112 protein-coding genes, 1 other RNA gene and 2 pseudogenes (1 of these 115 only partly in view) are annotated in these 114273 nt (G+C 68.0%); 45 read left to right on the forward strand and 70 right to left on the reverse strand.

Going from position 1 to position 114273, the window contains the following annotated elements; all coding sequences use genetic code 11:
• Positions 1-320, reverse strand: a 320-nt coding sequence (locus N536_RS38865; protein WP_036436964.1) for a DUF222 domain-containing protein, incomplete at its 3' end; no start/stop codon positions are given.
• Positions 321-363: 43 nt separating this feature from the next.
• Complete coding sequence (locus N536_RS0118895; RefSeq protein WP_029115039.1) at positions 364-1908, reverse strand: phospholipase D-like domain-containing protein; 1545 nt, start codon at positions 1906-1908, stop codon at positions 364-366.
• A 75-nt stretch (positions 1909-1983) separates the two neighbouring features.
• On the opposite strand from N536_RS0118895, the gene N536_RS0118900 reads away from it, so the two are divergent.
• Positions 1984-3213 (forward strand): serine hydrolase, encoded by a 1230-nt coding sequence (locus tag N536_RS0118900; protein WP_029115040.1) that lies wholly within the window; start codon positions 1984-1986, stop codon positions 3211-3213.
• Between the two features lie 25 nt (positions 3214-3238).
• Complete coding sequence (locus N536_RS0118905; protein ID WP_029115041.1) at positions 3239-3961, forward strand: type 1 glutamine amidotransferase; 723 nt, start codon at positions 3239-3241, stop codon at positions 3959-3961.
• Here N536_RS0118905 and N536_RS0118910 read toward each other — a convergent pair.
• The 20 genes from N536_RS0118910 to N536_RS0119005 all read right to left on the reverse strand — a co-directional run bounded on the left by N536_RS0118910 (position 3943) and on the right by N536_RS0119005 (position 25153).
• Positions 3943-5232, reverse strand: coding sequence for a DUF1731 domain-containing protein (locus N536_RS0118910; RefSeq protein ID WP_029115042.1), 1290 nt, complete (start codon positions 5230-5232; stop codon positions 3943-3945). The genes N536_RS0118905 and N536_RS0118910 overlap by 19 nt on opposite strands.
• Positions 5233-5296: 64 nt before the next feature.
• Entirely contained in the window at positions 5297-5659 is a 363-nt protein-coding gene (locus N536_RS38870; RefSeq protein ID WP_036436967.1) for a hypothetical protein, read from the reverse strand.
• Between the two features lie 11 nt (positions 5660-5670).
• Complete coding sequence (locus tag N536_RS0118920) at positions 5671-6495, reverse strand: DivIVA domain-containing protein (protein ID WP_029115043.1); 825 nt, start codon at positions 6493-6495, stop codon at positions 5671-5673.
• A gap of 181 nt (positions 6496-6676) precedes the next feature.
• The gene (locus tag N536_RS0118925; RefSeq protein WP_029115044.1) at positions 6677-6967 is read right to left on the reverse strand and encodes a YggT family protein; all 291 of its coding nucleotides are present in this window, start codon (positions 6965-6967) and stop codon (positions 6677-6679) included.
• A 108-nt stretch (positions 6968-7075) separates the two neighbouring features.
• On the reverse strand, positions 7076-7726 hold the full coding sequence (locus tag N536_RS0118930; RefSeq protein WP_029115045.1) for a cell division protein SepF: 651 nt from the start codon (positions 7724-7726) through the stop codon (positions 7076-7078).
• A gap of 64 nt (positions 7727-7790) precedes the next feature.
• A complete protein-coding gene (locus N536_RS0118935; RefSeq protein WP_029115046.1) occupies positions 7791-8543 on the reverse strand; it encodes a YggS family pyridoxal phosphate enzyme in 753 nt (250 codons plus the stop codon).
• Positions 8540-9241, reverse strand: coding sequence for a peptidoglycan editing factor PgeF (pgeF, locus tag N536_RS0118940; protein WP_029115047.1), 702 nt, complete (start codon positions 9239-9241; stop codon positions 8540-8542). Before pgeF ends, N536_RS0118935 begins: the two co-directional genes overlap by 4 nt.
• Before the next feature lie 44 nt (positions 9242-9285).
• Positions 9286-10428, reverse strand: coding sequence for a cell division protein FtsZ (ftsZ, locus tag N536_RS0118945; RefSeq protein ID WP_029115048.1), 1143 nt, complete (start codon positions 10426-10428; stop codon positions 9286-9288).
• A gap of 199 nt (positions 10429-10627) precedes the next feature.
• A complete protein-coding gene (locus N536_RS0118950) occupies positions 10628-11545 on the reverse strand; it encodes a cell division protein FtsQ/DivIB (RefSeq protein ID WP_029115049.1) in 918 nt (305 codons plus the stop codon).
• Positions 11542-12945: a UDP-N-acetylmuramate--L-alanine ligase gene (murC, locus tag N536_RS0118955; RefSeq protein ID WP_369798450.1), complete on the reverse strand. Its 1404-nt coding sequence runs from the start codon at positions 12943-12945 to the stop codon at positions 11542-11544. The genes N536_RS0118950 and murC overlap by 4 nt, the downstream gene beginning before the upstream one ends.
• Positions 12946-12983: 38 nt before the next feature.
• A complete protein-coding gene (murG, locus tag N536_RS0118960) occupies positions 12984-14156 on the reverse strand; it encodes an undecaprenyldiphospho-muramoylpentapeptide beta-N-acetylglucosaminyltransferase (protein WP_231514577.1) in 1173 nt (390 codons plus the stop codon).
• Positions 14153-15670 carry a putative lipid II flippase FtsW gene (gene ftsW, locus N536_RS0118965; protein ID WP_197040185.1) on the reverse strand — a complete coding sequence of 506 codons (1518 nt, stop codon included), beginning with the start codon at positions 15668-15670 and terminating at the stop codon, positions 14153-14155. The genes murG and ftsW overlap by 4 nt, the downstream gene beginning before the upstream one ends.
• 158 nt (positions 15671-15828) lie before the next feature.
• Positions 15829-16908 carry a phospho-N-acetylmuramoyl-pentapeptide-transferase gene (gene mraY / locus N536_RS0118970; protein ID WP_029115053.1) on the reverse strand — a complete coding sequence of 360 codons (1080 nt, stop codon included), beginning with the start codon at positions 16906-16908 and terminating at the stop codon, positions 15829-15831.
• On the reverse strand, positions 16905-18440 hold the full coding sequence (gene murF / locus N536_RS0118975) for a UDP-N-acetylmuramoyl-tripeptide--D-alanyl-D-alanine ligase (protein WP_029115054.1): 1536 nt from the start codon (positions 18438-18440) through the stop codon (positions 16905-16907). The genes mraY and murF overlap by 4 nt, the downstream gene beginning before the upstream one ends.
• The gene (locus tag N536_RS0118980) at positions 18437-19969 is read right to left on the reverse strand and encodes a UDP-N-acetylmuramoyl-L-alanyl-D-glutamate--2,6-diaminopimelate ligase (RefSeq protein WP_029115055.1); all 1533 of its coding nucleotides are present in this window, start codon (positions 19967-19969) and stop codon (positions 18437-18439) included. The genes murF and N536_RS0118980 overlap by 4 nt, the downstream gene beginning before the upstream one ends.
• A gap of 41 nt (positions 19970-20010) precedes the next feature.
• Positions 20011-21915 carry a penicillin-binding protein 2 gene (locus tag N536_RS0118985; protein WP_029115056.1) on the reverse strand — a complete coding sequence of 635 codons (1905 nt, stop codon included), beginning with the start codon at positions 21913-21915 and terminating at the stop codon, positions 20011-20013.
• Positions 21912-22847, reverse strand: coding sequence for a hypothetical protein (locus tag N536_RS38875; RefSeq protein WP_369798449.1), 936 nt, complete (start codon positions 22845-22847; stop codon positions 21912-21914). The genes N536_RS0118985 and N536_RS38875 overlap by 4 nt, the downstream gene beginning before the upstream one ends.
• Positions 22847-23986, reverse strand: a complete 1140-nt coding sequence (gene rsmH / locus N536_RS0118995) for a 16S rRNA (cytosine(1402)-N(4))-methyltransferase RsmH (protein WP_081809277.1) — start codon at positions 23984-23986, stop codon at positions 22847-22849. The genes N536_RS38875 and rsmH overlap by 1 nt, the downstream gene beginning before the upstream one ends.
• Positions 23961-24392 carry a division/cell wall cluster transcriptional repressor MraZ gene (mraZ, locus tag N536_RS0119000; RefSeq protein ID WP_029115058.1) on the reverse strand — a complete coding sequence of 144 codons (432 nt, stop codon included), beginning with the start codon at positions 24390-24392 and terminating at the stop codon, positions 23961-23963. Before mraZ ends, rsmH begins: the two co-directional genes overlap by 26 nt.
• Before the next feature lie 356 nt (positions 24393-24748).
• A complete protein-coding gene (locus tag N536_RS0119005) occupies positions 24749-25153 on the reverse strand; it encodes a DUF3040 domain-containing protein (protein WP_029115059.1) in 405 nt (134 codons plus the stop codon).
• Positions 25154-25378: 225 nt separating this feature from the next.
• Here N536_RS0119005 and N536_RS0119010 point away from each other — a divergent pair, with 225 nt between their 5' ends.
• From N536_RS0119010 to N536_RS38880, 4 genes are all read left to right on the forward strand, one after another.
• Complete coding sequence (locus tag N536_RS0119010; RefSeq protein ID WP_029115060.1) at positions 25379-25960, forward strand: N-acetyltransferase; 582 nt, start codon at positions 25379-25381, stop codon at positions 25958-25960.
• Positions 25961-26037: 77 nt separating this feature from the next.
• A complete protein-coding gene (locus N536_RS0119015) occupies positions 26038-26694 on the forward strand; it encodes a DUF3153 domain-containing protein (protein ID WP_036436971.1) in 657 nt (218 codons plus the stop codon).
• 88 nt (positions 26695-26782) lie between these two features.
• On the forward strand, positions 26783-27865 hold the full coding sequence (idsA2, locus tag N536_RS0119020) for a bifunctional (2E,6E)-farnesyl/geranyl diphosphate synthase (protein ID WP_029115062.1): 1083 nt from the start codon (positions 26783-26785) through the stop codon (positions 27863-27865).
• A gap of 5 nt (positions 27866-27870) precedes the next feature.
• The gene (locus N536_RS38880) at positions 27871-29406 is read left to right on the forward strand and encodes an alpha-(1->6)-mannopyranosyltransferase A (RefSeq protein WP_051574616.1); all 1536 of its coding nucleotides are present in this window, start codon (positions 27871-27873) and stop codon (positions 29404-29406) included.
• On the opposite strand, the gene N536_RS0119030 is transcribed toward N536_RS38880, so the two are convergent.
• Positions 29393-29797 (reverse strand): Rv2175c family DNA-binding protein, encoded by a 405-nt coding sequence (locus N536_RS0119030; protein ID WP_029115063.1) that lies wholly within the window; start codon positions 29795-29797, stop codon positions 29393-29395. The genes N536_RS38880 and N536_RS0119030 overlap by 14 nt on opposite strands.
• Positions 29798-29889: 92 nt before the next feature.
• Here N536_RS0119030 and N536_RS0119035 point away from each other — a divergent pair, with 92 nt between their 5' ends.
• On the forward strand, positions 29890-31053 hold the full coding sequence (locus tag N536_RS0119035; RefSeq protein WP_081809294.1) for a protein kinase: 1164 nt from the start codon (positions 29890-29892) through the stop codon (positions 31051-31053).
• A 1-nt stretch (position 31054) separates the two neighbouring features.
• On the opposite strand, the gene N536_RS0119040 is transcribed toward N536_RS0119035, so the two are convergent.
• The 3 genes from N536_RS0119040 to N536_RS0119050 are packed head-to-tail and all read right to left on the reverse strand — an operon-like array spanning position 31055 to position 33890.
• Entirely contained in the window at positions 31055-32443 is a 1389-nt protein-coding gene (locus tag N536_RS0119040; RefSeq protein ID WP_029115065.1) for a class II 3-deoxy-7-phosphoheptulonate synthase, read from the reverse strand.
• Positions 32444-32495: 52 nt separating this feature from the next.
• On the reverse strand, positions 32496-33020 hold the full coding sequence (locus N536_RS0119045) for a polyadenylate-specific 3'-exoribonuclease AS (RefSeq protein WP_029115066.1): 525 nt from the start codon (positions 33018-33020) through the stop codon (positions 32496-32498).
• A 3-nt stretch (positions 33021-33023) separates the two neighbouring features.
• Complete coding sequence (locus N536_RS0119050; RefSeq protein ID WP_029115067.1) at positions 33024-33890, reverse strand: hypothetical protein; 867 nt, start codon at positions 33888-33890, stop codon at positions 33024-33026.
• 84 nt (positions 33891-33974) lie between these two features.
• Here N536_RS0119050 and N536_RS38885 point away from each other — a divergent pair, with 84 nt between their 5' ends.
• A complete protein-coding gene (locus N536_RS38885; RefSeq protein ID WP_051574617.1) occupies positions 33975-35294 on the forward strand; it encodes a glycosyltransferase family 87 protein in 1320 nt (439 codons plus the stop codon).
• Here the strand turns inward: N536_RS38885 and N536_RS0119060 are convergent.
• The 5 genes from N536_RS0119060 to N536_RS0119080 all read right to left on the reverse strand — a co-directional run bounded on the left by N536_RS0119060 (position 35291) and on the right by N536_RS0119080 (position 38695).
• On the reverse strand, positions 35291-36019 hold the full coding sequence (locus N536_RS0119060) for a 1-acyl-sn-glycerol-3-phosphate acyltransferase (RefSeq protein WP_029115068.1): 729 nt from the start codon (positions 36017-36019) through the stop codon (positions 35291-35293). The genes N536_RS38885 and N536_RS0119060 overlap by 4 nt on opposite strands.
• Positions 36020-36115: 96 nt before the next feature.
• A complete protein-coding gene (locus tag N536_RS0119065; protein ID WP_029115069.1) occupies positions 36116-36511 on the reverse strand; it encodes a hypothetical protein in 396 nt (131 codons plus the stop codon).
• Entirely contained in the window at positions 36508-37788 is a 1281-nt protein-coding gene (locus tag N536_RS0119070; protein ID WP_231514578.1) for an ArsA family ATPase, read from the reverse strand. The genes N536_RS0119065 and N536_RS0119070 overlap by 4 nt, the downstream gene beginning before the upstream one ends.
• Positions 37785-38222 carry an SRPBCC family protein gene (locus N536_RS0119075; RefSeq protein WP_029115071.1) on the reverse strand — a complete coding sequence of 146 codons (438 nt, stop codon included), beginning with the start codon at positions 38220-38222 and terminating at the stop codon, positions 37785-37787. Before N536_RS0119075 ends, N536_RS0119070 begins: the two co-directional genes overlap by 4 nt.
• 83 nt (positions 38223-38305) lie before the next feature.
• Positions 38306-38695 (reverse strand): hypothetical protein, encoded by a 390-nt coding sequence (locus tag N536_RS0119080; protein WP_029115072.1) that lies wholly within the window; start codon positions 38693-38695, stop codon positions 38306-38308.
• A 99-nt stretch (positions 38696-38794) separates the two neighbouring features.
• Here N536_RS0119080 and N536_RS0119085 point away from each other — a divergent pair, with 99 nt between their 5' ends.
• On the forward strand, positions 38795-40603 hold the full coding sequence (locus N536_RS0119085) for a long-chain fatty acid--CoA ligase (protein ID WP_029115073.1): 1809 nt from the start codon (positions 38795-38797) through the stop codon (positions 40601-40603).
• On the opposite strand, the gene N536_RS0119090 is transcribed toward N536_RS0119085, so the two are convergent.
• The 4 genes from N536_RS0119090 to N536_RS0119105 all read right to left on the reverse strand — a co-directional run bounded on the left by N536_RS0119090 (position 40600) and on the right by N536_RS0119105 (position 44074).
• The gene (locus tag N536_RS0119090; protein WP_029115074.1) at positions 40600-41742 is read right to left on the reverse strand and encodes a glycosyltransferase family 4 protein; all 1143 of its coding nucleotides are present in this window, start codon (positions 41740-41742) and stop codon (positions 40600-40602) included. The genes N536_RS0119085 and N536_RS0119090 overlap by 4 nt on opposite strands.
• A 10-nt stretch (positions 41743-41752) precedes the next feature.
• Positions 41753-42586, reverse strand: a complete 834-nt coding sequence (locus tag N536_RS0119095; protein ID WP_029115075.1) for a peptidase — start codon at positions 42584-42586, stop codon at positions 41753-41755.
• Positions 42555-43694, reverse strand: coding sequence for a peptidoglycan hydrolase RipC (gene ripC / locus N536_RS0119100; protein ID WP_029115076.1), 1140 nt, complete (start codon positions 43692-43694; stop codon positions 42555-42557). The genes N536_RS0119095 and ripC overlap by 32 nt, the downstream gene beginning before the upstream one ends.
• 149 nt (positions 43695-43843) lie before the next feature.
• Positions 43844-44074, reverse strand: coding sequence for a hypothetical protein (locus N536_RS0119105; RefSeq protein ID WP_029115077.1), 231 nt, complete (start codon positions 44072-44074; stop codon positions 43844-43846).
• Between the two features lie 92 nt (positions 44075-44166).
• Between N536_RS0119105 and N536_RS0119110 the strand changes: the two genes are divergently transcribed.
• Positions 44167-45981, forward strand: a complete 1815-nt coding sequence (locus tag N536_RS0119110; protein ID WP_029115078.1) for a DEDD exonuclease domain-containing protein — start codon at positions 44167-44169, stop codon at positions 45979-45981.
• On the opposite strand, the gene trpD is transcribed toward N536_RS0119110, so the two are convergent.
• Positions 45965-47023 carry an anthranilate phosphoribosyltransferase gene (gene trpD, locus N536_RS41620; RefSeq protein WP_029115079.1) on the reverse strand — a complete coding sequence of 353 codons (1059 nt, stop codon included), beginning with the start codon at positions 47021-47023 and terminating at the stop codon, positions 45965-45967. The genes N536_RS0119110 and trpD overlap by 17 nt on opposite strands.
• A gap of 114 nt (positions 47024-47137) precedes the next feature.
• Between trpD and N536_RS0119120 the strand changes: the two genes are divergently transcribed.
• The 4 genes from N536_RS0119120 to N536_RS0119135 are packed head-to-tail and all read left to right on the forward strand — an operon-like array spanning position 47138 to position 51463.
• A complete protein-coding gene (locus tag N536_RS0119120) occupies positions 47138-47749 on the forward strand; it encodes a heme-copper oxidase subunit III (protein ID WP_036437000.1) in 612 nt (203 codons plus the stop codon).
• Positions 47746-48567, forward strand: coding sequence for a c-type cytochrome (locus N536_RS0119125; RefSeq protein ID WP_197040178.1), 822 nt, complete (start codon positions 47746-47748; stop codon positions 48565-48567). The genes N536_RS0119120 and N536_RS0119125 overlap by 4 nt, the downstream gene beginning before the upstream one ends.
• Positions 48564-49796 carry a ubiquinol-cytochrome c reductase iron-sulfur subunit gene (locus tag N536_RS0119130; RefSeq protein WP_029115082.1) on the forward strand — a complete coding sequence of 411 codons (1233 nt, stop codon included), beginning with the start codon at positions 48564-48566 and terminating at the stop codon, positions 49794-49796. The genes N536_RS0119125 and N536_RS0119130 overlap by 4 nt, the downstream gene beginning before the upstream one ends.
• Positions 49793-51463, forward strand: a complete 1671-nt coding sequence (locus tag N536_RS0119135) for a ubiquinol-cytochrome c reductase cytochrome b subunit (RefSeq protein ID WP_029115083.1) — start codon at positions 49793-49795, stop codon at positions 51461-51463. The genes N536_RS0119130 and N536_RS0119135 overlap by 4 nt, the downstream gene beginning before the upstream one ends.
• 38 nt (positions 51464-51501) lie before the next feature.
• Here the strand turns inward: N536_RS0119135 and N536_RS0119140 are convergent, their stop codons facing one another.
• The 4 genes from N536_RS0119140 to N536_RS0119155 form a co-directional block, all read right to left on the reverse strand.
• Positions 51502-52140 carry a DUF2561 family protein gene (locus N536_RS0119140; RefSeq protein ID WP_029115084.1) on the reverse strand — a complete coding sequence of 213 codons (639 nt, stop codon included), beginning with the start codon at positions 52138-52140 and terminating at the stop codon, positions 51502-51504.
• Positions 52140-52946 (reverse strand): MmpS family transport accessory protein, encoded by an 807-nt coding sequence (locus N536_RS0119145; RefSeq protein WP_029115085.1) that lies wholly within the window; start codon positions 52944-52946, stop codon positions 52140-52142. Before N536_RS0119145 ends, N536_RS0119140 begins: the two co-directional genes overlap by 1 nt.
• 160 nt (positions 52947-53106) lie before the next feature.
• Positions 53107-53526 carry a cytochrome c oxidase subunit 4 gene (locus N536_RS0119150; protein ID WP_029115086.1) on the reverse strand — a complete coding sequence of 140 codons (420 nt, stop codon included), beginning with the start codon at positions 53524-53526 and terminating at the stop codon, positions 53107-53109.
• A gap of 9 nt (positions 53527-53535) precedes the next feature.
• A complete protein-coding gene (locus N536_RS0119155) occupies positions 53536-54567 on the reverse strand; it encodes a cytochrome c oxidase subunit II (RefSeq protein ID WP_029115087.1) in 1032 nt (343 codons plus the stop codon).
• A gap of 205 nt (positions 54568-54772) precedes the next feature.
• On the opposite strand from N536_RS0119155, the gene asnB reads away from it, so the two are divergent.
• Positions 54773-56728: an asparagine synthase (glutamine-hydrolyzing) gene (gene asnB, locus N536_RS0119160; protein ID WP_029115088.1), complete on the forward strand. Its 1956-nt coding sequence runs from the start codon at positions 54773-54775 to the stop codon at positions 56726-56728.
• Between the two features lie 13 nt (positions 56729-56741).
• Here the strand turns inward: asnB and N536_RS0119165 are convergent, their stop codons facing one another.
• Positions 56742-57716 (reverse strand): carbohydrate kinase family protein, encoded by a 975-nt coding sequence (locus N536_RS0119165; protein WP_029115089.1) that lies wholly within the window; start codon positions 57714-57716, stop codon positions 56742-56744.
• Positions 57717-57824: 108 nt separating this feature from the next.
• On the opposite strand from N536_RS0119165, the gene N536_RS0119170 reads away from it, so the two are divergent.
• Entirely contained in the window at positions 57825-58451 is a 627-nt protein-coding gene (locus tag N536_RS0119170) for a hypothetical protein (protein WP_029115090.1), read from the forward strand.
• 16 nt (positions 58452-58467) lie between these two features.
• On the opposite strand, the gene N536_RS0119175 is transcribed toward N536_RS0119170, so the two are convergent.
• On the reverse strand, positions 58468-58830 hold the full coding sequence (locus tag N536_RS0119175) for an iron-sulfur cluster assembly accessory protein (protein WP_029115091.1): 363 nt from the start codon (positions 58828-58830) through the stop codon (positions 58468-58470).
• A gap of 19 nt (positions 58831-58849) precedes the next feature.
• A complete protein-coding gene (locus N536_RS38890) occupies positions 58850-59986 on the reverse strand; it encodes a glycerate kinase (RefSeq protein ID WP_081809278.1) in 1137 nt (378 codons plus the stop codon).
• Positions 59987-60076: 90 nt separating this feature from the next.
• On the opposite strand from N536_RS38890, the gene N536_RS0119185 reads away from it, so the two are divergent.
• From N536_RS0119185 to N536_RS0119200, 4 genes are read left to right on the forward strand one after another with little or no spacing between them, the layout of a single operon-like run.
• Complete coding sequence (locus tag N536_RS0119185; protein WP_029115092.1) at positions 60077-60757, forward strand: DUF3043 domain-containing protein; 681 nt, start codon at positions 60077-60079, stop codon at positions 60755-60757.
• Between the two features lie 5 nt (positions 60758-60762).
• Complete coding sequence (locus tag N536_RS0119190; protein ID WP_029115093.1) at positions 60763-61296, forward strand: bifunctional adenosylcobinamide kinase/adenosylcobinamide-phosphate guanylyltransferase; 534 nt, start codon at positions 60763-60765, stop codon at positions 61294-61296.
• Positions 61293-62384: a nicotinate-nucleotide--dimethylbenzimidazole phosphoribosyltransferase gene (gene cobT, locus N536_RS0119195; RefSeq protein ID WP_029115094.1), complete on the forward strand. Its 1092-nt coding sequence runs from the start codon at positions 61293-61295 to the stop codon at positions 62382-62384. The genes N536_RS0119190 and cobT overlap by 4 nt, the downstream gene beginning before the upstream one ends.
• Positions 62381-63106, forward strand: a complete 726-nt coding sequence (locus tag N536_RS0119200; RefSeq protein ID WP_029115095.1) for an adenosylcobinamide-GDP ribazoletransferase — start codon at positions 62381-62383, stop codon at positions 63104-63106. Before cobT ends, N536_RS0119200 begins: the two co-directional genes overlap by 4 nt.
• Here N536_RS0119200 and N536_RS0119205 read toward each other — a convergent pair.
• The gene (locus N536_RS0119205) at positions 63103-64209 is read right to left on the reverse strand and encodes a branched-chain amino acid aminotransferase (RefSeq protein ID WP_029115096.1); all 1107 of its coding nucleotides are present in this window, start codon (positions 64207-64209) and stop codon (positions 63103-63105) included. The two genes, N536_RS0119200 and N536_RS0119205, sit on opposite strands and share 4 nt — an antisense overlap.
• 22 nt (positions 64210-64231) lie before the next feature.
• Entirely contained in the window at positions 64232-65329 is a 1098-nt protein-coding gene (gene gcvT, locus N536_RS0119210) for a glycine cleavage system aminomethyltransferase GcvT (protein ID WP_029115097.1), read from the reverse strand.
• A 24-nt stretch (positions 65330-65353) separates the two neighbouring features.
• On the opposite strand from gcvT, the gene N536_RS0119215 reads away from it, so the two are divergent.
• Positions 65354-66868, forward strand: a complete 1515-nt coding sequence (locus N536_RS0119215) for a leucyl aminopeptidase (RefSeq protein ID WP_029115098.1) — start codon at positions 65354-65356, stop codon at positions 66866-66868.
• 15 nt (positions 66869-66883) lie between these two features.
• Here the strand turns inward: N536_RS0119215 and N536_RS0119220 are convergent, their stop codons facing one another.
• The gene (locus N536_RS0119220) at positions 66884-67237 is read right to left on the reverse strand and encodes a hypothetical protein (RefSeq protein ID WP_029115099.1); all 354 of its coding nucleotides are present in this window, start codon (positions 67235-67237) and stop codon (positions 66884-66886) included.
• A gap of 168 nt (positions 67238-67405) precedes the next feature.
• Here N536_RS0119220 and sucB point away from each other — a divergent pair, with 168 nt between their 5' ends.
• The 5 genes from sucB to N536_RS0119245 are packed head-to-tail and all read left to right on the forward strand — an operon-like array spanning position 67406 to position 72523.
• The gene (sucB, locus tag N536_RS0119225; RefSeq protein WP_029115100.1) at positions 67406-69202 is read left to right on the forward strand and encodes a 2-oxoglutarate dehydrogenase, E2 component, dihydrolipoamide succinyltransferase; all 1797 of its coding nucleotides are present in this window, start codon (positions 67406-67408) and stop codon (positions 69200-69202) included.
• Between the two features lie 10 nt (positions 69203-69212).
• A complete protein-coding gene (locus tag N536_RS0119230; protein WP_029115101.1) occupies positions 69213-70121 on the forward strand; it encodes a TIGR01777 family oxidoreductase in 909 nt (302 codons plus the stop codon).
• Positions 70122-70141: 20 nt separating this feature from the next.
• Positions 70142-70819 (forward strand): lipoyl(octanoyl) transferase LipB, encoded by a 678-nt coding sequence (gene lipB, locus N536_RS0119235; protein WP_029115102.1) that lies wholly within the window; start codon positions 70142-70144, stop codon positions 70817-70819.
• On the forward strand, positions 70816-71760 hold the full coding sequence (gene lipA / locus N536_RS0119240; RefSeq protein WP_029115103.1) for a lipoyl synthase: 945 nt from the start codon (positions 70816-70818) through the stop codon (positions 71758-71760). The genes lipB and lipA overlap by 4 nt, the downstream gene beginning before the upstream one ends.
• Positions 71761-71764: 4 nt before the next feature.
• Positions 71765-72523, forward strand: coding sequence for a DUF4191 domain-containing protein (locus N536_RS0119245; RefSeq protein ID WP_029115104.1), 759 nt, complete (start codon positions 71765-71767; stop codon positions 72521-72523).
• A gap of 2 nt (positions 72524-72525) precedes the next feature.
• On the opposite strand, the gene N536_RS0119250 is transcribed toward N536_RS0119245, so the two are convergent.
• Positions 72526-73005 (reverse strand): RDD family protein, encoded by a 480-nt coding sequence (locus tag N536_RS0119250; RefSeq protein ID WP_029115105.1) that lies wholly within the window; start codon positions 73003-73005, stop codon positions 72526-72528.
• Between the two features lie 118 nt (positions 73006-73123).
• Here N536_RS0119250 and glnA point away from each other — a divergent pair, with 118 nt between their 5' ends.
• The 3 genes from glnA (at position 73124) to N536_RS0119265 (ending at position 76112) form a co-directional block, all read left to right on the forward strand.
• Positions 73124-74560 (forward strand): type I glutamate--ammonia ligase, encoded by a 1437-nt coding sequence (gene glnA, locus N536_RS0119255; protein ID WP_029115106.1) that lies wholly within the window; start codon positions 73124-73126, stop codon positions 74558-74560.
• A gap of 326 nt (positions 74561-74886) precedes the next feature.
• Positions 74887-75690 (forward strand): transglutaminase-like domain-containing protein, encoded by an 804-nt coding sequence (locus N536_RS38895; protein ID WP_197040180.1) that lies wholly within the window; start codon positions 74887-74889, stop codon positions 75688-75690.
• Positions 75687-76112, forward strand: a complete 426-nt coding sequence (locus N536_RS0119265; protein ID WP_036436977.1) for a DoxX family protein — start codon at positions 75687-75689, stop codon at positions 76110-76112. The genes N536_RS38895 and N536_RS0119265 overlap by 4 nt, the downstream gene beginning before the upstream one ends.
• Here N536_RS0119265 and N536_RS0119270 read toward each other — a convergent pair.
• The 7 genes from N536_RS0119270 to N536_RS0119300 all read right to left on the reverse strand — a co-directional run bounded on the left by N536_RS0119270 (position 76109) and on the right by N536_RS0119300 (position 86627).
• Positions 76109-76969, reverse strand: coding sequence for a TIGR03619 family F420-dependent LLM class oxidoreductase (locus N536_RS0119270; RefSeq protein ID WP_029115108.1), 861 nt, complete (start codon positions 76967-76969; stop codon positions 76109-76111). The two genes, N536_RS0119265 and N536_RS0119270, sit on opposite strands and share 4 nt — an antisense overlap.
• Before the next feature lie 2 nt (positions 76970-76971).
• Positions 76972-77643, reverse strand: coding sequence for a PaaI family thioesterase (locus tag N536_RS0119275; RefSeq protein ID WP_051574618.1), 672 nt, complete (start codon positions 77641-77643; stop codon positions 76972-76974).
• On the reverse strand, positions 77640-80606 hold the full coding sequence (locus N536_RS0119280) for a bifunctional [glutamine synthetase] adenylyltransferase/[glutamine synthetase]-adenylyl-L-tyrosine phosphorylase (protein WP_029115110.1): 2967 nt from the start codon (positions 80604-80606) through the stop codon (positions 77640-77642). The genes N536_RS0119275 and N536_RS0119280 overlap by 4 nt, the downstream gene beginning before the upstream one ends.
• Positions 80607-80644: 38 nt before the next feature.
• Entirely contained in the window at positions 80645-81982 is a 1338-nt protein-coding gene (locus tag N536_RS0119285) for a glutamine synthetase family protein (RefSeq protein WP_029115111.1), read from the reverse strand.
• 75 nt (positions 81983-82057) lie between these two features.
• The gene (locus tag N536_RS0119290; protein WP_029115112.1) at positions 82058-83587 is read right to left on the reverse strand and encodes an alpha/beta hydrolase; all 1530 of its coding nucleotides are present in this window, start codon (positions 83585-83587) and stop codon (positions 82058-82060) included.
• A gap of 90 nt (positions 83588-83677) precedes the next feature.
• Complete coding sequence (locus tag N536_RS0119295) at positions 83678-85189, reverse strand: alpha/beta hydrolase (protein WP_197040181.1); 1512 nt, start codon at positions 85187-85189, stop codon at positions 83678-83680.
• A gap of 46 nt (positions 85190-85235) precedes the next feature.
• Positions 85236-86627, reverse strand: coding sequence for a wax ester/triacylglycerol synthase family O-acyltransferase (locus tag N536_RS0119300; RefSeq protein ID WP_029115114.1), 1392 nt, complete (start codon positions 86625-86627; stop codon positions 85236-85238).
• 158 nt (positions 86628-86785) lie between these two features.
• Here N536_RS0119300 and panB point away from each other — a divergent pair, with 158 nt between their 5' ends.
• Entirely contained in the window at positions 86786-87631 is an 846-nt protein-coding gene (gene panB, locus N536_RS0119305; protein WP_029115115.1) for a 3-methyl-2-oxobutanoate hydroxymethyltransferase, read from the forward strand.
• On the opposite strand, the gene N536_RS0119310 is transcribed toward panB, so the two are convergent.
• Positions 87628-88407 carry an enoyl-CoA hydratase/isomerase family protein gene (locus N536_RS0119310; RefSeq protein WP_029115116.1) on the reverse strand — a complete coding sequence of 260 codons (780 nt, stop codon included), beginning with the start codon at positions 88405-88407 and terminating at the stop codon, positions 87628-87630. The two genes, panB and N536_RS0119310, sit on opposite strands and share 4 nt — an antisense overlap.
• Before the next feature lie 25 nt (positions 88408-88432).
• Positions 88433-89116, reverse strand: a complete 684-nt coding sequence (locus N536_RS0119315) for a TetR/AcrR family transcriptional regulator (RefSeq protein WP_029115117.1) — start codon at positions 89114-89116, stop codon at positions 88433-88435.
• Between the two features lie 157 nt (positions 89117-89273).
• Here N536_RS0119315 and N536_RS0119320 point away from each other — a divergent pair, with 157 nt between their 5' ends.
• The 4 genes from N536_RS0119320 to N536_RS0119335 all read left to right on the forward strand — a co-directional run bounded on the left by N536_RS0119320 (position 89274) and on the right by N536_RS0119335 (position 94217).
• Positions 89274-90017 (forward strand): DUF1989 domain-containing protein, encoded by a 744-nt coding sequence (locus tag N536_RS0119320; protein ID WP_036437005.1) that lies wholly within the window; start codon positions 89274-89276, stop codon positions 90015-90017.
• Positions 90014-90643, forward strand: a complete 630-nt coding sequence (locus N536_RS0119325) for an urea amidolyase associated protein UAAP2 (RefSeq protein ID WP_036436978.1) — start codon at positions 90014-90016, stop codon at positions 90641-90643. The genes N536_RS0119320 and N536_RS0119325 overlap by 4 nt, the downstream gene beginning before the upstream one ends.
• Complete coding sequence (locus tag N536_RS0119330) at positions 90640-92646, forward strand: 5-oxoprolinase/urea amidolyase family protein (protein ID WP_029115120.1); 2007 nt, start codon at positions 90640-90642, stop codon at positions 92644-92646. Before N536_RS0119325 ends, N536_RS0119330 begins: the two co-directional genes overlap by 4 nt.
• Before the next feature lie 77 nt (positions 92647-92723).
• Positions 92724-94217, forward strand: coding sequence for a CYTH and CHAD domain-containing protein (locus N536_RS0119335; RefSeq protein ID WP_029115121.1), 1494 nt, complete (start codon positions 92724-92726; stop codon positions 94215-94217).
• A gap of 6 nt (positions 94218-94223) precedes the next feature.
• Here the strand turns inward: N536_RS0119335 and rnpB are convergent.
• An RNA gene (rnpB, locus tag N536_RS40825) (RNase P RNA component class A) lies at positions 94224-94623 on the reverse strand.
• A gap of 29 nt (positions 94624-94652) precedes the next feature.
• On the opposite strand from rnpB, the gene N536_RS0119340 reads away from it, so the two are divergent.
• Positions 94653-95141 (forward strand): helix-turn-helix transcriptional regulator, encoded by a 489-nt coding sequence (locus N536_RS0119340; RefSeq protein WP_029115122.1) that lies wholly within the window; start codon positions 94653-94655, stop codon positions 95139-95141.
• Positions 95142-95151: 10 nt separating this feature from the next.
• Complete coding sequence (locus N536_RS0119345) at positions 95152-95571, forward strand: VOC family protein (RefSeq protein WP_029115123.1); 420 nt, start codon at positions 95152-95154, stop codon at positions 95569-95571.
• A gap of 62 nt (positions 95572-95633) precedes the next feature.
• Here N536_RS0119345 and N536_RS40810 read toward each other — a convergent pair whose 3' ends face one another.
• Together N536_RS40810 and N536_RS40815 are read right to left on the reverse strand one after the other, a co-directional pair.
• Positions 95634-96263: a cyclopropane-fatty-acyl-phospholipid synthase family protein gene (locus N536_RS40810; protein ID WP_029115124.1), complete on the reverse strand. Its 630-nt coding sequence runs from the start codon at positions 96261-96263 to the stop codon at positions 95634-95636.
• On the reverse strand, positions 96250-97233 hold the full coding sequence (locus tag N536_RS40815) for an NAD(P)/FAD-dependent oxidoreductase (protein ID WP_051574619.1): 984 nt from the start codon (positions 97231-97233) through the stop codon (positions 96250-96252). Before N536_RS40815 ends, N536_RS40810 begins: the two co-directional genes overlap by 14 nt.
• A 46-nt stretch (positions 97234-97279) precedes the next feature.
• Between N536_RS40815 and N536_RS0119360 the strand changes: the two genes are divergently transcribed.
• Positions 97280-97858 carry a helix-turn-helix domain-containing protein gene (locus N536_RS0119360; protein ID WP_029115125.1) on the forward strand — a complete coding sequence of 193 codons (579 nt, stop codon included), beginning with the start codon at positions 97280-97282 and terminating at the stop codon, positions 97856-97858.
• Here N536_RS0119360 and N536_RS0119365 read toward each other — a convergent pair whose 3' ends face one another.
• The 4 genes from N536_RS0119365 to cobC are packed head-to-tail and all read right to left on the reverse strand — an operon-like array spanning position 97859 to position 101827.
• A complete protein-coding gene (locus tag N536_RS0119365; RefSeq protein ID WP_029115126.1) occupies positions 97859-98956 on the reverse strand; it encodes a bifunctional RNase H/acid phosphatase in 1098 nt (365 codons plus the stop codon). It abuts the gene before it with no gap.
• Positions 98953-99690: a zinc ribbon domain-containing protein gene (locus N536_RS0119370; protein WP_029115127.1), complete on the reverse strand. Its 738-nt coding sequence runs from the start codon at positions 99688-99690 to the stop codon at positions 98953-98955. Before N536_RS0119370 ends, N536_RS0119365 begins: the two co-directional genes overlap by 4 nt.
• Positions 99687-100811 (reverse strand): Nif3-like dinuclear metal center hexameric protein, encoded by a 1125-nt coding sequence (locus tag N536_RS0119375; RefSeq protein WP_029115128.1) that lies wholly within the window; start codon positions 100809-100811, stop codon positions 99687-99689. Before N536_RS0119375 ends, N536_RS0119370 begins: the two co-directional genes overlap by 4 nt.
• Complete coding sequence (cobC, locus tag N536_RS0119380) at positions 100808-101827, reverse strand: Rv2231c family pyridoxal phosphate-dependent protein CobC (protein WP_029115129.1); 1020 nt, start codon at positions 101825-101827, stop codon at positions 100808-100810. Before cobC ends, N536_RS0119375 begins: the two co-directional genes overlap by 4 nt.
• Before the next feature lie 71 nt (positions 101828-101898).
• Here cobC and N536_RS0119390 point away from each other — a divergent pair, with 71 nt between their 5' ends.
• Genes N536_RS0119390 through N536_RS0119400 form a run of 3 tightly spaced genes read left to right on the forward strand, consistent with a single transcriptional unit; the run spans position 101899 to position 103857 of the window.
• Positions 101899-102546: an HAD-IA family hydrolase gene (locus N536_RS0119390; protein WP_051574620.1), complete on the forward strand. Its 648-nt coding sequence runs from the start codon at positions 101899-101901 to the stop codon at positions 102544-102546.
• Complete coding sequence (locus N536_RS0119395) at positions 102539-103033, forward strand: low molecular weight protein-tyrosine-phosphatase (RefSeq protein WP_029115131.1); 495 nt, start codon at positions 102539-102541, stop codon at positions 103031-103033. Before N536_RS0119390 ends, N536_RS0119395 begins: the two co-directional genes overlap by 8 nt.
• A complete protein-coding gene (locus N536_RS0119400; RefSeq protein ID WP_029115132.1) occupies positions 103033-103857 on the forward strand; it encodes an SURF1 family protein in 825 nt (274 codons plus the stop codon). Before N536_RS0119395 ends, N536_RS0119400 begins: the two co-directional genes overlap by 1 nt.
• On the opposite strand, the gene N536_RS0119405 is transcribed toward N536_RS0119400, so the two are convergent.
• Positions 103811-104785 carry a cobalamin biosynthesis protein gene (locus N536_RS0119405; protein ID WP_029115133.1) on the reverse strand — a complete coding sequence of 325 codons (975 nt, stop codon included), beginning with the start codon at positions 104783-104785 and terminating at the stop codon, positions 103811-103813. The two genes, N536_RS0119400 and N536_RS0119405, sit on opposite strands and share 47 nt — an antisense overlap.
• 36 nt (positions 104786-104821) lie before the next feature.
• Here N536_RS0119405 and N536_RS0119410 point away from each other — a divergent pair, with 36 nt between their 5' ends.
• Positions 104822-105649: an oxygenase MpaB family protein gene (locus N536_RS0119410; protein WP_036436980.1), complete on the forward strand. Its 828-nt coding sequence runs from the start codon at positions 104822-104824 to the stop codon at positions 105647-105649.
• Between the two features lie 34 nt (positions 105650-105683).
• Here the strand turns inward: N536_RS0119410 and N536_RS43585 are convergent.
• Positions 105684-105848: pseudogene (locus N536_RS43585) on the reverse strand (hypothetical protein); the annotation flags it as partial.
• A 461-nt stretch (positions 105849-106309) separates the two neighbouring features.
• A pseudogene (locus N536_RS43590) lies at positions 106310-107200 on the reverse strand (cellulase family glycosylhydrolase); the annotation flags it as partial.
• A gap of 430 nt (positions 107201-107630) precedes the next feature.
• On the opposite strand from N536_RS43590, the gene N536_RS0119425 reads away from it, so the two are divergent.
• The 3 genes from N536_RS0119425 to N536_RS0119435 all read left to right on the forward strand — a co-directional run bounded on the left by N536_RS0119425 (position 107631) and on the right by N536_RS0119435 (position 110583).
• Positions 107631-108029: a VOC family protein gene (locus tag N536_RS0119425; protein ID WP_029115135.1), complete on the forward strand. Its 399-nt coding sequence runs from the start codon at positions 107631-107633 to the stop codon at positions 108027-108029.
• Between the two features lie 177 nt (positions 108030-108206).
• Positions 108207-110132, forward strand: coding sequence for a M4 family metallopeptidase (locus N536_RS40820; protein ID WP_155948652.1), 1926 nt, complete (start codon positions 108207-108209; stop codon positions 110130-110132).
• A 28-nt stretch (positions 110133-110160) separates the two neighbouring features.
• Entirely contained in the window at positions 110161-110583 is a 423-nt protein-coding gene (locus N536_RS0119435) for a YkvA family protein (protein WP_029115137.1), read from the forward strand.
• A 136-nt stretch (positions 110584-110719) separates the two neighbouring features.
• On the opposite strand, the gene N536_RS0119440 is transcribed toward N536_RS0119435, so the two are convergent.
• Positions 110720-111511, reverse strand: coding sequence for a DUF4239 domain-containing protein (locus tag N536_RS0119440; protein WP_029115138.1), 792 nt, complete (start codon positions 111509-111511; stop codon positions 110720-110722).
• A 105-nt stretch (positions 111512-111616) separates the two neighbouring features.
• Between N536_RS0119440 and N536_RS0119445 the strand changes: the two genes are divergently transcribed.
• A complete protein-coding gene (locus N536_RS0119445; protein WP_029115139.1) occupies positions 111617-112093 on the forward strand; it encodes a hypothetical protein in 477 nt (158 codons plus the stop codon).
• A gap of 7 nt (positions 112094-112100) precedes the next feature.
• Here N536_RS0119445 and N536_RS0119450 read toward each other — a convergent pair whose 3' ends face one another.
• The 3 genes from N536_RS0119450 to N536_RS0119460 all read right to left on the reverse strand — a co-directional run.
• Complete coding sequence (locus N536_RS0119450) at positions 112101-112547, reverse strand: RDD family protein (RefSeq protein ID WP_029115140.1); 447 nt, start codon at positions 112545-112547, stop codon at positions 112101-112103.
• Positions 112544-113065, reverse strand: a complete 522-nt coding sequence (locus N536_RS0119455) for a hypothetical protein (protein ID WP_197040182.1) — start codon at positions 113063-113065, stop codon at positions 112544-112546. Before N536_RS0119455 ends, N536_RS0119450 begins: the two co-directional genes overlap by 4 nt.
• Before the next feature lie 523 nt (positions 113066-113588).
• Positions 113589-114273: the 3' portion of an NDMA-dependent alcohol dehydrogenase gene (locus tag N536_RS0119460; protein WP_029115142.1), read on the reverse strand. The gene runs 431 nt beyond the window's last position; only the last 685 of its 1116 coding nucleotides appear in the window; the start codon falls outside the window, past its right edge; the stop codon is at positions 113589-113591.

The raw sequence follows: 114273 nt of genomic DNA on the forward strand, positions 1-114273 counted from the left end.
GCGATGATCGTCGAGACCATCCGAAAGTCGATCGTGCCCCGCAGGAACACCGTCGCCACCATCGGTAGCCGCTCACACAAGGTGCGCCCATAGTTGATCTGGCCCACCGCGCGGGCATGGCTGACGTTCTGCGCCGCCGACACCTCCGCAGCCACCTCGGCGGTCACATCGGTACGCCACGTATTCCACTGCGCCAACTCCACCGCCCGACGGGCATACAACCTGCCCACCGCCAGCAACCGCTGCGCGGTCGCCGTCGACTCATCACGCGTCGCCTCACCCATCACCTCGATGAGCTCACACTCCGAACCATCGAACACATGTGCGATTATGCCAGCCGGGTCCGACACGCAAGCGCGGAATTCACAGCCGGCCCTTGATCCGATCTCGCCACGACCGCCCGTCGGGGTCGTAGACGGCCCGATACAACGGTTCAGCCCACAACCGCGTGAGAACGCCCAGCCGTTCCGGCTCATGCGACCGCAGCCGGCCAGGCGGCCGCGGCCCCCTGCGACCGGACGCATGCCACTCGTCCAACGCCCGTGCCGAGGCCACCATCTCCTGCACCGCGGTTTCGGGATCGACCAATCCGCCGTCCTCGCTACCGTCCTCCGCACGGTCGGTGTGTTCACGCATCAGTCGCAGCCGCAGATCGCGTGCGAACTCACCCGTGTCATCGAGTACCGCACAAGACAATTCGCTGTCGTGCGTCCATGACCTTCGGTTGAAGTTGTCGCTGCCAACCGACGCCCAGACGTCGTCGACGACGCAGACCTTGGCGTGCACGTAAACCGGTGTGCCCTCATGGTTCTCGATGTCGAACACGTGCACCCGCTCCGGGTCGGCCTCCTTGCAGGCGTCGATCGCCTGTCGGCGGCCAATCTTGTTGGGCGGCAACGCCAGCCGCCCGTCCACATCGGGATGCCTTGGCACCACGGCGATCAAGTGCAAGTCGGGATTGTCCGCCAGGGCGCGGGCGAACAGCTGCGCGACCCGCTTCGACCACAGGTACTGGTCTTCGACGTAGATCAACCGCCGCGCACGCTTGACCGCCTTGCTGTAGCCGCGCGCGACACTGCGCTCACCGTGCGGCGCGAAGTCGTACTCGAAGTGCGCATCCGGATAGGTGCGCAACACCTGCACCGCATGCGGCCCGCAAGGCGGCGGATCCGGCGGCTGCTCGGGAAGCTTGCCCACCTTCAGGTCCGCGCCGCGCAGCTTGTCCTCGATCCACGCGATGGGCGACAGCATGTCGAGAGGTGCCGGGTCGTTCCAGCGCTCCCGGAACGTCGTATCGAGCGCGCCCACAACCGGTCCCCGTAGTTGCAGCTGCACGTCGTGCCACGGCGGATGCTCGCCGTAGCTCTTGGCCATCTGCACCGCCTGCGGGTCGCCCCGGTGCGACGCGTCGTCGCGGCGCGAGTGACACAGGTCGATCCCCCCGGCGAACGCCACGTCACGCGCAGGTTCGCCCGGATGCCGGATCACCACCAGCTTCTGGTGATGCGATCCACCGAAGCGCACCCGCTGATCCAGCAGCACCTCGCCGCCAGCCTCTTCGATCGCCTCGCCGAGGTGTTGGTTCTCTTCTTCGCTGTAGGCGAACTTGTCGAGATGGGACCGCCACACCAGACCCTTGACGACGACGCCGCGCCCAGCGGCGCTGCTGAACACCTCACGGATGGTCGGGCCGCCGTCGCGCATCCTCTGGTCGGGATCGCCACGCCAGTCCGTGAAGAACACGTAGTCACCCGATCGCAACGCTTCGACTTCGGTGGCAAGCCGGTCGAAGTACGTCGAACCGTGTATCAGCGGCTCAGCCCTATTGCCCTCACACCAGGCAGGCACCCGCGACGCAGGATTGCCGCGCTCCGCGTCGGTGAGGAACCAGTCGGCAAGTCGAGACACTGGCGCAGAATGCCCAATTGACGCGCAAGTTAAGCGAACGTCGTCCGGAACCCCCGCCTTCTGCCAAGATCGGGCATGAGATTCGCCGGGCGCGCGTGTGCCGTCATCAGCGCGTTCGTTCTGGTGACCGCGTGCAGTCCCGCCATCACCCCGCAGGCTCCTTCGACCACGACCGCCGACAGCGCCAAGGCGGACGCGGTGATGCGGATCGTCAACGAGGTCATGGCACAGTCGCACCTCAAGGCCGTGATCGTCCGGGTTACCGAAGACGGCAGGGAGGTCATCACGCGCGCCGCCGGCGAGTCGATGACCGGCGTGCCCGCCACCCCTGCCATGCACTTCCGCAACGGCGCCGTCGCGATCTCGTACGTCTCGACGTTGCTTCTGCGCCTCGTCGACGACAAGAAGGTCGCACTCGACGACAAGCTCTCGAAGTGGTTGCCCGACGTGCCGAACTCCGACCGCGTGACGTTGCGCCAGCTCGCTCAGATGACGTCGGGCTACGTCGACTACGTCATCGGCAACACGGAGTTCGAAAAGGCACTGTACGAGAACCCGTTCCGGCAGTGGGAGCCAGGCCAACTGCTCGGCTTCGCCACGTCGCGTCCCCTCTTCTACGAGCCGGGCACCAACTGGAACTACGCCCACACCAACTACGTGCTCCTCGGCATGGCGCTGGAGAAGGCCACAGGCGAGGACATGCCGAAGTTGTTGCACGACAACGTGCTTGCGCCCCTTGGACTGACGAACACGGCGAACTCGTTCACCCCGGAGATCCCTGCGCCGGTCCTGCACGCGTTCACCAGCGAGCGCCGCGAAGCGCTCCGAATACCCAGTGGCGCACCGTTCTACGAGGAGTCGACGTACTGGAATCCGTCGTGGACCATCACGCACGGCGCCATCGAGACGTCCAACATCTACGACATGGAGGCCAGCGCCGTCGGGATCGGCTCGGGCAGGCTGCTGTCGAAGGAGTCCGCCGAGGCGATGGTGTCCACCGACCTGCGGGGCAAGACGCGTGCGCAACCCGGTTGCGTGACGTGCGCGCCGATGACTGACGTCTATACCTACGGCATGGGCATCGTGATCTCCGGGGACTGGCTGCTGCAGAACCCCTTGTTCGCGGGCGAGGCTGCCGTGATGGCCTACCTGCCCTCGCGCAAGATGGCCATCGCCGTGGCCGTCACGTACGAACCCGAGGCGTTCGACGACGAGGGAAGCTACGCCAACTCGGCCGATACGCTGTTTCGCAGGATCGGCGCCGAGCTCGCTCCCGAGCACGCCCCTCCCACTCCGCCGAAGTGACGGCCGTGCGGAACAATGGGTCACCGTGGCTCCCACCGTGCTCTTCATCCGCAACGAACACCTCGCGACCGAAGCCATGCTCGGCGACGCGTTCACCGAATCGGGCTTCGACGTCGAGACGTTCACCGTGGTCCCGGCCGAGTCCGTCGACCAACCCGCCATCGACGTCACCTTCCCCGACCCGGCTCGCTACGACGTCATCGTGCCGCTCGGTGCGCGTTGGGCGGTGTACGACGAGGCGTTGCGCCGGACCTGGATCGCTGCCGAGATGCAGATGGTGCGGGACGCGGCAGCAGCCGGGGTGGCGACGCTGGGCGTGTGCTTCGGCGGTCAGCTTCTCGCGCAGGCGTTCGGCGGATCGGTGGCACGGTCGGAGGTACCCGAGATCGGCTGGTACGACGTGGCAAGCGACGACGAGGAACTGATCCCCGGCGGTCGATGGTTCCAATGGCACTTCGACCGATGGGTCCTCCCGCCGGGCGCCACCGAGATCGCCAGGACCGCGAACTCGTCGCAGGCCTTCGTGCTCGGCAAGGCGCTGGCCCTGCAGTTCCACCCGGAGCTCGATGACGCACTACTGGAGCTGTGGCTGACCGCCGACCGGGACGGTGACGTTGCCACCTTGGGCCGCACGCACGACGAGTTGCGCGCGGCGACAGCCGAATTGCAGACCAGTTCGGCCGAGCGGATCCGACGGCTGGTGCGCGGCTTCACCGATCGGGTGGTCCGTCAGCCGTGCCCGAGCTGATGGGCGAGCGCGGCCTCGATGACGGGCTGCCGAAATCGATGCCCGATGGCCTGCAACTTGACCGGCATGACCCGCTGATCGGTCAGCGCCAACTGTCGAGCACCCTGCTCCCCCAACAACATTCGCGAGCCGGACGATAGAACCGGTAGCACCGCGGGGCGGCGCAACACGCGCGCTAGCGCCTTGGTGTAATCGACGTTGCGCACCGGGTTCGGCGCCACTGCGTTGACCGGTCCGGCGATCCGCTCGTCGTAGACGGCGCGGTAGTACACGTCGAGGAGGTCGTCGAGGCCGATCCACGGCAACCATTGCCGACCGTCGCCGAGCCGGCCGCCCAGCCCGGCCGCGAACAGCGGGCGCAGCCGCCGCAACGTGCCACCCCGCGCGGCCTGGACGATGCCGGTGCGCACCAGGACGACGCGCAGTCCCGCCTCCTCGGCAGGCGCCGTCGCCGCCTCCCCGTCCGCGATGGCGTCGGCCGGGAACCCGCGCCCCCGGCCGGTGTCCTCGCCCAGCACCGCGTCGCCTCGATCGAGTCCGTAGATCCCGACCGAAGAGGCGCCGACGAACACCCGCACTCCGTCGGTACGCCCGGCCAGCTCAGCCAGGCCACGCGTCGGCTCTCCGGCGAGGTGCACGACCGCGTCCACACCGTGCAGCAGGTCGGGCGCAGGGCGCTGCGGGTCCCACCGGCGTTCGTCGGCGTCGCCGGGCGCACGCCGAACCAGCCGGATGACACGATGCCCGCCGGTGCTCAGCAGCGCCGTCAGCGCCGACCCGACCAGGCCCGACGCTCCAGTGACGGCCACCACGAACGAGCCGGAGCCCGATTCGGCGGCGCCGCGATGCGCCGCGAGGTCGTCGGCCAGTTGGCGGTGCCGGTAGACGAACGTCGAGCGCAGCGCAGCGGCCGGGACGGGCGCCTCGACCCGATCCCTCACCCGGGTGCGCGCCGATCCGGCGTCGTCGAAGTCATGGGTGTGCCGCCACCGGACCACCAGACGGGGCGGCAGGGATCGTGGGCCGTCCGACGAAAGCACGTCGACGAAGCGGCGCGGCGGGTCATAGCCGCCCGCGTCGTGCCGCGCCACCCAGCGCAGCCCGCCGGGTAGTCCGAGGATCGCCCGCCCATCGGCCAACGACGTCGTCTCGGCCACCACCGTCATCGGCTGCCACGGGGGAACCAGCCGCCGCATTGCGCCCCGGCGGCCATGCCAGGCGAACACCTCGTCCAGCGGATGGTCGACCACACTCTCGAATTCGATGCCCACGAATCCCCTGGTCCGTGCCGCGTAGCCGCTGAAATTCCTTGCGGCTCAGTCGATTCATCCGACGTTAGTCGGTCTTGGAGCGTGAAGTCTCTTCGTCGTGCTCGTCCACGGAAGTCGTGTCGGCTTCCGGCTCGGCCTCGGGCTGCGTGGTGAACTGCGACGTCGGCTCATCCGGATAGTCCTCGGCAGCCTCGGGATGGGCGAACGCGGTGGTCTCCGCATCGGCGTCATCCGAGTCGTCGGAGTGATCGGCGTCCTCGTGGTCGGCGCCCTTGGAGCGTTCCCGCAACGCGTCGACGATGAGCAGCAGAACCCCGATGACGCTGGCGCCGATGCACACCCAGGCGATCAGTTCGTTGCTGGTGACGACGGCGGTCACCAGGGCGGCCAACCCGATGACGGCGAGGACGAGCGCGATGATCAGCATCAATCAGCCGGTCAGTTGTTGCCCCGGTTGAACTGGTTGAATCCGCCGCCATCGTTGTTCGCGGTCGAATCAACCGGCGCCGCAGAGCCGCGCTGGCCGAGTTCCTCGAGCTGCGACTCCAGGTACGTCTTGAGCCGGGTGCGGTACTCGCGCTCGAACGTACGCAGCTGCTCGAGCCGGCTCTCCAGCACCGTGCGCTGCTGATTGATGGTGCCCATGATCTCGGAGTGCTTGCGTTCGGCGTCGGCCTGCAGTGCGTCGGCCTTTTCCTGAGCTTGGCGCAGCTGTGTCTCGGACCGCGTCTGCGCGTCGGACAGCAGCGCGTCGGCGCGGGCCTTGGCCTCGGAGACCGTGGTCTCGGCGGTCTGCCGAGCCTCGGTCACCATGGCGTCGGCTTGTGCACGGGCGTCGGCGAGCATCTTGTCCGCCTCGGCCTTCGCAGTGCCGGTCAGCCTGTCGGCGGTGTCCTGGGCCAGACCCAATATCTTGGCGGCCCTGACGTGGGAATCGTCGCCGGAGGGCGCGGGCGCCGCCGGGGGCGCCTCGTACACCGGCTGCGGCGGCGGAGCCGGAGCGGGTTCCGGCTCGGGCTCGGGCTGATACAGCGGGATGGACTGAGTGGACTGAGCCCCACCACCGCTTGCCCTGGCGCTCGCCAGGTCCTGATCGAGTTCGGCGACGCGCTGGCGCAGGTCCGCGTTCTCCTCGATGAGCCGAGTCAGCTCGTTCTCAACCAGGTCGAGGAATGCATCGACTTCGTCCTCGTTGTAGCCGCGCTTGCCGATGGGTGGCTTGCTGAACGCGACATTGTGGACGTCTGCTGGTGTGAGCGGCATTGTCTGCCCCCTTGAAGTCTGGACCGTCAACTGGTCTCAAAGTGTAGAGCCATGAGTGAGTAGTAACTGGCGTCCATCCTGTCACAGCAGACCCGGCGGTTGCATGAGAGGTAGAGAATTAAGAGCGAATTTCAATCTTGACCGCGCCGAATATCGACTCCGGCAAACCGCTCCTGCAGTGTCAGGCCGCCGCGCCGAACGCCAGCTGCATGCCGACGAAGGCTGCCAGCAGCAGCACCATGATCGACAGGTCGAACCGCACGGCACCTATCGTGAGCTGGGGAATGATCCGGCGAAGCAGCTTCACCGGCGGATCGGTCAACGTGAGGATGACCTCGAGGACCACCACGGTGAAACCCTTCGGGCGCCAATCGCGGCTGAACGAACGGATGAATTCGACTACGACCCTGGCGATGAGCAGCAGCCAGAAAACAAACAGCGCGAAGCCCAGGATCTCGAAGAACAGCGCCAACTGGGCGACCTCACTCCAAGCAGTGTGACATTGAATACAAGCAGGCATACAGGTGGTACGACAAGCGATTTGCCGTCAGCCTACCCGTCGCGGATGAGACCGCTCGGCCTACTGGTACGCGTAGAACCCGGCCTCGGCGATGCGCTTGCGTTCCTCGGCGCTGACGTCCGTGCCAGAGGGTGACAACAGGAACACCTTCGTCGCGACCTTGTCGAACGAACCGCGCAGTGCGAACGCCAGTCCGGCCGCGAAGTCGACGAGGCGCTTGGCGTCCGCGTTGTCCATCGAAACCAGGTCCATGATCACGGGGGTGCCGTCGCGGAAGCGCTCACCGATGGTGCGGGCCTCGCTGTAGTCCTTGGGCCGCAGCGTGGTGATCTTGGCCAAGGGGCTGCCCTCTTCGAACAGCGCAGCCATCCGGCGGGGCTCCATCGCCACCGCGCCACGGGTCGCGCCGCGCAGTGTGTTGAACCGCGGGCGCTCGAACTCGCGCCGGCCGCGGAAGGATTCCTCTTCGAGGTAACCGCCGCGGTATCCGGCCGGAACTTCGGCGAACTCGCGCTCGAACTCGCGGCCACCGACGCGCTCCTCGTAGCCCCTGCTCTCGAGGCGGCCGTAGCCGTCGTCTTCGAAGCGATCTTCGCGGGGCCGCCGGGCGTAGGGCCGAGGCGAACGGTCCTCGTCGTCGTAGTACTCGTCGTCGTAGTCGTCCATCGGCGCCATACCGAAGTAGGCCTTGACCTTATGCAGTGTGCTCATCGGAGACCCTTCTGATGACTGAGGTGCGTGTTGTCTGTGATGAAGATGTGACTGGAGTGACTACTCAGGGTGACGTTAGAGGACGTTGCCCGAGAAGCGCGGTACCGACACGCACACACGTCGAGCCATGTCGTACCGCCGTCTCGAGATCCGCTGACATGCCTGCCGATAGACCGAGCCGCTGCTGGTAGGAACGCTGTACCCGCCCCAATTCCGCCTCGAGGCGGGCGAACGACGCGTCAGCGTCGGCCTCCAGTGGCGGGACGGCCATCAACCCGGCGAAGTCCAGCCCGTCGGTCCCGTCGGCGAGGCGGCAGAGCTCGTCGACGAGATCGGGCCGACCGACGTCCACACCACCGCGCGCCGGATCGCCGTCGAGGCTCAGTTGGATGTAGACGCGCAACGGTGCGCTGCGCCTGCCGTCCTCGAGCGCCGCGGTTGCCGCCCGGCCCAGAGCGCCGACGAGCGCGGAACCGTCCACCGAGTGGGCGGCGTAGGCCCAGCCGGCGACGGTGCGTGCCTTGTTGCGCTGAATCCTGCCGATCATGTGCCAGCGAATTGGCGCAGTGGACGCTTCCTCAGACCAAAGTTCAGCGACTTCGGCGACCTTATTCGACGCTTCTGGTTCACGGGATTCGCCGAATGCAGTGCATCCGAATTTGCGAAGGATAATGACATCGGAGGCCGGAAAGAATTTCGTCACCGGGAGTAATTCAATTTCATCGGCGTCACGCCCGACGGCCGCCGCAGCGCGCTCGAGCCGCGCCCGCACCGCAGCCAGTGCCGCCGCCAGTTCGGCTTCCCGAGGGCTGCTCATTCCATCCACACCAGCGACGCCAGCCGTCCGGTCGGGGCGCCCCGCCGGTGACTGAACAAGGCGTCGTCCTCGATGGTGCAACGCGGATCGACCCCGACCGCCGAGACGCCCAATCCGTTTAGCTGTCTTGTGATTCCGGCCCTGATGTCGAGCCCGGCGGTGCCTGCCGAAGTCGTGGTCCGGCTCCCCGGCAGCGCCGCCTCCACCTCGGCGGCCATGTCGGCGGGCACCTCGTAGTTGCGCCCGCTGGCGGCCGGGCCTAGCAACACCGAGATGTCCTCGGCATGCGCACCAGCGCCCAGCATCGCCTCGACCGCCCTGACGACGACCCCGTTCTGGGCGCCGACGCGGCCGGCATGCACCGCGGCCACCACTCCGGCGCGTGCGTCGGCCATTAATACCGGAACGCAATCGGCGCTCACCACCGCCAAAGCCAATCGCGGTTTCGTCGTCACCAATCCGTCGGTGTTTTCGACCGTCGCGCCGGGACCGTCCACCACTACGACGCGGTCGCCGTGCACCTGATGCATCCAAACGATGCGCCCCGGGAGCCCGATCGCTTCGCCCAGCCGCCGGCGGTTCGCCGCGACGGCCCCGGGATCGTCACCGACGCCGTCCCCCATGTTGAAGCTGTCGAACGGTGGCGCCGAGACTCCGCCGGATCGGGTGGTGGTCACGCGTCGAATCCGTACATTCACGATTTCTCAGTATTCCGGCGAGGCGCTGCAGCCCTCCGGACGGCCTAGTGCCGCATGAAGGGCGGCACGTCGACGTCGTCGTCGTCATCACCGCCGCCACCGATGCTCACCGTCGCCCCGTTGGTGTGCAGCGGCACACTCGCCGGGTCGGCGGGCTCGAAGAGCTGCGAGGAGGAGACCTTGCCTGACTTGCCGGGGGCCATGGTCTGCCCTGCGCCGACGACCGGCTTGCGGCTCGGCCCCGAAGCGTCGAACCCTGCCGCGATCACCGTGACGCGGACCTCGTCGCCGAGGGAGTCGTCGATCACGGTGCCGAAGATGATGTTGGCTTCGGGGTGCGCGGCATCCTGCACCAGCGATGCCGCTTCATTGATCTCGAACAACCCGAGGTCGCTGCCGCCCGCCACCGACATCAGCACGCCCTGCGCACCCTCCATGGACTGCTCGAGCAGCGGTGAGTTGATCGCGATCTCGGCGGCCTTGAGCGCACGGCCATCGCCTCGGGCAGCGCCGATGCCCATCAGTGCGGTGCCCGCGCCGGACATGATGCCCTTGACGTCGGCGAAGTCCACGTTGATCAGGCCCGGGGTAGTGATCAGGTCGGTAATGCCCTGCACCCCGTTGAGCAGCACCTCGTCGGCGCTGCGGAACGCGTCCATCAATGAGACGGCGGCATCACCCATCTGAAGGAGCCGGTCGTTGGGGATCACGATGAGGGTGTCGCAGCTCTCGCGCAGCGTCGTAATACCGATCTCGGCCTGATTGCTCCGGCGCTTGCCCTCGAACGAGAACGGCCGGGTGACGACACCGACGGTGAGCGCGCCGAGCTTGCGCGCGATGGTCGCAACCACCGGCGCGCCTCCTGTGCCGGTGCCACCCCCTTCGCCGGCGGTGACGAACACCATGTCGGCGCCGCGGAGCAGCTCCTCGATGTCGTCCTTGGCGTCTTCGGCGGCCTTGCGGCCGACTTCCGGGTCAGCGCCCGCGCCGAGGCCACGGGTCGAGTCGCGCCCTACGTCGAGCTTGACGTCGGCGTCGCTCATCAAGAGGGCTTGGGCGTCGGTGTTGATGGCGATGAACTCCACGCCCTTCAGACCCTGTTCGATCATCCGGTTGACGGCATTCACGCCGCCGCCACCGATGCCGACCACCTTGATGACGGCGAGATAGTTGTGCGGGGGCGTCATGGGTCGTGTTCCTCCCTGGTTGCCTTCGTGGTGCCGGGTCTGTCGCAAACCCTCAACCTCAACCATAGGCTTAGAGTTATGTCAAGTAGATCCGTGCAAACAGAACGGTAGGGCGACGGCGCGGCGTAGCCATGCAGGCGCGCCGACGCGCGTGTCGAGAATTTTGCGCAACCCGCGACCCCGAAGACGCCGCTACGACCTACTTGACGGTCGGCAGATCCGGACTGGACACGTCGTAGGTCCGCCCTGGCTGAGTCAGCAGGGCACCCAACTTGAGCGCCTTCTCCTCGGTGCGGTCGGTGGTGCCCCAGATCACTTCCCTGCCATCCATGAGTGTCAGGGTGATCGCCGCGACGGAAGGCGCAGCGATCCGGCCGACCTGACCCGCCACCTCGGGACGCAACGCAAGCAGCACCTCGAGCGCAGCCTTGGTGGGGTCGTCGTTCGGGCCCGGGTTGTCGGCATCCAGGTATGGCAGGCCCGGCGGTGGCGGGGCGGTGGCGAAGTCGACGCCGTCCCTGTCGAAGAGGTGCGGGCCGTCCGGATAGTCCTTCACGACGACGGGGACGCGCTCGACGACGGTGATGCGCAGCGTGGACGGGTACTCGCGTTGCACCCGGGCACTGGCCACGCGCCGGATGGTCGCAACCCGCTCGGCAATGGCATCGGTGTTGATCTGCAGCAGTGGTGTTCCCGGCACCACGGCGGCCGCCTGTTCGACTTCTTCCTGACTCACCACGTTCAACCCGGTGATCACCGTGACGCGGGCGGCCATGATGGGCGTGAAGTACAGCAGCAGGCCCAGGCCCACCGCCACCACGCTGGCCAGCGCCGACCACATCAGCACCTTCAGACCCCGGATCACGCCTCGCGCAGGGGCTTTCGTCTGGTCAGCCGGTTGCCCGACCACACGCTTCTTGGCTTCCCGGCGAGCCTGCTCGATCGCGGTCGCCCTGGCCTGCGCGGCGCGTCGCTCCTCGCGCTCGCGCCTGGCCCGACGCCGGGGACCCTCGAAGTCGGGCTCGGCGGCGGGTTCGGCGGCTTCGCCGGTGTCGGTGACTTCGGCGGTATCGGCGTCGGCGGTATCGGGCCCGTCGGCGTCGCTGGGCCCGGTCATTGCGGTTGCGGTCCCGGCGCGCGGCGGTTGGCCTCGACCTGCAGGGCGGTCAGGATCTCCTGACCCAGCAGCGTGACGTCGCCGGCACCCATCGTGACGATCACGTCGCCAGGACGAGCCGCCGCGGCGACGGCGCCGGCGACGGCCGAGAAGTCCGGTACGTAGCGCACACGGGCCGTCACGTGGTCGGCGATGCTCGCGCCGCTGATCCCGGCCAGCGGTTGTTCGCGGGCCGCATACACGTCGAGCACGAATACCTCGTCGGCAATGGACAGCGCGGCCGCGAACTCTCGCGCGAATGCCTTTGTCCTGGAATACAAATGGGGCTGGAACACCACGATGGAGCGGCCCTCACCCGCGACGGCGCCGACGGCCTCCAGCGTCGCGCGGACCTCCGTCGGGTGGTGTGCGTAGTCGTCGAACACCCGGATGCCTGCGGCGATGCCCACCGACTCGAAGCGGCGCCGCACGCCCTCGAAACCGGCGAGGCCGTCGAGCACCGCGTCGACGTTGCCGCCGACCTCCCTGGCGGCGAGCAGTGCGCCCAACGCATTGAGTGCCATGTGCCGACCCGGTACCGCGAGCCGCAGTCCGCGTGGATGCGCCTCGCCCGCCAACTGGATGGTGGCCACACTGCCGGTCCCCTGTTGCTCCCAATTCAACAGGGCCCCTGCGAGTTCCGGATCCGCACCGCTGCCGTAGCGCAGCACGCGCACACCTCGGGCGGTGCACCGTTGCGCCAACGCGGCGGCCCCGGAGTCGTCAGTGCAGACCACCAGTGCGCCGTCGGGCCTCAGCCGCTCGACGAAGTCGTCGAACACCGCGTGATAGGCCTCGACGGTGCCGAAGAAGTCCAGGTGATCGACCTCGACGTTGGTCACGACCGCCACGTCGGGGGTGTACTCGAGCAGCGAGCCGTCGCTCTCGTCGGCCTCCGCGACGAAGCACCCTCCGCTGCCGTGGTGGGCGTTGGTGCCCGCCTCGCCGAGGTCGCCACCCACTGCGAACGACGGGTCGAACCCGCTGTGCTGCAAGGCGACGATGACCATCGAGGTCGTCGTGGTCTTGCCGTGCGTTCCGGTCACCATCACGGTGGTGTAGCCGTCCATCAGCCGAGCCAGGACCGTCGGCCGCATGATCACCGGAACCCCACGACGGCCCGCCTCGACGAGTTCGGGGTTGGTCTTCGGGATTGCGGCGTGCGTGCTGACGACGGCGGTCGGGCCGCCGGGCAGCATGTCGAGCGACGACGCGTCATGGCCGACCCGGATCTGCGCGCCGCGGGCCCGGAGTGCTGCCAATCCGCGCGACTCCTTGGCATCGGAGCCCGACACCTGCCCGCCCCGGTCCAGCAGGATGCGGGCGATACCCGACATTCCCGCTCCCCCGATGCCGACCATGTGCACGCGCGCCAGCTCGGCAGGCAGCGCGGGGACGCTCACCGCGAGCGCCTTCCGACGGCATGGGCCGCGACCTGTATTGCGACCTCGGCGACTCGCTGGGCGGCATCGCGGTGACCCGCCAGGGCCGCCGACGTCGTCATCGTCGCCAGCCGCTGCGGATCGCTCAAGAGTCCGGCCACGGTGTCGGCGACGAAAGCCGGTGTCAGGTCGGCGTCGTCGACGATCAGGCCGCCGCCGGCATTCACCACGGGTAGGGCATTGAGTCGCTGCTCACCGTTGCCGATCGGCAGCGGCACGTACACAGCGGGCAGACCGACGGCGGTCACCTCGGCGACCGTCATCGCGCCGGACCGGCAGATGGCCAGATCGGCGGCGGCATAGGCGAGGTCCATCCGGCTGAGGTACGGCACGGCGACATACGGCGGATCACCGGTGTCCGGCTCGCGAAGGTCGAGGACGTTCTTCGGACCGTGCGCGTGGAGCACCGAAACACCGGCTGCCGCAAGGCCTTTCGCTGCTGCGGCAACGGCGCGGTTGATCGACTGCGCGCCCTGGGAGCCACCGAACACCAGCAGCACCCTGGCGTCGTCGGAGAAGCCGAAGTGCGCGCGCGCCTCGGCACGCAGGGCGGCGCGATCCAGCCCGGTGATCGTGGCCCGCACCGGCACCCCGACGACTTCGACGTTGCCGAGGCCCGGATCCGGGACCGCCGACAGCACGCGGACCGCCGTACGGGCACCGACCCGGTTGGCCCAACCGGCGCTGGCGTTGGCCTCGTGGACGACGACCGGCACCCGGCGCCTGCCACGCACGCCACCACGGGCGGCGAGGTAGGCGGGCAGCGCGACGTAGCCGCCGAAGCCGATCACCACATCGGCCGCGACGTCGTCGAGCACGGCACGTGTCTGCCGGACCGCGCTGCGCACCCGCATGGGCAACCGGATGAGGTCACCCGACGGCTTGCGTGGCAGCGGCACCGGGGTGATGAGCTCCAGGTGGTATCCGCGTTCTGGCACCAGGCGAGTCTCCAGCCCGCGCTGCGTTCCGAGCGCGGTGATCCGGATCCCCGGATCGAGGGCCATCAGGGCGTCGGCGACGGCCATCGCCGGCTCCACATGCCCTGCGGTCCCTCCACCTGCGAGAACCACGGAGATCCCCTGGTCACTTCGCTCCGGCCGCCGGGGTGCGGAAATGGCGGGGTCGTTCACCCGTAACGATGGCCTTCCAATGAGCGAGCCCGACGGCCCGGTTCGTGTTGACGGCCTCCATGATGCCCTGAGCGTCGCACCGGTCCGTCGGCCGCATGGGCGGTTCGCCTCCGGTCGTCCTTCGCCGACGCGCGCGCGGACTTGGCCTTGGCCTTGGGCTTGGCTGCGGGTTTCGGCTTGGCCGGCGTCGTGGGCCGCGTCCGCAGCCGGTCGCGGGCCGCTTCCAGTCGGGTCGGCACGTAGGGCTCTGGCATCGGTAGCCGCAGCAGGCGGTTCACCCTGTCCTCGCGGCCCGCGCGCAACGCCGCCACCGCCTCTGGCTCGTGTCGTGCGGCGTTGGTGATCACGCCCATCATGAGAAGCGTTGTGGCCGTCGCTGTTCCGCCCGCGGAGATCAGGGGCAACTGCAGCCCGGTGACCGGGAGCAACCCCACGACGTACCCGACGTTGATGAACACCTGACCGAGAATCCACAGTGTGGTCGTTGCCGTCAGCAGCCGCAGGAACGGATCGGCCGAGCGCCGGGCGATCCGCATGCCGGTGTAGGCGAACAGCCCGAACAACAGCAGCAGCCCGACCGCCCCGACCAGCCCGAGTTCCTCGCCGATGATCGCGAAGATGAAGTCGTTGTGCGCGTTGGGCAGATAGTTCCACTTGGCGGTTCCCTGACCCAGGCCGTCGCCGAACACGCCGCCGTTGGCCAGGGCATAGCGGGCCTGCCGAGCCTGATACCCGGAGCCCTGGGAATCGTCGCCAGGGTTGAGCCAAGACTGCACCCGGTCGGACCGGTAGCCCGCCGACATCGCGAGGACTGCCGCGGACAGCATGACGGCCACCAGCGAACTGGCGAACACCCGCAGGGGTAGGCCCGCGTACCAGAGCAGCCCCAGCAAGATGATGCCCAGTGACACCGTCTGGCCGAGGTCGGGTTGCAGCACGATGAGGAAGAGGGCCAGCACAGCCGCGGGAACGAGTGGAAAGAGCATCTCGCGCAGCGATGCGCGTTCCAGCCGCCGCGCTGCGAGCAGATGCGCACCCCAGATGGCGAACGCGATCTTGGCCAGCTCCGACGGCTGCATCGAGAAGCCCGCGACGACGAACCACCCGCGAGAACCGTTGGCCTCCTTGCCGATTCCGGGGACGAGCACCAGAACCAGCAGGACCATCGTGACGGCGAAGCCGGGGAAGGCCAGCCGCCGCATGAGGTTCACCGGCATGCGCAGCGCCGCGTAGAACGCGACCAGGCCGACGAAGGTCCACAGCACCTGCTTGGCGAAGATGACCCACGGCGAACCGTCGGCATCGTAGGAGTGCACCCCGGACGCCGAGAGCACCATGGTCAGACCGAGGGTGACGAGTAGTGCCGCCACGGCGATGATCAGGTGAAACGACGTCATCGGACGGCTCAGCCAAACCCCGAACCGGGTGCGCGGCACCGTCGGGGCCTGCACTGGGCCGGTCTGGTCGGCGGCCGTCTCCGGGCCGCCTCGTCGTAGCCGCAATCGGGCGAGGATCGTGCTCATTCCCTACCTGACCACTTCGATAACAGCAGTCACATAAGCAACAGCAGACTCGTTTGCCCCTTGCACCCCAAAATCCTCCCCCGTCACCCCCGTAACGCCGGGGACATCCGACGCGTGTCGCGAAATGCACGCGGCGGCTCAGGCGCCCGCTACGCCCCGACGGCGGCCAGCCACTCGCTGTAGAACAGCGCAACGCCGAGACCACAGGCGATCGCCGTCAGCAACCAGAACCGGATGATCACCGTGGTCTCGGCCCACCCGACCAGTTCGAAGTGGTGATGGAAGGGCGCCATGCGGAACACCCGCCGTCCCGTCGTGCGGAAGGCCATGATCTGCACCACGACCGACGTCACCTCGGCAACGAACAGCGCCCCGAGGACGACGGCCAGCGTCTCGGTGCGGCTCGTCACCGACAGCCCGGCGATTATGCCGCCGAGCGCCAGCGAGCCCGTGTCCCCCATGAAGATCTTCGCTGGGGCGGCATTCCACCACAGGAATCCGATGCACGCACCGGCGGTGGCCGCGGCGACGAGCGCCAGATCCAGGGGGTCGCGCACGTTGTAGCAACCCAGGCCGGGGCTCGTCGCGCACGCGTTGCGGAACTGCCAGAACGTGATCAGCACGTAGGCGGCGGTGACCATCGCCATGGCACCCGCGGCCAGCCCGTCGAGTCCGTCGGTGAAGTTCACCGCGTTCGACCATGCACTGACCAGCACGACGGTGAACAGCACGAACACCGTCGGCGCCAGCGTCACCGTGGCGATCTCGCGCACGTAGGACAGCTCGGCGCTGCCCGGGGTCAACCCGTCGGAGTTGCGGAACTGCAGCGCCAGCACGCCGAACAGCACCGCCGCGACCAGCTGGCCGACCGTCTTGGCGGTCTTGTTGAGGCCGAGATTGCGCGCGCGGCGGATCTTGATCATGTCGTCGACGAATCCGACACCACCCAGCGCCGTGGCCAAACCGAGCACCAGCAGACCCGACGCGGAGGGGCCACGCCCGTCGAGCGCGAGCCCGACCAGGTGGGTGCCCAGGTATCCGGCCCAGATGCCTGCCAGGATCGCGACGCCGCCCATCGACGGCGTGCCGCGCTTCTTGTGGTGACTGGGCGGTCCGTCCTCGCGGATCTCGTGGCCGAACCCCTGCCGGGTGAACAGCCGGATCAACGCGGGCGTCAGCAGGATGGACACCGCCAGCGCGATGCCGACGGCGATGAGGATCTGTCTCATGCGCCGGTCACATTTCCCGGGTCGCTGCGCTCCTGCCCTCCGGAATCCCCGGCGAGCGCATCCGCCAACTTGGCCAGCCCCGCGACCTTGGACGCCTTCACCAGCACCACGTCCCCCTCGCCCAGTTCGGTTCGCAACAGCTCCAGCGCGGCGTCGGCGTCGGCGACCATCGTGGACTCACTGCCCCACGACCCCTCCATCACCGCCCCGTGATGCATGGCGCTCATTGCCCTCCCCGTTCCGACGACGACGAGTCGAGACACATCTAAGCGCACGACCAATCGACCGATGCTGTCATGTTCGGCTATCGCGTCGTCGCCCAGTTCGGCCATCTCGCCGAGCACCGCCCAGCTGCGGCGCCGATCGCCGCCGTCGGCCGCACCGGACTTTGCCATCCAGGCGAGCGCCTTGAGCCCGGCCCGCACCGAGTCGGGGTTGGCGTTGTAGGCGTCGTTGATCACCGTCACCCCGTCGCCGCGGGTAGTCACCTGCATGCGGTGGGCCGACACCGGCCCCGCCGCGGCCAGCGCGGCCGCGACCTGATCGAGGCTCGCTCCGCACTCGAGCGCGACGGCAGCCGCGCACATCGCGTTCGACACCTGATGGTCGCCGTGCACCGCGAGTTCGATGGGGACTTCACCCGCCGCGGCGTGCAGCGTGAACCTGGGCCGGGCCAACTCGTCGAGGACGACGTCACCGGCCCACACGTCGGCGCCGGGCGAACGCGATACGCGGACCACCCGCGCTGCCGTCTTGTCCGCCATGGCTGCCACCGCACCGTCGTCGGCGTTGAGTATCACCACACCGGAGGACGGAACCGACTGCGCCAGTTCGGCCTTCGTCTCGGCGATGGCCTCGCGCGAGCCGAACTCGCCAAGATGCGCGGTGCCGACGTTGAGCACCACCGCGATGGATGGCGGGGCGATCCTGGCCAGTGCGGCGATGTTGCCGCGGTGACGCGCCGACATCTCCAGGATCAAATAGTCGGTGTCGGTGGTCGCGCGCAGCACCGTCCACGGATGCCCCAACTCGTTGTTGAACGAGCCCGGTGGTGCCACCACCGTGCCCAACGGACGGAGCACGGCGGCCAACAGGTCTTTGGTGGACGTCTTTCCCGACGAACCGGTCACCCCGACGATCGTCAATCCGCCCGCGACGAGTTCCGCCGCCACGGCGGCCGCCAGTCTGGCCAGCGCGGCCAGTACCGCAGCGCCCGCCCCGTCCGTGTCGTGCTCGAGCACCCCGGCAGCCGAGTCGACGTCGTCGCCTGCGGGTGACACCACGATGGCGGGCACGCCCACCGGACGCGCGGCGAGCACGGCCACGGCGCCTGCCGCCACTGCTGCGGGGGCGAAGTCGTGTCCATCGGACCGGGCCCCGGGAAGCGCGAGGAACAGCCCGCCCGGCGCGACGGCGCGGGAATCGAATTCGACGGAGCCGGTCACGCGGATGGTGGCGGCGTCCACGGGCGACACGTCGGCGAGCTCGCCGCCGACGATGTCCGCTATCTGGGCAAGCGTCAGGTCGATCATGACCGGTACCCCGCAGCCTCGAGCGACCGAGCCAACTCCTCGCGGTCATCGAACGGCCGCGTATCCCCATGGCTGGTCTGGCCAGCCTCGTGGCCCTTGCCCGCGACGAGCACCACGTCACCGTCGCCCGCCCAGCGGACGGCGTAGTCGATGGCCTCGCGCCGGTCACCGATCTCCACGACGCTGGTCGACGGGCCGGCGACCGCAGACGCGCCCTTCAGAATGGTCGCGCGGATGTCGGCGGGATCCTCGTCGCGCGGATTGTCGTCGGTGACGACGACGAGGTCGGCGAGTTCCGCGACCACCCGGCCCATCGGTTCACGCTTGCCGGGGTCCCGGTTGCCGCCCGCGCCGAACACCACCGCGACGCGCCCCTGGCCGCGTGCCCGCAACGTCTCGAGCACCGCCCGCAACGCGCCCGGCTTGTGTGCGTAGTCGACGAGGGCCAGGAAGTTCTGGCCGCGGTCGATCGGCTCGAGGCGGCCGGGCACGGTGGCCGTCCGCAGCCCGGGTGCGGCCTGGTCCGGCGACACGTCGACCGCGTCGAGCAGTGCCACCGCCAACAGACAGTTGGCCACGTTGTAGCGCCCGGGCAATCCGATGTGAATCCCGTGGTGCACGCCCGCGGGGTCGACGGCCAGGAACTGCTGGCCGCCCTTGTCGACGGCGCGGACTTCCTCGGCCCGCCAGCCCGCCTCGCGGTTCACAACACCGACCGTGACCGGCCGATCCGCCAGCGCCGCGATGGTGCGGCCCGCATCGTCGTCCACGCACACCACGGAAACGTCGGCGTGCGTAGGCGATTGGGGATCGAACAACCGCGCCTTGGCCTCCAGGTAGGCCTCCATCGTGAGATGGAAGTCGAGGTGGTCACGCGACAGGTTGGTGAACCCTCCGACTTCGAAGTGCACCGCATCCACCCGCCCCAACGTCAACGCATGGCTCGACACCTCCATCACCACGGTGTCCACTCCCCGTTCGAGCATCACGGCCAGCAACGCCTGTAGGTCCGGGGCCTCGGGGGTGGTGAGGGCACTCGGCTCGTCGCGGCCGTCGATCCTGATGCCGACCGTCCCGATCAAACCCGCCACCCGACCCGCGGCACGAAGGCCGGCCTCGACCAGATAGGTAGTCGTCGTCTTGCCGGAGGTGCCGGTGACGCCGATGACGCGCAGCTGCCGAGACGGATGACCGTAGACGGCCGCCGCCACCTCGCCGAGCACCGTGCGCGGCGCCGGGTGGATCAGCACCGGCACGCCGATGTCGACAGCGAGCACCTCGAGGCCGGTCGGATCGGTGAGCACCGCGACCGCACCCCGGTCCACCGCGTCGCTGGCATAGGTGGCGCCATGGACGGACGTGCCGGGCAGGGCTGCGAACAAGTCGCCCGCTTCGGCGTCCTGGCTGCGCAGCGTCACCCCGGTGACGTGGACGCCGGAGCAGTCCGATTCCGCCCATCTCATCCCGTGCACACGTCCCACCAGCGATGCGAGGTCATCCCCCTGGGGGTGGCTGGGACGCAACTTCATGGCCTAGACACAGTACCGGCCCGGTTACCGGCACCCTCCGGTCACGCTTGCAGGGTCAACGGCGGACCTGGATCCGGTGACAGCGGCACGTTCTTCCGCTGCAGCAGCCAGGCGTCGATGTTGTGGATGAGCGGCGCCGCCGTCGTGCCCGGTGACCCGTCGGCGGTGCGGTGCGGGTTGTCCATCATCACGCCGACGACGTAGCGGGGGTCGTCAGCGGGCGCCATGCTCGCGAACGTGATCCAGTAGACATCGTCGTAGTAGCAGCCACAGCCCGGGTTGATCTGCTGCGCCGTTCCCGTCTTGCCCGCGATCTGGTAGCCCTCGACGGCGGCTCCCGATCCGGTGCCCTGCTGGGTGCCCTGCGGATCCTTCTGGATCGTTGCCCTCAACATGTTGCGCACGGTCCTCGCCGATTCCGGCGAGACGACGCGCACAGCCTCCGGTCGAGGCTCGTCGACGCGGGTGCCATCGGCGGCGACGGTGGACTTGATGATGCGCGGCGGGATTCGCAGACCGTCGTTGGCGATGGCCTGGTACATCCCCGTCATCTGCAGCAGCGTCATCGAAAGGCCTTGTCCGATGGGCAAGTTGGCGAAGGAGCTACCCGACCACTGGTCGATGGGCGGCACCAGGCCAGCGCTCTCGCCCGGCAGACCGACGCCGGTGCGCTGCCCGAGGCCGAACTTGTCGGCCATGTCGGCCCAGCGCTCCGGGCCGACCCGCTGAGCGAGCATCAGCGTGCCGACGTTGGATGACTTCCCGAACACCCCGGTGGTGGTGTACGGCATGACGCCGTGCTCCCAGGCGTCGTGCACGGTGACGCCACCCATGTCGATGGCGCCGGGCACCTGCAACACCTCGTCGGGGTTCGTCAGGCCGAACTCGATGGCCGAGGCCGCGGTGATGATCTTGTTCACCGAACCCGGCTCGAACGGCGAGGACACCGAGAGGTTGCCGAGCTCGCGGTCTTCCTGCCTGCCGATGTCCTGCGCCGGGTCGAAGGTGTTGTCGTTGGCCATCGCCAGCACCTCGCCGGTCTTGGCGTCGAGCACGACGCCCGACACGTTCTTGGCGCCGGAAAGCACCCGGGCCTGCTGCACCTGCTGCTGGACGTAGAACTGGATGTCGTCATCGATGGTCAGCTGGATCGTCGACCCATCCACCGCGTCGTGCCGGTTGCGGTAACTGCCGGGGATCACCACGCCGTCGGAGCCGCGGTCATACGTGACGGAGCCGTCGGTGCCTGCCAGCTTGGCGTCGAGCGAATCCTCGAGGCCCAACAGACCGTGCCCGTCCCAGTCGATGCCGCCGACGATGTTGGCGGCCAGCGATCCACCGGGGTACTGGCGGATGTCCTGACGCTCAGCACCCACCTCGGGGTACTTCGTGGTGATCGCGTCGGAGATGGCGGGATCGACGGCGCGGGCCAGATAGACGAAGGAGTCCTTGCTCTTCAGCTTCTTGAGCACGGTCGCGGTGTTCGGCTTGTTGTTCAGCAGACCGGAGACGCCCGCGGCGATCTCGGCCAGCCGCTTGGCAGGGTCGGGTGCGTCGGGCTTCTTCGCCTTCGTCTCGGCCAGCTGCTGCTGGACCTTCGTCGGCTGGAACGTCAGTGCCCGAGCCTCGATGGTGAACGCCAGCTTGTCGTCGTTGCGGTCGACGATGCTGCCGCGCACCGCCTTCTCCACGTCGGTGACCTTGAGCTGACCCGCCGCTTCGGCACGCAGTCCCGCCGCCTTCGGTACCTGAAGGTTGAACAGCTGCGCCGCCGCGACCAACAGCAGCAGTGCGATGACGGCGTTGCCGACCCGGTGCCGGAACGTGAATGACGCACTGCGCGAACCGGTATCGGCCGCCGGCTCCCGGGTGCGCCTGGCCCGCGCCGAATGCGACTGGTCGTTCGACGGCTTCGGCGCCTTCGGCTTCTTGTCGGGACGGCTCATGCCGGAGGCTCCACGACCGGCGCTACGGGGACGTCCGCGCCAGGAGGCGGTCCTGGCAGCGGCGCGACCTCTGGCGAGGCGAGATGCGGCACCAGGGCCGGGTCCGCCGGAGCGGGCACGGCGAGTGGAGCCGGGGCGGGGGCGGCCAGCACCACGCCGGGCACGGGCACCTCGGGGTTGGGTGTCAACGCCGGCCTCGGCGGGAGGTGGACCGTCACTTCGCGGGGTTCGACGACGCGCGGCGCGGGCGCGGCGGGGGGCGCGGGCGGAGGCTCGTCGGCCAGTGGCGAGTTCAGCGGCGGCGGCGGAACCCCTTCGGCCGGTTTGGGTGTACCCACCACCATCCAATTGCCTGCCGGGTCCTGCACCAGGTGGGCGGTGTCCTTGGACGGGATCATGCCCAGGTTGCGTGCGGCCTCGGCGAGGGCCGGCGCGGCCTGCGCCTCGAGCACGTCGCGCTCCAGCGCCTCCTTCTGCTGAAGCAGAGCCTGGTTCGTTTCGCGGATGCTGCCCAACTGATACGAGCGCTCGGCGGCGTCGGTCGACAGCCACAGCGTGACGGCGAGTCCGAGCCCGAGGGCCCCGATCACCAGCACGACGAACGGCACCCTGGTGACGAACCTGCGCGGATCGAAATCGATGGACGCGAGTTTGACGAGCAGTCGCTCGCGTAGCGGCAGCCGAACGACCTTGGGCGCCTTGGCTTTACGCGCCTTGGCGCGGGCCTTGGCCTGCGCGGCGTTCTTGGGCCGAGCTGGCGCGCCGGTGACCCTGGGGATGGGGCTGGTCTGCGGCGCCGAGCGGCGCGGCCGTTGCTCGCGTGTCGAGCGCCGCTTGCGGGGCGGGGCTTCCTTCGCGCGTCGTGCGGCCGGCTCGCGGGTGGCGCGACGGCGATCGTCTCTGCTGCGTACCGGATCAGGTCGCTTGGCCATCACGGAACTTCCCTTCTGACAACCTTTTCCAGTGCTCGCAGCCGGACGGATGCGCTACGGGGATTGAGATCGAGCTCGGCGCCGCTTGCCTTCTCGGCGCCACGGGTCAGCGAAACGAAATCCGGTTCGTAGCCGGGCAATTCGACGGGAAGTCCGGACGGCGTGCGCGATGCGGTCGCGGCGGCGAACAGGCCCTTGACGATCTTGTCCTCCAAGGACTGATACGCCATGACCACGATGCGCCCGCCGGCGGGCAGTGCCGACATCGCGGCGGGAACCGCCTCGGCCAGCGAGTCGAGTTCGGCGTTGACGGCGGTGCGAAGGGCTTGGAAGGTGCGCTTGGCGGGATGGCCGCCGGTGCGGCGGGTGGCGGCGGGGATGGCGGCATACAGCAGTTCCACCAGCTCGCCGGTGGTGGCGAGCGGCTTGCTGGCGCGCTGGCGCACGATCCTGTCGGCGATCCGGGACGCGAAGCGCTCTTCCCCGAACTCCCGGAGCACACGCGTCAGCTCCCTCTTGTCATAGGTATTGAGGATCTCGGCGGCCGTCAACGGGGCGTCCGGATCCATCCGCATGTCCAGGGGCGCGTCCTTGGAGTAGGAGAAACCGCGCTCGGCCAGGTCCAACTGCATCGACGACACGCCGAGGTCGAACAGGACGCCGTCGACCGTGGCGTCGTCGCGGTCGGCCCAATAACCGTCGTACCGCGTGCGGACGAGCGTGACCCGGTCGCCGAACGGCGCCAGCCGCTCCCCCGCGATGCGAAGGGCATTGGGATCGCGGTCGAGCCCGACCAGCCGCAACCCGGGCAGATCGGTGAGGAATCGCTCGGCGTGGCCGCCGGCGCCGAGCGTGGCGTCGACGAGGACGGCACCGGCGCCCGTCACGTCGCGGCGGGTCAGTGCGGGGGTGAGGAGTTCGACGCAACGGTCGAGCAGTACCGGGACGTGTCCGTGATCGTCGGGCATGGGAGCACCTTCCTCCAGCACCCTGGACATCGCCCGTGCATCGAGGTCCCTGTCCGAGGTCGCGGACCTGGCGTTGGGGAAGTACGCCAGGGCCGGTTCGGGCAAGGGCCACGCTGCACGGGCTATGTCCCGGCCAGCCTCCGAATCAAATGATGTCGCGCAGAGTTTCATCGCTGGCCGCGGAGAAGTTCTCTTCGTGGGTCTCCTGGTAGTCCTGCCAGGCCTGGGCGTTCCAGATTTCCAGGTACTTGATCGACCCGATCACGACGCACTCCTTGGTGAGGTTTGCGTACCGGCGGTGATCGGCCGTCAAGGTGATGCGGCCTTGAGCGTCGGGATGTTGCTCGTCGGTTGCGGCGGCCAGGTTGCGCAGGAAGGCGCGGGCATCCGGGTTACTCCGAGACGCCTGCGTCAGCCGCTCGGCCAACGCCTCGAACTCGGCGCGTGGATAGACCGCGAGGCTGTGATCTTGACTCTTGGTGACCATCAACCCCCCTGCCAGCGCGTCGCGGAACTTGGCGGGCAGCGTGAGCCGCCCCTTGTCGTCGAGCTTGGGCGTGTAGGTGCCGAGGAACATCCCGACACCTCCCACCACTCGGGAGTCCCGAGTCGCTTCCGCCCTGCTGACGGAGCTCCGGTCGCTCCGTCGGACGCCACTTTACCCCACAATCCCCCACTTTGCTCCATCTGCTGGCAAAACTTGGGTCTCGTTCCCCACCGTCCACCACTGACTGGGATTTTCTGGGGCACATGGCAGCGCCTCAACCACCGGCCATGGCGCGAAACCGCAGTTAGACGCGGTCAGCGACGGTGGTGGGGCGAAGTGGGGCGTGGCATCTGCCGATGGGGGCTACTCCCGCGAATCCGGCGTGTCGCAGACACATAAAAAGGGGTAGCTCTCGCTCGAGAGCTACCCCTGAACCGACGTGACGATCACTCGTCGAAGCGGCGGCGGAACCTGTCTTCCATGCGGTTGGTGAACGAGCCGCCGGACCCCTTCGACTTCTTCTGGCGCGAGGCAGGAGAATCCGAGCCGGGAGCTTCCTTGCCGCCGGGCACCCGTGGCCCGGTGATGGCGTAGACCACGCCGCCGAACATCACGACGAAACCGACGATGCTGACGATGAGGAACGCGTGGTTCACGTTTGCGTAGAACGGGACGCCCGACACCAACAGCGCCAGGCCGATGACGAAGAGAACGCCGCCTTGCAGCCGGCGCCGAGCCGACGGAGCGCGCAGATTGCCGCCACGAACGCTGGACGCGAACTTGGGGTCCTCGGCATAGAGAGCGCTCTCGATCTGGTCGAGCATGCGCTGCTCATGATCGGAGAGTGGCATCCGTGCCTCCCTTTTGCCGCGGCCGTCACATCTGTTGAACATCAGGTATGCCCGAATGTACGGGCGCCTAACGCCAATGATACGAGGTCGATCTGACCCGTACCACCTTGTTCAGTGCTCGATTGTACGGCGTTGACCACACTGACCGAGCCAGCACGCCAATGACGGAACCGGGACCGGATAATGGCATCACTCCGCATTCCCCACCGCGAAGGACACCAAGGGTTGTCGACGTTTCTGATCGAGCTGTCGCAGGACGACATGGCGAAGCGCCTCGGCGACGCTCTGGGCGTCTACGTCGACGCGATGCGGTACCCCCGTGGGACCGAGGAACAGCGGGCGTCGATGTGGCTGGAACACACCCGAAGACGGGGCTGGAAGGCGGTGGCTGCCGTCGAAGCGCCCGACGCGAGCGCCGACTTGGCGACCGCACCCATGGTCGGAATCGCCTACGGCTACTGCGGTGCACCCGACCAGTGGTGGCAGCAACAGGTGGTCACGGGCCTGCAGCGCGGCGGAAGCGACAGCTCGCACATCGCCGAGCTGATGGGGAACTACTTCGAGCTCACCGAGCTGCACATTCAGCCAAGGGCGCAAGGCCGAGGACTGGGCGAAGCGCTCGCGCGACGCCTGCTCACCGGACGTCGGGAGTCACACGTACTGCTCTCCACACCGGAGATCAACGGCGAGTCCAATCGCGCGTGGCGGCTGTACCGCAGGCTCGGATTCACCGACGTGATCCGCGGCTACCACTTTGCGGGCGACCCGAGGCCGTTCGCCATTCTTGGCCGGTCACTGCCGCTTTAACGGTGCCGGTCTGGCACGATGACCGGGTGCCAGACCGCCGCAGCCGAACACGAGGCCGCACGCCACGCCGCAACCGGATGCTGGCGCTGTTCCTCTTGTTGCTGATCCTCCCGACGGCCGTCGGCTGCGTCCGGGTCCGGGCGTCGATCACGGTATCGCCGGACGACCGGGTGTCCGGCCAGATCATCGCGGCCGCCAAGGCGCATGACGACAGCGACAAGGGGCCGCAGCTCCTCAACACGCTGCCGTTCAGCAACAAGGTGGCGGTCTCGGAGTACTCGCGCGACGACTACGTCGGCTCGCAAGCCGTCTTCTCCGACCTCACCTTCGCCGAACTGCCCCAGCTAGCGAACATGAACCGCGACGCGGCAGGCGTCGACATCTCGCTGCGCCGAGCCGGTGACCTGGTGATCCTCGAGGGACGTGCCGACCTGACGTCCCTGAACGACCCGGAAGCCGACGTGTCGCTGAGCGTGTCCTTCCCCGGCGAGGTGACCTCGACCAACGGCGACCAGATCGCCTCCGACGTCGTCGAATGGAAGCTTCGCCCCGGCGTCGTGAGCACCATGAGCGCGCAGGCCCGCTACACCGACCCGAGTGCCCGGTCCTTCACCGGAGCGGCACTCTGGCTGGGCTTCGCGGCGTTCCTGGTGGCAGGCATCGTCGCGGGCGTCGCCTGGGTCAGTAGGGACCGCAGCCCGGTGCCTGCCGATCCGCGCGGGTCGACGGGCTGACCCAGCTCACCCTGGGTTGCCTCGAACGGCCTGCCAGGCTCTACTCTGAATGCACTCCCGGGGTACAGGAAAGGGGCGCCCGCTGAGCGTGGATGCAGCGGCACCGTCGGCCGTCGAGCTGGCGGGCGCCGTCACCGATCAATTGCGGGACTATCTCCGCGAGCGCCGAAGCGCTTGCGCCTACATAGGCGCCGATTACGCGGAGCTCACCGCCGCGCTCGAGGAGTTCGTGCTGCGCGGAGGCAAGCGGCTTCGGCCGGCGTTCGCGTACTGGGGGTGGCGCGCCGTCTCCGGCGACGACACGGCGAGTCCCGACATCCTGCGCCTGTTCTCCGCACTGGAACTGCTGCACGCGTGCGCGCTGGTGCACGACGACGTCATCGACGCATCGGCGACGCGGCGCGGCCTGCCCACCGTGCACCGGTTGTTCGCCGACCGTCACCGGGACCGGAACTGGCTCGGGTCGCCCGAGCAGTTCGGCCTGTCCGCGGCGATCCTGCTCGGCGATCTGTCGCTGGTGTGGGCCGACGACATCGTCGCCTCCGTCGATCTGCCGCTGGCCGCGCATCGCCGGGTGCAACGCGTCTGGGCGGACATTCGCACCGAGGTGCTCGGCGGGCAGTACCTCGACATCGCGGCCGAGGCCAGCGGCGCCGACACGGTGGCATCGGCGATGACCGTGAACACCTACAAGACCGCGTCGTACACGATCTCCCGACCGCTGCAGCTCGGCGCGGCCGCCGCGGCGGACCGTCCCGACGTGCAGGCGACGTTCCACGAACTCGGCACCGACCTCGGGGTGGCGTTCCAGCTGCGCGACGACGTCCTCGGGGTGTTCGGCGATCCCGCCGTGACCGGCAAGCCCTCCGGCGACGATCTGCGGTCGGGCAAGCGCACGGTGCTGCTCGCCGAGGCCATCGAACGTGCCGAGAAGAGCGATCCGGTAGCCGCGAAGCTGCTGCGCATCTCGGTCGGCGCCGAGTTGACCGACCAGCAGGTCCGCGAGCTGTGCCTGGTCATCGAGTCCGTCGGCGCGCTGGCTGCGGTGGAGGACCACATCGACCTGCTCACCCGTCGCGCGCTCGACGTGCTGAACGCGGCACCGATCGACGTGCACGCCAAGGCCGGCCTTGCCGAGCTCGCCAGACGGGCATCCAACCGGTCCGCCTGAGGAGCATGACTACCCCGACGTCGATGCGAGACCCGAGAACCGGGTTGGCATCCGGTATTTCGCGGCTGATGGCGTTCGCGACGTCTCCGGAGGCCCGTCCCGCCCTGCTCGGATTCCTTGGGGCCGTGCTGATTACGCTCGGTGGTCTCGGCGCGGGCAGCACGCGGCTGCACGACCCGCTACTGGAGTCGCTGCACCTGTCCTGGATGCGCTTCGGCCACGGCCTAGTGGTGTCGTCGGTACTGCTGTGGGGCGGTGTCGCGCTGATGCTGGTGTCGTGGCTGTGGCTGGGGCGGCGGGTGGTGGATGGAAGCGCCACCGAGTACACGATGATCGCGACGACGGGGTTCTGGCTAGCGCCGCTGCTGCTTTCGGTTCCGGTGTTCAGCCGCGACACCTACTCCTACCTGGCGCAGGGCGCCCTGCTGCGTGACGGGCTCGACCCGTACGTCGTTGGCCCGATCGACAATCCGAACTCGTTGCTGGACAACGTGAGTCCGATCTGGACCACGACCACCGCACCATATGGCCCGGCGTTCATCCTGGTCGCCAAGTTCGTCACGTTGGTGGTCGGCAACGACGTGGTCGCCGGGACGATGCTGCTTCGGCTGTGCATGTTGCCCGGCCTGGTGATGCTGATCTGGGCCGCCCCACGGGTTGCGCGTCACGTCGGCGCCAATGGCGCTGCCGCACTGTGGATCTGCGTCCTCAACCCGCTGGTGATCATCCATCTGATGGGCGGCGTGCACAACGAGATGCTCATGGTCGGGTTGATGATGGCGTCCATCGCGCTGACCTTCGCGGGCCGTCCCGTGTGGGGCGTCAGCCTGATCGCGATCGCCGTCGCGGTGAAGGCAACCGCAGGCATCGCCCTGCCGTTCATGGTGTGGGTGTGGATGCACCGGCTGCGGCAGCGCCGGAAGCTCGCCGCGGTTCCCGCGTTCGCGACGGCAACGGCCGCTTCGGTCGTCATCTTCGGCGTGGTGTTCGCCGTGCTGTCGTGGCTGGCGGGCGTCGGCCTCGGTTGGCTGACCGCACTCGCCGGTTCGGTCAAGATCGTCAACTGGTTGACCCTGCCCACGGCCGTGGCGAACCTGACCAACGCCATCGGCGGCCTGTTCCTGCCGGTGAACTTCTACGCCGTGCTCGACGTCACCCGCATCATCGGCATCGCCATCATCGCGATCTCACTCCCCTTGCTGTGGTGGCGGTTTCGCCACGACGACCGCGAGGCGCTCACCGGCATCGCCCTTGCGATGCTGATCGTGGTGCTGTTCGTGCCCGCGGCGCTGCCCTGGTACTACACCTGGCCCCTTGCCGTGGTGTCCGCGCTGGCGCAGAGCCGCTCCGCGATCGCGCTGATCGCCGGGTTCTCGACGTGGATCATGGTCATCTTCAAGCCCGACGGGTCACACGGCATGTACTCGTGGCTACACGTGTTGCTGGCCGCCAGTTGCGCTGCGGTGGCGTGGTATTCGCTCGCCAAGGCGCGCGAGGCGCCCGAGCACCCAGAGGATCAGCCCGCGGTCAGTACGCCATAGCCTGTGCGCGACGCACTACCTCGCGTGCCTGATGGCTACCCAGCGCGTCGACGGGACGCGCGTTGGGCTGCGGTTCGGTTGCCCCGTCGCGCTGGATCGACAGCGACGGATCCGGGGTGAACAGCCAACGCAGGATCTCGGTCGTGCCGTACCCGCCATCGTGCAGCACCACCAGCAGCCCGGGCAGGGGCTTGAGCACGCGTCCCGAATCGTCGAAGAAGGCCTTGGGCACCACGATGATGCCGTCGCGGCGTATCGCGATCAGATGTCGTTCACGCAGGTGCTGATGCACCTTGGTGACGGGGATGCCCAGCAGGGACGCCACTGCCGGAAGGTCGTAGACGGCTTCGTCGGGATCGAGAACGTCCTCGGCAGCCGGAATGTTGCTCACGCGTCCGAGTCTAAGATGCGAGCGTGTCGACCAGCCAGCGATCGGACCCGCTCATCGGGGCGGTTCTCGACGGTCGCTACCGGGTGGACGGGATGATCGCGACCGGCGGCATGTCCACCGTGTACCGCGGGCTCGACGTCCGGCTGGACCGGCCGGTCGCACTCAAGGTGATGGATTCCCGCTACGCCAACGACCAACAGTTCCTGACACGGTTCCAGCGCGAGGCCCGCGCCGTCGCCCGGCTCAAGGATCCCGGGCTGGTTTCGGTGTATGACCAGGGCTTCGACGCCCAGCACCCGTTCCTAGTGATGGAACTCGTCGAGGGCGGCACGCTGCGCGAGCTGCTGCACGAACGAGGCCCGATGCCTCCCCACGCCGTCGCCGCCGTGCTGGCGCCGGTGCTGAGCGGCCTGGCGGTGGCCCACCGCGCCGGCCTGGTGCACCGCGACGTGAAGCCCGAGAACGTGTTGATCTCCGATGACGGAGACGTCAAGATCGCCGACTTCGGTCTGGTCCGCGCGATCGCCGAGGCGAAGATCACGTCGACCAGCGTCATCCTTGGTACCGCCGCCTACCTTTCACCCGAGCAGGTGGGCACCGGCGACGCGGGCCCGCGCAGCGACGTCTATGCGGTCGGAGTGCTGGCCTACGAACTCCTCACGGGCGACACGCCGTTCAAGGGCGACACCGCATTGTCGGTGGCATACCAGCGGATGGACAACGACGTGCCTCCGCCGAGCGCCGCGATCGCGGGCATTCCAGCGCAATTCGACGAATTGGTGTTGTGCGCGACGGCGCGCAACCCGGCCGACCGGTACGCCGACGCGCAGGACATGGGCACCGAACTGGCCGCGATCGCCGAGGAACTCGGGCTGCCGCCCTTCCGGGTGCCCGCGCCACGCAACTCGGCGCTGCACGCCTCGGCCACCGCTCAACACGCCCCGGCGCCCACCGAAAGAAACACCGAACGAACCACCGAGGCCACGACCTCGAGAACCACGACCTCGAGAACCACGACATCGAGGACCGCCACCGTTCGCCCGCCGCAGCAGCACACTCGCGAATTCACCCGCGGCCCAGACGATTGGCCGTCGGACCCGGACCGGTTCGCAGGCATCGAGATCGATGAGTTCGAGTGGGCCAGGCAGCGCGCCAAGCGGATGTCGCTGTTCTGGATCGTGGCGATCCTGACCCTGGCCGGCCTCGTCGCCGCAGGCGCGTGGACGCTGGGCAGCAACTTGCAGGGACTGCTGTAGGTCAGTCCCGCAACATCTCGGCGACCAGGAACGCCAGCTCCAAGCTCTGCTGGGTGTTCAGTCGCGGGTCGCAGGCGGTCTCGTAGCGGCCCGCCAGGTCGGAATCCGAGATGTCCTGTGCCCCACCAAGACACTCGGTGACGTTCTCACCGGTGATCTCGACGTGGATGCCGCCGGGGTGGGTGCCCAGCGAGCGGTGCACCTCGAAGAAGCCCTGCACCTCGTCGACGATCCTGTCGAAGTGCCGCGTCTTGTAGCCGGTGGACGACTCGTGCGTGTTGCCGTGCATCGGGTCGCACTGCCAGATCACCTGATGACCGGACGCCTGGACCTTCTCGATGATCGGGGGCAGCACGTCGCGCACCTTGCCGTTGCCCATCCGGCTGACCAGGGTCAGACGCCCAGGCACGTTGTGCGGGTCGAGCCGTTCGACGTACTCCACGGCCAACTCGGGTGAGGTGGTCGGGCCGATCTTGACGCCGATCGGGTTGGCGATCACCTCGGCGAAAGCCACGTGGGCACCGTCGAGTTGACGGGTGCGCTCGCCGATCCAGACGTAGTGCGCCGACAGGTCGTAGAGCTTCGGTTCGCCCTCTGCCTCCACATCCATCCGCAGCATGGCGCGCTCGTAGTCGAGAACCAGCGCCTCGTGGCTGGCGTAGATCTCGGCGGTCTGCAGGTTGCGGTCGTCGACGCCGCAGGCGCTCATGAAGCGCAGCCCGCGATCGATCTCGCCGGCAAGCGCCTCGTAGCGCGCGCCCGCTGGCGAGGTGCGCACGAACTCCCGGTTCCAGTCGTGCACCTTCTGCAGCGACGCCATACCCGACGAGGTCAGAGCACGCACCAGGTTCATCGCCGCGCTGGCGTTGGCATAGGCGCGTACCAACCGGGACGGATCGTGTTCGCGCACCGCGGCATCCGGGGCGAAGCCGTTGACCATGTCGCCGCGGTAGGACCGCAGGCCCAGCGCATCGAGGTCCGCCGAGCGCGGTTTGGCGTACTGCCCGGCGATGCGGGCCACCTTCACCACGGGCACGCTGGCGCCGTAGGTCAGCACGACGGCCATCTGCAGCAGCGTGCGGATGTTGGCGCGGATGTGCGGTTCGGTGTTGTCGACGAAGGTCTCGGCGCAGTCACCGCCCTGCAGCAGGAATGCCTCGCCCCGCGCGACGTCGGCGAGCTGGGCCTTGAGCCGCTCGATCTCCGACGGCACGGTGACCGGCGGAACGCTCTCCAGCACGGTGCGCATCGCCTTGGCTTGGTCGGCCGGCCAGCTGGGCTGCTGCGCAGCTGGCTTGGCCAGCGCAGCGTCGAGCCTCATCCGCAGACCCTCGGGCAGCGGGGGCAGCGACGGGAGCTGGTCGATGGGTACGTCGACGGTCCAGTTCACCCGTCTATGGTAACTGGGCGAGACGACCGGTTTTACCAGGCATAGCCGCAGTTCAGGCGCGTGCGGCCCAGGCCCCGTCGTCGCCGTGTTCGTCGTGGCGGCCCTCCGTCATCAACTGAAACCGGCGCAGATTGTGCTGGGCGTCGACGAGCGCGTCGTGCGCATCGCGCGGCCGCGGCGGCATCCGTGGGGAGCCCCGCTCCTCCCAGAACTGGCGCAGTTCCCTGGTGAACCGCGGTATCGCAGGCGGCAGGTCGGTCATCGGGCCCCACAGCTGGCACAGCACCACATGGTCGTATGCGCCCACCCAGGCCCACAACTCGATCGGCTCGTCACCGTCGATGTCGAAGAAGTCCTCGAGGTCGGCGCGGATCTGCCGCCGAGACCGCCACAGTCGCGACGACGGCGACGGCAGCTTCGGCAGGACGTGCCTGCGCACCCACTGGCCCGCCCGCTCCGGATCGAATTCGGTTGAGATGGCGTAGTATTCGCGGCCGTCCTCGGCCGCGACGCCGATGGAGATCAGCTCGATCGTCCGCCCGTTGTCGATGAATTCGGTGTCGTAGAAGTAGCGCACGTCTCAGGCCACCTCCACGCTGTTGGAGCGCGGCGGCGCAGGGGCGGCGTGGATCTCGCGGTCGAGTTCCTTGTCGACCTCGGCGTCGTCGGGGAACTTGGGCATCCCCGAAACCGCGTCCTGCAGCCACAGCTTGGCCTGAATCACGGGGCGACGCAGCCACCGTTCCCGCTCCAACGCCTTGTGCATCTTGCGCGGCCGGCTGGTGTAGCGCCAGCGCGCCCACGGTGCGTGCGGCCGTGACAGCCGGATCGCGCCGACGAACAGCAGAGGGGTGATGAACATGCCGACCAGTCCCGTCCACACCTTGCCCTTGAACAGCACGACGACGGCCAGCATCAGGGTGAATACGGCCAGCAGCACGACCGACGTCCGTGCGAGCACCGAGTGGTCGTTCTGCCAGATGCCGATGTCGAAGAACGACAGCGGATTGAAACCCAGCATCAGCAGTCCTGCGACGGCGATCGCGGCGAACACCGCGTCCACCGACGTGCGTCCGTCCTCGGCCCAGTACACGTCCGAGAGGTGCAGGATCAGGGCGAACTCGTCGAGGACGAGGGCGGCGCCGATGCCGAACAGGATGGCGGCGCCCGTAAATTCGGGTACTCCCCCGTTGACGGCCAGCGTCACCATGGTGACGCCGGAGATCATGACCAGCACCACGCCGATCACCGCGTGGTGGATGTGCACGCCGCCGTGACCCATGTTGCGCGGCTGCCACCACTTGTGCGGAGCGTCGCTGCCGGCGTGGGCGCGGATGTAGCGGACGATGGTTCGCGTCACGAAGAACGTGAGGATGAATGCAATCAGACAACACAGCAGCGGCAGCCGGTCGCGCGTGATGAAGTCCAGCTGGATGCTCAGATGCACGGTGGAAACTTACGCCGACCTGCGGGCGTGGCGGAACCGATGGTGCCCGACTCGCCGGGACGCCCCGATAGGCTGTTTGGCGAAATGAGTATTTTGCGCGCCCCGGAGCGGGCGCAGGTGTGGTCCACCGTCGGCTGGCGGCTGTTCCAGCTGCTTACGTTGGCCGCGCTGGCGTGGGCGGGCTGGCGCTTGCTTCTCGATGCGCCGTACCGCATCGACATCGACGTGTATCGGATGGGCGGGCGCGCCTGGCTGGACGGTGCGCCGCTGTACAGCGACGGCACCATGTTCCATACCGTGGCCGGCCTGGACCTGCCCTTCACGTATCCGCCGCTGGCCGCGATCGTCTTCGCACCGTTCGCGTGGTTGTCGCTTTCAGCCGCGGGCGCCACCATCACGGTGATCACGTTGCTGCTGTTGATCGTGTCGACGTGGATCGTGCTGACGCGGCTGCGGGTGTGGGAGCGCTCCGCCATCGGGTCGGCGTGGCTGCGGCGCAGCTGGCTCGCGGCGGCGATCGTGGCCCCCGCGGTGATCTACCTCGAGCCGATCCGGTCGAACTTCGACTTCGGTCAGATCAACGTCGTGCTGATGACGCTGGTGATCGCGGACTGCGTCCCACGCCGTACGCCGTGGCCCCGCGGGCTGCTGCTCGGAGTGGCGATCGCACTGAAGCTCACCCCGGCGGTGTTCCTGCTGTACTTCCTGCTGCGCCGGGACACCAGGGCCCTGCTGGTATCGGCGGCCTCGGTGGTGGTGGCCACGCTGATTGGGTTCGTGCTCGCCTGGCGCGACTCCTTCCAATATTGGACGCACACGGTGCACGACACCGGCCGGATCGGCACGGCGACACTGAACACCAACCAGAACATCGCGGGCATGCTGGCGCGGCTGGGTCTCGGCGACACCGCCCGCTTCGTGTTGTGGGCACTGGCCTGTGTCGCGGTGTTGGGGTTGGTGGTCTGGGCGGCGCGGCGGGTGCTCGCCGAGGCCGGACCCGACGGCTCGGATCAGGCAGGCAGCGGCGAGGCCGCAGTGCTTGCCCTGATCTGCGTCGCGATGTTCGGACTCGTCGTATCGCCGGTGTCGTGGTCACACCATTGGGTGTGGGTGCTGCCGACGGTCGTGGTGACCGTCGTCGTTGCCTTCCGGCACCGCAACGTCGCCCTGGCGGCGCTCACGGCGGTGGGCCTGGCCTTGATGGTGTGGACGCCGATCACCTTGATGCCCGAACATCACGAAACCTCCGCGCCGCTGTGGCGACAGCTGGCGGGTGGTTCGTATCTGTGGTGGGCGCTCGCCGTGATCGCGGTGATCGGCTCGGCCGCCGGGGCCGTCAGCGGGCGCCGGGACCGGACGCGCGGACCTGCCCGCGCCGCGGCACCCGTGGTGGCGGCGAACTAACCGGCCGCTGCGGTGGGCATGCGGGATGGCGGCTTGCCATCGGTCGTGCCGGTCGTGCTCTCCTTGACGTCGGCCGCGTACAGGTCGACGTACTCCTGACCGGACAACTGCATCAGCTCGTACATCACCTCGTCGATGACGGCCCGTTCGATGAAGCGGTTGCCTGCCAGTCCCTCGAACCGGGAGAAGTCCATCGGCTTGCCGATCCGCACCTCGACCCGGCCGAACCGCCACATCTTGGTGCCGGGCGGGTTGACCACGTCGGTGCCGACCATGGCCACGGGGATGACCGGAACGCCGGTCTCCAGCGCCAACCGGGCCAGGCCCGTCTTGCCCTTGTACAACCGGCCGTCGGGTGACCGGGTGCCCTCCGGGTACATGCCGAGCAGCTTGCCTTGACCCAGGATGCGCTGGGCGGTGTTCAGCGCGGCCTGCGCGGCGTCGGCGTCGGCACGGTCGATCGGCACCTGTCCGGCAGCGGTGTAGAACCAGCGTTGAAACCACCCACTGAGCCCGGTGCCGGTGAAGTACTCGGCCTTCGCCAGGAAGGTGATTCTGCGCTTGACCACCAGCGGTAGGTAGAAGCTGTCGGCAACGGCTAGGTGGTTACTGGCGAGGATGACGGCGCCGGAGTCCGGAACATATTCCAGCCCTTGAACTTTCGGGCGGCCCAACAACGACAGCAGCGGTCCCATGAAGACGTATTTGAACAGCCAATACCACATCGAACCTCCCGCGTCGGGCGCCCGGACGGTGCCCTGCGACAACTTTACCCACGCGTTGCGGCGTCGACCACGCAGACCACGGTCCAGCGGCGCAGGTCACTCCTCGACGGTGACGGGGATGTGCTGATATCGGCCGGGGCCCGTCGGGGGCGGCCCGTCGTCCGGCGGCTGCGGCCCGGACGGGGGCTCGTCGGACGGCTGAGGCGGTTCGGGCGGTTCGGGTGGTTCGGTGGCACCGGCACTCTCCGCCATGGCGCGCACGACCGCCAACAGTGCGACGCTGTGCTCTGCGATCACGGTCAGCAACGGGTGCTGTTCGCCATTCACCAGTGCTGCCAGCGCACACACCGGGCACCACACCTGCTGGCACTTGCCGGCACCGCCGGCAGTCGCACGCATGGCCGCCAGTCGCACGGCGGGATCGAGTCGGTCCAGGATGGCCTGCGCGAGCTGGCGCAGTTCGGGACCAATGTCGGGGTGAGAGCCACTCACCGCGGCCACACCTCCGGATCTGGTCGAAAACGCACCGTCAGTTCACTGCCACGCAATTGGGCGTCCATCACGATGCATCGCCGCAGGACGGACGCCAACCGAACCCGTCGCCGCATGCCACCGGCACCGATGATCAGATCGTCGTCGACCCGGCCCAGCGTCAGTGCGCCGGAATCGACCTGCGGCAACTCTAGCCGCAACCGGTATACCGCATCGAGCCCAGATCCTGATTCGCGGTCGACGACGGGCCGCAGCGGTCCTGGCGGCGGCGATCCGCCGCGATGGCGCGCACTGTCGAGCAGCTCGGCAAGCGCCTTGGCACCGATCGGCTCGCCGGCCAGGTGGGGCACCAGCACCAGCTTGACGTCACCGATGGCGGCATCGAGTTCCTCGAGCACGGCGCGCTGCTCGGTGATCCGCTCGGCGTACCAGTCGAAGGCGGGATGCTCGGGAAGGTTGCGGTACTCATACGAATCATCCTGAAGCAGAACTTGATTCACGATGAGTTCTTCGACGGAGACGCCCATCAGTGCAAGCGAACCCAGGGTGCGGGCCGCCTCCGCGGCCACTACGCGTTCGGGAGTGAGCACCAGGTGGGCGCCGACGCGCGAGCCATCGACCAGCAGGGAACCAAGTTTCTCCATGCCGGTGCTGATTCGCTCGAGCAACTCGGCGAGGCCGGCTGACTGGATGTCGTCGGTCGCCAGCGACAGCCGGCGGTGCCGCGGCCAAGCCCGCTCGAGGTAGAGGGCGAACGTCGCGGGCAGGGTGAGCATGCGCATCGCGTCGGCCGTCGAGGCGCAATCGACGACGACGTGGTCCCACCGGCCCAACGCGGCGAGCTCTCCCACCTCGTGCAGGCCCAGCACCTCCTGAATCCCAGGCAATGCCGAAAGTTCCTCCGGCGCAATGTCTCCCAGGTCGGACTCGGGGAATCTGGCGGCGAGGACCCCGCCAACTTCTCGCCAGCGAACCTCCAGCAGCGCCAGGGTGTCCAGCGCCAGGGCATCGAGACGGCCGCCGCCGGCGTCCGGGTCGTCGGCCAGCACCGGGGTCGGCGCCCGCTCACCGGTAGGTGTGATCGTGGTCCCCAGCACGTCACCCGTCGAATGCGCCTGATCGGTCGACACGATCAGCACCCGCTGCCCGCTTCGGGCGTCGCGCACGGCGGTGGCGGTGGCCAGCGTGGACTTGCCTACCCCGCCCTTGCCGACGAAGAGACTGATCCGGGCGGCGGAGCGTCCTGGACCGGCCGCTTCGGGATCACTGGGGATCACTCAGCCTCGACTCGTTTCTTGAGGTCCTTCAGTGCGGTGTCGGTGAGCCTGCGCTCGGCCTTGCGCTTGAGCAGACCGATCATCGGAATGACCAGGTCGACGGACAGCTCGTAGGTGACGTCGGTGCCAGAACCCTTGGGCGACAGTCGGTATGCGCCGTCGAGCGCCCTGAGCAGGGAACTCGACACCAGCGACCATGTGACCGACTTGTGGTCTGATGGCCAGTCATAGGCCAGCACCATGGTGTCCTTGAGCACCGCGGCGTCGAGCACCAGCCGCGCCTTGCTCGGAAAGCCCTCGCCGTCCACGTCGAGGACCTCGGTCTCCTTGTACTCCGCCACCCAGTCGGGATACGAGCCGATGTCGGCGATGACGTCCATGACCGTCGCCGGGTCGGCATCGATGTAGATCGTCTGCGCAGTCTTGTCCGCCACTGTTCTCTTCCCAGGTTGCTCGGTGCGCTGAAGGGCCCCTCAGGTCAGAAATGTACCCGCCCCGCGACAGGCCACACCGATTATCAGGCCAGCCGGGAGACCCCGACCGGGCGCCTTTCCTCGAGTTTCCGCTTCACCTCGAAGGCCATTCGCTTGCCAGCTACCCGGCGCCGATGGTTCATCTTGGCCAGGTTCATCCGCGCCAGCTCCCATGCGGCCGCACCCGAGGGCTCCGCATGGAGGAAGTAATGCAGCACGACGCCGTCCATGACGGCCTCCAGCCAAATCTCCATGGTTCCGGTCAACGCGCCGGTCACCGTCCAGCGGTGCCCCATCGGACCGCGATCCTCGATCACCGTCAGCCGCAGATCGGGCCACCACTGCCGCCAGTTGGCGCGATCGGCGATGGCCCTGCCCACGTCGAGCGGGTCGGCGCAGACGAATGTCTCGTCGGCGATTTGAATGCTGTTCATCGCCCTTCAGCTTCACACACGAGGCACCGCAGGCGGCAGTGGGCAGCCGACTAGGCTGAACTCAGGCAAAGCCGCTGCCACCGTCGAGAGGCCAGGACCGTGCACGAGTTGAGTGTTCCCGCGTCGTTCACCGTCGGCGACCGCGACAACGCCGTCAGCTCCGTCTTCTCCCACGAGCGCGACGATCCGGACCACGTGATCATGCAGCGGATGGTCGACGGGTCGTGGTCGGATGTCACGGCCGCCCAGGTCGCCGCCCAAGTGCGTTCGACCGCATTGGGTTTGATCGCCGAAGGGGTCCGCGCGGGCGATCGGGTCGCGGTGCTGTCCGCCACCCGCTACGAGTGGCCGATCATCGACTTCGCCATTCTCGCCGTCGGCGCCGTCACCGTGCCGATCTACGAGACGTCCTCGGCCGAGCAGGTGCGCTTCGTGCTTGGCGACTCGGGTGCCGTGGTGGCGTTCGCCGAGACCGACGCCCACGCCGACAAGATCGAACAGCTCAAGGGCGACCTGCCCGACCTGCGCAAGGTGTTGCGCATCGACGGGTCCGACCAGGCGGCGCTCGACGAACTCGCCGAGACCGGCAGTGCGACCGATCCCGCTGAGCTGGACGCCCGGCTGTCGGCGATCAAGTCGTCCGATGCCGCGACCCTGATCTACACCTCGGGCACCACCGGTAGGCCGAAGGGCTGCCAGTTGACGCACTCCAACCTGCTGCACGAGATGCGCGGCGCCAAGGCCTGCTTCCCGTCGTTGCTCGCCAAGGGCGAGAAGATGCTGGTCTTCCTGCCGCTGGCGCACGTGCTGGCTCGGGCCATCACCGTCGCTGCCTTCGACAACAAGGTGACGCTCGGCTTCACCAGCGACATCAAGAACCTGGTGCCCACGTTCGGCGTCTTCAAGCCGACGCTGGTGGTCTCCGTCCCCCGGGTGTTCGAGAAGGTCTACAACACCGCTGAGCAGAACGCCCGCAACGATGGCAAGGGCCGGATCTTCGAGATCGCGGCGAACACGGCGATCGAGTGGAGTGAGGCTCAGGAGACCGGCGGGCCCGGCCTGGTGCTCAAGCTCAAGCATGCGCTGTTCGACCGGCTGGTCTACGGCAAGCTGCGTGCCGCGCTGGGCGGCGACTGCAACGCCGCCATCTCCGGGGGCGCTCCGCTGGGCGCCCGCCTCGGGCACTTCTACCGCGGTGTGGGCCTGACCATCTACGAGGGCTACGGGCTGACCGAGACCAGCGCCGCCATCACGGTCAATCGGGTCGGTGACGTCAAGGTCGGGTCGGTCGGAAAGTTGTTGCCCGGCAACAGCATGCGCATCAACGACGATGGCGAGCTGTTGGTCAAGGGCGGCGTGGTGTTCGGCGGCTACTGGCACAACGACGAGGAGACCAACGCGGTGTTCTCGGACGGTTGGTTCCACACCGGCGACCTCGGGGCGATCGACGACGCCGGCTTCCTGACCATCGTCGGGCGCAAGAAGGAGATCATCGTGACGGCAGGCGGCAAGAACGTCGCCCCGGCGCTGCTCGAGGACCGGCTGCGGGCCCACCCGCTGATCAGCCAGGCGATGTGTGTCGGCGACGGCGAGCCCTTCATCGCCGCGCTGATCACCATCGATCCGGAGGCGTTCCCCGGCTGGAAGTCGCGCAACGGCAAGGATGCCGGGGCATCGGTCGGCGACCTCGCCGAGGACCCCGACCTGATGGCCGAGGTCGACTTGGCCGTCAAGGAGGCCAACCAGGCGGTGTCGAAGGCCGAGGCGATCCGCAAGTTCCGGATCCTGGCGGTCGACTTCACCGAGGACACCGGCGAGCTCACCCCGACGATGAAGGTCAAGCGCAAGGTCGTGGCGGAGAAGTTCGCCAGCGACATCGCCGCGCTCTACGCGAAGACGTCGGCCTAGCCCGTCAGCAGTTCGCCGAGGCGCTGCGCCTTGGTACGCCACTGCCAGTTGTCGACCACCCATCGCCGGCCTGCCGCGCCCATCCGGGCGGCTCGATCCGGATCGGCCAGCACGTCGCCGACCGCGGCCGCGACGGCGCCGACGTCCCACCCGTCGACCACCAGTCCGGTCTCGCCGTCGACGACCGACTCGGGCGCACCGCCGGACCGGCCCGCCACCACGGGTACCCCGCACGCCGACGCCTCCAGATAGACGATGCCGAGGCCCTCGACGTCCAGTCCCGCGCCGCGGGTCCGGCATGGCATCGCGAACACGTCCGCCATCGCGTGATGTGCGGGCAGCTCGTCGCTCGGGATTCCGTCGGTGAACACCACGTGCTCGGCGACGCCGAACTGGTGAGCCAACCGGTGCAACGTGGTGCGGTGTGGTCCACCGCCGACGATCACCAGGGCGGCGCCGGCGATCCGCTGCCGGATGGCAGGCAGCGCGCGGATCAGCATGTCCTGGCCCTTGCGGGGCACCAGGCGCGACACGCACACGATGACGGGCCGATCGCCGAGACCGTAGCGCGACCGCATCTCCGCGCGCGCCACCGAGTTGGGCTCGAATCGGTCCGTGTCGACACCGGGCGGGAGGTGTTCCAGCGCGGCCCGCGGCCCGAACGCCGAGGCGAACCTGTCCCGGGTGTAGTGGCTGATGAACGTCACCACGTCGGTGTCGTTTCCGATGCGCCGCAGCGCCGTTCGCGCCAGCGGCAGCATCGACCAGCCCACCTCGTGCCCGTGTGTGCTCGCGATCACCCGACTCGCGCCTGCGTCGCGCGCCAGCGGGGCGAGTAGGGCCAGGGGCGCGGCGGCGCCGAACCAGACGGTGTCCACGCCCCGGCGGGCGATCAGCCGGCGCATCCGCATCGCCACCGACGGTTCGGGCACCATCAACGACGTCGGGTGACGCACCACCTCGTAACCTTGTGCGGCTGCCCGGGCGTCGAAGGCTTCACAGCCCTTCCACTTCGGCGCATACACCGCCAGCGTGTGGTTGCTCGCCTTGACCACTTCACCGACCAGGTTCTCCAGGTACGACTGGATGCCGCCCGGTCGCGGCGGAAAGTCATTGGTCACCAGCAGGATTCGGGCCATCGCGGTCAGGCTAGCCGCTCAACCACTGCCGCCACGCGGCGGCCACCTGAGGCAGGTCCTCGCCGAGGGTGTCGCGTACTGCCGTCTCGACGTCGCGGTGACCGGGCCCGCACGCCGCCAGGTACAGCCTGCGCAGGGCCGGCGTCCCGTACCGGTCCGCGACGAAGCGGCTGAACCACCACGCCCGGTCGTAGGCCAGCGACCGCGTCGCGCCCGCGGTGTCGAGGTCGGCGTCGGTCGGCAGCCGGGCCAGATCAGCGGCCCGCTCGGGACCGGGCCGTGGCTGGGGTGGCCGGCCGACGTAGTCGGCGACTCCTTCGGTGAGCCATCGTGGCGCATCGACGGCAGTGTCGGCGCGCGCCGCGTAGTGGAAGAGTTCGTGACGCACGACGATCCGCAGCGCCCCGTCGCTCATCGCTGCCGCGCCCGGCGCGAACACGATCCGCTCGGGTGTGGTCGCCGCGGCGATGTCGGAGCCACCGCCGCCCATGGCGGCGAACTCCTCGTCGGTGCCGGTCGCCACGATCTCGATGTCACGGCGCCAGCCGTCGCCCCAGAACGCGGTGACGGCGTCAGCGGCGGTGTCGAGTTCGGCGGCGATGCGGGCGGTCAGTGCGGCGGACCGGGCGCCACCCAGGGGCAGCAGGGTGGCGCTGCGACCGTCGCGCAACACGAGGGTCTGCGCAGCCAGCGCCGGGGCACTCGAGGTGACGGGCGGCGCCGGCGGTGGCGCGGTCGCCGCCGCCGGACGCAGAAGCAGCGCGAGGGCGATGATCAGCTCGACGACAAGCAGGGTGCCCAGTAACGGGCGGTTAGTACCGGCGGACGTTGTGGATCGGCGCATTGTTCACCGGGGCGACACGAACCGGTGTCCCGTAGGTGGAGGCATGCACCATCATGCCGTCCCCGATGTAGATGCCCACGTGTGAGGCGTCGGAGTAATAGGTGACGAGGTCGCCGGGCTGCATCTGGTCCATCGACACCGGCTGGCCGCCCTGCGCCAGCGCCTGGCTCGAGTGCGGGAGCGATACGCCGGCCTGCTGGAAGGCCCACATCACCAAACCGGAGCAGTCGAACGCGCCTGGCCCCGACGCACCCCACGAGTAGGGCGAGCCGATCCGGGTCAGCGCCGCCTGAACGGCGACCATGCCCTCGGCTCCAGGGCCGCCGGGCTCGGGGAGCACGGCTCCCTCCGGCGGTGCGATGTCGCCACCGGGTGCGGCGGCCAGCACCTCGGGACCACCGTCGCCGGGCGGGACGGCTTCTGGTGCCGGTGCCGGAGCGGGCGCCGGCGGAATGGCCGCGAGTGCCTCGCGTTGGGCGGGAGTGAGTGCCGTGTACTGAGACTTGACGACGGCGATCTGTACTTGCAGCTTGCTTTGCTTGGATTGCAAGTCGGCGCGCACTGCGGCGGCCTGCTCGGCGGCGGTCTTGGCATCGGCGGCCGACTTGGCGGACGCCGCTTCGGCATTGGCGGCCTGCACGCTGGTGGTCTGGAAGTTGTGCATCTGCACCGACATCTCGGTGGCCATCACCCGCTGCACCGCAAGTTGGTCGATCAAGCCCTGCGGCGACGAGGCAGTCAACATGGCGTCGAGGCCGGCTGTGCGGCCGCCCATGTACTGTGCCGCAGCAACCCTGTCGACGGAGCTTTGGAACGTTGCCAGCTGCGCCTTGGCCGAATCCGCTGCGGCCATGTCGGCAGCATGCTGCGCGTCGGCGGCCTGCTGCGCTGCCACCTTGTCCTTCAAATCGAGCTGCGCCGAGTGCATGGCCTCGGTGGTTTCCTCGGCCTGCCGAGACAGCTCGTTCATCTTTGCCAGCGCGTCGTCGGCCGGGTCCGCCTGCACACTTCCGGCGAGGACTCCGCCGAAGACCATCAGACCGGCTATCGCACCGATGACGGATCGTCGAATTCCACTCGTGCTCCCGTGCGTGCGGTCAAGCCTCAAGATTTGCGTCCTTCAACTGCCGTTGCGAGCCGTCGAACTGCTCTTAGGTCTCAAGTAGGTTACGAAACGGCATCGGTCTTGTCCAACAGGAGACGCAAATTTAACAGTCGCCCGGGAATAAATTTCGCTGTCCCGAGCGGCGCGTGTCGTCAAGCGACTCCTGATTGACCCCCGCGGTGAATCGGCACCAGCCGCAAGCGTGGGGCCAACCCTACGTCAGCCAGTACCTCGAGTGCACGCCGCTCGTCATCCATCAGCGTTTCGGGCACGCCGAGCAAGACACTGATCACACAGTCCTTGCAGCCGGGCCCGCGAACCGCGCAGTCGTCGCAATCGATCACGACGCTGCCGTCGTCCTTCGGTTCCTCGCGTTGCACCATTGGGAGCACTCCTTACCTTCCGTTTGATCGCACGCTAACGACACGCACCGACAAATCACATCGATGTCAGTCGCCGGCCCTACGGTCACGGCATGGGTCAAGGCCTCGTCGACGCCGCGGAGGGACAGCTGGCGTTCGACATGGACGAGGTCTTGCTTCGCGACACCACGTTCGTGGTCGTCGACCTGGAGACCACGGGCGGGCGGGCATCCGAATCCGCGCCGGGGCGTCACGACCACGACCAGATCACCGAGATCGGTGCGGTCAAGGTGCGGGGCGGGGTGGTGCTCGGCGAGCTGGCCACCCTGGTCGACCCAGGCCGGGCGATCCCGCCGCAGATCGTCGCGCTCACGGGCATCACGACGGCGATGGTGTGCGACGCCCCCCGCATCGAATCGGTGCTGCCGTCGTTTCTGGAGTTCTCCCGCGGCGCGGTCCTGGTGGCGCACAACGCCGGCTTCGACATCGGGTTCCTGAAGGCGGCAGCCAAGCGATGCCAGCTCGTCTGGCCGCAGCCGCCGGTGCTGTGCACCGTCAAGCTGGCGCGCCGGGTGCTCACCCGCGACGAGGCGCCAAGCGTGCGGCTGTCCGCGCTGGCGCAGTTGTTCGGTGCGGCCACCACCCCGAACCACCGAGCGCTCGAGGACGCCCGTGCCACGGTCGACGTACTGCACGGGTTGATCGAGCGCATCGGCAATCAGGGCGTGCACTCCTTCACCGAACTGCGTTCCTATCTACCGGACGTCAGTCCCGCGCAGCGCAGCAAGCGGCACCTGGCCACCACCGTGCCGCACCGGCCAGGGGTGTATCTGTTCCGTGGGCCTGCCGACGAGGTGCTCTACGTCGGCACCGCGGTCGATCTCCGGCGGCGGGTCAGTCAGTACTTCAACGGTGCCGACCCGCGCACCAGGATGAAGGAGATGGTGGCGCTCGCCACCCGCGTCGACCACGTCGAGTGCGCGCACGAACTCGAGGCCGGGGTGCGGGAGCTACGGCTGCTGGCAGCCCACGCGCCGCCCTACAACCGGCGTTCGAAGTTTCCGCTCCGGTGGTGGTGGGTGGTGCTCACCGATGAGCCCTTCCCGCGTTTCTCGGTGGTGCGGGCCCCCAAGCACGACCGCACCGTCGGTCCGTTCCGGGTGCGTGCCGACGCCATCGAGACGGCGGAGTTGTTGGCCCGGTTCACCGGCGTCCGCACGTGCACCGCACGCCTGGCCCGCTCGGCGCTGCACGGGCCACGCTGCGTCGAGCGGGAGCTGTCGCCGTGTCCGGCACCGCGTGACGCCGCAGTCGACGAGTACGCCGCCGGTCCGGTGCGCGCCGAACGCCTCATCGCCGGCGAAGACGTCGCGGCCCTGTCCGAGGCTCTCGCGCACATCGACGAGTTGGCGGCCGCCGGCCGCTACGAGACCGCGGCCCGGCTGCGCGACCATGCCGTGACGGCCATCGATGCGCTGTGGCGTGGTCAGCGGCTGCGTGCCCTGACGGCCGTCGAGGAACTGGTGGCCGCCCGCCCCGACGGCAGCGGCGGCTGGCAGTTGGTGGTGATCCGACGCGGGCAGTTGGGCGCGGCGGGCAACGCACGACGTGGGGTTCCGCCCATGCCCGTGGTCGACGCGATTTGTGCTGGGGCGCAAGCCATTCTGCCCGCCGCGGCGCCGCTCGGCGGGGCGATCGTCGAGGAGACGACGCTCATCGCCCGATGGCTCGCACAGCCGGGCGTGCGGATCGTGCGGGCTCAATCCGGGTATGCGACGCCACTCGCCGCGGCGGGACGGTATGCCGAGTGGGCTGCCCTGGCACGGTCGGCGCGAATCGCCGCCGAGCAAGCCGTCGGCGAGGACTACGACGTTCTGTACGGGCCGCGGACGACCCCTCGCCCCGTCGTGCTCAGAGCTTCTGGGTGAAGCGAGCCCAGCGCGCCAGCAGCTGTTCGGCCGCGCCCGAGTCGATCGCTTGAGTGGCGCGCGCCAGCCCGGCCTCCCAGGCCGGCACCCACTTGGCGTCGCTGGCCAACCCGGCGTGCGCCACCATCGCGCCTGCCGCGTTGAGCACCACCGCATCTCGCACCGGCCCCGTGGCGCCGCCGAACACCTCGCGGACCGACGCGGCGTTGGCCTCGGCGTCACCGCCCATCAGCTCGCGCAGGTCAGCTCGCTTGAACCCGAAGGCGGCAGGGTCGAACGTCAACCGCTCGACGGTGCCCGCCTGCACGCGCCAGATGGTGCTGGTGGTGGTCGTCGTCAGCTCGTCGAGACCGTCGTCGCCGTGCACCACCAGGACGCTGGACCCGCGGGTCGCGAATACGCCGGCCATCACCTCGGCGAGTTCACCCCACGCGCAGCCGATCAGCCCGGCCCGTGGCGCGGCCGGATTGGTCAGCGGCCCAAGCAGATTGAACACCGTCGGCACGCCGATCTCACGGCGCACCACGGCCGCGTGCCGGTAGGACGGATGGAACTGCGGAGCGAAGGCGAATCCGATGCCGACCTCGGCCACGCTGCGGGCGACCTGGTCGGGTCCGAGATCGATCCGGACGCCGAGCGCCTCGAGCGTGTCGGCACCGCCGGAGAGCGACGACGCCGCCCTGTTGCCGTGCTTGACGACGGGGATCCCGCTGGCCGCGACCACGATCGAGGCCATGGTGGACAGGTTGACGGTGTTTGCTCCGTCTCCCCCGGTCCCGACCACGTCGACCGCGTCGGCGCCGATCGCGCCGGGGGGCACGCGCCTGGCGTGGCGCAGCATCACGTCGGCCAGTTCGGTCACCTCGGCCGACGTCGGACGCTTCATCTTCATGGCCACCGCGAAGCCGGCGATCTGGGCGGGCGTCGCGGACCCCGTCATGATCTGATCCATCGCCCAGGCGGCTTGCCCGGTCGCGAGCGCCTGATTGGTGGTCAGGCGGCCCAGAATCTGAGGCCAGGTGGGGGTTTCGTCGGATGCCACGCGGGTGAGCCTAGCCGTCGGCTCTCGCGGCGCCCCCGCTCACCGGAACCGGAAAACGACGAATCTCCCGACCCGGGTGGAGTTAATCAACTACAAAGCGTCATACTTCTTATTGTGACGAGTGCTGTAGGGACCTCGGGAACCGCGATCACCTCGCGCGTGCATTCGCTGAACAGACCGAACATGGTCAGTGTCGGCACCATAGTCTGGCTTTCCAGCGAATTGATGTTCTTTGCTGGGCTGTTCGCCATGTACTTCACTGCACGCGCCCAAGCTGCCGGCGACTGGCCGCCGCACCCCACCGAACTGAACCTGGTTCAGGCGGTGCCGGTGACGCTGGTGCTCATCGCATCGTCGTTCACCTGCCAGATGGGTGTGTTCGCCGCCGAGCGTGGTGACGTCTACGGGCTGCGGCGCTGGTACGTCGTGACCTTCCTGATGGGCCTGTTCTTCGTGCTCGGCCAGGCGTACGAGTACTACCACCTGGTCACCCACGGCACGACCATCCCGGGCAGCGCCTACGGGTCGGTCTTCTACCTGGCCACCGGTTTTCACGGCTTGCACGTCATCGGCGGTCTGGTCGCCTTCATCTTCCTGCTGGCGCGAACCCGGATGAGCAAGTTCACCCCGGCGCAGGCCACCGCCGCGATCGTCGTGTCGTACTACTGGCACTTCGTCGACATCGTGTGGATCGCCTTGTTCGCGACCATCTACTTCGTTCGATGAGAAGGGGTTCGATGACCAGCAAGTCCCGCCGTCGACTGCGTCGACGCCTGTCGGCAGCGCTGCTGCTGCTGATCGGACTCGCAGTTGCCGGAGGCATGGCGTCGATCCTGACGCCGCAGCCGCAGGTCGCGGTCGCCGACGAGTCCCAGCTCTCGCTGGTCCGTACCGGCAAGCAGCTGTTCGAGACCTCGTGCGTGACGTGCCACGGCGCCAACCTTCAGGGTGTGCCGGACCGCGGGCCCAGCCTGATCGGCACCGGCGAAGCCGCCGTGTACTTCCAGGTGTCGACCGGTCGCATGCCCGCGATGCGCGGCGAGGCGCAGGCTCCGCGCAAGGACCCGATCTTCGACGAGCACCAGATCGACGCACTCGGCGCCTACATCCAGGCCAACGGCGGCGGACCGACGGTCCCCCGCGACGCGAACGGTCAGGTGTCGGAGCACTCGTTGTTGGGTGACGACGTCGCCCGCGGCGGCGACCTGTTCCGGCTCAACTGCGCGTCGTGCCACAACTTCACCGGCAAGGGCGGCGCACTGTCGTCGGGCAAGTACGCGCCCGACCTCGCCGACGCCCAGCCCGCGCAGATCTACACCGCGATGCTGACCGGCCCCCAGAACATGCCCAAGTTCGGTGACCGGCAGCTGAGCCCTGAGGAGAAGCGCGACATCGTCGCCTACGTCCGTGAGGCGTCCGAGACGCCCAACCCGGGCGGCTACGGCCTCGGCGGCTTCGGCCCGGCGCCGGAGGGCATGGCGGCATGGATCATCGGGATGGTCGCCGTCATCGGGGTGGCCATGTGGATTGGATCGCGAGCATGAGCGACATTACGAAAGACGATGCGCCGCAAGGCCATCCAAAGGGAACCGATGTCCCGGGCCACGCCGGCGTACCGGGTCAACCGACGGACGCCGAACTGGCGGAGATGTCGCGCGAAGAACTGGTCGCACTCGGCGGCAGGATGGACGGCGTCGAGACCGTCCTGAAGGAGCCGCGCTGGCCGGTCGAGGGCACCAAGGCCGAGAAGCGCGCCGAGCGAACGGTGGCCTACTGGCTGCTGTTCGGCGGCCTCGCGGGTCTCGCGCTGTTGGTGATCTTCCTGTTCTGGCCGTGGGAGTACAAGCCCTACGGGTCCGAGGGCGAGTTCATCTACTCCTTGGCCACCCCGCTGTACGGCGTCACCTTCGGGCTGTCGATCCTGGCCATCGGCATCGGTGCCGTGCTCTACCAGAAGAAGTTCATCCCCGAGGAGATCTCGATCCAGGAGCGTCACGACGGCTCCTCCCCCGAGATTCAACGCAAGACGGTCGCCGCCAATCTGACCGACGCGCTCGAGGGGTCGACCATCAAGCGGCGCAAGCTGATCGGCCTTTCCCTCGGCGTCGGACTCGGCGCCTTCGGACTCGGTACGGCCGTCGCCTTCATCGGCGGCATGATCAAGAACCCGTGGAAGCCGGTCGTGCCCACCGCCGACGGCAAGAAGGCGGTCCTGTGGACGTCCGGTTGGACCCCACGCTTCCACGGCGAGACCATCTTCATGGCGCGGGCCACCGGTACCCCTGGCGAGTCTCCGTTCGTCAAGATGCGGCCCGAGGACATCGACGCGGGCGGCATGGAGACGGTGTTCCCCTGGCGCGAATCCGACGGTGACGGCACCACGTTCGAGTCGCACGAGAAGTTGACCGAAATCGCGATGGGCGTGCGCAACCCCGTCATGCTGATTCGCATCCGCCCGGAGGACGAGCCACGCGTCGTCAAGCGAAAGGGCCAGGAGAGCTTCAACTTCGGCGCTCTCTACGCCTTCACCAAGGTGTGCTCGCACCTCGGCTGCCCGTCGTCCCTCTACGAGCAGCAGACGTACCGCATCCTGTGCCCGTGCCACCAGTCGCAGTTCGACGCCCTGCACTTCGCGAAGCCGATCTTCGGCCCGGCTGCACGCGCACTGGCCCAACTTCCGGTAACCATCGACAAGGATGGGTACCTGGTGGCCAACGGTGACTTCATCGAACCCGTCGGACCGGCATTCTGGGAACGGAATTCAATGTCATGAGCCCAAAACTTGCAGAAATGGCAGCGGCGCAAGGCGATGCGATCGACTCGCGCTACCACCCGTCGGCGGCGGTGCGTCGACAGCTCAACAAGGTCTTCCCGACGCACTGGTCGTTCCTGCTCGGGGAGATCGCGCTCTACAGCTTCATCGTCCTTCTCCTCACCGGCACGTACCTGACGCTGTTCTTCGACCCGTCCATGGCCGAGGTCACCTACCACGGCGTGTATCAGCCGCTGAACGGCGTGCAGATGTCGAGGGCGTATGCGACGACACTCGACATCAGCTTCGAGGTGCGCGGCGGGCTGTTCGTGCGCCAGATCCACCACTGGGCGGCCCTGCTGTTCGCGGCGTCGATCATGGTGCACCTGGCGCGCATCTTCTTCACCGGCGCGTTCCGCCGGCCCCGTGAGGCGAACTGGGTGATCGGGTCGATCCTGTTGATCCTGGCCATGTTCGAGGGCTACTTCGGCTACTCGCTCCCCGACGACCTGCTGTCCGGCACGGGTCTGCGGGCCGCGTTCTCCTCGATCACACTGGGCATGCCGGTGATCGGCACCTGGCTGCACTGGCTGCTGTTCGGCGGCGACTTCCCCGGCGAGATCATCATCCCGCGGCTCTACGCCCTGCACATCCTGCTGATCCCCGGCATCATGCTGGCGCTCATCGGTGCGCACCTGGCGCTGGTGTGGTTCCAGAAGCACACCCAGTTCCCCGGCCCGGGGCGTACCGAGAAGAACGTCGTCGGCGTGCGCGTGATGCCGGTCTTCGCGGTGAAGTCCGGCGCGTTCTTCGCCATGACCGTCGGCATCCTCGGCCTGATGGGCGGCCTGCTGCAGATCAACCCGATCTGGCAGCTGGGTCCCTACAAGCCCTCACAGATCTCGGCGGGCAGCCAGCCCGACTTCTACATGATGTGGACCGACGGCGTCGCGCGACTCTGGCCGGCGTGGGAGTTCTATCCGTTCGGCCACACCATCGGCCAGTCGGTGTGGGTGGCGCTGATCATGGGCTTGGTCTTCGTGCTGCTGGTCATCTACCCGTTCATGGAGAAGAAGTTCTCCAAGGACACCGCCCACCACAACCTGTTGCAGCGCCCGCGTGACGCACCGGTCCGCACCGCGATCGGCGCGATGGCGACCGCCTTCTACATCGTGCTGACGTTCGCGTGCATGAACGACATCATCGCGTTGAAGTTCCACATCTCGCTGAACGCGACCACGTGGATCGGCCGCATCGGCATGGTGGTGCTGCCCGCGATCGTCTACTACATCACCTACCGGTGGTGTGTCGGCTTGCAGCGCAGCGACCGCGCGGTGCTCGAGCACGGCATCGAGACGGGCATCCTCAAGCGGCTGCCGCATGGCGCGTACATCGAGCTGCATCAGCCGCTCGGCCCGGTCGACGACCACGGCCACCCGATCCCGCTCGAGTACCAGGGCGCTCCCCTGCCCAAGCGGATGAACAAGCTGGGCTCCGGCGGCGCGACCGGGTCCGGCAGCTTCCTCACCGCCGACCCGACCTCGGAGAGCGACGCACTCGCCGCGGCGGCGCACGCCACCGAGCGCAAGGCGATCACGGCACTCAAGGAGTACCAGGACGAGGAGCACGGCTCGGGCAACGGGCAGGCTTCCGGCAACGGGCACGGCTCGTCGAACGGTCATCACTGACCGTTCGGCGGGACCGTTACCGCGGAATGCGCTGGCCGTCAGGCCAATACGTCGCGTAGCTGCTTCAGGAAGAACCACGGGAGCGCGGGCATCGCCACCGTGACGAGGCCGGCAGCGCCGTAGAGCGCCCATGCAGCCGTGTCGCTCTCGGTCGCCATGAGATAGGTGCCGACGGCGATCAGGGTCGTCGCCGCGCCGATCGCGGCCGCAGTGGCGGCCGAGCAGCGCAGCCACACCTGATCCACCGCGGCGGTCGGGAAGCCCACCCGGCTGCTGGCCGGGGGCACCGGGTGGCGGCGGATCACCGGGCCACCGGTCGTGCGAAGCCTGGTCGTGGCGTCGACGGGATCACCGAATCCGGACTGCACCGGGACAACCGGGCGCGACGTGCTGCGCTGGGTGTCGCCCAGCGATGAGCGGCGGGCCCTGATCAGTAGCGGCACCGCGCCGATGATGACGGCGGCCGACACCCCGATGACGGTGTAGAGCAGCCACGGCGTGTCCGAATCCGGCGTGGAGGCGGTATGCCCGGCGCTGAGGTCCACCAGCGCCACGACGGCGGCCACCCCGGTTCCGAGCGCCGCCAACCACAGCGCGACGGCCGCGCCGACGAGGATCCGGTCGGTTTGATCAAGCGTGCCGGGATTCAACTTCGTCCGCCCAACGTCGTATGCCATTAGCAGCTGGTCTGCCAGTCGTTGTTGTTCTGCGAGGCGATCGTCTGACCGTCGCTCGTGGTGATCGAGCAGTTCAATTGGCTCAACCTCAAGAGGCTGGACGCCTGCACCGACCCGTACTCGGACATCGAGATCGGGGTCACCGTCAACGACCACGGGATGTACACGTTCTGTTGGGTGCGCTGGCGGCCGGAGGCGTCGGTGTACGTCACCGAGATGCGGTCCAGCGGTGCCTTCGTTCCGGTCACCGTGTAGGTGATGAAGCGGGGTCCGGCCGGCGCGGTCGTCGTTGCGGGCGGTGCGGCCGTCGCGGGCGGAGGTGGCGGCTCGGTCGCCGGGGGCGGCGGCGGAGGAGGCGGCTGCGTGACCGTGATCGTCTCCGGCGGCGGAGGCGGTGGCTCCTCGGTGGTGGGCGGTGGAGGCGGCGGCGGGGGTGGCGTCGTCGTCGTGGTGGTGATCTCGTCCTGTACCGGCGGGCCGGACGAGGTGCTCGTCGACGGTGTTGCCAGGTTGTCGCTGTCGGTGCGAGCCACCAGCACCGTCACGGACGTGACGAGCGCAATGGCGGCGACGATGGCGACCACGCCGACCACCCACGGCCATCGCGGCGGTTGTTGGTCGACGAGCTCGGTCGACGGTTCGAAGGTGTCGTAGTCGTAGAGCGCGGGATCTGGCGGTACGTATGGGCCGCTGAGGAACTGCTCGGACTCGGGGGCCGAGTACGCCCGCGAGTAGATCTCCGTCTCGCCCGTGCTGGTCTTGTCCTGGGCCGGTTCGTCCGGCTCGGGAGGATTCGGCCCGCTCATCTACGCCTGTCCTTCTCGACTGCCATTCGGCGCGACGCCACGTCTGAAAACCGTGACTGACCGTGCCCCGGCAACAGTACCCAACGCGAAGCTCGAGCGGATCTCGCGACGCGGAACGTCGATCAACTGACGCCCTTTTCGTGACCCCGCGCGCTGCGTATCAGTGCTTCTCGGGCCCGACGTAGTACTCGAACACCAGGCCGGCAGCCGACGCCAGCACGAACACCGCGCCCGCGCCGAGCAACCACGGCAGCCACAGTGCGACTCCGACCGCCGTCACCGACGCCGACAGCGCGATGAGCAGCGGCCACCAGCTGCCGGGGCTGAAGAACCCGAGCTCGCCTGCGCCGTCGGACACCTCGGCGTCTTCGTAATCCTCGGGTCGCGTGTCGAGGCGACGGGCGACGAACCGGAAGAACGTGCCGGTGATGAGCGTGAGGCCCGTGGTGAGCACCAGCGCGGTGGTGCCGGCCCACTCGACGCCGCCGTTGGCGTACAGCGCCGTCAAACCGCCGTACACCACGGTGGTCAGGGCGAAGAACGCGGTCAGGAACTCGAACAGCCTGGCTTCGATGTGCATTCGGTGTCCCTACTTACTCGCCTGGGGTGCCTGCTCACCGCGACGGGATTCGAACGGGTGCGTGGTGACGGCCTCGGCGGGAAGGCCGATGGCCTTCAGCGCGTCGGCGTTGGTCCCGTTCGGGTGATCCTCGCGGTATTGGAGGTAGGCCTTGAAGTCGTTCGGCTCCACGACGCGCACCTCGAAGTTCATCATCGAGTGATAGGTGCCGCACATCTCGGTGCAGCGACCGACGAAGGCGCCGGTCCGCTCGATGGTGCTGATCTGGAAGATGTTGTCCGAGTGGTTGGCCTTCGGGTTGGGCATGACGTCGCGCTTGAACAGGAACTCCGGCACCCAGAAACCGTGGATCACGTCGGCCGACGCGATCTGGAATTCGATGCGCTTGCCCTTGGGCAGCACCAGGATCGGGATCTCGGTGCTGGAGCCGACGGTCTCGATCTTGTCGAAGTTCAGGTAGGTGCGGTCCTCGGTGTTCCGGCCGCTCACCGGCCCGACCAATTCCTCGCCGTGAGCGTCGACGCCCTCGGGAACCGACCGCATCGATTCCTTGCGGGCGTTGTCGACGCCGTCGTAGTTCAGCGTGCCGTCGGTGAAGGCGATCTTCTGGTAGCCGAACTTCCAGTTCCACTGGAACGCCGTGACGTCGATGACGACCTCGGGGTTCGGATCCTTGTGCAGCATCTTCTCCTGCACCACCACGGTGAAGTAGAACAGCACCGAGATGATGAGGAACGGCACGACGGTGAGGACCAGTTCCAGTGGCATGTTGTAGCCGAACTGGCGGGGCAACTCGGTGTCGGTCTTCTTCTTGCGGTGGAACGCGCTGGTCCAGAAGATCAACGCCCACACGATCACGCCGACGACCAGTGAGGCGATCACCGAGCCGATCCACAGCTCGCGATTCAGCTTGCCCTCGGGGGTGATGCCGGTGGGCCAGCCGAGGCCGAGCGCCTCAGACCAGCTGCACCCGCTGAGCAGGAGCGTCGTCCCACCCAAAAGCACTGACAACGCGACCAATCGGAGCCCGCGAGCGGTCACGTTGGCGCCTCCTAGAAGTCGGTGAAGCTAGGCGAATACTACGCAGCGTAGACCACGCCCTGGGCCCTGAGCGAAGCGACCGGGGAATGTCACGGCGGGCAGGAGCGAAGCGACCGGGGAATGTCACGGCGGGCAGGAGCGAAGCGACCGGGGAATGTCACGGGTGCCGGTCTCGCCGCAGGTCGCCATTGGGCATACTGACGCAGTGTGCGGACTGCTGGCCTACCTGACCGATCCGTCCGGCACCAGTGGGCAGCAGGCGCCGTCCTCGCTGGTCGACGCCGTGTCGGGCGCCTCGCACCTGATGCGCCACCGCGGTCCCGACGAACCGGGCACGTGGGCGGACGACGAAACGGATCCCACCATCGTGCTGGGTTTCAACCGGCTGTCGATCATCGACATCGCACACAGTCACCAACCCCTGCGCTGGGGTCCGCCCGAGGCGCCGGACCGCTACGTGCTGGTGTTCAACGGCGAGATCTACAACTACCTGGAATTACGGGAAGAACTCGCCCGTGAGCACGGGGCCGTGTTCGCCACCGACGGCGACGGCGAGGCGATCGTCGCCGCCTATCACCACTGGGGCACCGACGCACTGACGCGGTTGCGGGGCATGTTCGCGTTCGCGCTGTGGGACACGGAAACCAGCGAGTTGCTGTGTGCGCGGGATCCGTTCGGCATCAAGCCGTTGTTCATGGCGACGGGCCCAGGCGGTACGGCGGTCGGCAGCGAGAAGAAGTCCCTGCTGGACCTGGCGCCCATCGCCGGCTTCGACCTCGACATCGACGAGCGGGCCGTGCAGCACTACACCGTGTTGCAATACGTGCCCGAACCGGAAACCCTGCACCGCGGCGTGCGGCGGCTCGAGTCCGGCAGCTACGTCCGCATCCGGCCGGGGCAGACGCCCGTGGCGACCCGGTACTTCGAGCCGCGATTCGCTGCGGTGCCGTTCATCGCGGGCGCCGAGCAGGACCGCTATGACGAGATCACGGCGGTGCTCGAGGATTCGGTGGCCAAGCACATGCGTGCCGACGTCACCGTCGGCGCATTCCTGTCCGGAGGCATCGACTCGACGGCCATCGCGGCGCTGGCCATGCGCCACAACCCGCGACTGATCACGTTCACGACGGGCTTCGAACGGGAGGGCTTCTCGGAGGTCGACGTGGCGGTCGCGTCCGCCGAGGCCATCGGGGCACGGCACGTGACCAAGGTGGTCAGTCAGGCCGAGTTCGTCGCGGCGCTGCCCGAAATCGTCTGGTATCTGGACGAACCCGTCGCCGACCCGGCTCTGGTGCCGCTGTACTTCATCGCCAGGGAGGCCCGCAAGCACGTCAAGGTCGTGCTGTCCGGCGAGGGCGCCGACGAGTTGTTCGGCGGCTACACGATCTACCGGGAACCGTTGTCGCTGCGGGCATTCGACTATCTGCCGCGGCCGGTGCGCCGTTCGCTCGGCAAGGCAAGCAAGCCTCTGCCCGACGGGATGCGGGGCAAGAGCCTGCTGCATCGCGGGTCCCTCACACTCGAGGAGCGCTACTACGGCAATGCCCGCAGCTTCTCCGATCAGCAGCTGCGGGCGGCGCTGCCCGGCTTCCGGCCGGAGTGGACGCACACCGACGTCACGGCACCGTTGTACGCGGCGTCCGACGGGTGGGATCCCGTCGCGCGCATGCAGCACGTCGATCTGTTCACCTGGTTGCGTGGCGACATCCTGGTCAAGGCCGACAAGATGACGATGGCCAATTCACTCGAGCTGCGGGTGCCGTTCCTGGACCCCGAGGTGTTCGCGGTGGCCAGCAAGCTGCCGTACGACCAGAAGATCACCCGGTCCACCACGAAGTACGCGCTGCGCCGGGCGTTGGAGCCGATCGTCCCCGCGCACGTACTAAACCGGCCCAAACTTGGCTTCCCCGTGCCGATCCGGCACTGGCTGCGTGCCGGTGAACTGCTCGACTGGGCATACGCGACGGTGGCGAGCTCGCAGGCGGGTCACCTGGTGGATCTCGCCGCCGTGCGCGTCATGCTCGACGAACACCGCCTCGGCGTCACCGATCACAGCCGCCGACTGTGGACGGTGCTCATCTTCATGCTGTGGCACGCGATCTTCGTCGAGCACAGCGTGACGCCTCTGATCGGCGAGCCCGACTACCCCGTGCAGGTCTGAGCCCGGGCGAAACTCAGCCCAGCGCGGCGGCGATCTCGTCGGCGGCGGGCGCGCCGTAGGCGTCGGCCAGGCGGGTCACCGCGGCGTCGCGATCCCAGGTCCACTCCTGCGGCCCCGGGGCCTCCAGAACCAGCACCGCCACCAGGGAAGCCAACTGGGCGGAGCGCTCCAGGCTGAGCCCCGCGCCGCGGCCGGTGAGGAAGCCGGCCCGGAACGCGTCGCCGATGCCCGTCGGGTCGGCCTGATGGGTCTCGGGGACCACGCCGACGTGGACGAACGCTCCGTCGGAGGACACCAGGTCGACGCCCTTGGGGCCCAGCGTCGTCACACGCAGACCGATCTGGCTCATCACCTGCGCCTCGCTCAGCCCGGACTTCTGCAGCAGCAGGTCCCACTCGTAGTCGTTGGTGAACAGGTAGTCGGCACCGCCGATGAGCTTGCGGATCTCCTCGCCCGACAGCCTGGCCAACTGCTGCGACGGGTCGGCGGCGAACGGCAGGCCCAGCTGACGGCACTCCTCGGTGTGCAGGAACATGGCGTCGGGATCGTTGGCTCCGATGATCACCAATTCCGGTGCGCCCGTGCGGGATACCAGATCTGCCAACTTGATGTTGCGGGCCTCCGACATGGCGCCCGGGTAGAACGACGCGATCTGGGCCATGTCCTCGTCGGTGGTGCACACGAAACGTGCGGTGTAGGCGCTGTCCGAGATCAGCACGCCGTCGCAGTCGACGCCGTGCGACGTCAGCCACTGCCGGTAGTCGTCGAAGTCCTTGCCTGCGGCGCCGATCAATGCCACGTCGCCGCCGAGCAGACCGATCGCGAACGCCATGTTGCCCGCGACCCCACCGCGGTGGATGACGAGATCGTCGACGAGGAAGCTCAGCGACACCTTCTGCAGGTGATCGGCCAGCAACTGCTCGGAGAACTTCCCGGGGAACTGCATCAGATGGTCGGTTGCGATCGAGCCAGTTACCGCAATGGTCACGAAGCGTCACCCTTCAAATCGTTAAGCACGTCTAGATAAGGCTACCGAGGTGGACAGCGGCCCTGGACTCGCGGTCTCCGCAGGTCGGTGCGCTAGCCTAACAACGACATGGCTGGTCCTTACCCATACCCTGAACCGTTTCCGCAGCAGCCCCACCCGCCGCAAGGCGGAAGCCAGGGGCCCTATCCGGATCAAGTGCCGTCGCCCTATCCAGGTTCGCTGCCGCCGCCGGTGCCCTATCCGAGCAGGCCGCGTCGCCGCCGCCTCCTGGTTGCGGGCCTCGCCGTGCTGGTGGCCGCGGCACTGGCCGCCGTCGCCGTGACGGTCGTCTTTGCCACGCGCAGCGACGACTCGGCCACTGCGACGCTGACGCCGGAGACGGCGAAGACCTCCATCCAGGCCTTCTTGGACGCGCTCAGCCGCGGCGACGACGAGACGATCGCCCGGCACGCGTCGTGCGGCGTCTTCGACGAGATCAAGGACAAACAGTCGGACATGGCGCTGGCGAACCTGGCCAGCGACGCCTTCCGCAGACAGTTCGGCAGCGCCGAGGTGACGTCGATCGACAAGATCGTGACGTGGTCGGAGAACCAGGCTCAGGTGCTGTTCACCATGCAGGTCAAGCAGGCGGGCCGCTCACAATCCGAGAGCGAACGGCAAGCCATCGCGCAGGTCCTCACCCAGAACGGTCAGATCCTGGTGTGTTCGTACCTGCCGCGGACCGGCCAGTACTAGGCCGGTCGGACGCGGTTCAGTTGAACGAGTCGCCGCAGGCGCAGGATCCGGTGGCGTTCGGGTTGTCGATGGTGAAGCCCTGCTTCTCGATGGTGTCGACGAAGTCGATCACCGCACCCTGGATGTAGGGGGCGCTCATCCGGTCGACGGTCAGGTTGACGCCGCCGAAGTCGGAGGTCAGGTCCCCATCCATGGTCCGGTCGTCGAAGAAGAGGTTGTAACGCAGGCCGGCGCATCCACCCGGTTGAACGGCGATGCGCAGCGCGAGATCGTCGCGGCCCTCCTGGTCGAGCAGCGCCTTCGCCTTCGCAGCGGCGGCGTCCGTGAGGGTCGCGCCGTGGGTGGCGGTCTGGGTCGCCGCTTCGTCCTGAACAGTCATTACTTCTCCCTGTGCATAGTCATGCCTCGGATACCTCAACGGTACCTTGTTCTCCGGCTATTCCCGACTCGTGCGGCCCGCCTGGAGGCCATTCGCCCGGCCAGCGCTCCCCGGTCAGCCGCGCCAGGCCGGTCAGCTGATTGGCCGCGTCGTCCATCGCCAGCTGGATCGAGCCCGCGTAGTCGGCGATCGAGTGAGCAGCGGTGATGCCCGCCGCCCGCAGCGCATCGGCGTCGAGCGTGACCTGGCCGGCCAGCACCAGCACGGGTGTATCGCGCGCCTCTGCGGCCAGCGCGCTGACCACCTTGCCGTGCAGTGACTGGTCGTCGAAACGGCCCTCACCGGTGATGATGAGCTCGGCGGCGGCGACGTCGCCCGCCAGGCCGGTGTGCTCGGCGATCACCGCGGCGCCGGATTCCCGCCGACCACCCAGCGCCAGCAGCGCGGCGCCGATGCCACCCGCGGCTCCCGCTCCTGGCTCTGCGCCGACGTCACGGCCTGCCACCGCGTTGAGTTCGACGGCCCATTCGGTGAGCCGGGCTTCCAGCACCTGCACGGTCTCCGGATCCGCGCCCTTCTGCGGTCCGAACACCGCCGCGGCACCCATCGGGCCGAGCAGCGGATGCTCGACGTCGGTGGCGGCGATCAGCTCGACGCCGTCGAGCCGGGCCCGACCGGCGGTCAGACCGCCGAGCGCCTCGACCAGACCACGGCCGCCGTCGGTGCAGCTGCTGCCGCCGAGACCGACCACGATGCGCCGTGCGCCTGCGGTCACGGCGGCGTCGACGAGCTGGCCCACTCCCCTGCTGTGCGCCTCGAGCGCGGTCCGAACGGTCGGTGGGCCGCCGAGCAAGGCCAGGCCACAGGCCTGCGCACATTCGACGTAGGCCGTGCCGGATGCTTCGTCGAGCACCCACTCCGCGATGACCTCGTCGGTCAGCGGGCCGCTCACGGTCGCCGTGCGCAGCCCGCCGACCCGGCTGGCCAGCACCCCGACGAAGCCAGGACCGCCATCGGACTGCGGGGCCGCAGTCAACGTGTCGTCGGGCCGGGCGCCCTTCCAGCCGGCGGCGATCGCCTCGGCGGCCTGCACGGCAGTGAGGCTGTCGCCGAAGCAGTCCGGGGCGATCAGCACGCGCAGCGCAGAGCCTGTCATGCCAGCAGAGTAAGTCCCGTTCGGTCCGCCCGCACGACCGCTCCGACCGGGCCGCAGGGACGCGTCACGAACTGAAGTAACCTGGCAGACGTGAATCTGCTGGGCCGCAAGAAGGGCAACCCCGTACCGGACGAGTCCTCCTCAGTCGACGCGTCGGACGATCGCGGCCAGGCTGCGGCTCGCGAGGCCACCTCGACGGCACCCAAGGGCAGGCCGACACCCAAGCGCAGTGAGGCCGCCCGCAAGCGCGGCCCCGTGGCGCCCGCGCCCATGACCGCTGCGGAAGCGCGCAGGCGGCGCAAGGAACTCGGCAGTCCCAAGCTGAGCAAGGAAGAGCGGAAGGCCGAGAAGCTCACGCGCCGCGCCGCCATGTCGGAACGCCGCGAAAAGATGATGGCGGGCGACGACGCCTACCTCCTGCCGCGCGACAAGGGTCCGGTGCGCAAGTACGTCCGTGACGTGGTGGACTCCCGCCGCAACGTGCTCGGCCTGTTCATGCCGGCTGCGCTCGGCCTGGTGTTCGTCATGCTGTCCGTGCCGTCGCTTCAGGTGCAGCGTCTGTTGTCGCCCGCCATGCTCGCGTTGGTCCTGATCATGGCCATCGACGGCCTGCTGATCGGCCGCCGGGTGAACAAGTTGGTCGACGAGAAGTTCCCCGACAACGTCGAGGGCGGTTGGAAGCTGGGTTTCTACGCAGCCAGCCGCGCCTCGCAACTGCGCCGGATGCGGGCGCCGCGGCCGCAGGTCAAACGCGGCGACAAGATCGCCTGAGCGAGGTGCGTGCGCTGGTTCTCGGTGGCATCCGATCGGGCAAGTCGCAGTGGGCCGAAGGAGTCATCGAGCGGGCGGTGAGCCAGGGCCAGCCGGTGCGCTACGTCGCCACAGGCGCGGACGGCTCCGACGACCCCGACTGGTCGACCCGGCTGGCCGCCCACAGGCAGCGCCGACCGGCGCACTGGTCGACGGTCGAAAGCCCGGACGTGGCAGCACAATTGCGCAATGATCCCGACATCGCCACGCTGGTCGACGACATCGGCGGCTGGCTGGTCGCGGCGATGGACCGGTGCCGCGGCTGGACCGGTGGCACCGTGACCGGAGAGGTCGACGACCTGGTCGACGCGGTCGGCGCGTTCCGCGGGCCGCTGGCCCTGGTCAGTCCCGAGGTGGGGCTGACGGTGGTCCCCGCGACCGAGTCGGGACGGCGTTTCGCCGATGAGTTGGGCACGGTCAACCAACGGCTTGCCGCGCAGTGCGACCGCGTGGTGCTGGTCGTCGCGGGCCAGCCCTTGACGGTCAAGGAGACAGCGTGACGGACTTTCCGGCCATCAGCGCACCCGACGTGGTGGCCGAGGCCGCCGCGCGGGCCCGTCAGGACACGCTGACCAAGCCGACGGGGGCACTGGGCAGGCTCGAGGACCTTTCGGTGTGGGTGTCGGCCTGCCAGGGGGTGTGCCCTCCGCGGCAGTTCGAACGCGCCCGAGTCGTCGTCTTCGTCGGGGATCACGGCGTCACGGCCGCAGGGGTGTCGGCCTACCCGGCCGAGGTCACCGCGCAGATGGTCGCGAACTTCGACGCGGGTGGCGCCGCGATCAACGTGCTGGCCGAACTTGCGGGCGCCGGGGTGCGGGTCGTCGACATCGCGGTGGACTCCGACGCACCGCTGTCACCGTCGATCGGCGCGCACAAGGTGCGGCGCAGCAGTGGCAACATCGCCGTCGAGGATGCGCTCAGCCCCGACGAGGTCGACGCTGCAGTAGGGGCCGGCCGTCGCATCGCCGACGACGAGGTGGACGCCGGGGCGGATCTGCTGATCGCCGGTGACATGGGAATCGGAAACACCACCGCCGCAACGACTTTGATCGCCGCGTTGACGAATTCAGAACCCGTCGCCGTGGTGGGTCGCGGCACCGGTGTCGACGACGCGGGCTGGGTCCGCAAGACGGCGGCCATCCGCGACGCACTGTTCCGCGCTCGCGCGGTTCGGTCGGATCCCGTTGGACTGCTCCGCGTCTGCGGCGGAGCGGACCTGGCAGCGATCGCGGGTTTCGTGGCGCAGGCCGCCGTGCGGCGTACGCCGGTGCTGCTCGACGGTGTGGTGGTGACGGCGGCCGCCCTGGTGGCCGACCGGATGGCACCGGGTGCACGGGCGTGGTGGCAGGCCGGTCACCGGTCCACCGAGCCCGCACACACGCTGGCCCTGCAGCGGCTGGCGCTCGAGCCGATCGTCGACCTCGGCATGCGTCTCGGTGAGGGCACCGGCGCGGTGATTGCTCTGCCGGTGCTGCGCGCGGCGGTGGCGACGCTGGCCTCGATGGCCACCTTTGGCGAAGCGAGCGTCACGGACCGCGTGTCCGATCCGGGACCTTCTCCCGTCGCTCCGCTCGCCCCACCGTCGTGATCGGTTCGCTCACTTCGGCTTTCGGCTTCGGCACCGTGCTGCCGGTGCGCTCTGGGCAGCCGTTCGGACGTGGCGCCCTGACGGCGTTGCCGGTGGTAGGGATCGCCCTCGGCGGCCTGGCCGCGGGGACGGTGTGGGTGGCCGCCAAGGCGTTCGGCGAGCACAACCCGCTGACGGGCATCCTCGCGGTGGCCGTGCTGCTGATCGTCACCCGTGGACTGCACGTCGACGGGCTGGCGGACACCGCGGACGGGCTCGGGTGCTACGGACCTCCCGAACGCGCCCTCGCGGTCATGCGCGACGGAACGGCAGGCCCATTCGGCGTCGCGGCGGTAGTGGTCACCATCGTCGTTCAGGGCATGGCGTTCGCCACGATGAGCGTCGCCGCCATCGTCGTCAGTGTCGCCGCGGGCAGGGTGGCGGCCGTCGTAGCGTGCCGTCGATCGGTCCCAGCCGCCGCCGGCAGCTCGCTCGGCGCCGCGGTGGCGGGTACGCAGCCGGCCTGGGTCGTGGCCGGCTGGATCGTCGCCGCCGCGGGGACGGGCGTGGTCGCGACGCCGCGACCCTGGCAAGGCCCGCTCGCGGTGCTGGTCGCATTGGCGGTCGGCACCCTGCTCGTCGCCCATTGCGTCCGACGGTTCGGCGGAGTGACCGGCGACGTGCTGGGTGCAGCGGTAGAGGTGACGACCACCGTGGCCGCGCTGGGCCTGGCGGTCCGTTAACCCAGTCGGGTCATCCAGCCGTGGGTGTCGGCGAACGTGCCGCGCTGAATGCCGGTCAACGTGTCGCGCAACGCCATGGTGACCTCGCCCGGCTCGCCGTCGGCGATGGTGAACTCCCCGTCACCGAACTTCACGTGTGACACGGGGGTGATGACCGCGGCGGTGCCGCACGCGAACACCTCGGTGATCTCGTTCGCCGCTGCCTTCTTCTGCCATTCGTCGACGTCGATCTTGCGCTCCTCGACGGCGAACCCCCCGTCGGTAGCCAACTGCAGCAACGAGTCCCGCGTGATGCCGGGCAGCAGCGAACCACTCAGCTCCGGTGTGACCAACCGTGCCGAGCCGCCGCTGCCGAAGACGAAGAACAGGTTCATGCCGCCCATCTCCTCGACGTAGCGGCGTTCGATGGCGTCCAGCCACACCACCTGATCGCACCCGTTGTCGGCAGCCTCGGCCTGCGCCAGCAGCGACGCCGCGTAATTCCCGCCGAACTTCGCCGCTCCCGTGCCGCCCGGGCTGGCCCGGACGTACTCGGTGGACAGCCACACGCTGACCGGCTTGATGCCGCGCGGGAAGTACGCGCCTGCCGGAGAAGCGATGACCATGTAGCGGTACTGCGTCGCGGGGCGCACGCCGAGCCCGGGTTCGGTGGCAAAGATGAACGGGCGCAGGTAGAGCGACTCCTCGCCGCCCGCGGCGGGCACCCAATCGCCGTCGACCGCGATCAGCTGACGCAACGACTCGATGAACAGTTCCTCGGGGAGCTCCGGAATGGCGATCCGATGCGCCGAGGTACGCAGCCGCGCCGCGTTGGCCTCGGGGCGGAACGACACGATGGACCCGTCGGCCCAGCGGTAGGCCTTGAGCCCCTCGAAGACCTCCTGCGCGTAGTGCAGCACGATCGCGGACGGATCCAACTCGATCGGGCCGTACGGGAGCACCTTGGCGTCGTGCCAGCCGCGACCTTCGGTGTAGTCGACCGACACCATGTGATCGGTGTGGAACCGTCCGAAACCCGGGTTGCGCAGGATGTCGGCACGTACCTCGTCGCTTGCCGGAGTCGCGTTACGGGCAAGCGTGAACTCGAGGGGACCGTCGGTCATGTGCCAATTGTATAACTCCTGACTAGCGAGTTTTGGCCTCCACGAACGGCAGCGCCACCACGTCGCATTCGAGCGCCCTGCCGCGCACGTCGACGGTCACCCGGCGTCCCTCGTCGACGCCGGCATCGACGTCGATCAGCGCCAGCGCGATGCCCAGTTTCAGTGTTGGAGAGAACGTTCCCGACGTCGTCACGCCAACCGGAACGCCGTCGGCCAGCACCGTCATGTCCGCGCGCAGCACTCCCCTGCCTGCCGCCCGCAGTCCGCGCAGCAATCGGCGCGGACCCGTCTGCTTCTCGGCCAGCAGCGCGTCCCGGCCCCAGAACGCGTCCTTGCGCCATCCGATCGCCCAGCCACAACGGGCCTGCAGCGGCGAGATGTCGAGCGACAGTTCGTGTCCGTGCAGCGGATAGCCCATCTCCGTGCGCAGCGTGTCGCGCGCGCCGAGCCCGGCAGGCTGCCCGCCCGCGGCGGTGACCGCATCGACCAGCGCGTCGAACACCACCTCCGCGCGATCCCACGTCGGCAATAGCTCGTAGCCGTGTTCGCCGGTGTAGCCGGTGCGGCACACGCGGACCGGGACGCCGGAGAACTCCGCGTCGGCATAGCCCATGTAGTCCATGTCGGTCGGCAGCCCCAGCTGGGCCACCACGTCGGCTGACTTCGGCCCCTGCACGGCCAGCACGGCGTACGAGCGGTGCTCGTCGGTGACGGTCAATCCGGCAGGCGCCCGCTCGGTCAGCGCAGCGACGACGGCCGGGGTGTTGGCGGCGTTGGGTACCAGGAAGACCTCGTCGTCGGATACGTAATACGCGATCAGGTCGTCGATCACGCCACCGGAATCGTTGCAGCACAACGTGTATTGCGCCTTGCCCGGCCCGATCCGACCCAGATCGTTGGTAAGTGCCGAGTTGACGTACTCCGCCGCGCCGGGCCCGCGCACCAGTGCCTTGCCCAGGTGGCTGACGTCGAACAGTCCGACGGCGCTGCGCGTCGCGTTGTGCTCGCTGACGGTTCCGGCATAGGAGACCGGCATGAGCCAACCGGAGAATTCGGCGAAACTGGCCCCGAGATCGCGGTGGCGGTCCTCCAGCGGACCCTTCAACAGGTTGTCACTCACGCTGCCAGACTAGGGTGAATCCCCGTGAGCACCCCTCCCGGCTACCAGTCCCCCGCCGTCACCGTGTCCGCCACACTGCCCAAGCGCGGCCTGCGCAAGGCGGTGTTGATCGTTCCCGTGGTCACCGGTGACGACGACACCGCGACGGTCGTTCTGAGCCCGTCCCTCGACGCCGAGGCCGTCGGCGAGATCGAGGGGGCCCTGCGGGCGCTCGGCGCCAAGGGCGGGACCGAACAGGCGACCCGGGTGCTCGCGCCGTCCCTGCCGGTGTCCAGCGTGCTGGCGATCGGCCTCGGCAAGGCGCGTGACGACTGGCCCGCCGACGTGATCCGTCGCGCCGCGGGCGTCGCTGCTCGCTCGCTGAACGGCACCGAGGCGGTCGTCACGACGTTGTCCGAACTGGATCTCGAGGCCACGATCGAGGGACTGATCCTCGGCGCCTACCGGTTCACGGACTTCCGCAGCGCCAAGACCGCACCCAAGGAACCGGGGCTGTCCACCATCACCGCCCTGTCCGGTGAGAAGGGGGCCAAGGCCACGGCGGCGCGCGCAACCGACATCGCCGCGGCGGTCGCCACTGCCCGCGACCTCGTCAACACCCCGCCCAGCCACCTGTTCCCCGCCGAATTTGCCAGTCGTGCAAAGGCATTGGGCGAGTCGGCCGGCCTGGAGATCGAAGTACTCGACGACAAGGCGTTGGAGAAGGCCGGCTACGGCGGAGTCGTTGGCGTCGGCAAGGGATCGTCGCGTCCGCCCCGACTGGTCCGGCTGACCCACCGGGCCAAGGGCAGGTCGAAGAAGACCAAGAAGGTGGCGCTGGTCGGCAAGGGCATCACGTTCGACACGGGCGGCATCTCGATCAAGCCGGCCGCCAACATGCACCAGATGACGTCGGACATGGGTGGCGCCGCCGCGGTCATCGCCACCGTCGTGTTGGCCGCCAAACAGGACCTGCCGATCGACGTCGTCGCCACCGTCCCGATGGCCGAGAACATGCCGTCATCGACTGCGCAGCGGCCCGGCGACGTGCTCACCCAGTACGGGGGCATCACCGTCGAGGTGCTCAACACCGACGCCGAGGGCCGGTTGATTCTGGCCGACGCCATCGTGCGGGCCTGCGAGGACGATCCCGACTACCTCATCGAGACCTCGACGCTGACGGGTGCGCAGACCGTGGCACTGGGCGGCCGCACACCGGGCGTGATGGGAAGCGACGAATTTCGCGATCGTGTCGCGGCGCTGTCGCAGAGCGTCGGCGAGAACGCCTGGCCGATGCCGCTGCCCGAAGAACTCAAGGACGACCTGAAGTCGACGGTCGCCGACCTCGCCAACGTCAGCGGTTCCCGGTACGCGGGCATGCTCGTCGCCGGTGTCTATCTGCGTGAGTTCGTCGCAGACGGCGTGCAGTGGGCGCACATCGACGTCGCAGGCCCGTCGTACAACACCGGCGGACCGTGGGGCTACACCGGCAAGGGCGGTACAGGTGTGCCCACGCGCACCATGTTCGCGGTCCTCGAGGACATCGCAGAAAACGGCTAGCCGGCGGGAGAGCGGTCAGCCCTCTTCGAGTTCGCGGCGCCTCTCGCGGTCGCGCAGAATGCGCCGGCGCGCGTCGTAGTCGCGCATCCGTTGCGGGTAACCCACCTTCTGCACGTCGTAGACGGGGATGTTGAGTCGGTCACTGAGGCGGCGGGCACCGGAGTCGCCGCCCGCGCGGCGACGGGTCCATTCGCCGTCCGCGGCGACCAGCACGACGGTGACTTCGGTGACGGTGGTCTTGGGTTCGACGAACGCCTCGACGCCCTGATGCTCGGCGACCCACTGGCGCAGGTACTTCAGGTCGGCGGCGGGATCGCGGCCGTCGGCGCGCACGGAACCACGGCCGCGAAACCTGTCCAACAGTCCCACTCGACCTGGCTCCCTCCGGCGTGTTTCCGAGCTGGGGTCAGCACCACCACTTTCGATAGTGCCAGAGCAATGGATAGATCGGTCTGCGGCGACCGCCGCGCGAGGACGTGACAGGATGGGTGCCGACATTCGGTAGGGACGAACGACCGTTCGAGGGAGTCAACACACATGGCCATCTCCGTCCAGATGCCCGCACTCGGTGAGAGCGTCACGGAAGGGACAGTCACCCGGTGGCTGAAGCAGGAGGGCGACACCGTCGAAGTCGACGAGCCCCTGCTGGAAGTCTCGACCGACAAGGTCGACACCGAGATCCCGTCGCCCGCCGCCGGTGTGCTGACCAAGATCATCGCCCAGGAGGACGACACCGTCGAGGTTGGCGGCGACCTGGCGACGATCGGTGAGGCCGGCGAAGGCGGCGGCGATGCCCCTGCCGCGGAGGCGGAATCAGAACCCGAGCCCGAACCGGAACCCGAGAAGCAGCCGGAGCCCGAGCCCGAGCAGGAAGCGGAGCCGGAACCGGAGCCCGAGGGTGCACCGGCGCCCGCCGCCGAGGGTGGCGGGGACGCCACGCCGGTGCTGATGCCGGAGCTGGGTGAGTCGGTCACCGAGGGCACCGTCACGCGCTGGCTCAAGAAGGTCGGCGACAGCGTCGAGGTCGACGATCCACTGGTCGAGGTATCGACCGACAAGGTCGACACCGAGATCCCGTCACCGGTGGCGGGCACCTTGGTGTCGATCACCGCCGAGGAGGACGACACCGTCGCGGTCGGCGGCGAACTTGCCAAGATCGGCGCAGCGGGCGCCGCCCCCGCAGCCAAGCCGGAACCGAAGCCGGAACCCAAGCCGGAGCCGAAGGCCGAACCCAAGCCGGAACCGAAACCCGAACCCAAGTCCGAACCGGCGCCGGAACCCAAGCCGGAACCAAAGCCCGAACCCAAGCCTGAGCCCAAGCCCGAACCGAAGCCTCAGCCCGCTGCGCCCGCCGCGCAGGCAGCATCGGAGTCGGCCAGCACCGACGGCAGCCCCTACGTCACCCCGCTGGTCCGAAAGTTGGCCGTGGAGAACGGCATCGACCTGGCATCGGTCAAGGGCACCGGCGTCGGCGGCCGCATCCGCAAGCAGGACGTGCTGGCGGCAGCGGAGGCCAAGAAGGCCCCACCCGCCGCGGCTCCGGCGGCTCCTGCGGCTGCTGCATCGGCGCCCGCCAAGGCCGCTGCGACTCCCGCACCCGCGCTCGCGCACCTGCGTGGGACCACGCAGAAGGCCAACCGGATCCGCCAGATCACGGCCAAGAAGACGCGTGAATCCCTGCAGACCACAGCGCAGTTGACGCAGACCCACGAGGTCGATCTCACGAAGATCGTCGCGCTGCGGGCACGGGCCAAGGCGAGCTTCGCCGAGCGCGAGGGCGTCAACCTGACGTTCCTGCCGTTCTTCGCCGTGGCGGTCGTCGATGCGCTCAAGGCGCATCCGAACGTGAACGCCAGCTACAACGAGGACACCAAGGAGATCACCTACTACGACGCCGAGCACCTCGGCTTCGCGGTCGACACCGACCAGGGTCTGCTCTCCCCCGTCGTGCACAACGCGGGCGACCTGTCCCTGGCTGGCCTGGCCCGGGCGATCGCCGACATCGCGGCGCGTGCCCGGTCGGGCAACCTCAAGCCCGACGAATTGTCCGGTGGCACCTTCACCATCACCAACATCGGCAGTCAGGGCGCGTTGTTCGACACACCGATCCTGGTGCCGCCGCAGGCGGCGATGCTCGGGACCGGCGCGATCGTCAAGCGGCCGCGCGTAGTGGTGGACGAGAACGGCAACGAGTCGATCGGCGTGCGGTCGGTGTGCTACCTGCCGCTGACCTACGATCACCGGCTGATCGACGGTGCGGACGCGGGACGTTTCCTGACCACCATCAAGCGGCGCCTCGAAGAGGCGGCGTTCGACGCCGACCTGGGCCTGTAAAGACGGCACTGTGCCCAATTCCGTGATAGCGATCGCGGGTTCGTCGGGACTGATCGGCTCCGCGTTGACGTCTGCACTGCGTGCGGCGGACCACCGCGTGATGCGGATCGTCCGGCGGGCACCGTCGAGCGCCGACGAGGTGTACTGGAATCCCGACACGGGCGAGTTCGACCCGGACACCGTGCGCGGCGTCGACGCCGTGGTGAATCTCTGCGGCGTCGGCGTCGGGGCCAAGCGGTGGTCGGGCGCGTTCAAGCAGAGCCTGCGCGACAGCCGCATCGGCCCCACGGAGGTGCTGTCGAACGCCGTCGTCGACGCGGGTGTGCCCGCGCTGATCAACGCCAGCGCAGTCGGTTTCTACGGCGACACCCGCGGCCACGTCGTCGACGAGACCGCACCGCCGGGACGCGGCTTCCTCGCCGGGCTCTGCGAGGACTGGGAGGCGGCCACGGAGCCGGCACAGCAGTCGGGCACGCGTGTGGTCCTGCTGCGCACCGGTCTGGTGTTGGCCGCGGCCGGTGGCATGCTCAGCCGCATCAAACCCTTGTTCGCGCTGGGCCTGGGCGCCCGGCTGGGCAACGGCAAGCAGTACATCCCGTGGATCAGCCTCGAAGACGAGGTGCGGGCGTTGCTGTTCACCATCGGTCACGACGACATCGCAGGCCCGGTGAACCTGACCGGGCCGGCGCCGGTGACCAACGCGGAGTTCACCGCCGCGCTGGGACGAGCGGTGAACCGTCCGACCGCGTTGCTCGTGCCGGGGTTCGCGCTTCGCACGCTGTTCGGCGAATTCGCCGACGAAGGTCTGCTCGGCGGCCAACGGGCGATCCCGGCCGTACTCGAGCGGGCCGGTTTCGAGTTCCACCACAACACCATCCGCGAGGCACTGGCCTACGCCACCGCACCGAAGGACACGTGACGCCGAGTACCGTTGAACCCGTGGCGGAATCATCGGTCCGGTCGGCGCACACGCCGCTGGACGTGCGGAGGTTGGGCACCCTCGACTACTCCAGCGCCTGGGCGTTGCAGCGCGAGCTGGCCGAGACGCGCATCGCTGGTGGCCCCGACACCTTGCTCCTGCTCGAGCATCCGTCGGTGTACACGGCGGGCAAGCGCACTGAGCCGCACGAACGACCCGTCGGCGGTGGGCCGGTCATCGACACCGACCGCGGCGGCAAGATCACCTGGCACGGCCCCGGTCAGCTGGTTGGCTACCCGATCGTCGGATTGGCCCAGCCGATCGACGTCGTGAAATTCGTTCGCCGCCTTGAGGATTCGCTGATCGCGGTGTGCGCCTCGGTCGGCCTGCAGACCGGAAGGGTCGAGGGGAGGTCCGGGGTGTGGGTACCGGCCGACGGCACCAGGCCCGCCCGCAAGGTCGGCGCCATCGGCATCCGGGTCGCTCGCGGGACGACGCTGCACGGCTTCGCCCTGAACTGTGACTGCGACCTCGACGCGTACTCGGCGATCGTGCCGTGCGGAATCTCCGACGCAGGCGTGACGTCGTTGACCGCCGAGCTGGGCCGCCACGTCGGAGTGAGCGATGTCACCGAGGCGGTCGCCGATGCCGTCTGCGACGCGTTGGACGGTCGGCTGCACGTAGCATTGACTTCGTGAGTATTGCTCCCGACGGTCGCAAGCTGTTGCGCTTGGAGGTCCGCAACGCCGAGGTCCCGATCGAGCGCAAACCGCCGTGGATCAAGACCAAGATGCGGACGGGCCCCGAATACAAGGAGCTCAAGGCGCTGGTCCGCCGGGAGGGTCTGCACACGGTCTGCGAAGAGGCCGGCTGCCCCAACATCTACGAATGCTGGGAGGACCGCGAGGCCACCTTCCTCATCGGCGGTGAACAGTGCACCCGGCGGTGCGACTTCTGCCAGATCGACACGGGCAAGCCCGCCGAGCTGGATCGCGACGAGCCGCGGCGGGTCGCCGAAAGCGTGCAGGCGATGGGCCTGCGGTACTCGACCGTGACCGGCGTGGCGCGTGACGACCTGCCCGACGGCGGCGCGTGGCTGTACGCCGAGACGGTCCGACAGATCAAGGCGCTGAACCCGAACACCGGCGTCGAATTGCTGATCCCCGACTTCAACGGCATCCCCGAACAACTCGAGACCGTCTTCGAAACGCGTCCGGAAGTGTTGGCGCACAACGTCGAAACGGTTCCGCGCATCTTCAAGCGGATCCGTCCCGCGTTCCGCTACCAGCGCAGCCTGGACGTCGTGACCGCCGCCCGCGACTACGGCCTGGTGACGAAGAGCAACCTCATTCTGGGCATGGGCGAGACGCCAGAAGAAGTGCAAGAGGCCCTGACCGACCTGTACGAGGCGGGCTGCGACATCGTCACCATCACGCAGTATCTGCGGCCGACGGTGCGTCACCACCCCGTCGAGCGGTGGGTCCGGCCCGAGGAATTCGTCGAGCACGCGAAGTTCGCCGAAGACCTCGGCTTCGCGGGCGTGCTGGCCGGACCGCTGGTGCGTTCCTCGTACCGGGCCGGTCGGTTGTATGCAGAAGCCGCGCAACTGCGGACGCGCAACAGCCCACCCGTATCCTGAGCTCATGGCGAAATCCAGCAAGCCCGCCGCCAACAATAAGGCCGCAAAGGCCGAGGCGAAGGCCGCCCGAAAGGCGGCGTCAAAGCAGCGCCGCAGCCAGTTGTGGCAGGCGTTCCAGATGCAGCGCAAGGAAGACAAGCGGCTACTGCCCTACATGATCGGCGCGTTCGTGCTGATCGTCGCCGCGGCAGTGGTAGCGGGCGTGTTCAGTGGCAGCACCTTCACCATGGTCACGCTGATCCCGCTCGGCGTCCTACTGGGCGCCCTGGTGGCGTTCATCATCTTCGGCAGACGTGCGCAGAAGTCCGTGTACAGCAAGGCGGAGGGCCAGACGGGCGCCGCGGCGTGGGCGCTGGACAACATGCGCGGCAAGTGGCGGGTCACCCCCGGCGTCGCGGCGACCGGACACTTCGATGCGGTGCACCGCGTGATCGGCAGGCCCGGTGTGATCTTCGTCGGCGAGGGATCGGCGGCGCGGGTCAAACCCCTGCTCGCACAGGAGAAGAAGCGCACCGCGCGCCTGATCGGCGATACCCCGATCTACGACATCGTCGTCGGCAACGGCGAGGGTGAGGTGCCGCTGTCCAAGCTCGAGCGCCACCTGACCAAACTGCCGGCCAACATCACCGCCAAGCAGATGGACGCGCTCGAGTCCAAGCTCGTCGCGCTGGGCTCGCGCGTCGGGCCTGCCGCGATGCCGAAGGGACCGCTGCCTGGCAACGCCAAGATGCGCGGCGTGCAGCGGACGGTGCGAAGGAAGTAGCGCTATCGAGCGCGCACGACGGCCGTCGCCGTCGCCCGGTCCTGCAATCCCCGCAGGTCCGAGTCGGTGAACAGCGCCGGTATCACCAGGGCGATCAGCAGGCCCCGGACCACGGCCCTGCCCGTGCCGACGTGTTGACGCCCGTCCACGGGCACGACCATCAGTCCGAACACCAGCTGACCGGGTGTGAAGCCGAACAGCCGGACCGAGGCAACGCCGAGCACGAACCAGACGATCAGGACCGCCGTCGAGAGCGTCGCCATCGACACGATGCCCAGCGTCATGCCCAGCGCGGCCAGCCCGTATCCGATCAGCCAGTCGACCATCAGCGCCCCGACGCGACGGCCCATCCGGGCCTGCGACTGGGGCCCGGTCGCGGGCAGGCCGAGCCGCTCACCGGGATGGTCGTTGGGGCCTTGGGTTTGGTCCCCCGTCTCAGACGGCGGTGGACCGGACAGCCAGGATCCGAAGGTGCGGGCCATGCCACAAGCATATGGTCCATGGGCATTGCGTAACGTCAGCGCAACATCCGGTTGATGACGGTGCAACATCGTGTCCCTAGCGTCAACCGGCGGGAATCCAGTCAAAGGAGATTACTCAGTGGCAGAAAAGACGGCCGACGACATCATCAAGCTGATCTCAGACGAGAATGTCGAGTACGTCGACATCCGGTTCTGCGATCTGCCCGGTTCGGTCCAGCACTTCTCTATCCCGGCTTCGACGTTCGACGAGAGCATCTTCGAGGACGGGCTCGCCTTCGACGGTTCGTCGGTGCGCGGCTTCCAGTCGATCCACGAATCCGACATGATGCTGCTGCCGGACGCGGACACGGCGCGCATCGACCCGTTCCGGGCGGCGAAGACGTTGAACATGAACTTCTTCGTGCACGATCCGTTCACCCGTGAGGCGTACTCACGCGACCCGCGCAACGTGGCCCGCAAGGCCGAGAACTACCTGACGAGCACCGGCATCGCCGACACCTGCTTCTTCGGCGCCGAAGCCGAGTTCTACATCTTCGACTCGGTGTCGTTCGACTCGAAGATCAACGGCACCTTCTACGAGGTCGACTCCGAGTCGGGCTGGTGGAACACCGGCGAGCCCTTCGAGGCAGACGGCAGTGCCAACCGCGGTTACAAGGTGCGCCCCAAGGGCGGCTACTTCCCGGTGGCGCCGTACGACCACTACGTCGACCTGCGCGACGAGATGGCCACCAACCTGCAGAACGCCGGCTTCACCCTCGAGCGCGGCCACCACGAGGTGGGCACCGCCGGTCAGGCCGAGATCAACTACAAGTTCAACACGCTGCTGCATGCGGCCGACGATGTGCTGCTGTTCAAGTACATCATCAAGAACACGGCATGGGCGAACGGCAAGACCGTCACCTTCATGCCGAAGCCGCTGTTCGGCGACAACGGATCGGGCATGCACGCCCACCAGTCGCTGTGGAAGGACGGCAAGCCGCTGTTCCACGACGAGTCGGGCTACGCCGGCCTTTCGGACCTGGCACGCCACTACATCGGCGGCATCCTGCACCACGCGCCGTCGCTGCTGGCGTTCACCAACGCGACGGTGAACTCCTACAAGCGTCTGGTGCCCGGATACGAGGCCCCGATCAACCTGGTCTACAGCCAGCGCAACCGGTCGGCCTGTGTGCGCATCCCGATCACCGGCAACAACCCGAAGGCCAAGCGCCTCGAGTTCCGTTGCCCGGACAGCTCGGGCAACCCGTACCTGGCGTTCGCAGCGATGCTGATGGCTGGCATCGACGGCATCAAGAAGAAGATCGAGCCGCTGACGCCCGTCGACAAGGACCTCTACGAGCTGCCGCCGGACGAGGCCGCCAACATTCCGCAGGCGCCCACCTCGCTGTCCGCGGTCATCGACCGGCTCGAGGCAGATCACGAGTACCTCACCGAGGGTGGCGTGTTCACCGAGGACCTGATCGAGACCTACATCTCGTACAAGCGGGAGAACGAGATCCTGCCGGTCCAGATTCGGCCGCACCCGTACGAGTTCGCGCTGTACTACGACGTGTAGGCCAGCCAACGCGCTGACCAGCACGAGCGACGAAACAACCCGGTCCCCCATCGCAGCAACGATGGCGGATCGGGTTGTTTCGTCTTTGGTGGGCTGACACGTTCGCGCCCGAAAACGACGCCGTCACTTGAAAATTGGCCAAAAATTTCGATATCCCTAAGGGGACGATTTGATCCCCCACAGCGCTCATCCACGCCTTTAGGGAGGCATACCGTATGACCGGCCGGTGGATTGCCCACACGTCTTACTCGGACCCTGGGCCGTATCGCGCCCTTCTTCGACAGTTACCCCGCGATCTCACATCCATCTGCCAGGTGGCTCGTAACGTGATCGGCCACTACCGGGCTGAACTGCCAGCCCTGGGGCCCGAGCGCCGCGACGAAGTCAACAGTCGCTGGTTACGGCGAATCCTCGACACCGATCAAGTCCGCCACCCAGTCCCCCTCGACGCCCCCCGCGATCCCGACACCCGAGTGGCGGGCTGTTGTCGTGACCACGCGCTCTTCGTCGTGAGCGTGCTGCGGGAACAAGGAGTCCCGGCCCGCATCCGAGTCGGCTTCGCCAACTACCTGGAGCCCGGCCATCGTATCGACCACGTCGTTGTCGAATACTGGTCCACTGACCGCTGGGTTCATACCGATCCGGAGCTGCCCATCGGGTCAGTGCCGTTCGACCCCAACGATATTCAGATCGGGCCTCACGCGCCGTTCCAATCTGCGGCCCACGCATGGAACATGCTCCGGCACGACCGCGACGCCGTCGACCGATACCCCATTCCGCGCGGATCGGCATTTACCGTCTCAAGCCTCATCCGGACATACCTTGCCTACGATCTCTGCCACCGCTACGGGGACGAGACACTCTTGTGGGACGCTTGGCCCGCTCTGGACGAACTCATCACCAACGACGAGTTGGTCGATACGATCGCCGAGTTGCTCATCGCTGCCGAGTCGGGCGAGCAGACAGCCGAACGTGAACTCGTTCAGCACCACCACCGACTTCGTCCCGGCGATATCGTCACGCAGCTATCCCCATACGGGGACCCACCCAAACCAGTCCACCTCCAACCGGCAGCCTCGCAACGCTCGATTATCCGGACTGGGGTCCGAATAGTAGGGTCTTGGTCATGACGAACCTGGACGCCCGCCTCACCTCGTTCTCGCCCACGGTGCTGAGCCTGTTCCGCATCGTGTTCGGCCTCATGTACACCGTGCACGCGACGCAGAAGCTATTCGACTGGCCGATCGCCGCCCCCGGTCCGATTCCTGTTGGCGCGTGGCCCTTTTGGTGGGCCGGTCTGATCGAGCTGATCGCAGGATTACTGATCCTGACGGGGTTCGTCACGCGGGTCGCGGCGTTCGTGGCATCCGGCGAGATGGCGTTCGCGTACTTCAGCCAACATCAGCCGACGGGATTGTGGCCGATCGAGAACGGCGGAGAACTGGCCGTGCTGTACTGCTTCGGCTTCTTCCTGCTGGTGTTCACCGGCGGCGGCGCCTACGCGCTCGACGCCATGCGGGGCGGACGACGGCCTGTGCGGGCGCGCCGCTAACCGTCGAGCGCCAGGTCCTTGCGGAAGCGCTTCATGCCGTCGATCTTCTCGGCGGTAGTGGCCGCGGCTCCGGTGTAGAACATCCACGGCATGGTCAGGATGTGCGTGATGCCGGCAGCGGCCGCGCGTTCGTAGTCGGGGATCGTCAACGCATCGGTCAGCGGCGTCAGGATCGTGAAATCGTCCATGGTCAGGCCATTTTCGGCCCGCAGTTCCCGCAGCCGGGCGGCGGCGGCGATGGCCCTGTCGGTGGTGATCAGGTCGCCGATCCAGCCGTCGTTGCGGGCGGCGCGGCGTAACGCGATGTCGCTGAGACCCCCGACGTAGATGGGGATGTGCGGCGGCGTGGGCTCCATCTCGAGCCTTGGCGTCTGGTAGAACTCACCGTCGAATTCGGTCCAGCCCGGTTGCCACAGCGCACGCAACAGTTCCAGCATCTCGTCGGTGCGCTTGCCGCGGCGGTCGAACCGCTGGCCCATCAGCGTGAACTCCTCCTCGCACCAGCCGACGCCGATGCCGAGTTCGACGCGACCGTCGGCGAGATACGCTGCGGTGCCGACGGATTTGGCGACCGAGTACGGGTCACGCATGCCGGGGATGTACACCGTGGTGACGAAGTGCAGTCGCGTCGTCACCTGCGCGAGCGCGCCGACGAGCACCCACGGATCGGGCCAGTCGGTGAATGGCTGCCAGCGCCGCTCGCCGTCCTTGGTGTACGGATACGGGGTCGCCAGCTTCTCCAGGTTCACCACGTGGTCGGGAATGCCGAAACCGTCATAGCCGAGATCGTCTGCAGCCCTGGCCAACTCGACGATCTCGCGGGTCTCCAGGAAGGCCGGGCTGATGTAGAACTTCATCGTCATCCGGCGTCCCGCGCCCACGCCGGTCGGATGAACACACCATCGGCCTCCACGGTGCGGCCGTCCCCGTCACTGAGATATCCGCGCGCGTAGGTCTTGATGCCCTCGGTGCGTTCGATGAACGCCTCGGCGCGCAGCGGACCCTGCGGCGTACCCCGCAGATAGCGCAGCGTGATGGTGCCGGTGAACAACGGCTTCGTCAAACCGTCACTGGCCGCCTCGCCGAGCATGTGGTCGAGCACGAGTGCGCAGATCCCGCCGTGCACCAGCCCGGGCGGGCCTTCGTAGGCCGCCCCCAAGGTGAACTCGGACCAGCATCGGCCCCCCTCCTCGTGGTGGATCACCATCGGCGGGGCGATCGCATTGCGAAGGCCGACAGCCGGATTGGCCAACGCCAGTGGACGGCCGGTGCCCGCGTGCCGCAGATTCGACGTGGTACCGCGCCGTTCGCGTTCCAGCGTGTCGGCGATCGCGTCGATGGCGGCGCGGGCGTCGCGGATGGTGTCGTCGTCCACGCCGGTGCGGATAGCCGCGTCGATCAACCTGCGCATGGACTGGGTCAGAGGCTCGTAGACGTCGCGCAGCCGGTCGTACTCGTCGGCACTGATGACGTCCAAGCCGAAGTCCTCGTTCAAGCCGCGCCCCTTGTTTGCCTCATCCACCGGCCTCATGCACCGAAGACCTTCCGTACCACTGCCTTTGCCCGACGGGTGACCCGCAGGTAGTTGTCGAGGAACTCGCCACCGTTGTCGTTGTGCCAGCCGGCGGCCAGGGCCACCGCGTTGAGCTGACGGCCGGGGCCGGGCAGCTGATCGGAGGGCTTGCCGCGCACCAGGACCAGTGCGTTGCGTGCCCGCGTCGCGGTCAGCCACGCCTGGCGCAACAGGTCGATGTCGCCCTCGGCGATCAGCTCGGCCGCACCGATGGCGTCGAGGGTCTGCAGCGTCGACGTGCCGCGCAACGCGGGCACCTGGTGCGCGTGGCGCAGTTGGAGCAACTGCACGGTCCACTCGATGTCGGCGAGACCGCCCCTGCCCAATTTGGTGTGGGTGTTGGGATCCGCACCACGCGGCAACCGCTCGGCTTCGACTCGGGCCTTGATGCGCCGGATCTCCTGCACGGCAGCGGCCGAAACGCCGCCTGCGGGATAGCGGGTCTTGTCGATCATCAACAGGAAACGCTCGCCGAGCTCGGGATCACCGGCGACCCGGTGCGCCCGCAGCAGGGCCTGAATCTCCCACGCCTGAGCCCACTGCGCGTAGTAGGACTCATACGACGCCAACGTCCGGACCAGCGGGCCGCTGCGCCCCTCGGGCCGCAGATTGGCGTCGACCTCGAGCGGTGGGTCCGCACTGGGCGTGCCGAGTCGTGCCCGCACCTGTTCAGCGATGGTCACCGACCACTTCACCGCAACCGATTCCTCGACACCGTCGTGCGGCTCGCAAACGAACATCACATCGGCGTCGGAGCCGTAACCCAGTTCGCCGCCACCGAGTCGACCCATGCCGATGACCGCGATGCGCGCAGGCGGCCCGGATACGGGCGTGTTCGCCCGGATGACCACGTCGAGCGCCGCCTGCAACACCGCCACCCAGACCGAGGTGAGCGCCTTGCACACCGCGGTGACCTCGAGCATGCCGAGCAGGTCGGCCGACGCGATGCGGGCCAGCTCCCTGCGGCGCAGCGTGCGCGCCGCCATGATGGCGCGCTCGGGATCGGTGTGCCTGCCTGCCGACGCGATCAGCGCGCGACCCATGCTCTCCGGGTCGACCTCCAACAGCTTCGGCCCCTGTGGTCCGTCGGCGTACTGCTGGATCACCTCGGGCGCGCGCATCAGCAGGTCGGGCACGAACGCCGACGTGCCCAGCACGCGCATCAGCCGTTTGGCGACCGCGCCCTCGTCGCGCAGCGTGGACAAAAACCAGCGCTGTTCGCCAAGCGCGTCGCTGAGCCGCCGGTAGGACAGCAGGCCCGCGTCGGGGTCCGGGGTGTCGGACAACCAGTCCAGCAACGTCGGCAGTAGCACTCGCTGCACGCGCCCGCGCCGTCCGGTGTGGCCGGTCAACGCCGCCAAATGGGTGAGCGCGCTCTGCGGCCCCTCGTAACCCAGTGCGGCGAGCTGACGTTCGGCGGCCTTGGGCGTCATGGAGGCGGTCAGTTCGGCCGCCGGGCTGCCCACCGATTCGAGCAACGGCTGATAGAAGAGCTTGGCGTGCAGGCGTGACACCCGCATGCTCTGGCGTTTGAGTTCTTCCCGCAACACGCCGACCGCGTCGTGCTGGCCGTCGGGTCGCATGTGCGCGGCGCGGGCCAGCCATCGCATGGCCTCTTCGTCGTCGGACTCGGGCAGCATGTGCGTGCGCTTGAGGCGCTGCAGCTGCAGCCGGTGCTCGAGGAGGCGCAGAAACTCGTAGGACGCCGTCAGGTTGGCGGCATCGTCGCGGCCGACGTAGCCGCCCTCGCCGAGGGCTGCCAACGCGTCGACCGTGGACGCGACGTGCAGCGACTCGTCGTTGCGGCCGTGCACCAATTGCAGCAGCTGCACGGCGAACTCGACGTCGCGAAGGCCACCGGTGCCGAGTTTCAGTTCGCGATCGCGTACGCCCGCCGGCACCAGTTCCTCGACGCGGCGGCGCATGGCCTGCACCTCGGAAACGAAGTCCTCGCGCTCGGAGGCGTTCCACACCATTGGGCTCAGCGCTTCCATGTACCGCGCGCCCAGCTCGGGGTCACCGGCCGCCGGACGCGCCTTCAGCAGCGCTTGGAACTCCCACGTCTTGGCCCACCGCTCGTAATAGGCGATGTGCGATTCGAGGGTCCGAACCAGCGGGCCCTGCTTGCCCTCGGGGCGCAGCCCCGCATCCAGCTCGAAGAACGTGTCGCCGCCGAACCGCATCATCTCTCCTGCAACGCGGGTGGAGAGGGCGTCCGCGTGCTCGGCCACCAGGATCACGTCGACGTCGCTGACGTAATTCAGCTCGCGCGCACCGGACTTGCCCATGGCGATCACTGCGAGCCGGGGCGGCGGCGTGCTTTCGTCGCACACCGTGCGGGTTGCCACGATCAGCGCCGCACCCAGTGCAGCGTCGGCGAGGTCGGCCAGGTGTTCGCCGACCGTCGCGAAGGGCAACACGGGTTCGTTCTCGACGGTCGGCGCCACGTCGAGGGCCGCCAGCACCAGGAGCCGGTCGCGGTAGAGGGTTCGCAGCGAGGCCTGCACCGACTTTGCGTCCGTTGCACATTCGGCCACCGCCGCGAAGTCGCGGCGCAATTGGTCGGCCGACGGCAGGGCGACGTTGCCTGCCAGCAGATGCCATGACTGCGGGTGTGCGATGAGGTGGTCGCCGAGTGCCAGCGACGAGCCCAACACGGCGAACAGCCGACCGCGCAGGGAGCGGTCCTTGACCAGGGCTTGGTTCAGCTCGTCCCAAGCGCTGCCGAGGGTGTCGGCGAGGCGCACCATCGTGCGCAGCGCGGAGTCGGCGTCCGGCGCGCGCGACAGCGACCACAACAACTCGACGTGGGCGTCTGTGTGCCAGCCCAACCGGTCCAGGTCCGCGCGGGCGGGGGGTTCGACCAATCCGAGCCTGCCGACGCTTGGCAGCTTGGGTCGCTGCGTCGCGGGCTTGGCCATGTCCCCGACGTTATCTCACAGCACTACCCTGCCCGCCGTTACAGGGACAGGTAGGTCTTCAGCTCGAACGGCGTGACGTGGCTGCGGTAGTTCTCCCACTCGGCGCGCTTGTTGCGCAGGAAGAAGTCGAACACGTGCTCCCCCAACGCTTCCGCGACCAGTTCGGAGCTCTCCATCTCGGTCAGCGCCACTCCGAGGCTGCCGGGCAGCTCGCGGTACCCCATGGCGCGTCGCTCCTCGGGGGTCAGGTTCCAGACGTTGTCCTCGGCCTGAGGGCCGAGCTTGTAGCCCTTCTCGACGCCGCGCAGCCCGGCGGCCAACAGCACGGAGAAGGCGAGGTACGGGTTGCACGCCGAATCGGGGCTGCGGACCTCGACGCGGCGCGACGACGCCTTGCGCGGCGTGTACATCGGCACGCGCACCAACGCCGAACGGTTGGCGGCACCCCACGACGCGGCGGTCGGCGCCTCGCCGCCGTGCACCAGCCGCTTGTAGGAGTTCACCCACTGGTTGGTGACGGCGCTGATCTCGGAGGCGTGTTCGAGGATGCCCGCGATGAACGACTTGCCGACGTCGGACAGCTGCAGCGGATCGTCGGGGCTGTGGAAGGCGTTGTTCTCGCCCTCGAACAGGCTCATGTGGGTGTGCATCGCCGAGCCGGGGTATTCGGCGAACGGCTTCGGCATGAAGGACGCCCGCACGCCTTCGGTGAGCGCGACCTCCTTGACCACGTAGCGGAACGTCATGACGTTGTCGGCCATCGACAGCGCGTCGGCGTAGCGGAGGTCGATCTCCTGCTGCCCCGGCGCACCTTCGTGGTGGCTGAACTCCACCGAGATGCCCATCGACTCCAGCGCGTCGATCGCGTGGCGGCGGAAGTTCGGTGCGGCATCGTGAATCGTCTGGTCGAAGTAGCCGCCGTTGTCGGCGGGTACCGGCGGCTCGTCGTCGGAGCCCGGCTTGAGAAGGAAGAACTCGATCTCCGGGTGCACGTAGCAGGAGAATCCGAGGTCACTGGCCTTGGCGAGCTGACGGCGCAGCACGTGCCGCGAGTCGCCCCACGACGGCGAGCCGTCCGGCATGGTGATGTCGCAAAACATCCGGGCCGAGTGATGCTTGCCCGCGCTCGTCGTCCACGGCAGCACCTGGAATGTGGACGGGTCCGGGCGGGCCACGGTGTCCGATTCCGACACCCGCGCGAAGCCTTCGATGGACGAGCCGTCGAAGCCGATGCCCTCTTCGAAGGCGCCTTCTAGTTCGGCTGGGGCAATCGCCACGGATTTGAGGTATCCGAGCACGTCGGTGAACCACAACCGCACGAACCGGATGTCGCGTTCTTCCAGCGTGCGAAGCACGAATTCCTTCTGGCGATCCATGTCCGCAGCGTAGGCACCGGCTGTTAATTCTGTGTTACGGCGCGGCTGCGTGTCGTGTTCGCCGACGTCGGGGCGTCACTGACACTGCAGATTCGGCGGTGGTTGCACCGCGTCGACCAGGAACGCGACCACGGCCGGGTCGACGCACGGGTCGCCGTGGAACACGACGGTGTGCTGGGTGCCCGCGAAGGTGATCAGGGCGGCGTCCAACTCGCGTGCCAGCTCGACGCCCGCCAGATACGGCGTGGCCGGATCGCGCGTCGTCGAAACGACCACGACCTTGCCGGGCCCGGGCGAACCGACGTCGTGCGGTACCGAGGTCGGCGGCACCGGCCACATCGCGCAGGGATCCCGCGGCGCGTATCCGGTGAACTCGCCGTACGCCATGAAGGGAGCCGCCTCCCTGGCCCGGCGGTCGGCGTCGACCCACGCGGCGGGGTCGGTGGGGTACGGCGCGTCGACGCAGCGAATCCCGATGAACGCGTCCTGCTCGTTGTCGTAGTGGCCGCTCGCGTTGCGGCGCTGGTAGTCGTCGGCGAGCAGCAACAGGTCACCGGCGTCGGTCCCCCGCTGCAGGCCGAGCAGACCACTGGTCAGGTACTTCCAGTACCGCTGCGTGTAGAGCGCGTTGACGGTGCCCGTGATCGCATCCTGATAGCTCAGGCCACGCGGATCCGAGGTGCCACCGGGCTGCTGCACCAACGGATCGACGAGCTGGCGGTAGCGCGCCACGAACTGCGTTGGGTCGGTCCCCAGCGGGCAGTCCGCGGACCGCGCACAGTCCGCGGCGTAGTCGTCGAACGCCATTTGGAACCCGGCCAGCTGCCGGATGTTCTCGCCGATCGGGTCCGAACTGGGATCGACGGCACCGTCGAGCACCATCGCCCTGACGCGATCGGGATACCGCTCGGCGTAGGTGGCGCCGAGTTCCGTCCCGTACGAGAAGCCGAGGAAGTTGATCTGGTTCTCCCCCAACGCCGCACGCACCACGTCCATGTCCTGCGCGGTGGACGCCGTCCCGACGTTGGCGAGGAAGTCGAGGCCGGTCTTGTCGGCACAGCCCTGCGCGAGGTTCGCATACAGCTGCTCGATGCGTGCGACGCCCTCCGGGGTGTAGTCGGTCATCGGCTCGCGTCGGTAGGCGTCGAATTCGGCGTCGGTGCGACACCGCACCTCCGGCGTCGAGTGGCCGACCCCGCGAGGGTCGAACCCGACGAGGTCGAAGCGCCTGCCGATGTCCGTGTCGGCGAGGGCAGCGGCCATTCCGGCAACGGTGTCGACGGCCGACGCTCCCGGGCCGCCCGGGTTGACCATCAGGACGCCGATCCGATCACCCGTGGCGGGAACCCGGATGACCGCCAGCTGCGCCTGCGCGCCGTCGGGCCTGGCGTAGTCGACCGGCACCGAGACCGTTCCGCACTGGGCCGTCGGGATCGCCGCGGGATCCGCGAGGACGTTCGAACAACTGCCCCACTGAGGGGCCAGTCCATATTGCTGGGTGGACTCGCCTTCCGGTGACGCCCACGCGGCCGGGCAAATGGCGGCCGACATCATCAGGGTGGCAAGGGGCACCGCTGTCATCCGGCCCACCCGCATGGCGAACATGTTCGCACGCAACGCGCTTGCGGTCTGCACCCGAGTCCGGGCAGAGACAACCCAGCAATCAGACGGTGATGCGATGGTGACCTACGGCGGTCAGCACTTGGCGCCCGGCGGCGGAACGGTGACGTCGATCAGGTACTTCGCGGCGATGTCGTCGACGCAGCGATTGCCCTGGAACACCACGGTGTGCTGGGTGCCCTCGAAGGTCAGCACCGACCCGCCGAGTTGCTTGGCCAGGTCGACGCCCGCCTGATACGGCGTGGCCGGGTCGTGGGTCGTCGACACCACCAGGATCGGAGGTAGGCCGCTCACCTTGATCTCGTGTGGCGTCGAGGACGGCGGTACCGGCCAGAACGCGCACGTGCTCAGCGGCGCGTGTCCGGTGAACTCGCCGTAGCTCATGAAGGGCGCGGCCTGCCTGGCCCGACGGTCCTCGTCGATCGTCTTGTCGCGGTCGGTGATGGGCGGCTCGTCGACGCAGTTCACCGCGACGCGCACGTCGGTGGAGTTGTTGTAGTGACCTTCGCCGTCACGACCCATGTAGAGGTCGGCGAGCGCGAGCATGGTGTCGCCGTCGCCGCGGCGCAGTTCGGTCAGGCCCTGTGTGAGGTGACGCCACAGGTTCGGCGAGTACAGCGGCAGGATGGTCCCGACCAGCGCGTCGCCGTAACTCAGACCGCGTGGGTCCTTGGTACTGGCCGGCTTCTCCACCAGCGGATCGACGAGACTGTGGTAGACGTCGACGGCCTTGCTCGGGTCGGTGCCCAGCGGACACGTCGGCTTGGTCGCACAGTCGGCCGCGTAGTCGTCGAACGCCTTCTGGAACGCCGCGGCCTGCCGGATGTTGGACTCGATCGGGTCGGCGTTGGGGTCCACCGCACCGTCGAGGATCATCGACCGCACGTTGTGCGGGTAGCTCTCCGCGTAGAGCGATCCGATCCTGGTGCCATACGAGTATCCGAGGTAGTTCAGCTGCTTGTCACCGAGCGAAGCCCGCATCGCATCGAGATCCTTTACCACGCTTGCGGTTCCGACGTTGGCGAGGAACTCCTTGCCCATCTTGTCCACGCAGCGCTGGACGAATTCCTTCGTCTCGGACTCGATGTGCGCGACGCCCTCCGGCGAATAGTCGACCTGGGGGTCGGCGCGCAACCGGTCGTTGTCGGCATCCGAGTTGCACCACACCGCCGGGGTCGACTTGCCGACGCCGCGCGGGTCGAAGCCGACCAGGTCGAAGCGGTCCCGCACCGACTCCGGCATGGTTCCGACGATCGAGGCGGCCGCGTCCACTCCGGACTCGCCGGGACCACCCGGGTTGACGATGAGCGAGCCGATCTTGTTCCCGGTGGCCTTGAACCGGATCATCGCGATCTGCGCGACGTCGCCGTCGGGCTTGGCGTAATCGACGGGAACCGAGAGCATTCCGCATTCGCCGCCCGCGGGGATCTTCACGTCATCGGACGAGGCCGACTCGCACGCCGACCATTGCACGGGCGTGCCGGGCTTCGGCGCACCGACGATGGCCTTCCCGTCGACCACCTTGCTGCAACCCGCCACCAGCAACATCACCATGGCGGCCGCAAGCAGCCCGCTCCGAAGCTTCATGGCTGCCCATGCTGCCATGCGGGCGCATCGGCGCTGCTAAGGGCACTTAGCGCGTCGCGTCGAGCAACTCCCCGAGTGCCACGACGAAGTCGTCGGCCATGTCCCAGAGATCCGGCAGAAGTTCGGGGCAAGAGATCAGCCCGACGTCGAGTGTCCCGTTCAATGACATCACCGTGATGTTGAGTCCCGAGCCGTGGAAGATCGGGCCGAGCGGGTACATCGCCTTGACCTGCGCACCCAGGAAGTACAACGGAATCTGCGGCCCCGGCACGTTGGAGACCACCAGGTTGTGCACGGGCTTCGCGCTCGTCAGCCGGCTCGCGGCGTACACCCGCATCGCGACCCCGAACACCGCGGGCGCCGCGAACTGCGACCAGTCCTGCAGCAGTGTCGCCCCGATCGCCGCACTGTGTTGCTTGGCAACTGAATTCGCGGCGGCGATGGACTTCAGCCGTTCGGCGGGATCCTCGATGTGGGTTTCGAGCCGGGAGAACATGCCCGACACCTGGTTTCGGCCGGGGCGATCGGACTTGTCGTGCACCGACACCGGGACCATCGCCACCAGCGAGCCGTCCGGCAGTTCGCCTCGGTCGAGCAGGAACCGCCGCAACACCCCGGACACCAGCGCCATCACGACGTCGTTGAGCTTCACGCCGAAGTGATTCTTGACGGTCTTGACGTCGTCGAGGTCGAGTTGGGCGAACGCGACGTTGCGGTGCCCGGTGATCGTGGCGTTGAACGCGGTCTTCGGCGCGGCGAAGGGTGCCGCCATGCTGAGGCCGGAGCGGGCACGCTTCACCGTGTCCAGCACCGTCGAAAGCGTCGACGGCACCACGTTGACGAGCTTCAGTGGCCGGGTGACGAACCTGACCGCACCACCGATCGCGATCTCCAGATCAGTTGCATCACCAGCTCCCTCGACCGGATCCGGCGGTGGCGCATCGGCTTCCGTGGTGCACAGCTGAGACATCAGGTTGGCGCCGGTGACACCGTCGACGCCGGCATGGTGCACCTTCGTCATGACCGCGAGCCTGCCGCCGCCGTGCGCGTCGGTGCCCGCGATGTTCTCGATGATCCACATTTCCCACAGCGGCCTGCTGCGGTCGAGCGACAACGACGCGATGTGCCCGCAGATTTCGCCGAGCTCGGTCCGCCCACCCGGAGAGGGCAGGCCGATGCGATGCAGATGCCGGTCGACGTCGAAGTCCTTGTCCTCCACCCACACCGGGTGATCGAGATTGAGCCGGTTGTCCACCAGCTTCTCGCGAAACTCCGGCATCGCCTTGATCCGCAGGCCCAAGGCGTCACGCAAGCGGTCGAACGTGTAGCCGCCGGGGATGGTCGAGGTGTCGATCTCCAGGACCGAGCACACGTGCAGTGGCTGTATGGCGGTCTCGAGGTAGAGGAAGCTGGCGTCGAGTCCGCTGAGCCGTTGCATGGGCCGATGGTAGGCGGGACGTGACTCGACATGTGAGGAAATCCACTTCCCCCACGGTTCCAACTGCCATGGGGAAGTGGCAGAATTCGTGATGTCTGACGAACCCGGGGACCCGACATGGGCCACGAGGATCGACCCGACCCAGATTGGGGACAATGATGTCTGAGCAAACGGTTTACGGTGCTGCCACCGATTCGCAGCCGAAGCCTCGCACCAAAATCCGCACCCACCACCTGCAGAAGTGGAAGGCCGAGGGCCACAAGTGGTCCATGCTGACGGCCTACGACTACTCCACCGCCCGCGTCTTCGACGACGCGGAGATCCCCGTGCTGTTGGTCGGCGATTCCGCGGCCAACGTCGTCTACGGCTACGACACCACGGTGCCGGTGACCATCGACGAGCTGATTCCCCTGGTCCGCGGTGTGGTCCGCGGTGCGCCCCACGCGCTCGTGGTCGCCGACCTGCCGTTCGGCAGCTATGAAGCGGGCCCGCAGCAGGCGCTGGCCACGGCGACGCGGTTCCTCAAGGAGACGGGCGCGGCGGCAGTCAAGCTGGAGGGCGGCGAACGGGTCAGCGAGCAGATCGCAATACTGACGCAGGCGGGGATTCCCGTCGTGGCCCACATCGGCTTCACTCCGCAAAGTGTCAACGGTCTCGGCGGCTTCCGCGTGCAGGGCCGTGGCGATGCCGCCGAGCAGACCGTCCACGACGCCATCGCCGTTGCCGAGGCAGGCGCCATCGCCGTGGTCCTCGAAATGGTGCCCGCCGAACTCGCCACCCAGATCACCGGCAAGCTGACCATCCCGACGGTCGGCATCGGCGCGGGTCCCAACTGCGACGCCCAGGTGCTGGTGTGGCAGGACATGGCCGGGATGACGTCGGGCCGGACGGCGAAGTTCGTCAAGCGATTCGGCGACGTCGGTGCCGAATTGCGCCGTGCCGCAGTCCAATACGCCGAAGAGGTCGCCACCGGCGCCTTCCCGGCGGAGGAACACTCCTTCTAACTGAACTCCGGTTTGCGCTTGCCGAGGAAGGCCGCGATGCCTTCGGCGCCGTCAGCGGAGCGCGCGCACTCGGCGATCAGGCGGCCCTCGAGTTCCATCTGCTCCTCGATGCCCGAGCGATAGGTGGCCAGCAGCAGCTTCTTGACGGCCGAGTTCGACGGGCGGGCGGTGCTTGCCATCGCCTGGGCAAGCGCTTCGGTCCTGGCCGCCAGTTCTGCGCCGGGCACCACTTCGGTCACCAGACCCCAGTCGAGCGCCTCGGCCGCAGACAGGGTCCGGTTGGTCAGCATCAGTTCCTGGGTACGTCGGATGCCGATGAGCCGCGGCAGGTAGTACGAGGAGCTTCCGTCGGGGCTGAGCCCGGCCTTCGTGTAGGCCATGGTGAACTTCGCCGAGTCGGCGCACAGCACCAGATCACCGGTGACGGCCACGCTGAAGCCTGCGCCCGCTGCGGTGCCGTTGACCGCGGTGATCAGGACCGCGTCCATGCGGGCGAACGTCGACAACGCCCGATGCAGGTCATCGGCCATGCCCTTGACGAACGTCCCGGCGTCGGGCGCGGCGGCCATGGCCCTGAGGTCGCCACCCGCGGAGAAGAAGCGGCCAGCGCCGGTGAGCGTGACCACCTTGGTGGCTGCGGTGTCGCACAGCGCCGCTGCGATCGAGAGTTCGCGCGTCATGGCGTCGTTCATGCCGTTGGCGGCGTCGGGCCGGTTGAGCACGATGCTCGTGATGGATCCGGACTGGTCGAACGTCAGCGTTTCGAAATCGGGCATGGCGCAGACGGTATCGCAACCGCGATTACGTCATCGCACCGATGTGTAAGGCCAACCGGTTTGCGGTCGTGGTTCGCAGCGCGCGGAAGTCGCCGTCGAACCCGAGCAGTCGCAGCGCGCCGTCGGCGATGATCCACGGCTGGTCGGCCGGTGTCGCACCGTCGTCGGAGCGGCGATTGATCACCGACTCGACGAGGCGGAACGGAAGTTCGTCGGCGTCGGGCGGCCCGTCGCACTCGGCGATGACGGTCGCGGACAGCCTGCGGTAGCGGTCGCGCAGCTCGGCGCGGTTCTTGCGGAACTCAGCGAAGCGGTCCACGCGCAGCTCGGGCAGCAGATAGAGCGCACCGAGATTCCAGGTGCTCTCGCACAGCTGCGTCACGTCGGCGGCGACCAGTGCGTGCAGGCGCGGGACTGCGGGCCCCTGCTCCGCGATGAGTTCGGCGGCCAGTCGCAGCGGCTCGTCGACGGTGCCCGCCAGCAGCGCGTCGAGGATGTCGTCCTTGGTGGCGAAGTGGTGATACAGCGAGGCCTGACGGACGCCGACCGCGTCGGCGATCCGCCTGGTGGACGTATTGGCGTAGCCCTGCGTGGTGAACAACTCTGCGGCGGCGTCGAGAATCTCCTCACGGGCGTTCTTGCCGGGCCGCCGAGACTGCTCCAGCCTCGGGCGGCCCCGTCCTTCACTGCCCCGGCCTTCGCTTTGCATGGGCACATTGTGTCACCGGCCCGTGTCGCCGGTCGTTCGCCGTGCCATATTTCCTGTCATTTGATAGAAATAAGTCTCAACGCGTCCGTAACAGGCGTGACACCCATCGGGAACGCCCGACCACAAAACTTTCAAGTGACAGTTAAGGAGGCCGATGATGCCGAGCACCAACTCGACCGATGGTGCCCGTTCACATGCCCGCGGGCAGGCGGCGACCGCCACCTTGCGGGTGCCGGAGGCGCCCGCGGGCGTCGACGTGACGTGGGCCGAGGCGATCCCGCCCGGCTCGTACGCCACGAAGGTGCTGGGCCGGGGAACGCGCGTGCGGCTGGCCGACCCGCAGGGCGGCGCGTGCGCGCATCTGCTGATGTTCCGGGCCGACGCGTCATGGGAGCGGCTCAACGTCGCCGACACCATGAAGGTGCCGTGGCAGGCCTACCTCGGCGCGGGGCATCCCCTGCTGTCCGATCAGGGCAGGGTCCTGGCCACCATCGTCGCCGATACCTCTGGTCACCACGACACGTTGTGCGGCATGACCGAAGCCGGCCACGCCCAGATGCTCCTCGGCGTGCACAAACACGGGATGGACGTGCGTGACGTCGCACCGTCGGTGTCGTTCTTCAAGGGTGTCCGGGTCGGCGACGACGGCGGCCTGGCCTTCACCGGGTCCGCGGGTGCGGCAACGACGGTCGACCTGCTCGTCCAATTGCCGGTGACGATCGTCCTGGTCAACGCCGCGCACCCGCTCGATCCGTCGCCTGCGGTCACCGATCTGGACGTCGTGGCATGGCGGGCGGACGACCAACTGACGATGCCCGTCACCGACGAACCCGAATACCTGCGTGCCCTGTTCAACACCGAAAGCACTTGGGCCGCAGCACAGAACAGTGAGGCACTATGACCACCGACACCGCTGCGACGGCCACCGTGTTCACCGACGAGATCGTCGCCGCCTGCGCACCATGGTCGGCCGTGGTACGGGCAGGCCAACAGCTGCAGATCATCGACCTGCACGGCAACCAGGCCGTCGACACGCTGTTCTACGCGGCCGACGACCACACCGTCCGGTACAGCGCACAGACCACGATCGCGAAGCAGGGCAACGTCTTCCTGACCACCGGGTCGGTGCTGCGGGCAGCCAACGGCACGGCGCTGATGACGATCGTCGCCGACGAGGTGGGCAACCACGACACCATCGCGGGAGCGTGCTCGAAGGAGTCCAACACGCTGCGCTACGGCCATCACACCGTGCACCAGCACGCGTGCGCCGAGAACTTCCTGGCCGAGGCGGCCAAGTGGGGCATGAGCAAACGCGACATCGTCTCCAACGTCAACTTCTTCATGAACGTGCCCGTGGAGGCCGACGGCACGCTCGGCATCGTGGACGGCCTTTCCGCACCGGGCAAGTCACTGACGCTTCGGGCCGACGTCGACACCTTGGTCTTGGTGTCGAACTGCCCGCAGATCAACAACCCCTGCAACGGGTTCGACCCGACGCCGGTCCGGATGGTGATCACCGGCTCATGAGCCAGACCATCCAGGTGATGCGGCCGGGCATGATGACCACGGTGCAGGACTGGCCGGGCCGAATCGGCTACTGGCACATCGGCGTTCCACCGTCCGGCCCGATGGACGACCTGTCGTTCCGGATCGGAAACCGAGTGCTCGGAAACAGCGAGGGCGCCGCCGGGCTGGAATGCACCAGGGGCGGGCCGGCATTGCGGTTCCCCGACGGCGGCCGGGTGTGCGTCACCGGTGCTCCCGTCGCGGTCACCGTCGACGGCGTCGCGGTCCCGCAGTGGCAGTCGGTAGTCGTCCCCGCCGGCGGGGTGCTCGACGTCGGCTTGCTGACGGGTCCGGGCATGCGTTGCTACGTCCTGGTGGCAGGCAGCATCGTCGAGCCCGAATACCTGGGCAGCACGGCCACTTTCACGATGGGCACGTTCGGCGGCCACGACGGACGCGCACTCCGCGACGGTGACGCGCTGATGATCGGCGAAGATCCCGGCCCGCACGAGGGTAGGCCCGACCGGGCCGCTCGCGCCGCCATCGAGGAGCAGCCCAGCATTGGGCACCGCTGGGAGATCGCGGTGACGGAGGGCCCGCACGGAGCGCCGGAGTTCTTCACTCGCGCCGACATCGACACCGTCATCGGCACCGACTACACCGTGCACTTCAACTCCGACCGCACCGGCGTTCGACTCGACGGTCCCAAGCCACGGTGGGCACGCAGCGACGGCGGCGAGGCCGGACTGCATCCCTCCAACATTCACGACACCGCTTATTGCGTTGGCGCACTGGACTTCACGGGCGACACCCCAATCTTGCTCGGACCCGACGGCCCAAGCCTCGGCGGCTTCGTCTGCCCGGTCACGGTGGTCGGGGGCGACCGGTGGAAGCTCGGCCAGATGGCGCCCGGCGATGCCGTGCGGTTCGTGCCGGTCCGCGCCGACCGGGCACCGTCGCTGCGCACCATCGACGCCGACCGGCGGGCGTCGTTCCCGCTGGTGATCTCCAGCTCCAGCGACGACGACGACGGCGTGCTGACCCGCTACCGGACAGTCGACGGCACCGAAGTGACGCTGCGCCGGGCGGGCGACGGTGGGGTGCTCGTCGAGTACGGCGCCATGGTGCTCGACCTCGCGATGCGCGCGCGTGTACACGTGCTGTACGAACATCTGCTGGCGCGCAACGTCCCCGGAGTGACGGAGCTGACTCCCGGCGTCCGGTCGTTGCAGGTGCAGTTCGATCCGGCGGCGCTGCCGATGGCCGAGGTGATCGAGCTGCTCGCCGGAATCGACGGCGACCTTCCCCCGTCGGATCGGCTCGTCGTGCCCAGCCGCACGGTGCGGTTACCGCTGTCCTGGGATGACCCGGCGACGCACGAGGCGATCCAGCGCTACATGCACGGGGTCCGGTCCGACGCACCGTGGTGCCCGTGGAACATCGAGTTCATCCGGCGGATCAACGGTCTCGACGACGTCCAGGCCGTCCACGACATCGTCTACGACGCGCAGTATCTGGTGCTCGGACTGGGTGACGTCTACCTCGGCGCACCGGTGGCCACTCCCCTCGACCCGCGTCACCGCCTCGTCACCACCAAGTACAACCCGGCCAGGACCTGGACGCCGGAGAACGCCGTCGGCATCGGCGGGGCCTACCTCTGCATCTACGGCATGGAGGGGCCGGGCGGCTACCAGTTCGTCGGCCGCACCACTCAGGTCTGGAACCACTGCCACCCCCGCGACGCACGCTCGTTCGAGCCGGGAACGCCATGGCTGCTGCGGTACTTCGACCGGATCAGCTTCTACCCGGTCAGCGCCGAGGAACTTCTCGATCTGCGGTCGGACATGGCCGCAGGCCGCGGCGACGTCGACATCGCAGGCGGGGAATTCTCGTTGGCCGCCTACACCGACTTCCTGGCCGCGGACGCCGACGGCATCGCGGCGTTCCGGCAACAGCAGAGCGTGGCGTTCGCCGAGGAACGCTCGGCGTGGGATCGCGCGGGCGAGGTGCAGCGGGCGAGCTGATCAGCTGGTCCGTTCACCTTGGTGTGGCACCCTGTTCACGAATTCGTTCAGTGCCCAGAACCGACCCGAAGGTGAGAATGGCCGACAAGCGCAAGGCGTCCCGACATACCGAGACCGAACGCAAGTTCGCGGTGACGGATGCCAGTGTGCCCCCGTCATTCGCGGGTCTGTCGGCGGTCGCACGCGTCGAGCGGTCGCCCGTGCAGCACCTCGATGCCGTCTACTTCGACACCGAGGGCCACGATCTCGCCGCGCACCGCATCACGCTGAGGCGGCGCACCGGCGGTACCGACGCGGGCTGGCATCTGAAGTTGCCCGCGGGCGCCGACTCGAGAACCGAGGTGCGTGCGCCGCTGGGCCCTGCGGACGGTGACACCGTCCCCGACGAGCTGTGCGACGTCGTGCTGGCCATCGTCCGCCTGCGCCAATTGCAGCCGGTCGCGCGGATTTCCACCACCCGGACCGTCGACCTGCTGATCGGCGCCTCGGGTGATCCGATCGCGGAGTTCTGCGACGACGTGGTCACCGCCTCGGCGGAACCCGATGGCGAACCGCAGACATGGCGGGAGTGGGAGCTCGAGTTGGCGGAGGACGCCGACGCCGGTCCCGAACTCATGGATCGGCTGTGCAACCGACTGCTCGACGCCGGGGCCGAGCCCGCGGGTCACGGTTCCAAGCTGGCCAAGGTGCTCGACGCCGCCCGTGGGGTAACTAAGGAGCCTGCGCCGCAGTCGAAGGACCCGGTGCGCCGGGCCATCGCAGAACAGGTCGGCGAGCTGCTGGTGTGGGACCGCGCCGTGCGCGCCGACGCCTGGGACGCCGTGCACCAGATGCGCGTGGTGACCCGCAAGATCCGCAGCCTGCTCCAGGAATCGGAGGGGTCGTTCGGCATCTCCGACGACGCGTGGGTACTGGATGAGCTGCGCCTGCTTGCGGGGGTACTCGGCGTGGCCCGTGACGCCGAGGTGCTCGCCGAGAAGTACGAGAAGGCCCTGGATCAGCTGCCCGACGAACTGATCAGGGGTCCGATCCGGGAGCGGCTCGTCGAGGGTGCCAGGCACCGCTATCAGACCGGGTTGCGGCGGTCGTTGACGGCCATGCGATCGGAGCGGTACTTCCGCCTGCTCGACGCGCTGGAGGCATTGGTGGCCACCGAGCCTCCGCCCCCCGCGGATGGCGGCGAACACGAACCGGTCAGCATCGGGGCGGCCTACAAGCGGATCCGCAAGGCGGCGAAGCGGGCCGACGCGGCGCAGGAAGAGGACCGCGACGAGGCCCTGCACCGGATCCGCAAGGGCGCCAAGCGACTTCGCTACACGGCGGCGGCAACCGGCGCAAGCAAGGTAGCCGACCGCGCCAAGACCATTCAGACACTTCTCGGCGACCACCAGGACGCGGTGGTGAGCCGCACCCAGCTGTCCCACGAGGCCGAGGCGGCGCACGCGGCCGGCGAGGACACCTTCACCTACGGCGTGCTGTACCAGCAGGAGGACGACCTGGCCGCGTACTCACGCGAGCAGCTCGGCAAGGCACTGAAGAAGCTGAACCGCTCGGTCCGCAGCGCGGACTGAGGTGGGCGGACGAGTTGGCCTGTAAGCCGGATTCTGTTCCCCACCACCATCTCTGGCGGCAAGGCGGCGACCATCCATCTGGACACACCGTCGCCGGGTGCCTCGAGCGGCCTACCCGCAGGCTCGGGCGAGCAGCCCTCGGACGCCTGCGCAGCCGCAACCAGGTTGCGGCCTTCTTGGCCTTGCTTCGGGTGGGGTTTGCCTAGCCACTCCGGTCACCCGGAATGCTGGTGCGCTCTTACCGCACCGTTTCACCCTTACCACCGTCGCCGGTGGCGGTCTGTTTTCTGTGGCACTTTCCCGCGAGTCACCTCGGATTGCCGTTAGCAATCACCCTGCTCTGTGAAGTCCGGACTTTCCTCGAATCCCAGTCGAAACTGGAACCCGCGGCCGCCCGGCCAACTCGTCCGCGCAGATCACAGTACTCTTGTCGGCATGCCGCAGGTGCCGCCGGCTCGATATCTGCTCCGCGCCAAGGACCTGGTCGATGCCCGTTACGCAGAAGCGATCACGGTGGACGACCTGGCGGCGGCGGCCGGCCTGTCCCGCGCGCACTTCTCGCGGATGTTCACCCGGACGTTCGGTGAATCTCCGCGGGCGTATCTGCAGACCCGGCGACTGGAGCGGGCCGCAGCATTGCTGCGCTACACCGACCGCTCGGTCGCCGACATCTGCGTGATGGTCGGCCTGCAGAGCGTCGGTTCGTTCACGACCACGTTCGCGCGGGTGTACGGCAAGCCGCCGGCCGCGTACCGCGCCAGCCTGCCACCGGCAATCAGCCGGGCCCGGGTGCCCAGTTGTGTGTTGCAGCGCGACACCCGACCGCTTCCCGATTCCCGGGTCGCTGCGCTCCTGCCCGCCGGACCCGCCAGCCGCGCCAAGACAGCACACGGGGAGAAGACGGGCCGCGCCGACCGACCGTAGCGTCGGGTCCATGATGAAAATCGCTTGTACACACCTCTGGGTTCACGATCAGGAAGTCGCACTGAAGTTCTGGACCCAGCAGGTCGGTATGGAAGTGCGGGAGGACGTGTCGTTTCCCGAGGAGATGGGAGCCTTCCGGTGGCTCACCGTCGGGCCGCCGGGACAGGATGACGTCAGCATCGTGTTGATGGCCGTGCCCGGACCTCCACTGATGGACGACGACACCCGCGCGCAAGTGCTCGACCTGACCGCAAAGGGCTTCGCGGGCACGGTGTTCCTCGTCACCGATGACGTCCAGGCAACATACGAAGAACTCACCGCACGCGGCGTCGAGTACACCGAGCCGCCCAACCAGATGCCCTACGGCATCGACTCGGGATTCCGGGACCCGTCGGGCAACAGCGTGCGACTCACCCAGCTCAACCCGTAGGCGCGTCAGGCCTGGCCCGCCGGCTGTCGATGGAACGACGCTTGTGCAGATCTCGCCGCAGGTCAGCGCCGCCGATGGACCATGACGTTGTCCCGAACGGTGAACGATCGGCCTTCCCTATCGGTCGCCTCCCTGTCCACGGTCTCGACGCGGACGCGGTCCCACTCGAGCGACGGCAGATCCAACTCTGCGAGTACCTCGTCGGCTCCTGGAAACGGGTGGTCCTGCAGCACCTTGGCGGCGCCCGGCGGCGGGGCGGCGTGATCGACGATCACCAGAAGTCCGCCAGGAACGACGGCACGTGCGGCCCTGCGGAGGATGGCGGGGCGCTCCAAACGCACCGTCGAGTGCAGGAACTGAGCGGAGACGAGGTCGAACTCGCCGTCCGGGAAGCTATCCGACAAGTCGTGCTGCTGAAACTCGATGCGGTCGAGCACCCCGCGGGCTTGCGCCTCCCCCGCGGCACGCTGCAACGCCGTCTCGGAGACGTCGACCGCCATCACGTGCCAGCCTCGCTCGGCCAGCCAGACCGCGTCGCCACCCTCGCCGCAGCCGAGATCGAGCGCACGTCCTGGCGTCAAATCGCGGACTATGGACGCCAATTGAACGTTGACCCGACCACTCCAGACGCGATCACGCTCGCCGTAATGCCCCTCCCAGTAGGCCTGGACATCGGAGTCATGCGTGTGCATGGGCATCCTCCTGCCGTGTCGACGTCTGTGTTGGCCACGGAAGAACCGGCAACCCGACGTCGTCACCGAGCAGACTTTGCACCACGGCCACCGCGCTCAGCGATCCAGTCGCGACCGCGGCCGCCACCTGCGGCATCTGAGCGCTGACGTCGCCTGCCGCGAAGACGCCGGGCACCGACGTGCGGTGCAATGGATCGATTTCGACGGCGTCGACGACCACGGGCCCGGCCGGCGCGGTGCGCACGCCCAGCTGAGCGGCCAGATCCGAGCGCTGGTGCAACGTGGTGGCCACCAATACCCCGCGCCGCGCCAACTGTGTTCCGTCGGCGAACTTCACCGCGGTCAGTTCACCTGCTGCCGAGACGAATTCGGCGACGCGCCGTTCGTCGACCGCCACGTTCGCGGCCCCCAACTGTCCGAGCTGCGCGGTGTCGAGGCCCGCCGGGCCGTTCGCGAGTACGACGACGTCGTCGGTCCAGGCACGCAGCAGCAGGGCCGAGTGCACGGCGCGTTCACCCGAGGCGAGTACGGCCAAGGGCTGGTCGCGCACTTCCCAACCGTGGCAGAACGGGCAGTGGAACGCCGACCTGCCCCACAGGGCGTCGAGGCCGGGAATCTGCGGTGGCCGGTACTCCATGCCGCTGGCCAGAAGAATCCGCCGGGTGCGTTCCCGGCTGCCGTCGGCCAGCTCCAAGACGAAGCCGGCGCCATCCGAAGCACCACTGACCACCGTGCCCGTGCGAATCTGCACACTTGGATACGCCTCCAGTTCCGTTCGGCCAGCTTGGTATAGCTGCGCCGGCGGTCGGCCATCATGACCGAGCAGACCACCGATGCCGTGCGCGGGCAGATTGCTCTGCTTGCCCTCATCGACCACCAATGTGCGTCGGCGGGCTCGCCCCAACACCAATGCGGCACTCAGCCCGGCGGCGCCGGCTCCGACGACGATGCAATCCCATTCGATGTCCATGACCCGAGCTTGCCTCCGCCGGCTCGGAGTGCCAAGCTGATTTGCCATGCAGGCAAAGCAGTCCAATGCCGACGACGTCGACCTGCGGGTACGACGCCAGCTACGGGCCCTACGCACACAGCGCGGCCTCACGTTGGAGGAGGTCGCCACCCGCGCCGACATCGACGTGTCGACCCTGAGCCGGCTCGAATCCGGCAAGCGTCGGCTCGCCCTGGATCACCTTCCGCGCCTCGCGGCCGCGCTGTCGGTGAGCACCGACGAGTTGCTTCGGGCGCCGGAGGCGGAAGACCCTCGGGTGCACGCTAATTCACATGTCCGTCACGGCGTCACCTATTGGCCGTTGACCCGCGGTCCTGCCGGGGGCCTGCACGCTTTCAAGATCCGGGTCAGCCCGCGGCGCACCACCCCACCCGACGAGTTACCCGTGCACGACGGTCAGGACTGGATGTACGTACTGTCCGGCCGCATGCGGCTGATTCTCGGTGAGCGTGATTTCACGATCAAACCCGGTGAGGCGGTGGAGTTCTCGACCTGGACGCCGCACTGGTTCGGCTGCGTCGACGGGCCGGTCGAGGCCATCGTCCTATTCGGGCCGCACGGCGAGCGGCTGCACGTGCAGAAGTGACTACAGGTACGCGGTCTGGTTCACCAATCGCACCGACGCTGCGCCGTCCGGATAGAACTCCGCGATGGACAGCGAGGCAAGGTCGAGGTGCAGGCGATACAGGATGCCCTCCCCCGCGTCGAGCGCCAGCCGCAGGATCGTCTTGATCGGCGTCACGTGCGACACCACCAACACGGTCGCGTCGCCGTGCTCGGCGATGATCCGGTTGCGCGCGCGGCGAACCCGGTGAGCGACGACGTCGAAACTCTCGCCGCCGGGCGGCGACTGGCTGGTGTCGCGTAGCCAGTTGGTGTGCAGTTCGGGATCGCGTGCGGCCGCCTCGGCGAACGTGAGACCTTCCCAGGACCCGAAGTCGGTTTCGATGAGGTCGTCGTCGACGACGACGTCGAGACCCAGCGCCTTGGCCGCAGCCGTGGCAGTGTCGTAGGCCCGCTGCAGCGGTGAACTGATCACCGCCGAGATGCCGCCGAGTTCGCCCAGATACCGGGCCGCTGCGTCGGCCTGACGGCGGCCGAGATCGGTCAGCGGCGGATTGCCCCGTCCCGAGTACCGGCGATCGACTGACAGTTCGGTCTGGCCGTGGCGCAGCAACAGCATTCGGGTGGGGGCGCCGCGCGCACCGGTCCAGCCCGCCGAAGGAGGTGCTGCTGCAACCGATTTCGGTGCAGCGGCAGGCTCCGGCCCCGCGAGGAGATCCGCTGCGGCGTCCATCGCCTCGTTGGCCAGCCGGTCGGCATGGGAGTTCTTGGCGCGGGGAATCCACGCGTAGGTGATGCGGTCGAACTGGCTCGCCAGTTCCCTGGCGCGTTGATGCAGCGGGATCATGTCGGGGTGCTTGACCCGCCAGCGGCCGACCATCTGCTCGACCACGAGCTTGGAGTCCATCGACACCGCCACCTCGGTGGCGCCCGCCTCGGCGGCCGCTTCGAGGCCGGCGATCAGGCCGCGGTACTCGGCGACGTTGTTCGTGGCCCGGCCGATCGCTTCCTTGCGTTCCGCGACAACCGTTTCGTGGTCCGCGGAGAACACCACCGCGCCGTAGCCCGCGGGGCCAGGATTGCCCCTCGAGCCGCCATCGGCTTCGACCAGGAGCTTCACTTGGCGGAGCCCTCGAGTCGCAGCAGGATTGCCCCGCATTCGGGGCAGCGCAGCACCTCGTCCGCGGGTGCAGCGGCGATTCGCTGCATCTCGCCGCGGTCGATCTCGATCCTGCAGGCGCCGCACCGGCGGCCTTGCAGCACACCGGCTCCCGGACCGCCGTGGGCGCGTTGCCGTTCGTACAGCGCGACCAGATCGGCGTCCAGCGAAGCCGTCACGTCGTCGCGGCGGCTCGCGAGTTGATGCCGGGACGCGTCAATCGCCACCAGAGCCTCGTCGCGTGCTGCGCGGGCCGCCGAAACCTGTTCTGCCAGTTCATCGATCTTCTGCAGTTGTGCGGCCTGATCGTTCTGCAGCTCCTCGCGGCGTTCCATGATCTCGAGAAGTGAGTCCTCGAGGCTCGATTGGCGACGTTGTAGGGTCTCCAACTCGTGCTGCAACTCCGCGAGCTGTTTGGGGTTGACTCCACCCGAGTCCAGCATCGACCGGTCCCGGTCCTCCCGCTGCCGAACGCCGTCGATCTCACCCTCGAACTTCTTCACCTCGGCTTCGAGGTCCTCCAACGCCATGTTCACCACGGCCAAACCGTCGTTGGCGACCTGGTGCTCGGATGCGATTGCGTCCAGGCGCTGCTGTTCGGCGAGATTCTTCGCCCGGTGCTCGACGCGCCCGATCTCGGCGTCGATCTCCGTCAGCTCGATCAACGAACGCTGTTGCGCGACTTCTGCCTTCATGCTCCTCTTTCGACGTTCCATGGATCGGTGCGGACGGAACTGACCCGCACCGGAAGTGATTCGCCGAAGTGACCGGTCAACACTTCGGCGGCCTGCGCGCACCAGGGGTACTCGCTGGCCCAGTGTGCGACGTCGACGAGGGCGACGCCCGAGCTGCGCCGGTGCTCGTCGGCTGGATGGTGCCGGAGATCGGCCGTCAGGTAGGCCTCGACCCCCGCGGTCCTGACCGCGTCGAGCAGGGAGTCACCCGCTCCCCCACACACCGCCACCCGCGATACGAGTGCATCGGGGTCACCCGCCGCCCGCACGCCCCACGAAGTCGTCGGGAGCCCTGCCGTCACCCGGGCGACGAAGGCCGACAAGGGTTCCGGCTCCGGCAGGGTGCCGATGCGACCGATCCCGACACCGGTCGGCAGCGGCGCGAGCGCCAACACGTCGAACGCGGGCTCCTCGTACGGATGTGCGGCGCGCATCGCGGCCAGGACGGCGGCACGCGCCGCCGCCGGCGCGATGGACTCGATGCGCTCCTCGGCGACTCGCTCGATCGAGCCCACGCTGCCGATGGCCGGGTTGGCACCCTCGTGGGGCAGGAACTGACCGGTGCCCGAAGCGGTCCAACTGCAGTGCGAGTAGTCGCCGATGTGGCCGGCACCCGCATCGAAGATGGCTGCACGCACGGCTTCCGCGTGCTCGGCCGGCACGAAGATCACCCACTTGTCGAGCCGCGCCGACTCCGTGGCCGGCGCGAGGACGGCCTCGACGGTCAGGCCGAGGGCGTCGGCGAGCGCGTCGGACACTCCCGGAGAGGCGGCGTCGGCGTTGGTGTGAGCGGTGAAGAGGGCAGCGTTGCGGCGGATCAGTCCGTGCAGCAGGGCGCCCTTCGCGGTGTCCGCAGCCACGGTGTCGACGCCACGCAGCAGCAGCGGGTGGTGGGCCAGGAGAAGCCCCCGGTCGGGCACCTCCGCGACCACCTCCGCCGTCGCGTCGACGGCGATGGTCACCGACTCTATGGTCTCCGACGGGTCACCGCAGACCAGACCGACAGAATCCCAATCATGGGCGAGCGCAGGCGGATACGCGCCGTTGAGCACCTCGATGACATCCGCAAGCCGCACGCTCACCGGATCGCCTCCAGGAGGGCCGTGAGCAGGACCGGCCATTCCGGCCGCACCGCGGCCCGGAGGTACTGGCCGTCGAGGCCGACGAAGGTGTCGCACCGGCGGACCGCGATGCCGTTGGCGTCCAGCTGCTTTCGCACCAGCTCGGCATCGGGCACGCGGAAGAGCAGGAAGGGCGCCCGACCGTCGACGACGTCGAGGCCCGCCGCGGTGAAACCGGCCACCATGTCGAGGCGCAACGCAGCCAGTCGGCGCGCTCCCGCTTCGGCCTCTGCGACGGCCTCCGGTGAACTGCAGGCAGCGATCGCCTCCAACTGCAGCGTGCCCAGTGGCCAGTGCGGCCGGCTCGCGGTCAGCCGCGCAAGCACCCGCGGCTCGCCGAGTGCGTAACCGACCCGCAGCCCGGCCAGCGACCACGTCTTGGTGAGGCTGCGCAGCACCACGACGTCGGGTAGGGCCTCGGCGGTCAGGGTCTCCGGCTCGCCGGGGACGGCGTCGGCGAACGCCTCGTCGACGACGAGGATGCGGCCGGGTCGGCGCAGGGCGAGGATCTGGTCCTGGGTGTGTAGGACCGATGTCGGGTTGGTCGGATTGCCGAGCACGACCAGGTCGGCCTCCTCGGGCACCTCGGCGTCGGCCAGTGTGAACGGCGGCTCGAGTACGACGTGGCACGTCGGGACGCCCGCCGCATCGAGCACCGCTTCCGGTTCGGTGAACGACGGCGCGAGCAGGGCAACCAGGCGCGGACGCAGGTTCGGTAGCAGGGCGAAGCCCTCGGCGCCCCCGGCGAGCAGCGCCACCTCGTCGGGATTGCGGCCGTGCCGGTCGGCGACGGCCCGGCGGGCCCGGCGGACGTCGTCCTCACTCGGATAGCGGCCCAGGTCGCGCAGCCGCGTCGTCAACCGATCGACGAGCCAGGACGGCGGCTCAGCCGACCGCACGTTGACGGCGAAGTCGAGCATGCCGGGACCCGCGGCCTGATCGCCGTGGTAGCGCGCGTCTCGGGGTGCCCTTGCCACATCACGACAGTAGTGCGCCCAGGACCGGGCCAGGGACGGGGACGACCCGACGCATCGGCGACAATGGACGGGTGAGCGCGCAGTTGGTGATCTTCGACCTCGACGGCACCCTGACCGATTCGGCCAGAGGCATCGTGTCGAGCTTCCGTCACGCGCTCGGCGAGATCGGCGCCCCGGTGCCCGACGGCGACCTCGCGGGCCGCATCGTCGGACCGCCGATGCACCTGACGCTCAAGACCATGGGACTCGGTGACCGGGTCGACGAGGCGATGGCCGCCTACCGCGCCGACTACACCACCCGCGGCTGGGCCATGAACAGCGTGTTCGACGGCATTCCAGCGCTGCTGGACGACCTGCTCGCCGCGGGCGTGCGGATGGCCGTCGCGACCTCCAAGGCGGAACCCACGGCCAAGCGCATCATCGAGCACTTCGGGTTGGACGGCCACTTCGAGGTCATCGCCGGGGCCGGCGTCGACGGGGCGCGGTCGTCCAAGGCCGACGTGCTCAGCCGCGCCCTGGACCAGCTGGGGCCGCTGCCCGACCGGGTGCTCATGGTTGGCGACCGCTCGCACGACGTCCTTGGCGCCGCGGCCCACGGGATCGACACCGTGGTCGTCGAATGGGGTTACGGCGCAGGCGATTTCGACGAACCTGGGGCGGCGGTAGGCTACCGGCACGTGTCGTCGGTCGACGATCTGCGTGAGGTGCTCGGTGTCTAGCCAGCTACACGTGACGTTCATCTGCTCGGGCAACATCTGCCGGTCGCCGATGGCGGAGAAGATGTTCGCCCATCAGCTCGAACAGCGCGGCCTCGCCGGCGTCGTGCGGGTCTCCAGCGCGGGCACCGGCGGCTGGCACGCCGGGGATCCGGCCGACGAACGCGCCCGCCACGTGCTGCGCGAGCACGGCTATCCGAGCTTTCACCAGGCCGCGCAGGTCGACGAGGACCACCTGGCCGCGGACATGGTCGTCGCGATGGGACGCAACCACGCCCGCATGCTCAGCGAGATGGGCGTGCCGACCGAACGGCTTCGCATGCTGCGCTCGTTCGATCCGCGCTCGGCGGCGCACCCGCTCGACGTCGAGGATCCCTACTACGGGACGCGGGACGACTTCGAGGACGTGTTCACCGTCATCGCCGCATCCCTGCCCGGCTTGCACGACTGGGTCGACGACCGGCTCGCCGACGAAGGATTGGCCGGCTGATGCAGAGGTTCGCCTTCCTGCTCCGCCCCCAGTGGTTGGCGCTGTACGTCGTCGTCCTCGGCTTCGCGTACCTGTGCTTCACCGTGCTGGCCCCGTGGCAGTTGGGCAAGAACACCACGACGTCCCGCGAGAACGCCCAGATCTCGCACTCGCTGACGGCCGACCCCGTGCCCGTGACGGACTTCCTGCCGCGCCAGGATTCGGCGGCACCGGACGCGGCGTGGCGCCGGGTGACCGCGACGGGCCGCTACCACCCGGACGCGCAGGTGCTGGCGCGACTGCGTGTCATCGAGGGTGAACCGGCGTTCGAGGTGCTGGTCCCCTTCAGCGTGGACGGCGGCCCCACCGTGCTGGTGGATCGCGGCTACGTGCGGCCCCTGGAGGCCTCGAAGGTGCCCGAGATCCCCGCGCCCCCGTCGGGCACCGTCACGATCACGGCGCGGCTGCGGAACTCCGAGGGCGTCGTCGCAGGCAAGGACCCGTTCCGCCAGGACGGCATCCAGCAGGTGTACTCGATCAGCACCTCGCAGATCGCCACCATCACCGGCATGCCGCTGGCCGGCTCCTACCTGCAGCTCGTCGAGGACCAGCCCGGCGGCCTCGGCGTCATCGCCCTGCCTCACCTCGATGCCGGTCCGTTTCTGTCCTACGGCATCCAGTGGATCGCGTTCGGCATCATCGCGCCGATCGGTGTGGGTTACTTCGTCATGGCCGAGGTGCGGCAACGCCGCCGCGAGAAGGCCGAAACCGATACTCGGTCAAGGAATCCCGCGCCCCTCACCGCCGACGAGAAGCTCGCCGACCGGTACGGCAGGCGGCGCTGAAGCCGACCGCGCACACCGCCGCGAGCGCCTGCACCGCGCGCGACAGCCGCACGGAGGCACGCAGATCGGCGGGTTGCGGCAATGCCCCGTCGCCGAGTGTCGGCCGGATCTCGAGGCGGTGCGCGTATTGCGTGGGGCCACCCAACCGGACGCCGAGGGCGCCGGCGAACGTGGCCTCGACGACGCCTGCGTTGGGACTGGGGTGACGGGCCGCGTCGCGGCGCCACGCGGTCAACGCCCGCGACGGCGAGCCGCCGGCGACGGGTGCGCACACCGCCACCAGCAGACCCGTCGCCCGGGCAGGCAGATAGTTCATGACGTCATCCAAACGTGCTGCAGCCCAACCGAATCGGACATAGCGCGGCGAGCGGTGGCCGATCATCGCGTCGAGGGTGTTGGCGCCACGGTAGACCAGTAGCCCGCCAACCCCGCCGACGGCGCCCCACCACAGTGGCGCCACAGCAGCGTCGGAGGTGTTCTCCGCCACCGACTCGAGCGCCGCGCGGGTCAGGCCCGCCACGTCCAGAGACGCCGGATCACGCCCGCACAACGACGGCAGCAACGCGCGCGCCCCCTCGACGTCGGCACCGTCGACCAAGCGAGCCATGTCGGCGCCCGTGCGCGCCAGCGACGTGCCACCGAGTGCGACGAACGTCGCCGCCGCCGTGACTGCCGTCGACCACCCGCATCCCCGCCGGGCCGCTGCCCGGTCCGCAGCGACTCCCGCCACCGCCAGGGCCGCGACCAGCACGCTGGTGTGCGCCGAGCCCGCGAGCTTGGCGTCGGAATACGTCACGCGTTCGAAGGCCGCGGCGCCGCGGCCGAACAGCGCAACCGGATGGCCACGGCGCGGATCGCCAAGCAGGAGGTCGGCCGCGTAGCCGAGCGCGAGACCTGCCGCCCGGGCGCGACATGTCGGCGCAAACACATCGGCAGCGTCTCACGAGGTGGTGTACTCGGTTCCATGAGGCTGGGGCCCCCAAGGCGGCCTACCCGCGTCGTCGACCTGCTCAACCCGGCTGCGGTGCTGTTGCCCGCCGCGAACGTCATCATGCAGCTCGCAGCACCGGCCGTTGGCTATGGGGTGGTGGAGAGCCCGGTCGACAACGGCAACGTGTACCTGCATCCGTTCAAGCGGGCGCGCACCACCGGCACCTACCTCGCGGCGGCGACGCTCGGCAGTGACGCCGATCGCGCATTGATCCGATCGGAGATCGACAGGGTCCACGCACAGGTCCGCTCGAACGCTTCGAGTCCGGTGTCCTACAACGCCTTCGACCCAAGGCTCCAGCTGTGGGTCGCGGCGTGCCTATACCGCTACTACGTCGACATGCACGAGTTCCTCTACGGGCCCCTCGATGACGAGTCCGCCGACGCCGTCTACCGGGATGCCCACACGCTTGGCACCACCCTGCAGGTACGCGAAGACATGTGGCCCGCCGACAGGGCCGCGTTCGACGAGTTCTGGAAGCGCTCGCTGGATGGGCTGCGGATCGACCCTCCCGTTCGCGAGCACCTCCACGGGGTGGCGAAGATGGTCTTTCTGCCCGCCCCGCTCCGGTTCCTGGCCGGTCCGTTCAACCTGTTCGCGACGACGGGCTTCCTTCCTGCCGAATTCCGCGAACACATGCGGCTGCCGTGGACGGCGGCCCAGCAGCGTCGATTCGAGTGGCTGCTGACGAGTCTGCGTCTCGCCGACCGGGTGATACCCCGTGATCTGTGGGTCCTTGGCTACCGGCTCTACCTGCGGGACATGCGGATGCGTTCGCGCCGAGGTAGGCGGGTCGTCTGACCCGCCTACCCGGCACACCCCTCGTCAGTTGGTCTTATCGTGCCCCGTCCTCTTCTGCTGTTTGGTCGAATTGGAGGACGGACTCGTGGCGGTGGACGACTGCGTTCCGGTCGACGTGCTGGTCGGCGCCGTCGCGGTCGGCGCCGTGGGCGCCGTCGAGGTCGGCGCCGTCGACGTTGACGCGGTGGACGTCGGCGCGGTCGACGTCGGCGCGGTCGACGTCGGTGCCGTCGAGGTCGGCGCGTTCACCAAGTCGGTAGACCGGGTTTGGTCGAGCGTGGTGGCTGGAATCACCGTCGGCGACGTCGGCTCCATCACCGCGGGCTGCACCAGCGTTGGCTCCACCAGGGTTGGTTCCGCCAAAGTCGGCTGCACCAAAGTTGGCTGCGCCAAAGTCGGCTGCGCCATCGTCGGCGACTTCGTTGGCGACGTCGCAAGGTCACGAACGACGTAGGCGGCCGGCTTCCACGTTCCGTCGTCGCGGATCAGGCCGAAGGTGGCCTCGGGATCAGTGCTGCTGGAGTCCGTGTCCTGCAACGTGTACACGAACGCAGGCCCGGCGTAATCAATGGTGCGCCACGTCGTGAGCATGTCTTGCAGATAGGCGGCCTGCTGGGCTTCAGTGGCCACCGCCGTCGGCTCGCCGTACTCGCTCGCCCAGACCAACTTGTCGGCATCGCCGTTCGCCACCATCAGATCGTGGATGTCGGCCAGCTGGTTGATCGGCGAGTCGGGGTGGTAGCCGCCCTGGGAGAACGGCGTCGTGTACTGGTACGGGTGGAATGACAGGGCGTCGAAATACCCTTGTGCCCCAGCCTGATACATCTGGTCGACGAAGGTGACCGGGTTCAGGGTGAGGTTCTCATAGGTGACCGTCGAGCCCACAACGCCGCCAACCACCGTCGCATTCGGGTCCGCCGCCTTGATCGCTGGATATGCGGCCTGAAGCAATCGGGTGTAGCCAGCCGGATCCGGCGCAGGACCGTAGTAGGGGGCGGCGTTGGGTTCGTTCCAGATCTCGTAAGCGCCCACCTTGCCTGCGTACCGCTGGGCAGCCAGGCCGGCGAATTCGCCGAAGTCAGCCGGCGACGCGGGAGCACCGTAGATACCGGGTGCATTGGGGTCGTTCGCCCAGCCCGGGGTTGTGGTGATGACGGCGAGGACACCCATGCCCCGCGCGTCCGCGGCGTTGATCATGTAGTCCGACTGCGACCAGTTGTAGTAACCGGGGACGGGATTGATCCCGGCCCACGGGATTCCGATCCGAACGGTGTTGATGCCCATCGCCTGCATCTCGTCCAACGCCGCATCCACCTCGGCGGGCGATGCCCAGTACAGATCCGAGTCCGCGATACCGATCGTCGTATTCGACTCGTCGATGGCAGCCATCATGGCTACGTCCATCGATGCGGTCGGCGGCGTCGTGACCAGCGCTGTCGCGCCCAGCGCCGACACCGCAACGGTCGCCATTCCGACGACCACGAATCTCAAGAATGGCGGCCGAGGCCCACCACTATCAGTTTGCCCGTTTGCCATATTGTGCGTCCTCATTCTGCGTCCTCCCGATAATCCCCGACCACCGGATGTTGCTGATGCACGAAAGACCTATTCCCCGCTAACCACCGACCTAATCACGAATGCGCAATGTCGTAGCATCTGAGCAGCACTTTTACTACCACAAACCGCAACAGCAGCATGCTTACAGCAACGTCAATTTCGCTGCAGCAAATTCAATATCGTTTGTTTTGATACGCTAGGAAGCGCTGATGATTGGGCATTGTCTCTTTGCTGCCACTTGATCAGCAGAATTGATCATGCCTTTCGGCAAATCGTGCGGACCACGCCGAGCAAGGCGATCACGGGGCGATCGGCGAACACCCATTCGTTCGCCGCCAAGCAAACCGGTCCGCGCATCGCGTGAACCTTCCCCGGGCTCGATACGTCTGTAGGTAGTCTCAGTCGATCTACGGGGAGGAACCTCATGACTACCCTTTCAGCACTCAACCACGTCGCGGTTACCGTGCGTGACGTCGAGGTCAGCGGTCCCTGGTACCGGGCGCTGATCGGCACCGATCCGGTGCTGGACGAGAACACCGCCGCCGGGTTCCGGCACCTGGTGTGGGCCTTGGACAACGGCACGCTGTTCGGCATCCACCAGCACGAGCGTGGCACCGCGGACGAGGGTTTCACCGAGTTTCGGGTCGGTCTCGACCACGTCGGGTTCGGCTGCGAGAACCGCGGCGAACTCGAGAAGTGGCAGACACGGCTCGAGGAACTCGGCGTTGCCCACGGCGGCATCGTCGACGAGCACTATGGCTCAGGCTTGAGTTTCCGCGACCCCGACGGCATCGCGTTGGAGTTCTTCGCGCCACCGTCATAACCGGGCGGTCGCGACCGGTGACGTCACCGGAGTTGCCGGCACTCCACTGTGACAATTGGCGCCAGGACAAAGACATATTGTTAAGTGCGTCAATAATTGCTGATCTTGATGTTACGGTCCCCACGAATCCGTGTCGCGCGCTGAGGACAGCGCATACACGAGGACCAAGGGGTGGCCGTGGGGAATCGCAGTAAGCCGTGCGCACAGTGGTTTCAGGTAGGCGTCGTCGCCGTAGGACTGGGCGCCGCCGCTGCCGCCGGCCACGGTTTGGCGAGCGCATCGCCGGCTGACGCAGCAGATCCCGCAGTCAACACGGCGAGTGACTCCGTCAGCGCAGCGAGCGACTCCCCCACCGGCGACGTGTCGGCGTCGGCGTCGGCGTCGGCAGACGGTCAACCCACCGCCGCCGCGACCACGCCGGACACTGCCGCGACGACGGCCCGATCCGACACGTCGCAGGAGTCGACGAAGACGTCGTTGGACGGCGGCCCGACCTCGACGCTCTCGGCGCAGCAGAACACCTCACATGACGACCCGGACTCTGAAACCGCGACGGCGCCAACGGAACACGTCGAGATGGCGCGTCCCGTCGCTTCACCAGGCGCTGACGAGGAGGCACCAGACGTCGACTCCACGGCGGTTGACTCCGATGGCACTGACGTCGCCGAGGAAAAAAGCACCGTCGCGGACGAAAGAAGCACCGTCGCCAACGACTACGACGTCGCGGAGCCGGCAGCCAAATCCTTCGCGGGGCCCAAGACAGAGTTGCCGTCGGTGCCGACGACGTTTGACGGCAAAGCGTCATCCAACGTTGCCAACGTCAAATCCGTGGCTGACGAGACCGGCGTCGAAGCCGCACCGGCGGCGCAGGCTTCGTCGAGCGCGGTGACTCCGTTTCCCACGGCCCCCGTGGATCTCCCGCCGAACCCGGTGCGGACGCTGGTCGCGGCGTTCCTCGGATTGTTCGGTTTCAACCCCCACGCTGTCGGCCCATCGTCGAATCCCTTGAACCCGGTCCTCGAACTGGCGTGGGGTTTCTATCGGCGCATCGAAACCGGCATCGCCGAAGCCGCTTACACCATCTTCGGTATAAAGCTGATCACCACCACGGTGCCGACCACCGACACCGGGATCGACCTATTGGGAAACACCAGAGACCTCAACGTGGTGTGGGTGGATGGACAGGGATTCGTCGGATATCGATTGGTGGACAAGACCCGCGACATCGCGATCTACGAGACGACGAATTACACAACGGTCGACGGGACGCTCTATCCCGCAAGTCCTCCCGGAAGCGTCGTGGCCAAGGGACCATCGGCGTGGGACCCCTCGGCGGTGTCGGCCTACGCAAACGTCGTAATCGTGTACGACTTCTATGAGAACACGCTGTACCGCACGTCTTTCGACGACGACGGGGCTGCGATCCGAATCACGGTGGTCTCCAACGCGTTGGACAACGCCTACTGGTACCGGAGCTACCGGGAGTTCGTCTTCGGGCACGACTTCGAGGCGGCGTTGGACGTCGTTGCGCACGAATACACGCACGCCGTAATGGACTCGGTCGTCGCCAGTCAGAACGGTGGTCTGACGTTGGGACGCAATGGTGAGTCGAGGGCCCTCGAGGAGTCCTACGCCGACATCATGGGAAGTTTGATCGAAGGGAAGTCAGGAGCCGACGAATGGCTTCTCGGGGAAGACTATGGCTGTAGTGCGCCGTCCGCGAGTACCGGTTGCGCCATTCGAAACCTCGCCGATCCCTCGGCGTTCGGCGATCCCGAGAACTACAGCGATTACGACTCCGACGCCGACGAGCACTTCAACAGCACTATATTCAGTTTTGCGGCGTTCAAGATGATGACGGACGCCCGGACCACCGGCATTTCGAGGGATACGTGGGCGAGTGTGTACTACCACTCGCTGTACGACCTTCCCGCCGGCGCCTCATTCGCCGACGCGCGCTCGGCCGTGATGGCCTCTGCCGAAACCCTTGGCTTCACCGACGACGAGCTGCAAGCCATCACCGCAGCCTTCGACGCGGTCGGAATCATGCCCTCCGCCACGGCGGCAGGCGCAGTCGGGAATCTGAACTCAGTGCTCGCCTGAACGGACGTTGCCGTCGAGGATGGCGACCATGACCGGTTCGCCATGGTGGGATCTGCTGATCGGTGTGGCCACGGCCCTGCTAGTCGCGTGGATCGCACTGATCGGTGCGCTTGCCATCGTTCGGCCGCGTGGCGGCCTGCTGCACGAGGCCACGAGGATCCTGCCCGACGTCTTGCGTCTGGTGCGACGCCTCGCCGCAGACCAATCGTTGCCCCGCGGCGTCCGGATTCGGCTGGGCCTGCTGCTGGGCTACCTTGCGCTTCCCATCGACCTGATCCCCGACTTCATTCCGGTGCTCGGCTACGCCGACGACGCGATCATCGTCGCCGTGGTGCTGCGCAGCGTCGTGCGTCGGGCCGGTCAGGAGGCGGTGCGACGGCATTGGCCGGGCACCGACGAGGGCTACGCCGCGCTGAGCCGTCTCACCGGCATCGGTCGGGAAGAACGTTGAGTCCTAGGAAGTGGGCGCGGACGGTATCGAACCGCCGACCGCTGGTGTGTTGACCGGCACCAGCCCGTAATGCGCTTCGGGTCACCGTTGGGCGTCATTGTCGGCTTCGTATTCGACTTCGGGATCGGGTTTTTGATTACGTCCCCCGGTCGATCGAGTCGAAAACAATTAGCGACTGCTCGAACGGTTCGGACGTCACACCCAACTGGTTGCCGAACGGATGGTCGAGCCAGAACACGACGAACAGCAGCAAGCCGAGCAGCACGGCCACCGCGCTCAGCAGCCCCAAATGAGCGCGCGTGCTCCCCAGTCGCATGAAGCCCCCGAGCCCGAGTAGCACGACACCGCCGAAGAGCAGCCCCGTCCACAGCAAGCCCGGTATCCGCGGTTTGGCGTCCAGGATTCGCTGATTCCGCTCCGATGCCAAAGTGCCCAGCTGGTCTAAAAACTTCCCGCTGATCGGGCTCGTCGCGACACTCGACGTCTCGCTGCCGAGCAGTCGGTACATGTCGTTGAGTGCGTCCCGCGCGCCTTCGGTTCCGGTACGGGCGCGTATCGCGTTATCCCATTCCGGGCCCGCGACCGTTTGCGTGTACTTGCGCAGCAGCACCCGCATCTGGGTCTGCTCCGGAACCGGCATGCCGACGGTCTGCCGGTACATCGTGATCAAGGTCGACGCCTCGTTGGAGACGTTGGTCTCCGCGGACGAGAACTGCTCCCACGCAACCACAATGACGAATCCCAGCAGCGCGCCATACACCAGGCCGACACAGGTCAAGAACGGCGACAACGCTCCGTTGTGCCCCTCGCTCACCGGATCGGGGAGGCTGCGATGCCCTAGCCATATGCCGACGGCCGCGACCGCCACCGCCGCGACGAGCGACAGCGCCAGCAGCACCCACAGACCCGCTATCCCGAAGTCGCCCATGGCCTGCCTCCGTCCGTCGGGACCCTCCCCTCAGTACACCCCCGTACTCGCCGCCAGACTGCTGAATCGGCCGTCTGCCTCGATGACCAGTGGTAGGGAAGATGGGTGGATCTTGCGAGTTGGAGCGTGGGCCTTGCGCTCATCGTCCTGACCATCGCGATCCACACGACCGCCGTGGTGGTGATGGCCTTCGGTCTGGAGAGCAGGGTCCGGGTCCACGTGGAACGGCACAAGGCCGAGCGGCTGCGGGCGGTCCCCACCGTGATCGTCCACATCGGCGCCGTCGCGCTGATCTTGGCCGCCCTCCACGGGCTGGAATGCGTGCTGTGGGCGTTGGCGTATTGGGGCCTCGGCGCGCTCGACTCGGTGACGGATGCGTCCGCGTACGCCCTGGCCACCATGACGACGTTCGAGATACCGGGATTGACTGTGCCCGCCCGGTTTCAGATGTTGAGTGCGCTGCAAGCGGTGAACGGTGTGCTGCTGTTCGGCATCAGCACAGCGTTCCTGTTCGCAGTGATACAGGTCCACTGGAAGCTGATCTCTCATCGACACGAAACGGTGAACGATCAAAAGCCCTGACGTGCCGTCAACGCGCTCCCGTCAAGTAGATCACCTGAGTTCGAAAGACGATGTCCTGCAACGATCTTCGCTGACGGTCGACCACCACCCAGAGCAGGCCGATCGGGAAGAACACACAGCAGATCGCACGAAGCAATCCAACGAGCAGGCTCACCCGCTGCGACCGTCGCCCAACGACGCGCAGGCCCATGGTCACCGCGCCCGCCGTCGATCCCGAGACCGTCCAGCATCCCGTCAGATACACCACCGCGACGACAAACGTCACCACCGTCGAGAACACGGCGTTCAGCGACGGCAGGCTGAAGGCCGTCGGCGAATAGACCAGCCTCACCAACACGAGGCCTCCGTAGAGCACGCCCATGATCACCAGCACGACCGTCAAGTCAATGACCGCCGCGAATCCCCGGGTGATGATCCCGGCTGCCCGCTCGACGTCGGGTTCCGATGAGGTCACCGGTTGTCCCGGTCACGCCCCAGCATGCGATCGACGATTCCGGCCACCACGTCGTCGGCGCGCTCGCCCTGCGTGCGCACGTCAGTCATCACCTCGGCGGTCATCGAATTGGTCGATTCACGGATGATCGCCGGTAGATCCACACCGTCAATCACCTTGTCCGCCAAGGCGATCAGGTCAACGCGGTTGATCACAGCATCGATGTCGAGATCGGCGGCAAGCGCGTCGATGTCCACTCGCTCGCGCACGAGCGCGTTCAGGTCCATCTCGTCGAGAACGAGGTCCACCAGACCGACCGCGACCGCGGCCACGAGCGCCTTGAATTGGTCGGCGCTCTGGGTCACCCACTTGTCGCCCCGCTCGGTCAGGCCGACGACGCCGCGCCGCATCAACGGCCCGAACACCGGCACCTTCTCCGCCACGCGATAGGCGGCCTCCGCGGCGCCGACCGCCATCGCCGCCGTGCCCACGGCGGCGGATACCACCGGGTGTTTCAGCAGGTCGACGTCGGTGCCCATCACCGCATGGTAGTTCTCGCGGTGCCCAAATCTGGCGCAACGGCGCTTGCCAAAGAAACCTCACATACCGACAACATCTGCCTCAGGGTTCACAGTGGCACCAGTTCTCCACCGGGCCGGCGCGATGCCTTGGGAGCGCGAACATTCCGCTGCGTCAGCAAACCCGCGACGCCCGGAATTTCTCCCCAGACACGACCCCGTACCGCGCTCAAGATGTCGTCCCTGTGGCCTATGTTGGGGCGTGGCAGCAGATTTACAGTCCGCGAGACAGGGGTGTCTACCGGTGTCGCTATTGACATCGCAGGGTGCTGAACTGCGGTGTCGTTTCAAAGAGTGCCCCTAGATGTCCGTGTGTAGTACATGAGTTGTGACAACACCGTGACAACCACGGAGTCATTGAAAGCGTGCCGCGTGCCCTCAGCCGAATCATGGCGCTGGCTGCGTCTGCCGGACCATCGGTGGGAGACGCGTGCCTCCTGATCTTTCGCACTAAGTGCGGTCACACGATGGAGCGACTTCCCTGTCAGTGCTGGTGGATGATGACGCCGCGGATGTTGGCTCCGGCAAGCATGTCATCGCGGGCGTGGTTGATGTCGTCGAGCTTGTATTCGGTGGTGACGGCTTCGTCGAGTAACAGTTTTCCCTCCCGGTACAAGTTCATCAGCAGGGGAATGTCGGCGCGCGGGTTGGCCTGACCGTAGAGGCTGCCCAGCAGACGTTTCTGGAACAGGGTGAACAGCGTCATCGGCAATGTGGGCTGCACGTCGGAAATGGCGGCCAGTGCGGTCAACACGACGGCGCCGTCTTTGGCCACGATGTTGAGTGCGTCGTTGATCATGGGGCCTTGGGCCAGGCCGACGGCGATGATGGCCGATTGCGCCATGACACCGCGTGTCAGTTCGGCCACCAATGCGGTGGCTTCGGGCATCGCGGTGACGAAGTGGGTGGCGCCGAACTGGAAGGCCTTGTCGCGTTTGGCTTCCACGGTGTCGACGACGATGATCTTGTCGGCGCCGGCGATGCGTGCTCCTTGGATCGCGCCGCTGCCGATGCCGCCGCATCCCATGACGACGACGGTGTCGCCGGGGCCGACCGCGGCGGTGTTGACCGCCGATCCCCAGCCGGTGGTGATGCCGCAGCCGAGCAGGCAGGCCCGCGACAGCGGCAGGTCGTCGTCGATCTTGACCAGGGAGGCTTCGGGCACGGTG

Source organism: Mycobacterium sp. URHB0044, from assembly GCF_000620625.1.
In the GTDB taxonomy this organism is placed as follows: domain Bacteria; phylum Actinomycetota; class Actinomycetes; order Mycobacteriales; family Mycobacteriaceae; genus Mycobacterium.

Bases quoted from the DNA above. Each gene is read 5' to 3' on its own strand.
- N536_RS0118900 (WP_029115040.1), top strand. From the start codon at position 1,984: ATGAGATTCGCCGGGCGCGCGTGTGCCGTCATCAGCGCGTTCGTTCTG.
- N536_RS38870 (WP_036436967.1), bottom strand. From the start codon at position 5,659: ATGCTGATCATCGCGCTCGTCCTCGCCGTCATCGGGTTGGCCGCCCTG.
- N536_RS0118920 (WP_029115043.1), bottom strand. From the start codon at position 6,495: ATGCCGCTCACACCAGCAGACGTCCACAATGTCGCGTTCAGCAAGCCA.
- N536_RS0118930 (WP_029115045.1), bottom strand. From the start codon at position 7,726: ATGAGCACACTGCATAAGGTCAAGGCCTACTTCGGTATGGCGCCGATG.
- N536_RS0118935 (WP_029115046.1), bottom strand. From the start codon at position 8,543: ATGAGCAGCCCTCGGGAAGCCGAACTGGCGGCGGCACTGGCTGCGGTG.
- ftsZ (WP_029115048.1), bottom strand. From the start codon at position 10,428: ATGACGCCCCCGCACAACTATCTCGCCGTCATCAAGGTGGTCGGCATC.
- N536_RS0118950 (WP_029115049.1), bottom strand. From the start codon at position 11,545: ATGACCGGGCCCAGCGACGCCGACGGGCCCGATACCGCCGACGCCGAT.
- murC (WP_369798450.1), bottom strand. From the start codon at position 12,945: ATGGTCGGCATCGGGGGAGCGGGAATGTCGGGTATCGCCCGCATCCTG.
- mraY (WP_029115053.1), bottom strand. From the start codon at position 16,908: ATGAGACAGATCCTCATCGCCGTCGGCATCGCGCTGGCGGTGTCCATC.
- murF (WP_029115054.1), bottom strand. From the start codon at position 18,440: ATGATCGACCTGACGCTTGCCCAGATAGCGGACATCGTCGGCGGCGAG.
- N536_RS0118980 (WP_029115055.1), bottom strand. From the start codon at position 19,969: ATGAAGTTGCGTCCCAGCCACCCCCAGGGGGATGACCTCGCATCGCTG.
- N536_RS0118985 (WP_029115056.1), bottom strand. From the start codon at position 21,915: ATGAGCCGTCCCGACAAGAAGCCGAAGGCGCCGAAGCCGTCGAACGAC.
- N536_RS38875 (WP_369798449.1), bottom strand. From the start codon at position 22,847: ATGGCCAAGCGACCTGATCCGGTACGCAGCAGAGACGATCGCCGTCGC.
- rsmH (WP_081809277.1), bottom strand. From the start codon at position 23,986: ATGAAACTCTGCGCGACATCATTTGATTCGGAGGCTGGCCGGGACATA.
- mraZ (WP_029115058.1), bottom strand. From the start codon at position 24,392: ATGTTCCTCGGCACCTACACGCCCAAGCTCGACGACAAGGGGCGGCTC.
- N536_RS0119005 (WP_029115059.1), bottom strand. From the start codon at position 25,153: ATGCCACTCTCCGATCATGAGCAGCGCATGCTCGACCAGATCGAGAGC.
- N536_RS0119015 (WP_036436971.1), top strand. From the start codon at position 26,038: ATGCTGGCGCTGTTCCTCTTGTTGCTGATCCTCCCGACGGCCGTCGGC.
- N536_RS38880 (WP_051574616.1), top strand. From the start codon at position 27,871: ATGACTACCCCGACGTCGATGCGAGACCCGAGAACCGGGTTGGCATCC.
- N536_RS0119035 (WP_081809294.1), top strand. From the start codon at position 29,890: ATGATCGCGACCGGCGGCATGTCCACCGTGTACCGCGGGCTCGACGTC.
- N536_RS38885 (WP_051574617.1), top strand. From the start codon at position 33,975: ATGAGTATTTTGCGCGCCCCGGAGCGGGCGCAGGTGTGGTCCACCGTC.
- N536_RS0119060 (WP_029115068.1), bottom strand. From the start codon at position 36,019: ATGTGGTATTGGCTGTTCAAATACGTCTTCATGGGACCGCTGCTGTCG.
- N536_RS0119080 (WP_029115072.1), bottom strand. From the start codon at position 38,695: ATGAACAGCATTCAAATCGCCGACGAGACATTCGTCTGCGCCGACCCG.
- N536_RS0119090 (WP_029115074.1), bottom strand. From the start codon at position 41,742: ATGGCCCGAATCCTGCTGGTGACCAATGACTTTCCGCCGCGACCGGGC.
- N536_RS0119095 (WP_029115075.1), bottom strand. From the start codon at position 42,586: ATGCGCCGATCCACAACGTCCGCCGGTACTAACCGCCCGTTACTGGGC.
- N536_RS0119105 (WP_029115077.1), bottom strand. From the start codon at position 44,074: ATGGTGCAACGCGAGGAACCGAAGGACGACGGCAGCGTCGTGATCGAT.
- N536_RS0119110 (WP_029115078.1), top strand. From the start codon at position 44,167: ATGGGTCAAGGCCTCGTCGACGCCGCGGAGGGACAGCTGGCGTTCGAC.
- N536_RS0119125 (WP_197040178.1), top strand. From the start codon at position 47,746: ATGAGAAGGGGTTCGATGACCAGCAAGTCCCGCCGTCGACTGCGTCGA.
- N536_RS0119130 (WP_029115082.1), top strand. From the start codon at position 48,564: ATGAGCGACATTACGAAAGACGATGCGCCGCAAGGCCATCCAAAGGGA.
- N536_RS0119135 (WP_029115083.1), top strand. From the start codon at position 49,793: ATGAGCCCAAAACTTGCAGAAATGGCAGCGGCGCAAGGCGATGCGATC.
- N536_RS0119140 (WP_029115084.1), bottom strand. From the start codon at position 52,140: ATGGCATACGACGTTGGGCGGACGAAGTTGAATCCCGGCACGCTTGAT.
- N536_RS0119145 (WP_029115085.1), bottom strand. From the start codon at position 52,946: ATGAGCGGGCCGAATCCTCCCGAGCCGGACGAACCGGCCCAGGACAAG.
- N536_RS0119150 (WP_029115086.1), bottom strand. From the start codon at position 53,526: ATGCACATCGAAGCCAGGCTGTTCGAGTTCCTGACCGCGTTCTTCGCC.
- N536_RS0119170 (WP_029115090.1), top strand. From the start codon at position 57,825: ATGGCTGGTCCTTACCCATACCCTGAACCGTTTCCGCAGCAGCCCCAC.
- N536_RS0119175 (WP_029115091.1), bottom strand. From the start codon at position 58,830: ATGACTGTTCAGGACGAAGCGGCGACCCAGACCGCCACCCACGGCGCG.
- N536_RS38890 (WP_081809278.1), bottom strand. From the start codon at position 59,986: ATGACAGGCTCTGCGCTGCGCGTGCTGATCGCCCCGGACTGCTTCGGC.
- N536_RS0119205 (WP_029115096.1), bottom strand. From the start codon at position 64,209: ATGACCGACGGTCCCCTCGAGTTCACGCTTGCCCGTAACGCGACTCCG.
- sucB (WP_029115100.1), top strand. From the start codon at position 67,406: ATGGCCATCTCCGTCCAGATGCCCGCACTCGGTGAGAGCGTCACGGAA.
- N536_RS0119245 (WP_029115104.1), top strand. From the start codon at position 71,765: ATGGCGAAATCCAGCAAGCCCGCCGCCAACAATAAGGCCGCAAAGGCC.
- N536_RS0119250 (WP_029115105.1), bottom strand. From the start codon at position 73,005: ATGGCCCGCACCTTCGGATCCTGGCTGTCCGGTCCACCGCCGTCTGAG.
- N536_RS0119265 (WP_036436977.1), top strand. From the start codon at position 75,687: ATGACGAACCTGGACGCCCGCCTCACCTCGTTCTCGCCCACGGTGCTG.
- N536_RS0119270 (WP_029115108.1), bottom strand. From the start codon at position 76,969: ATGAAGTTCTACATCAGCCCGGCCTTCCTGGAGACCCGCGAGATCGTC.
- N536_RS0119275 (WP_051574618.1), bottom strand. From the start codon at position 77,643: ATGAGGCCGGTGGATGAGGCAAACAAGGGGCGCGGCTTGAACGAGGAC.
- N536_RS0119280 (WP_029115110.1), bottom strand. From the start codon at position 80,606: ATGGCCAAGCCCGCGACGCAGCGACCCAAGCTGCCAAGCGTCGGCAGG.
- N536_RS0119285 (WP_029115111.1), bottom strand. From the start codon at position 81,982: ATGGATCGCCAGAAGGAATTCGTGCTTCGCACGCTGGAAGAACGCGAC.
- N536_RS0119290 (WP_029115112.1), bottom strand. From the start codon at position 83,587: ATGTTCGCCATGCGGGTGGGCCGGATGACAGCGGTGCCCCTTGCCACC.
- N536_RS0119295 (WP_197040181.1), bottom strand. From the start codon at position 85,189: ATGAAGCTTCGGAGCGGGCTGCTTGCGGCCGCCATGGTGATGTTGCTG.
- N536_RS0119300 (WP_029115114.1), bottom strand. From the start codon at position 86,627: ATGCAACGGCTCAGCGGACTCGACGCCAGCTTCCTCTACCTCGAGACC.
- panB (WP_029115115.1), top strand. From the start codon at position 86,786: ATGTCTGAGCAAACGGTTTACGGTGCTGCCACCGATTCGCAGCCGAAG.
- N536_RS0119310 (WP_029115116.1), bottom strand. From the start codon at position 88,407: ATGCCCGATTTCGAAACGCTGACGTTCGACCAGTCCGGATCCATCACG.
- N536_RS0119315 (WP_029115117.1), bottom strand. From the start codon at position 89,116: ATGCAAAGCGAAGGCCGGGGCAGTGAAGGACGGGGCCGCCCGAGGCTG.
- N536_RS0119320 (WP_036437005.1), top strand. From the start codon at position 89,274: ATGCCGAGCACCAACTCGACCGATGGTGCCCGTTCACATGCCCGCGGG.
- N536_RS0119325 (WP_036436978.1), top strand. From the start codon at position 90,014: ATGACCACCGACACCGCTGCGACGGCCACCGTGTTCACCGACGAGATC.
- N536_RS0119330 (WP_029115120.1), top strand. From the start codon at position 90,640: ATGAGCCAGACCATCCAGGTGATGCGGCCGGGCATGATGACCACGGTG.
- N536_RS0119335 (WP_029115121.1), top strand. From the start codon at position 92,724: ATGGCCGACAAGCGCAAGGCGTCCCGACATACCGAGACCGAACGCAAG.
- N536_RS0119340 (WP_029115122.1), top strand. From the start codon at position 94,653: ATGCCGCAGGTGCCGCCGGCTCGATATCTGCTCCGCGCCAAGGACCTG.
- N536_RS0119345 (WP_029115123.1), top strand. From the start codon at position 95,152: ATGATGAAAATCGCTTGTACACACCTCTGGGTTCACGATCAGGAAGTC.
- N536_RS40810 (WP_029115124.1), bottom strand. From the start codon at position 96,263: ATGCACACGCATGACTCCGATGTCCAGGCCTACTGGGAGGGGCATTAC.
- N536_RS40815 (WP_051574619.1), bottom strand. From the start codon at position 97,233: ATGGACATCGAATGGGATTGCATCGTCGTCGGAGCCGGCGCCGCCGGG.
- N536_RS0119360 (WP_029115125.1), top strand. From the start codon at position 97,280: ATGCAGGCAAAGCAGTCCAATGCCGACGACGTCGACCTGCGGGTACGA.
- N536_RS0119370 (WP_029115127.1), bottom strand. From the start codon at position 99,690: ATGAAGGCAGAAGTCGCGCAACAGCGTTCGTTGATCGAGCTGACGGAG.
- N536_RS0119400 (WP_029115132.1), top strand. From the start codon at position 103,033: ATGCAGAGGTTCGCCTTCCTGCTCCGCCCCCAGTGGTTGGCGCTGTAC.
- N536_RS0119410 (WP_036436980.1), top strand. From the start codon at position 104,822: ATGAGGCTGGGGCCCCCAAGGCGGCCTACCCGCGTCGTCGACCTGCTC.
- N536_RS0119425 (WP_029115135.1), top strand. From the start codon at position 107,631: ATGACTACCCTTTCAGCACTCAACCACGTCGCGGTTACCGTGCGTGAC.
- N536_RS0119435 (WP_029115137.1), top strand. From the start codon at position 110,161: ATGACCGGTTCGCCATGGTGGGATCTGCTGATCGGTGTGGCCACGGCC.
- N536_RS0119440 (WP_029115138.1), bottom strand. From the start codon at position 111,511: ATGGGCGACTTCGGGATAGCGGGTCTGTGGGTGCTGCTGGCGCTGTCG.
- N536_RS0119455 (WP_197040182.1), bottom strand. From the start codon at position 113,065: ATGGGCACCGACGTCGACCTGCTGAAACACCCGGTGGTATCCGCCGCC.